The organism is Cupriavidus basilensis, assembly GCF_000876015.1.
Classification (GTDB): domain Bacteria; phylum Pseudomonadota; class Gammaproteobacteria; order Burkholderiales; family Burkholderiaceae; genus Cupriavidus; species Cupriavidus basilensis_B.
Window position 1 is genome coordinate 451,738 of sequence record NZ_BBQM01000015.1, and the last position, 89,228, is coordinate 540,965.

Here is an 89,228-nt window from a genome sequence, read left to right on the forward strand (position 1 = left end):
GCGATCTGCGCCGGCTGCCCGGCGAAGACCGCGCCGATGTCCTTCTCCGGCACGTTGGCCGCGAGGTACACGGTGGACAGGTCCGCCACCGTCATCACCGGCGCGGCGGTGTCGTTCCAGTAGCCGCCCGGCGCGGCGTCCAGCGCGATCACGCGCCCGGCCAGCGGCGCGCGCATGGTGTATTGCCGCTGCGACGGCGCGCCGCCGCCTGCGCCAAGCTGCGCCAGCCGCGCGGCGGCGGTGTCGGCGTCGCTGCTGGCCTGCGCGTAGGCCAGCCGGGCCTGCTCGAAGTCCTTGCGCGCGGCGATCTCCGCGTCGAGCAAGGCGCGCTGGCGCTCCAGTTCCAGCCGCGCCTGCTCGCGCGCGGCGCGCGCCTTGCCGGCCTCGCCGCGCGCGGCGCTCAGCTCGGCCGAGTCTAGCGTCAGCAGCGCGTCGCCCGCGCGCACGGCATCGCCGAGCGCCACGTGCAGGCGCGCGATGCGCCCGGGCAGCGGCGGCACGATGCGCACCAGCCGGGCCGGATCGGCCTCGATCTCGCCGGGGACCGGGATGGGCCGCCGCAATGGCGTCTCAGCGACGGCGCGGACCTCGAGGCGCGCGCGCAGCGGCGAGGCCGCGGGCACAAAGATGGCGCCGCCATCGCGCACGAGTCCGGCGGACGATGGGGGTGAAGAAGAGGACGCGGAAGTGGGTGAAGAAGAGGACGCGGGTGGGCCGGCATGCGCGCCGCCATCGCAGCCGCCCAGGGCAAGGCAGGCGGCCAGCGCGCAGGCGCCGGCGGGCAGGAAAGGGGTATTCGGGAACATGGTTGTCTGGCTCTCGGAGCGGAGTCGAACGGCATCGACAGGCGTGACGCATCCCCGGCGCCGCGCGGCGCGAACGCGCGCGGGTGGCCGGTGACGGGCGCATGCCCGGCGGACTACGGGATGAGGGACGGCGCGGAGAGCGGGGCGGGGAAAGCCAGGCGGATGCGCGCGGCGCGCCCGGTGGCGGCGCGCGCGATGCAGGTCAGGCGGTCAGCCGCCGCGCTCCCGGCGCGTCGGACTGCAGGAAGGGTCGGGGTCCATGTCTGGCCTCTGGTCGGTTCCGGGTGGACCGGCGTGGACAAGCCGCGTGCCGGCCGCGGGCACGCTGGCGGTGGACGAACGCAGCCACCGGCGGGCTGCGACGCGCAGCGCGCCCGGTGGAAGGAGACCGTGTTCAGGAAAGCAGGCGGGGCAGGACGCCCGGCCTCGAAGCACCGTGCCGCAGAGCGGGCACGGATTAGGGATACCGTGGCCCGATCAGGCGGTGATGCCGATCCTGGATCGGCTACTGTCGTCGGAACAATTGCCCACTGGGTATGCCCTGTTGTTGAGAATGCGCGTACTCTAGCGGCGGGCATGGCATGGGTCAAGCAAAAATGCCGCGCCCGCGCGCGATCGGCGCCGGTGCCGCCGCGCCGCGGAAAACGGGCCGCATGGCGGCGCCGCGATCAAGCGGATTTTTCCGCAGTGGCATGCCGGCAATTCGGAAACCACGACGCGCGGCCGCTCTCATCGAACAGGAAGTCACGAATGAACGTACTGATATTCGGCGCGACCGGCATGGTCGGCCTCGGCGTGCTGCGCGAATGCCTGCTGGCCGACGACGTGCAGCGCGTGCAGACCGTGGGGCGCACGCCTACCGGTCAGCGGCACCCCAAGCTGACCGAGGTGGCGCACGCCGACCTGCTGCACTACGAAGGCATCGAAGCGGTGCTGACCGGCTTCGATGCCTGCTTCTTCTGCCTCGGCGTGTCGTCGGCCGGCATGTCGGAAGCCGAGTACACCCGCGTCACCTACGACATCACGCTGGCCGCCGCGCAGGTGCTGGCGCGGCTCAACCCGCGCATGACCTTCGTCTACGTGAGCGGCGCCGGCACCGACAGCACCGCGCGCGGGCGCTCGATGTGGGCGCGCGTGAAAGGCCGCACCGAGAACGCGCTGCTCGAACTGCCGTTCAAGGCGGCCTACATGTTCCGTCCCGGCGCCATCCAGCCGCTGCACGGCATCCGCTCCAAGACCGCGGCCTACCGGATTCCCTACCTGCTGCTCGGGCCGCTGCTGCCGCTGCTGCGGCGGCTGTTCCCGGCCCACGTCACCACCACCGAGCAGATCGGGCGCGCGATGCTAATCGTGGCGCGGCGGCGATTTCCGCGTGCGCTCGTCGAGGCGCGCGACATTGCCGACATGCGCTAGCGGCGCGGGCGGGGCCAGCGGGCGCTTGCCGTGATGGCCCTGTAGCGTCACCCCGCGCGGGGCACGCCGGTCAGGGTGCGGTAGGGGCGGGCTTGCGCGATCTCGCCGGCGACGACATAACCGGCCGGCATCGCCCGCGGACTTGTCCCAGCGCAATGCCGCCAGCGCAAGTGAATTGCATACTTTCGAAAGAAGGCGGCTTGCCGCACGGTGCCGCAATGCCGCGCTTCGCTTTCGGAGGCATGCCCGATGGCGCCGATCAAGATCGCTTTCTGTGCGTTGCTGGCAGGGCTGACCGTGCTCTGGCTGCTCGCCGATACCTTTGTCCCGCAGCCGTTCGGCTACTTCCCGCTGCGCCACGTGCTGGTCCAGTACACCGGGGTGATCGCGATGGGCGCGATGAGCGTGGCCGTGGTGCTGGCCGCGCGGCCGAAGGCGATCGAGCCCGCGCTCGGCGGGCTGGACAAGATGTACCGGCTGCACAAATGGCTGGGCATCGCCGCGCTGGCGTTCGGCGTCGTCCACTGGCTGTGGGCCAAGGGCACCAAGTGGGCGGTCGGCTGGGGCTGGCTGACCAGGCCGGCGCGGCGTGGCGGCGGGCAAGCGCTGGGCGCTCTCGAGCAACTGTTCCGCGGCCAGCGCGACCTGGCCGAGTTCCTTGGCGAGTGGACCTTCTATGCCGCCGCCGTGCTGATCGTCCTGGCCCTGGTCAGGCGCTTTCCCTACCGCCTGTTTGCCAAGACCCACACCATTCTCGCCGCGCTCTATCTGGTGCTGGTGTTCCATACCATCATCCTGCTGGAATTCCGGTACTGGCTCCAGCCGGTCGGCATCGTCATGGCGCTCATGACGGCGGCGGGCACCGTCGCCGCCGTGCGCGTGCTGTCGAGGCAGGTCGGCGCGCACCGCAAGGTGACGGGCCATATCGAATCGCTGACCTACTACCCAGAGCTGCGCGTGCTGGAAACCACCCTCGTCATGGAGCCCGGCTGGCCCGGGCAGCAGCCCGGCCAGTTCGCGTTTCTCACCTCGGACCGCAATGAAGGCGCGCACCCCTACACCATCGCGTCGGCGTGGGATCCGCGGGAGCGCCGCATCACGGTGTTCACCAAGGCGCTGGGCGACCACACCAGCCGGCTGTCGGAACGCCTGAAGGCCGGCGACGCGGTGACGGTGGAAGGCCCCTACGGCTGCTTCACCTTCACCGACCAGTGCAAGCGGCAGATATGGGTCGGCGGCGGCATCGGCATCACCCCGTTCATCGCGCGCATGAAGCATCTGGCCCGCGCGCGGGACCAGCAGCACGCCATCGACCTGTTCCATCCGACCGCGGACTTCTCGCCATCGGCCATCGACAACCTGCAGGCCGACGCGCAAGCCGCGCATGTCCGGCTGCATCTGCTGGTGGACGCCAGGGACGGCCGGCTGAACGGCGAACGCCTGCGCAACACCGTGCCGGACTGGCGGGAAGCCAGCATCTGGTTCTGCGGCCCCGCGGCCCTCGGCAAGGCACTACGCCGCGACCTCGCGGCCCACGGCATGGATCCCGGCAACTTTCACCAGGAGTTGTTCCAGATGCGTTGATCGGGGTGGGGCGGCGTGGACAACCGCAGCCGTATGCCGGCGCGGGCGCTGTCAGGCTGAAGTCAGGGCATTGTCCCCTGGCTTGCCACGCCGCGCCCGCGCCGCCAGCACCTGGCTCAACCCCAGTCCCGCCACGGCCGACAAGGCCGAGAACAGAAACACCGAGCTATAACCCGCATGGTTGGCGATGACGCCCGCCACCGGCCCGGTCACGCCCAGCGACAGATCCAGGAACAGCGCGTAGGCGCCGAGCGCCGAGCCGCGGTTGCTGGCCGGCACCAGCTTGACCGCCTCCATGCCCAGCGACGGAAACACCAGCGCGAAGCCGAAGCCGGTGACGGCCGCGCCGGCCAGGGCCGTGGCCGGGGAGTCCGCCATCCAGATCAGCGCCAGCCCGAGCGCTTCCACCGCGAACGAGCACAGCGCCACGCGGTAGCCGCCGAAGCGGCTGATGCTGTCGGCCAGCAGCAGCCGCGCCACGATGAAGCTCACGCCCAGGCTGGTCAGCGCCAGCGCGGCGTGGTCCCAGCCGCGGCTGCCGTAGTACAGCGTGACGAAGGCCGTGATGGTGCCGAAGCCGACCGAGCCCAGCGCCAGGCACAGGCCGAACGGCGTCATGTGGCGGAACACCGTGCGGAACGGCATGCGCGCGCCCTTGACGGTGGGCACCGCCGACTTGCGCCGCGCCAGCAGGAACGCGGCGGCGGCCAGCGCGGTGGTGGCCAGCCCGAGCGCGGCAAAACCCAGGTGTTTGTCGAGCAGCACGCCCAGCGGCGCGCCCAGCCCCAGCGCGCCGTAGGTGGTCATGCCGTTCCACGAGATCACCTTGCCGGTGAAGCGCGGGCCCACGTCGCCGATGCCCCAGGCGATGGTGCCGGTGGTGACGAGGCTCTCGCCCGCGCCCAGCACCAGCCGCCCGGCGAACAGCCACGCCAGGCTCAGCCACGCGGTGCCGGCGCAGGCGCTGGACAGCACCACCAGCAGGCCGCTGCCGGCGCACAGCGCCAGCCCGAGCGTGACGGACTTCTTGGGGCCTTGCAGGTCGCACAGGTTGCCGGCCCACGCGCGGCTGAGCAGCGTGGCCAGGTACTGGATGCTGACCGCCAGCCCCGCGATGACCGTGCCATAGCCCAGGTCGCCATGCACGAAGCCCGGCACCACGGCCAGCGGCAGGCCCACGGTCAGGTAGGCGATGAAGTTGAAGAAGACGATGGCGGCGATGCGCCGGCCGATGCTGCCTTGCTGGTCCCCGGAATCGGGGGCGGCGAGGGTGGAACTGTTTGCGGACATGCTGGGGCGAGGGCGGTGAATCGGTGCGGTTTGTGTGCGGATGAATGCGGACAGGGACGCGGGCAGGCACGCAGGCAAGGCACGGCCGGCTGGCGTTGGCCGGGTGGCGGGCTGTGACGGACAAGGCGGGCAGGCTGGCGTGGCCCGCGCGCGCGGCTACTCGCGCCGTGGCACGGACGAAGGCACGGAACAGGTCAGGGCAACACGGGGGTGGCGGGACGGCAAGGCAGGCAAGGACATGACAGGGCGCGCGGTTGGCCGGTGCGTGTCCCCAGATGCAGTCCGGTAAAAAGAATCCGCCCGGTCGTGTGCGATCCCGCCGGGCTGGTCGCGCTATTTTAAGCGTGCGTTTAGTAACGTGCAAATGCCCTGCGGGCCGAGGTGGAATTTACTGTTGTTGCCGCGCTCGAAGCAGAGCCGGTGGCCGCATCGATGTGATTCATCAATATCTTTCGATCGGGCGCCGGCGCTTTTCCCGGCGGCCCGTGCAGGCGCGCGCCGGGAGGCGGACAATGGCCGCTGGTTTCAGACGTGTGCTGGTTTTTGAGATGTCGTCATCCCCCTGACTCAATGAAAGGACCGATCATGCAACTCGGAATCGTAGGGCTTGGGCGCATGGGCGCGAACATCGCCAGGCGGCTGCTGCGCGGGCAGCACGAAGTCGTGGTGTACAACCGCAGCCCGGACAAGGTGCGGGAACTGGCCGGCGAAGGCGCGCAGGGCGTGGCCAGCGTCGAGGAACTGGTCGGCAGGCTCCAGGTGCCGCGCGCGGTCTGGATCATGCTGCCGGCCGGGGAGGCCACCGAGCAGATGATCGCCACGCTGGCCGGCCTGCTGTCGCCGGGCGACGTCATCATCGACGGCGGCAACACCTTCTACAAGGACGACATCCGCCGCGCCGGCGAGCTGGCGGCCCGCCAGCTTCACTATGTGGATGTGGGCACCTCCGGCGGCGTATGGGGGCTGGAGCGCGGCTACTGCCTGATGATCGGCGGCCCGGCCGCGGTGGTGGACCGGCTCGACCCGCTGTTCGACACGCTGGCTCCCGGCTACGGCACCATCCCGCGCACGCCCGGGCGCGATCCGGCCAGGAGCCGCGCCGAGCGCGGCTACATCCATGCCGGCCCGGCCGGCGCCGGGCACTTCGTCAAGATGGTCCACAACGGCATCGAATACGGCCTGATGCAGGCCTACGCCGAAGGCTTCGACATCCTCAAGACCAAGTCGTCCGACAGCCTGCCCGCGGCCGAGCGTTTCGACATCGACCTCGCCGACGTGGCCGAGGTCTGGCGGCGCGGCAGCGTGGTGTCCTCGTGGCTGCTGGATCTCACCGCCCAGGCGCTCGCCGGCGACGTGGCGCTGTCGCGCTTTCCCGGCGAGGTGGCCGACAGCGGCGAAGGCCGCTGGACCATCGACGCCGCGGTCGAGCAGGCCGTGCCGGTGCCGGTGCTGTCCAGCGCGCTGTTCGCGCGCTTCCGCTCGCGGCAGGACCATACCTATGGCGAGAAACTGCTGTCGGCCATGCGCTTCGGCTTCGGCGGGCACGTGGAATACGTGACCGGCGGCGGGGAGAAGCCGTAATGGCCGCCGCCGGGAAGGAGGGCGGGAAGGAGGCCAGGACGGGAGCCACCAAGGAGGCCACGAAGGGTACCGCCAGAGCGCCCGCGAAAGCCGCCGCAGGCAAGGCCGCCACCAAGGCCACCGGCAACCACCGCCCCGTGATGGCCAAGGCCCCCAAGCCGCCGCCGGCCACGGTGTTCCTGTTCGGCGCGCATGGCGACCTGGTCTCGCGCCTGCTGGTGCCCGCGCTCTACAACCTGCGCCGCGACGGCCTGCTGTGCGAGGGCTTGCACCTCGTCGGCGTGGACCACAACGCCATGACCGACGCCGCCTTCCGCGAGCGGCTGGCCGAAGGCATCCGCGCCCGCGCGCGTCCCGGCGCCGAGGGCGGCGTGGAAGGCAAGGGCCGCGCCAAGGTTTTCGACGCCAAGATGTGGAACCCGCAGGCGCGCCGCATCAGCTACCTGCAAGGCGATTTCCTCGACGACCGCACCTACGCCGACATCGCCGCGCGCATCAAGGCCGCGCCCACCGGCAACGCCGTGTTCTACCTCGCCACCTCGCCGCGCTTCTTCGGCGAAGTGGTGGACCGGCTCGCCGCCGCCGGCCTGCTCACCGAGTCGCCCGGCGTGTTCCGCCGCGTGGTGATCGAGAAGCCGTTCGGCTCCGATCTCAAGTCCGCCCAGGCGCTCAACGCCCGCGTGCTGCGCGCCATGTGCGAGGAGCAGGTCTACCGCATCGACCACTACCTCGGCAAGGAGACCGTGCAGAACATCCTGGTCAGCCGCTTCGCCAACGGCCTGTTCGAGGCGTTCTGGAACAACCATTACGTCGACCACGTGCAGATCACCGCCGCCGAGACCGTGGGCGTGGAGCAGCGCGGCGACTTCTACGAGCACACCGGCGCGCTGCGCGACATGGTGCCCAACCACCTGTTCCAGCTCATGGGCCTGGTCGCGATGGAGCCGCCCGCCGCCTTCGGCGCCGACGCCGTGCGCGCCGAGAAAGCCAAGCTGATTGGCGCCATCCGCCCGCAGACGCGCGAGGAAGCGCTGGCCAATTCCGTGCGCGGCCAGTACCGCGCCGGCACGATGGCTGGGCAGAAGGTGCCCGGCTACCGCAGCGAACCCAAGGTCGCGCGCGACAGCCGCACCGAGACCTACGTCGCGCTCAAGCTCATGGTGGACAACTGGCGCTGGGACGGCGTGCCGTTCTACCTGCGCACCGGCAAGCGCATGGCCGTGCGCGACACCGAGATTGCCATCTGCTTCAAGCAGGCGCCGTCCTCGCTGTTCCGCGACACCCGCGTGGACCGTCTCAAGCCCAACTACCTCACCATCCAGATCCAGCCGGACGAAGGCATGTGGTTCGACTTCCAGGCCAAGCGCCCCGGCCCCGCCGTGGAGATCGACAACGTGCAGATGGGCTTTGCCTACTCCACCTTCTTCCACATGCGGCCCTCCACCGGCTACGAGACCCTGATCTACGACTGCCTGATGGGCGACCAGACCCTGTTCCAGCGCGCCGACAACATCGAGAACGGCTGGCGCGCCGTGCAGCCCTTCCTCGACGCCTGGCGCGACGACGACAGCGCCGACGTGCAAGGCTACAAGGCCGGCAGCGACGGCCCGCGCTGCGCCGACGAACTGCTCGCGCGCGACGGCCGCCGCTGGCACAAGCGCGACTGACGCCCCCGACGCCTCCCCACGCCATGACCATGCCGACGCCCCCGATGTCCCGGATTGCCCAGCTTCCCCCGATCGACCTGCTGGTCTCCGACGTGGACGGCACCCTGCTGCGCCCCGACAAGACCCTCGCCCCCGCAACAGAGGCCGCCATCGCCCGCCTGCGCGCCGCCGGCATCCGCTTCACGCTGGTCAGCAGCCGCCCGCCGCGCGGCATGCGCCGTCTGGTGGAGCGGCTCGGCATCGACCTGCCCACCGCCGCCTTCAACGGCGCCGCCATCGTCGCGCCCGACGGCAGCATCGCCCAGTCCCGGCACCTGTCCCGCCAGGCCGCCGCCCACACGCTGGCCCTGTTCGCCGGCACCGGCGTGGACACCTGGGTCTTCGCCGACGGCCAATGGCTGCTGCGCCGCACCGACGGCCCCTACGTGCCGCACGAACTCCACACCCTCGGCTACGGCCCGCTGGTGGTGGACAGCTTCGACGGCTACCTCGGCCGCGTCGACAAGATCGTCGCCGCCGACGCCGATCCCGGCCTGCTGGCGCGCCTGGAAGCCCAGCTCCAGGCCCAGCTCGGCGCCGACGTGGGCGCGCTGCGCTCCCAGACCTACTACCTCGACGTCACCCATCCCGACGCCAATAAAGGCAACGCCGTGGCCGCGCTCGCCGCCGGCATCGGCGTGCCGCTCGCGCGCACCGCCGTGATCGGCGACGGCGCCAACGACGTGCCCATGTTCGGCCGCGCCGGCCTGTCCATCGTCATGGGCCAGGCCGAGCCCGAGGTGCGCCGCCACGCCGCCCACGTCACCGCCAGCAACGCCGACGACGGCGTGGCCCAGGCCATCGACCGCCTGCTGCGGCCCGCCTGCGGCTAGCCGCCGCACCGCCAGGGAAGGCCGCGCGCTGCCATCGCCCTTAATTTTTCCGCCATTCGGCCGTTAGCCAGGACAGTGGCCCGTCATTGCAGCACCGGACCTCCGCGCCAGCGCAAAAAAGCGCTGCCGGAGCCACGTGGCGGCGCGGGCCCAGGGACACGATCAACTCCGCGCGGCACAATCCGCGCCCCGGCTGGACAAAGGAAGCGTATGAGCGGCAGCAGCGCGATGAGAGACATCGACGAACGGACCAACCTCACCAACAACAACCAGTTCGAATTGCTGTTGTTCCGCCTCGGCGAGTCCGACCAGTCCACGCACAGCGAACTGTTCGGCATCAACGTCTTCAAGGTCCGCGAAATCCTGGTCATGCCCAAGGTCACGACCGTGGTCGGCGGCGGCACCGCCATGCTCGGCATGGCCGACATCCGCGGCCAGGTCATCCCCGTCATCGACCTGCCCAAGCTGGTCGGCTGCACGCCCAAGAGCGGCCTCAACATCCTGCTGGTCACCGAATACGCGCGCTCCACCCAAGGCTTCGCCGTCGAAGCCGTGGAAGAAATCGTGCGCCTCGAATGGAACCAGGTCGTCTCCGCCGAGACCAGCGTCAAGGGCGACCTCGTCACCAGCATCGCCAAGCTCGATACCGACACCGACAACCCCCGCCTGGTCCAGGTGCTGGACGTGGAGCAGATCCTGCGCGACGTGCTGCCCACCCGCCAGCCCGAAGTCGACCCCAAGACCGTCGGCCCCCAGCTCAACCTGCGCCCCGGCGCCAAGATCCTCGCCGCCGACGACTCCGCCTTCGCCCGCAGCCTGATCGAGCAAGGCCTCAAGGCCATGGGCGTGCCCGTGCTCATGACCAAGACCGGCGAAGAAGCCTGGCAACAGCTCGGCGAAATCGCCGAACACGCCGCCGCCGCCGGCCGCACCGTGCAGGACGAAATCGCCCTGGTGCTGACCGACCTCGAAATGCCCGAGATGGACGGCTTCACGCTCACCCGCAAGATCAAGGGCGACGCGCGCTTCAAGTCGATCCCGGTGGTGATTCATTCCTCGCTGTCCGGGACGGCGAGCGAGGATCATGTGCGCAAGGTGGGGGCGGATGCTTATGTGTCCAAGTTCCTGGCCAAGGATCTGGCCGAGACGATTCGGGGGGTTTTGGCGAAGTGAGGGGTTGGGGGCTGCCTGGGTTTGATCCGGCGGCCCGTCGCACTGCACCCGGGACAATTCTCAAATTGAGCCCGGTGAGTTTGCGTCGAATGCAGCGCAAGCTATACTCGCTTCGTTGCTGCAATCACAGCAACCGGGATTAGCGGCCCGAATAGGAGGGCGAACGGCCGCCGCTTTGCGGCCTTGTCAACGCACCTATGAGGGAGGCCTTCCATGCGCCGATCTTCGCCAGCCAGTCCCGGCTATTCCTATTCCTCGTTTCCCATCGTGACCTTGCGCATGCGCACTCCGCAAAGGAGGGCGTCCCATGCGTAAGCACACTGCCTACGGCATCACCGCCGAACATACCGGTGCGGACATGTTTGTCACCGCGCATGCACCTTCCGAAAATCCCTTGAGTCTGGCTGCGGAGAAAGCGGCGCAGTTGAATGCGTTGCTGGTGGCGGCCAGCGAGCAGGTTGACGGCTCAACTTGCGCCAGTCATGTCGCGAGGGAAGGGCAGAGCCGTCTCCTGGCGCTGGCCGCAGGGCTTGCGCATGAGACGGCGGTATTGAGTGAGCTTGCTGCGCTGGGCGGTGAAGGGCGTCGCGTCGAGGGCGATAGTTGACGCGCCAGCGTTGATTTTTAGGAGGGGGGCTGCAAGGCTGGTTAGTGCCTTGCAGTCCCGGCACGAATTCGATCCCAATTGGTACAGTTAAGAAGGAATTTCATCCAGATTCGGACTTTACTGATTTATTTCCGTGGCCACTCGCGCGTTAATTCAAAAATCGTGCGCCGAGTCGGAGGATGGAAAGATGGAGAACGGAAACGAGCCGCTTCCTTACTACATGCAAGGTCTGCTATTGCCGTGGTCGTGGAAGAAGAAGGAGAGTTGTATTCCTCTGGATGTGGAGGAATTTGCACTGAGCAGCGAGAAATCCGCACCCCCGCTGCGCGACCAGCCGCCCCCGCCATTCAGGCCAAAGCCTGCCGCGACCAAGCGAGAAGGCAAGAACCTGATAGAGAGCTTCATCGACTTCCGTGAATGGCTGAACGCACCATCGCCGCCCAAGCCGGAACCGGCACCCCGGCCAGAGACTCCCAGGCGGAAGGTCAAGCCATTTGACCTACAAGACATACCACCGGCTATGGAGCGGATTGGCTGGCCCATGTCCGCCAAGGTCATGCGAAAGTGGTTCTCCGGCGAACTGAACTATGCGGCTACGGATGACGGCGCACGCCGTGGCATCAATCAGGACGGAAATCCGTTTCCTGACGCCATGATTGATACCACGATGTTCAAGCTGGATTGGATATTAAAATATCCGCGTGCAAAAGAAAAATATGATGAACTGGTGAGCGTTGGCCTGTATTCGCAAGCAGCAAAGGATGCGATCATCAGGATTTTCAAGAGAAGCAAGCCGTCACCGCACTATCGGGATGCATGGAGGCTCAGTGGCGGGGATATGCATCGCTATCACCGTGGTTTTCAGTTTCAACTGACTAGGGTGGATTCTGATTTTCCGGATAAATTCTCCATGTTTGTTCGAGGAACTGCCATAAAAAATGGTTTATTCATGGACGATCTATACGGATCGCTCGGCGCTTTTACCCTAAATATCGCGGTTGGAGAACACTATTTCTACCCAAGAAATGGCGGTCGAGGGCGTGTTGAGATACATAACGCTACCGTCTATATGCGCGACGTTTTCACGTTTCATGACAGAGACAGTACGTACCTGCATGGCCTGATCAGAAGCGGGTCGCAGTACCTGGGGCACTGGAACAAGACGGGGTTTATCATCGTTCCCGGTGCAGCCTTGGCCGGGGAGGCGACTGCGTGGGATTGGCCAATGTTCCCCGTGGCAAGGGACGGCATGATTACGGAGAGGAACGTGTATTACCCCGTCCGCAACAAAGACTATCGCGACTGGCAGTTGAAGCATAAGCAAGGCGGAGACCTGGTCCTGTACTCGGATAGGAAATGGCTTGGGTTTGGAGCGCCGCTAGTTGTGGAGTTCGACCTATGAGCAGCACAAGGCAGCGGCGGAAGCACTTGTTCATGCTTGGCACTCTGTTGGTCGCAATGCTGGCGAGTCTGCCATATTGCTATGACGCACTAAACAGGTCGGGCGCACGAGAATGCCGGCGCGAGACGGTCGGGAGTTACACCGGCGAGACATGCTACCTGCCGCGCGAATGGGGCGTGGTATTTCGGCTCTACGATGCCCGCAGTGGCGAAATGCTGGCTGAGCGCACCTATCTGGATCCCGACGTTCCTCGCCTGCTTTGGATCGATGACCGTGTCCGCTATGACTTCAATGCGAAGGATGGGGAGGGGTTTGTCAAGCTGCCTCCCACGTGGTGGGACAGGCAGCGGGCCAGGCTTCCGTGAGGGCGCTTTATGTGGGGAAGGAAAGGGTAGCGGATGTCGTATTTCGGCCACAATGAGTCTTCCGCGGTGTCAACGCGAATGTCCGCCTTCGTGCGCTCAAACCGCCCCCATATGGACGCCGGCCCCATACCTCGGGCCCGACGTCAGGCGGCCGTAAGCGTCGGCGTTCGTCCCGTGATGCCGCGACGGGGTAGCAGACATAGAGTAATAATTTCCAAGGAAGATTATCCTAAACGCTTCTCTTAGCCGCCATCTTCTTCAAACCCCAGCGCTCACTCCATCAATCTTTGACGGTACTTCAGGAGCCTGCAAAATGACTGGTGTCTCGATCGGATTCAACGCACGAGCGAGCGTGTCGCCAACCTCCACTGCCAGGAATTCCGGAAATTCACCAACGACCTGCAGGATTCCAAGCTTCAACGCTGAATCACCTTGGCCACGAGCTATTGCATTAAGCTCCGGAATGCCCCGAAGCAATATCCGCTCATAGTCGTGCCCCTGATGGAAAAGATACGCTTTTGGATAAGATAGCTGATATCCGTTTTCCAGTTTGACGGGCATTAGATCGGATAGTTGAATTGAAAGAAGTTGCAGGATCGAATCAATCATTCGCTGGCATTCCTCCTGGGTTAGTTTGAAGGCATCCGTATAAGACTGCTTGTCATGGCCGACCCCAAAATCAGCGAATCTCTTTTTGCCGTAGCGTATTAATGCGAGACTCAGATAGATCGGGTCAAGCAGATAATTTTCTATCGCGTATCTAGCACCCTCGCCAAGCACGAAAATCGACTCGGTAGACTTGTTAACAGAATCGAAATCAATGATGCCAAACGCCAAGTCGCTCCCAGAGTGCCGCAATCGACTAACTATCTGGATGACGTCCGTGCAGTTGGACGTTCCACTGTGAGGTTCAAGAAAAACAGGCTCGAACGTGAAATTACGACGGCGACGGAGGACGTTATAAAGCTCGGAGAAGTACAGTACATCATATTTGCTCTCTACAAAAATCTGCCTCCTTCGGTCGAAGGAAATACGAAGGAAGTCGATGCCACTGGTCAGATTCTGCACCGCGTGCGTACTGCTGACCAATTGAGGAAATTTCGTTTTCCTATTGATCTCGAAGATCGAGCTGTCCGGCGCCATTGCGACAGTCGAAGGCGAGTGTGTTGTCATAACAACTTTCACGTTGGCCTTTTCGACGAGCGTCTCGACTACTGTATCGATCAACAATCTAGAGAATTCCGGGTGTAATGGCGCGTCCGGTTCGTCGAGTAGAAGGAGATCGGGTCTGTCACCGTGTTCCTGCGTGTTGTAAATCGCGAGTGCCAAAGACATAAGAACTTTCTCGCCCGACGATAAATCATTCACGGAAATGTTTATGTTTGTGGCTTCGTCGACGAGCCTGAGGCGATATGGCAATTCGAAATCGCCAACCTCAGGGCTGTTTACGCGATATGGCAAATTCGCGCGAGCGAGCACATCATTAACCAATTCCCAAGGGGCTGGTCCATATTTTTTTACAAAAACATCGTCGTCTACAAAATTGGCACCGATAATTCCTCGCACTTCCGAGCGATACTTGTTGAAATCATTTTTTATCTTTCGCTGGTGATATGTTTTGAAAATAAGTGCACATTGGCTAAAAAATAAATTCCCTTGTGAAAAATCCGTTGCGTTTAGGTTTTCGGAAATATCGTCTTGAGTGAGTTCATCGAGATGTTTCCCTGATCTTTTAAGGATCTGCCGTAAAAGCGACTGGAGTGGCGGATTGTGAACGACTCTCGGTACGAATTGAGCGACAGGATCAGAAAATTGCTCTCCCATATTTAAGGCGGTAGTGTATTGTTGGACAATTCCGCTGATTTGATTCCACCAGTTATTTACATTTGAGATTATTTGGCTGGAATCGCATTGTTCGTCCACCTGTGGGTTTAATGCGTTGTAGCCGATCAGTGTTATTTTTTGTGCGACGGCGCCATCAATAACAATATTTGAAAGCGATGTGTTGGCCATAGCCTCCAAAAGATGGCTCTTTCCACTTCCATTTTTCCCAGTGAAAATAGAAAAATTAGGCAATTCGAATGACAGCCCCCGGGGAACGGATTTGTGGCTGGCGGTAATTGTGATTTTCATGATCGAATATCTTATTGAATCGGAGATGGTTTGGACTATAAATCACGCCCCATAATAAAGCCCGAGTCATGCACGCATCTGGTTCGCTTTGCACACAAGCCTGTGCCGCGTCATTCTAATCAACTCGGTGCTTTGCGTGAGTCGCCTTGACTCCGCCGCCACACGACGGAAGCGCTCCGGCTGCCTCGGCGAGAACGGATCCAAGAACCTGGACGGGCCGGTCATGCTCTAGAAGCGGACGCGGCGGGCTCACCCGCGAGCGACCGCTTTGGGTCGTCAACTGCCCTCCGTGGTCAGCGCTCGTCTCCGTCTAGAGGATGCTGTAGACCGCAGTGTGCGGCGGCCTGCCACGCGCGCGTCGGGCAGCGCCGGCTTGAGCGTGTAGGTAATCGGAAGCGTCGAAGATCCCTGCCAGCCTGGCCGGCCCCGCCGGCGCCAGCGCTAGCGAGCGACAGCGCACTCCCTGCATCGAGGTTGGCTTGGCGCATGCAGCCGGCAACTGGCGGTGGAGGTCTTGGGCGGTCAGCTGGCCGGTGCTGGTGTCAGAGTTGCCTCGAAGCTTGGCTGGTTGTGCGCTCGTATACGGTCGCTTGTGGATTCGCGCAGGTGCCAGCGTGTGCCTGCTGGCAGTCGGTCGCCCCGCTAGCCCTAGCCGGCAGAGCGCGCCCGGCGCTGCGCGGCTGTGCGGGCGCTGGCCGGCTCGCGGAAGAACGGTTCGCACCAACGCATCGGCAATTGGTGGGCCTGTCCGCGCATGGTCCTGCAGTGAGTGCGGTGTCCAGATCGGGCACGTGGCCGGCCCGCAACGGCGTGATGGCGACTCTGTAGATTCAGGCCGGGCCGGCCGGCGCCGGTGGCGCCTGCGCGCGCCGGCATAGTCCCAGCCTGTGGGTCGGTTTCGGCGCACCACCGGCAGCTGGTGGTGCCGGCCCAGGTTGCGGCGCCAGCGGCACGGCAAGGGCACTACAGCGGCTCTGGTTACTCGGTGCTCCAACCCAACCGGCCGAATAGGCGCTGTGCTCGTGTTCCCACAACCAGCTGTCGCTGGCGACTAGGCGCACGGTCCGGGCGACTGCGCGGCGCTGTCGCGTTGCGCTAGCGCGAAGTGCGGCGGCCCGAAGTTCCGCGCGCGGAAGACAGCCAAGGTTCGAGTCGGGGCGGGAGCCTAACGGTCGTGCAGCAACGGTTGGCGGCGCCGAAAGTGCGCCAAAAGCAAAAGGGCACCCAAGCGCCAAGTCGTTAACAAAAGTGTTGAAAGTGCGGGATCAGCCATAGCGGTTGTTCCCGCACTTTCCCCCGAACGATGCCAATGGCTGCCCAAGATTGTTGTCGGTCCGACGGTACCATGCCCCAACAGTGTCCTGTGCCCGAAGTATGCCCCCACAGCTAAGAAGTGATGTGTTTGAACCGCATCCGCATAAGGACAACAATTTTCTCGCGATTTTTGTTGATATTATGGCGAATAACCCCTATTTTTGAACCATGTCATCGATTCCACCGCGTCGCTCGCCTAAGCACACCCCTGTCTTGGTCAAGAGCTCCCTGGAGCGCTTGGGGAAGCGCCTGATCCTCGCGCGGAGACTGCGGGAAATGACGCAAGAGCAACTCGCCAGCCTGTCGGATGTGTCGCCCTCGACGCTGCGATCGCTGGAGGAGGGCGCCGACGGCGTGTCAATTGGCAACCTGCTCAAGGTCCTGCAAGGCCTGCACTTGCTGGGCCAGGTGGACGATGTGCTCGATCCACACCGCGACCCTGAGGCCATTCCGTTTGCCGAACGGCGGGTTGGCCGCTGATGCCGACGGTGCCTGTCTGGACTTGGCTGCCAGGGAGCGACACGCCATTGCATGCAGCCGATCTCACGGTCGAGCGCACCGCCCGGTTCAACTATCGGCCCGACTATCTTGCGCGCGGCGACGCGCTCCCCCTGGATCCGGTGGCGCTTCGCCTCGTGCGCAGTGCCCGCGGTATCGCCATTTCTGCCGCCGACGGTCTCCCTGGCGTGATCCGCGATGCTAAGCCGGCGGGCTACGGCGCGGACCGCCTGAATGCGCATGCGGGTACCGAGCTGAGCCCCCTCGAGCTGCTCGAGCGCGGGGTCCCGGATGGCGTCGGGGCCATTGAGGTCTGCGTCGACATGGACCGCAAGCTGGCCTGGCGGCCCAAGGGCCTGGAGGAACTGAAGTCCATCGCCGAAGAGCTGGACGCGGCCGCGCCAGCCAGCCGAGCGCTGCGCCGGCTCAACGAGGACTTGGACACCAGCGCGGGCGGGGAGCGCCCGAAGGCGACCCTGGTGCATGAAGGCCGCCTCTGGCTGGCGAAGATGCAGGACCGCGGCGACCGGCCGGCCATGCCGGCCCGCGAGTTCGTGACGATGCGCCTGGCGAACATGGCGGGGCTGGACGCGGCACCAGTGGTGCTGCACACCTTCGGCTCGCACCAGGTCTTGCTGGTCGAACGGTTTGACCGCGCGGGGGATCCGTATCGCCCGCAGCGCCGCCTGTTCGCCAGTGCCCACACGGTGCTGCGACTCCCCTTGGACGCGGTCAGGGGCGATCCGCGGCGCTCCTACCTGAACCTTGGCGATGCCGTGCGCGTGTGGGCGAGGGGGCGCGACGACTTGGGCGCGCTGCTGCGCGAGCTGTGGCAGCGCATGGCCTTCAATGCCCTGGTCGGCAACGTCGACGATCACCCGCTAAACCACGGCCTGCTGCATGACGGCCATGCCAAACGCGGTTGGCGGCTGGCGCCGGCGTTCGACATCACGCCCGCCATGACTGGAATGCCGCGGCCGCTCGCCGACGGCCCCGGATTGTTCATGGCCACCAACGCCGACGGCACGGCCCGCACCGGGGTGCCGCGGCTGACCGCCGCGGCGGGCCATTTCGGGGTGGACGCCGACGCGGCGGGCGCCTGGTTGCAGGCGACGGCCGCGCTCGTGGCCACGAACTGGGAGCCGATGCTGCGTGCGGCGGCGGGGCCGATCATGGAGGACGCCGCCAGGCTGGACGGGCTGATTGCCGAGGCCCGGGCCGCCTTCGCCTACAGCGAGTGGCTGGTCGGAAACCCCTGACCCGGCTCTCAGAGCCTGTTTGAAAATTCAAGGATGGGCGACTCTGCGTAGTAGAAGTCCGCCCATTGCGATATAGACCATTGCCTCGGACATGTCGGGACGTCGCTCGTAGTCCCTGACCAGGCGGCACCAGCGAATCATCCCGCCGAAGGTCCGTTCCACTACCCAACGCCGGGGCAGAACCGCGAAGCCAACCTGATCCTCGTGGCGACGCACCACCTCGACGACAAAGTCGAGCGTCGCGGCTTTATCCATCAGCGCGCGACGATCGTACGCGCCATCAGCAAACAGATGTTTCAGGCCCGGTCAACGCCTCTTCAAGGCCTCCAGTACCGTCACTGCCCCTGTACTGTCGGCAATGTCTGCAGGCGTCAGGTTCACCATCAGCAGCCGCCCATTTGTATCCACGGCAATATTGGCCGTTGTACCTCATGAAGCTGCCTTCGAAGTCAGGCCGGATCGAAGGATCGTTCCGGCTCGACAAGCACCCTCGGTTCTCCGGCAATCCGTCCCGCCATCGAAACCCACTCCCACGCACAATCCCCCACGCAATGTCATTCGCGCAGGGCAGGCGGGAGCCAGCACACGGCGCCCGCCTGCCGCGGGTTAGCGCTTCGCGCTGGTCTTCTCGATTGCCGCGCGCAGAATCGCCAGCGCTTCCTCGGCCGTCTCCGCCGGGGTATTCAGCGGCGCAAGCAGCCGCAGGTTGTTCCGATACACGCCGCACTTGATCACCAGCAGGCCGCCTTCCCGGCAACGGTCGATCACTGCCTGGGCGAACTCCGCATCCGGCTGCAGCGGATCGCCATTTCGCACGAACTCCAGCGCCAGCATCGCGCCCACGCCGCGCACCGTGCCGACCGCCGGGAATTCGGCTGCCAGGCGCTCCAGCCCGGCCCGCAGCGTTTCGCCCAGCGCGCGCGCTCCGGACAGGATCTGCTCTTCCTCGAATACGTCGAGCACGGCAAGCGCTGCCGCGCAGGCGAGCGGGTTGCCCGCATAGGTGCCGCCAAGCCCGCCCGGCGCCGGCGCGTCCATGATCTCGGCGCGCCCGACCACGCCGGACAGCGGCATGCCGCCGGCCAGGCTCTTCGCCACCGTGACCAGATCGGGCTGGATGCCCGCATGCTGGAAGCCGAACATCTTTCCGGTGCGGCCAAAGCCCGCCTGGATCTCGTCGAGGATCAGCACGATGCCATGCCTGGTGGTCAGCGCGCGCAGTGCCTGGAGGAACTCGTTGCCGGCCGGCAGGAAGCCGCCGTCGCCCTGCACGGGTTCGAGGATGATGGCCGCCACGCGCTCCGGCGCGATCTGCGTCGCAAACAGTTCTTCGAGCGCGCGGATCGCGTCGGCGCCCGTGAAGCCGCGGTATTCGTCCGGGTACGGCGTGTGATAGACCTCGCCGGCCAGCGGGCCGAAGTTCTGCTTGTACGGGGTGCTCATGCCGGTCAGTGTCGAACCCAGCAGCGTGCGGCCGTGGAAGCCGCCGCGGAACGCGATCACGCCGGGCACATTGCGGTAGGCGCGCGCGATCTTGATGGCATTCTCGACCGCCTCCGCACCTGTCGTCACGAGCAGCGACTTGTAAGGTTCGCCGCCGCCGACCAGCTTGTTCAGCCGGGCCGCCAGTTCGACATAGACGTCATAGCCCACCACCTGGAACGCCGCATGCGTGACGCGATCGAGCTGACGGCGTACCGCCTCGACGATCTTCGGGTGATTGTGGCCGATATTCTGCACGCCGATGCCGCCGACGAAATCGATATACCGCCGCCCCTCCACGTCCCAGAGATAGGCACCTTCGGCTTTCTCCGCGAACAGGGGATGGGCGGTGACGACACCATGCGGCACATGTTCGGTGCGCGCCGCGATATGGGCTTGGTTGGATTGACTCATTGGATGACACCTCTTTCATGGTCCGCGAGATCGACGTCGCGGGTTGGTTTCGACTGGGGTTGCGGTTGCGGTTCTGGATGAAACGCGGGCGCCGCGCTGGCGCCGGCGGGCGCTGACGCGGCAAGAATCTCGGCGAGATGGCGTGGCTCGCGCCCCGTCAGCTTGCGGATCTGGGTGCGGCAACTGAAGCCGTCGGCGGCGACCAGCGCCTGCGCGGGCAGGCCGGCGAGCTTGGGCACCAGCGTGCTTTCGCCGATCGCGCGGGCGATGTCGGCCGTCTTGCTGTGATAGCCGAACGCGCCCGCCATGCCGCAGCAGCCGGTATCGAGCACGTTCGCGCCCAACCCGCTTTCGGCCGAGGTGCCGCCGCACGCGCGCTGATGGCAGTGCGCGTGCAGGTGGACGGCAGTGTCCGCGCCGAGCGCGATGTCCGCCCGCGTGGCGAACTCGGCCATCGTGACAACGAGCCTGGACAGCGCCCCGGCGCGCGGGTCGTCGGGGAGCAGGGCGGGCATTTCGTCGCGGAACACCGACAGGCAGCTTGGCTCCAGCACCAGCACGGGCACCCCGGCCGCGACCGGACCGGCCAGCACGTCGAGAATCTCGAGCAGGTTGCGGCGCGCCGCGTCGAGCATGCCGACGTCGTAGAGCGGCCGCCCGCAGCAGACGTGCCGCGTGGCAAGGCGCGCATGCCAGCCATGCCGCTCGATGACGGTCACGGCGGCTTCGAGCACGCCGGGCGTAAACCCGTTGTTGAAGGTGTCGGTCCACACCAGGACATCGCGCGGGCCGTAGCCATGCACGGGCTGCTCGCGCAGCCGCTTCGCCGTCGCGCCGCGAAGGAAGGCGCGGCGGGCGATGTCGGGAAAATTCGCCGTGCGCGCCAGGCCGAACAGCTGGCCGATGCGGCGCGCGACCGGATTGCGCAGCGCGGCATTGAGCGCGCCGCCAACGTATGTCGCGGCGGGCAGCCACTGCCCGATGCGGCCGATCGCCGCATCCATCGGCGAACGCAGGCGCCGCTGGTAGTAGCGGTGCAGGAACTCGCTGCGGTACTTGGGAATGTCGACGTGGGTCGGGCAGTCGTTCTTGCAGCCCTTGCACGACAGGCACAGGTCCATCGAATCCTTGACGGCCTCGGCGTCGCGGGTCTCGCTGATGACCTCGCCGTTGAGCATCTCGAAGAACAGCCGCGCGCGTCCGCGCGTGGCATAGCGTTCTTCCCGCGTGGCCTTGAAGCTCGGGCACATGGTGCCGCCTTCGAGCGAGCGGCACTTGCCCATGCCGATGCAGCGCTCGGTCTCGCGGCCGTAGCCCGAGCCCTGGCCATCGCCCATCGGGTAGGAGAACACGCTCGCGCGCGTATCGCGCTTGTAGCCGGGCCCCAGACGCAGGTTCTCGTCGACCGGCATGGCGTCGATCAGCTTGCCCGGGTTCATCAGGCCGCGCGGGTCCCACAGGGCCTTGAACTCGCGGAATGCCTGCATCAGGCGCGGGGAGAACATCAGGTGGAGGAAGTCGCCCTTGGCCTGTCCGTCGCCATGTTCCCCCGACAACGATCCCTTGTACTTGACGACCAGCGCCGCCGCTTCCGCCAGGAAGCGCTTCCAGTCATCGACGCCGGCTTCCGAGCGCAGATCGAACGTGATCCGCGAATGAATGCAGCCATCGCCGAAATGCCCGTACATATTGGTCTTGTAGCCGTAGCGCGCCACCAGCGCCGAGAACTCGCGCAGATAGGGGCCAAGCAGTGCCGGCTCGACGGCGGCGTCTTCCCAGCCGACCGTCGGATCGGGCTGGCCCGGCACGGTGGACAGCGAGGTGGCCGACGCCCCGGTTTCGCGGATCGACCACAGGCGGCCCATCAGGGCGGCATCGGCGACCACGCGCCGGCTGGGGCGGCTCGGGAAACTCGCCGCGGCGGCGGCGGCGCGCTCGGCCAGCGCCGTTGCGTCCGCCCGCTGCACGGCGCCGAACTCGATCATCAGCCAGGCGTTGCCGGCCGGCAGCTCGGCAATGTCGTCGAGCTTGAGTCCGAGTTCTTTGAGGCCGCCGATGATGCCGGTGTCGAGACCTTCCATGGCGATCGGCCCGAGCGCCAGCAGCGCCGGCACGCAGTCGGCCGCGTCGAAGATGCTGTCGAAGCCCAGCACCAGCAGCACGCGCTGCGGCAAGCCTTCGACCAGCCGGGTCTCGGCGCGCAGCACCGTCGCGCAAGTGCCTTCGGAGCCGACCAGGGCACGGGCAATATGAAAGCCGTTCTCGGGCAGCAACTGGTCGAGGTTGTAGCCCGACACACGGCGCTTCAAGCGTGGAAACCCCGCGCGGATGTCGTCCGCGTAACGTTCGGCGAGCTCGCGCAGGCCCCGCACGATGCGCGCGCGCTCGCCACCGGCGGCCATGTGCTCGGCATAGGCGGCGTCGTCGGTGGCGCCGACCCAGAAGCGCGCGCCGGTCGCGCTCACGATCTCCAGCCGTTCTACGTTCTCCACGGTCTTGCCGGCCATGACCGAGTGGGCGCCGCAGGAGTTGTTGCCGATCATGCCGCCCAGCGTGCAGCGGCTGTGGGTCGCGGGGTCCGGCCCGAAGGTCAGGCCGTGCGCGGCAGCGGCCAGCTTCAGGTGGTCGCAGATGACACCTGGCTGCACCCTGCCGATGCGCTGCGTCGGATCGACAGCCTCGACGGCATGCAGGTACTTCGAGTGATCGATGCAGACCGCCAGGTTGACCGACTGCCCGCTCATCGACGTGCCCGCGCCGCGCGGCACCATGGCGACACCCATCTCGCCGCAGACGCGCACGGTGGTCTCGAGGTCCTCCAGCGTCCTGGGAATCACCACGCCCAGCGGTACCTGCCGGTAGTTCGATGCTTCGGATGCATACACCGCGCGAGTGACCGCGTCGAAGCGCACCTCCGCGGTGGTGGCGGACTCCAGGCGCTTGCGCAGCCGCAGCAGCACGTTGATGTCGGTGGGCTCGTGGGCCTGTGGAGATGGCATTGGCGTTCGTCGCTTGGTGGTCTATGCGTGGTCGCATGCGACCGGAGGGTCAGGGAGAAGGGCACCGGCGCCGCCCGATGGCGGCGAGATGGCGAACCCGATCGCTCATTGCTCCGGCCACGGGCGCCATCCGGCAGTTCCTGGCAGCGCTTCCCCGTCCGGTTCGGAACGAGTATAGGGATCAAGGTCTTGCAGCTTCTCCCGAATTCACGGGGCCGCGCAGCAGCGAATACCGTTATCGCCGTGCCAACGGCAGTTCCTTCGCTGGCGCGCGAGTCCGCGCTGGCGGCAAGGCAAAGCGGCCGGCATCTGTCGGCCGCCTTGCGTGGCGACGCCTGTCGGCGGTCAGTCCAGCAGCCCCTGGCACACGTACTTGATGTGCATGTACTCTTCCAGGCCGTGGCGGGAGCCCTCGCGCCCGTAGCCGGAATCCTTGATGCCGCCGAACGGCGCGGCCTCCGCCGCGACGGCGCCTTCATTGACGCCGACGATGCCGGATTCCAGCGCGTCGGCCAGGCGCCAGATGCGGCGCACGTCATTGGAGTAGAAGTACGCCGCGAGGCCGAACGGCGTCGCGTTGGCCGCGGCGATCACGTCCGCCTCGGTATGGAAGCGCGTCACCGGCGCGACCGGGCCGAAGGTTTCCTCGCACGAGCATGCCATCGTGTCGTCGACATCGACCAGCACCGTCGGCGCGTAGTAGTTCGGACCCGCGCAGCGCTCTGAGCGCACACGTTCGCCGCCCACGACCACGCGCGCGCCGCGGCTGACCGCGTCCTTGACATGCCGTTCGATCTTGTCCACCGCGCGCGCATTGATCATCGGGCCGATCTGCGAAGCGGGATCGCTTGCCGGGCCCACCACGAGGGCGCCCACGCGCGAGGCCAGCTTGTCGACGAACGCGTCGTGCACCTTGTCCTGCACGTAGATGCGGTTGGGGCACACGCAGGTCTGGCCGCCATTGCGGAACTTGGCCGCCATCAGGCCGTCGACGGCAGCGTCGATATCCGCATCGTCGAAGACGATGAACGGCGCGTTGCCACCGAGCTCGAGCGACAGCTTCTTCAGCGTATCCGCGGAGCGCCGCGCCAGGTGCTTGCCAACCGGCGTCGAGCCGGTAAAGGTAATCTTGCGCACGCGCGGGTCGTCGAGCCAGACGTCGACCACCGCCGGCGCGCGCTCGCGCGAGGTGGTGACGATGTTCAGCACGCCCGGCGGCACCCCGGCGATCTCGGCCAGCTTGACCAGCGCCAGCGAGGTCAGCGGCGTGTCCTCGGCGGGCTTGCAGACCACCGTGCAGCCGGCGGCCAGCGCCGGCGCTATCTTGCGCGCGATCATCGCGGCGGGGAAGTTCCACGGCGTCACCGCTGCGATGACGCCGACCGGCTCGCGCAGCGCAAACATGCGGCGGCCCGCCACCGGGGCGGCGATCACGTCGCCGTCGGCCCGCGTCGCTTCCTCGGCGAACCACTCCACGTAGCTGGCGGCATACAGCACCTCGCCCTTGCCCTCGGCCAGCGGCTTGCCCTGTTCCCGCGAGATCAGGCGCCCCAGGTCCTCGACGTGGCTGACGATCAGGTCGTTCCAGCGCTTGATGATCTGCGCGCGCTGCTTGGCCGGCACCTTGCGCCAGGTGGAGAACGCCCGATGCGCGACGTCGACGGCGCGGCGCGCGTCGGCCGCGCCGCTGTCCGGCACCTGGGCAAACACTTCATCGGTGGCCGGATCGGTCACGGCCAGGGTAAGGCCGTCGGCCGCACCGCTCCATTCGGCGCCGATCAGGTTGCGCCCGGGCAGCAGGGTTGTGTTCTGGAGAGACAACGACATCGGAATGGCTCCTTTCATGCGAATTCAGAGGGATGGGTGCGATGCATGCGGTTGCGCGGCAGGCACCGCGCCGGGAATGTTCAGGTCGACCTCGTCGATCCATCCGCGGCGCAGTTCCGGCACCGAGCGCGCGAGCAGCGTGTAGTAGGGGTGGTTGCCGCTGCTGTCGTAGTCGGCATGGGGTACCTGCGCCAGCTTGCGGCCGTGCTGCATGACGACGATCTCGTCGCAGATCGCGCGCACGGTGTGCAGGTCATGGCTGATGAAGAGGCAGGAGACGCCCAGTTCGCGGCGCAATTCCGCCATCAGGTCGAGGATGGCGGCGCCCACCACCGTATCCAGCGCGGAAGTGATTTCGTCGCAGAGGATCAGCTCCGGTTCGGCCGCCAGCGCGCGCGCCAGGTTGACGCGCTGCTTCTGGCCGCCCGACAGCCCCGCCGGGGTACGCTGCGCGACGCCGGCAGGCAGCCGCACAAGGTCGAGCAGCCGGCGGATGCGGGCGCGCAACGCCTCGCCGCGCAGGCCGTGAAAGAACTGCAGCGGCCTGGCCAGGATGTCCTCGATGGTTCGCACCGGATTGAGCGCGGTGTCGGCCATCTGGAACACGATCTGGATGCGCCGCAGTTCCTCTCGGCTGCGCCCCGCCAGCGTCGGCTTCAACGCCGCGCCGTCGAACACGATGCTGCCCCCGCACGGCGGCACCAGGCCCGCGATGGCGCGCGCGAGCGTGGTCTTGCCGGAACCGGACTCGCCGATCACGCCGATCGCCTGGCCCCGGTACAGCGTCAGGTCAACTCCTTCCAGGATCCGCACAGCAGGCTGTCCGGCCGAATCGACGGGGCCGTAGCCGGCCGACAGATTGCGCACTTCGAGCAGCGGCGGCTGCGCCTGCGCCGCGGCCGCCGTTCCCTGGCGCCGCGCCGGGCGCGCCGCGGCAAGCAGGCTGCGCGTGTATTCGTCGGCCGGCCGGAACAGGATCTGGTCGGTCTCGCCCGCCTCGCGCATCTTGCCGTCGCGCAGCACCACGATCTGGTCGGCCACCTGCGCCACCACCGCAAGGTCGTGGCTGACATACACCGCGGTTGTCTTGCGATCGCGCACCGCGCGCCGGAAGGCGCGCAGCACCTCGACCTGCGTCGTCACGTCAAGCGCCGTGGTCGGCTCGTCGAGGATGACCAGGTCGGGGTCGGTGATCAGCGCCATCGCCGCCATCAGCCGCTGCAACTGGCCGCCGGATACCTGGTGCGGATAGCGCTCGCCGATCGAATCCGGATTCGGCAGCGCCAGCTCGCGGAACAGTGCCACCGCTTTCTGCTCGGCCGCGCGCCGGTCCAGCAAACCGTGAATCAGCGCGGGCTCCACCACCTGGTCCATGATGGTGCGCGACGGATTGAACGACGCCGCCGCGCTCTGCGCGATATAGGTGATGGAGCGGCCGCGCAGGCGTCGCCGCTCGTTGGGCGAAAGCCCCAGCACGTCGTGCTGGCCTACCTGGATGCTGCCCGCGGAAATCTCGCAGCCATGCCGCGCGTAGCCCATCAGCGCGAGCGCCGTGGTGGTCTTGCCCGAGCCGGATTCGCCGATCAGCGCCAGCACCTTGCCCGCCTCGATCTCGAAGCTGACGCCGTCGACCAGCGTGGCCTGGCCCGCGGTGATGCGCAGGTCGGTAACCTTGACGGAAGTCCCCATTATTTCGCTCCGTTGCGTGCCGAGCGGCCCGGCAGGTTGTCGATGACGAGGTTGACGGCAAGCGTCAGGCTGGCGATCGCCAGCGCGGGCGCGACCACGGCCATGCTGCCGTCGGACAGCGCGCCGATGTTTTCGCGCACGAGCGAGCCCCAGTCGGCATCGGGGGGCTGGATGCCGAGCCCGAGAAAGCTCAGGCTGGCCAGCAGCAGCACGACGTAGACAAAGCGCAGCCCCAGGTCGGCCAGCATCGGGCCGGCGATATTGGGCAGGATCTCCTGGCGCATGATGTAGCCGATGCCTTCCCCGCGCGTGCGGGCGACCGTCACGTAGTCCATCGCATTGATGTTGACCGCGAGCGAGCGCGCGATGCGGAAGGCCCCGGGGACATAGATGACCGCGGCGGTGATGGCCAGCATCCAGACCGTGGAGCCGAACGCCGCGACCATGATCAGCGCGAACATCTTGCTTGGTATCGCGGTCAGCGTGTCCAGGCCCCGGCTCAGGCAGGCGTCGACCCAGTGTCCGCTGACCGAGGCCAGGAGCGCGAGCGTGATGCCGATGCCGCTGGCGAACAGTGTCGACACCAGTGCCACCAGCACGGTGTAGCGCGCGCCGAGAATGACACGGGCCAGCATGTCGCGGCCAAGGTAGTCGGTGCCGAGCCAGTGGGCGGCGCTGACCCGGCCGAAGATCTGGACCTCGCCCACGGGGGTGCCGTCCTGCGGGATCACGATCGGCCCGACGATGGCGGCAATCAGCCACGCGGCAAGAATCAGCAGGCCGATCCATCCGGCCGGGCCGAGGGCAGGCAGGCCCGGGCGGCGGCGCGCCCCGGGCGGCGTGACTGCCGCATGCGTGTTGGAAGTAGTAGACATGACAACGGCTCCGGCAGGGTGTCAGCGGTGACGCAGACGCGGGTTGGCGACGATGCCGCAGACATCGGCCAGCGTGACGAGGACCAGGTAGGCCGCGCAGAAGATCATGGCGCAGACCTGCACGACGGGCATGTCGCGTTGCGCGACGCTGTCGACCATCAGCTTGGCGATGCCCGGATAGTTGAAGATCGTCTCGACGATGATCACGCCGCCAAGCAGGTATGACAGGCTGAGCGCCACGGCGTTGGCAATCGGGCCGACCGCATTGGGCAAGGCGTGGAACAGCACCATCCTCGTGGCGGAGGCGCCCTTGAGCTGGACCATCTCGACGTACGGGGCCTTGAGCTGGTCGATGACCGCCGCGCGCGTCATGCGCAGCATCTGGGCAACGATCACGCAGCACAGGCTCAGCACCGGCATCGCCAGCGAGCGCAGCACCTTTTCCCAGGAATCGTCGCTGCCGATATAGGCAAGCGCGGGCAGCCAGCGCAACTGCACCGCGAACAGCAGCACGGCCAGGGTGGCCACCAGGAACTCGGGAATCGAGACCACCGCGACCGAACCCAGGCTCACGGCGCGATCGAACCAGGTGCCGCGATAGACGGCGGCGAGAATGCCGAGGGTCAGCGCGACCGGCACCGAGATCAGCGCGGTCAGGCCGGCAAGCAGCAGCGAAAGCGGCAGGCGGCTGCCGATCGTCTCGCTGACCGGCATGTGCGTGACCAGCGATTCGCCGGCGTCGCCCCTGACGAGATTGCCGAGCCAGTGCGCGTAGCGCTGCGGTGCCGGCACGTCGAGTCCCATCTGGGCGCGCAGGGCAGCCAGGGCTTCCGGTGTGGCGTCCTGTCCGAGTTGTTCCTGCGCGGCGTCGCCGGGCAGCACGGCGGTGATCGCGAAGACGATCGCCGAAACCGCCAGCAGGGAGACCAGGGCGAGCCCGATCCGGCGCGCCAGCAGGCGCAAGATGAAGAGGTTCACGATATTTCCTCCTTCGATGGCTCAGGCTGCGCGCCAGGCGTGCCCGGCGAGCGAATGACCCATCGGGCCGCCCAGCGGAACCGGCGCAAGACCCATGAGACGCTTGTTGTAGCCGGCTGGGCCGATCAGGGCATCCGGCGGTTTCGGGGCTGGCATGGCAAAGGGCTCCTGAATGACGAAGAAAGTGGGACTGGCAAAGCTGTCATGCGGCGCGCGGCAGCGGCGTGCGTTCAGGACACCTTGTCTTTCAGCCTGAAATAGAGACCGACGGCGGGCAGGAACCAGGGCGGCCCCACGTGCCCCGGAATGGCCGGCCACTGCCGCGCGCGCCACGGGTTGGCGGTGGTCTCGCCCGCCATCACGCGCGCCATGCATTGCCCCATGTGCACGGACATCTGCGTGCCGTGCCCGCTGAAACCCATCGCGTAGTACAGCCCGTCGCGCTCCCCCGCATGCGGCAGGCGATCTTGCGTCATGTCGACCAGACCGCCCCAGCAGTAATCGATGCCGACGTCGGCGAGTTGCGGAAACGCTTCCAGCATCGACGCGCGCAGAAGCCGCCCGCTCTTGGCGTCGGACTGCGGGTTCGAGCCGGCAAAGCGCGCGCGTCCGCCGAAAATCAGCCGGTCGTCCGTCGACAGGCGGAAATAGTGATGGACATTGGCGGTCGTCACGTAGGTGCGGCGCCCCGCGAGCAAGGCCTGTGCGCGTTCGCGCCCGAGCGGCTCGGTGGCCAGGATGAAGCTGCCGACCGGCACGATGCGGCGGCGGATCCAGCCGAACGTGCCATAGCCGCCATGACGCGTCGCGCCGGTGGCCAGCAGCACCTGGTCCGCTTCGAATACGCCGCGCGGCGTGTGCAGGCGATGCCGGTGGCCGGACCCGACGCGCTGCAGGCGCTGGACGGGGGTGTCGAGATAGATGCGCGCGCCATGCCGCGCGGCGGCCTGCGCCAGGCCCAGCGCGAAGCGGCCCATGTGCATCTGGCCGCTTTTCTTGTACAGCAGCGCGCCGTGATAGCGCTCGCTGGCGACTTCCGCACGCGTCTGCGCCGCGTCGAGCAGTTCCACATCGAGGTCGACACCGTCGCGGCGCAACAGATCGCAGCTGCGCGCGAGCGCGTCCAGGTGGCCAGGACGGGAAGCCAGCTTGAGTTTGCCATGACGCAGGAAGTCGCAGTCGATCTGCTCGGCGTCGATCACGTGCTTGACGGTATCGACCGCGGCGTCATAGGCGTGATACCAGTCGCGCGCCTGCTGCGCGCCCACGCGCGCCGCCAGCGTGGCGTAGTCGACCGCAAGCCCGTTGTTGACATGTCCGCCATTGCGGCCGGAAGCCTCTCCGGCCGGACGGCTGCCCGCCTCCAGTAGCACCACGCTCGCGCCGCGCCGCGCCAGCGCCAGCGCGGCGGACAGGCCGCAGAAGCCGCCGCCGACAATCGCGACGTCCACGTTCGACGTCAATGGTTCGGTGGCGCCGGCGAAGCGGGCAACGCCGTCATTCCAGTAGCTTTCGAGTTTCATATCGATTGTGAGAACAGGGGGTGCAATACGGCAATGCGGCAGTACGGCAATACGGGTTCGCTGTCCCGCCATCGCCCGCGCAGTCCGGCGCGATGCCGGCCCGGCTTGCGTCGGCGGCGACGCGGCACTGTTGCCGCCCGCTTGTCTGGCGGCGACATGGCGAAGCGCGTCAACACGGTGTCATTGAAGCATGGGCCAACGAGGACTTTGTAGGATATTGGCCTTCGCGACAGTGGATGCTGTGGTTTCGCGGGGTCTGTTTGGCATGGTGTGCCAGGTGCCCGGCGCGAGTGCATCTGCACCAAAAAAATCGAGGGATTACCCTAGGCCGTGGCACCGGTTCAGTGCGCTCGGGAAACAGCAAGTTTTTCCTATCCCGGGTCCCGCCGTTCATCGCATCATTGGCGCTCACTCATCTTTCGGCGAGGCCGGCGCACTCATGGATCCCGCACCGCTCACACTCATGTCGGACGACAAGCCCGTGCATCTGCGCAACATGGTCGCGGCTGACCTGGCCGCTGCCCTGTCGCTGTCGGAACACTTGCGCTGGCCTTACCGCGCGAGCGACTGGGAAACGCTGTTCGCCCTTGGCGAAGGCCGTATCGCGCAGCTTGGCGACACCATCGCCGGCATTGGCCTGCGCTGGCTGTGGGAGCCGCGCGGCGCGTCGGTCGGGCTGGTCAGCGTGGCGCCCGCATCGCGGGGCCGGGGCATCGGGCGGCGGCTGATGGAAACGCTGACCGCGGGAGCCGGCAATGGCCCCATGCTGCTGCACGCGCCCACGGACAGCGAAGCGTTCTGCCGGCGGCTCGGCTTCACGCTGGGCGGCTACGTGCACCCTTACGAAGGCAAGGCCATCCAGGCGCCGCTGATGGCGCTGCCGCGGGGCTGCCGGCTCCGCCCGGCCGGACACAAGGATCTTCCACGCATTGCCGCCATGGACCACGCGGCCAGCGGCGCCGGGCGCCGTCGCCTGATCGAGGCGTGGCTGGCCCACGCCGTGGGCGCGGTAGTGCTGGATCATGCCGACGGCCCGCTCGGCTTCGCCATACTGCGGCGCTTCGGCAGGGGCGCGATGATCGGCCCGGTGGTCGCGCCCGGCGCCGGTCCGGCCAAGGCGATGATCGCGCATCTGGCCGGCCTGGCCGGCGGGCGCTTCCTGCGCATCGACGCCGTGGCGGACCCGGAGATCGAAGCATGGCTGCGCGACCTCGGGCTGGTGCATGCGGGCGGCATGCGCGCGATGAAGAAAGGCGCGTTCGCGCCGGCTTCGCCGGATTTCACCACCTTTGCCCTGGCCGACCTGGCCACCGGTTGAGCAGGGCATCGGATCAGACACACAAACACACGACCCGGACCGACAGATGGATCAGAAGGCAACGTTTCTCTACAAGGCCGACCCCGAGCGCGGCAGGATCTGGGCGCAAGTGTTCGCGCAGGCAGCACCTGGGATCGACTTTCGCCTGTGGCCCGACATCGGCGATCCCGCGCAGGTGGCCTATCTGGCGGCCTGGGAGCCGCCGGACGGCATCGCGCAGCGCTTCCCCAACCTGCGCGTGCTGTTCTCCACCGGCGCAGGCATCGATCAGTTCGACCTGGACGCCTTGCCTGCCGAGGTGCCGCTGGTACGCATGGTCGAACCCGGCATCATCGACGGCATGATCGAATATGTCGTGTTCTCGGTGCTCGCGCTGCACCGCGACATGCCCGCCTATCGCCGCCAGCAGGTGTGCGAGCAATGGCGGCCGATCCAGGTACGCACTGCCGCCTCCCGGCGCGTGGGCGTGCTCGGGCTGGGATCGCTGGGGCAAGCGGCGCTGGCGCGCCTGAAACTGTTCGGCTTCGACTGCGCGGGCTGGGCCCGGTCGCCGCGCGCCGTCGACGGCGCGCGCACGTTCAGCGGCGCGGATGGCCTGGCTGCCTTTCTTGGCCGCACCGACATCCTGGTCTGCCTGCTGCCGCTGACCGACGAAACACGCGGCATGCTGTGCGCGCGCCTGTTCGATGCGCTGCCGCGCGGCGCCAGCCTCGTGCATGTCGGCCGCGGCCAGCACCTGCGCGACGCCGACCTGCTGGCCGCACTGGATGCGGGGCAGATCGGCGAGGCCATTCTCGACGTCACCGACCCCGAGCCGCTGGCGGCCGGCCATGCGCTGTGGCGTCATCCGCGGGTATGGCTGACGCCCCACATTGCCAGCATGACCCAGCCCGAGACCGCGGCGCGGGTCGTGCTGGACAATCTGCGCCGCCACCGGGACGGCGAACCGCTGGTCGGGCTGGTGGACCGCGGCAAGGGATACTGAGCCGCGCCAGATCAGCGCCAGATCAGCGCCAGATCAGCGCCAAATGCCAGACTGCCGCGCGGGTTGCCGGAGGCGGGTCCGCACCAATTGCACAGGTGCCCGGCAGCGTGGAAAATACCGCGTGACTCACAAGCGACAAAGGACCATGTCCGTGGCCGTCAAACTCGACCGATTGGATCTTCGCATCCTGGCGCACCTGCAGAAGAACGGGCGCATGACCAACGTGGACCTTGCCGACGCCGTCGGGCTGTCGGCCAGCCCTTGCCTGCTGCGCGTCAAGCGGCTCGAACAGGCGGGCTACATCACCGGATACGGCGCGCGGATCTGCATGGACAAGCTCGGCGACGTCCTGACGGTGTTCACCGAGATTACGCTGGAAGACCATCACCGCGAAGACTTCGTGCGCTTCGAGAAGGCCGTGGCGGACGTGGACGAGATCGTCGAATGCCATCTGGTCAGCGGTGGCTACGACTACCTGCTCAAGTTCATCACGCGTGGCGTCAACCACTACCAGGAACTGATGGAGAGCCTGCTCGACCGCAAGATCGGCATCGAGAAGTACTTCAGCTTCATCGTCATCAAGTCGCCGTTCATCAAGACGCACTATCCGATCGAGCGGCTGTTTACATCGGAGGGCTAGCGTCGGCCGACGACGCCAGCCATGCGCCCGGGCCCGCGGACGGTTGCGCCCCCCGGGGCCGGAGGCGCCGTTCGGCAATCAGGACGTTGAAGTCTTTCGGACGCATCGCCCGGCTCTCACGGGACGCTGGGGAAGGATTCGGCACCGAGGGACGACGGCTTGCGCCGGCCGGTGTCCTGGCCGGTGAGCTGGAATTCGCTGGGCGTCATGCCACACGCGCTTTTCATGCAGCGGCAGAGATGGCTTTGGTCATAGAACCCGCACTCGTGCGCGGCCAACGACGGGGAGAGCCCCTGCCGGAGCAGGGCCTGCGCATGGCGGATCCGCTTCAGGCTGATATACCGGTGCGGCGTCATGCCGACCGTCTGCCTGAAGACCGTCACGAAGCGGCCCACGCTCAGCCCCACGACCGCGGCCAGCTTGCGCAACGGCAGCGGCTCGCCCAGATGCTGGTGGATATAGGCCAGCACCATGCCCAGGCGCGGATGCTGCGTGCTGGCCGCAACGGCGCTTGCCGGCCGGGCTCGCGAAGAGTGGGTGGATGCGGCGATCGGGCTCATGCTGGCTAGCATAGTGGCGATGCCGACGCGCATGCCGCTGTTTTGACCGAGCTGCGCCATAGCGAATTGCAAACTGGCGGGGCTGGAACGCAGATTCTGCGGGACCGGGCCTGGCCGCGGTCCGCATCCTTGGCTGGCGCCTTACTTCAGGATTACAAACACCTTGCGCAGCGGCTCATGGATTTCCCACTTGCCGGTCGTGTTGGCGGGAAAGAACAGCGTGTCGCCCGCCTTGATGCGCAACGGCTCGCCGCCGCTTGGCGTGAACACGCAGGAGCCGGCCAGGATATGCATGACCTCGGCCTCCGGCACCTGCCGTTCATAGGAGCCGGGCGTGCATTCCCACAGGCCGGTCCGGTTGTCGCCCGCGCCTTCCAGGGCGACCCGCAGGCTGCTGGTGCGGCACGGAGGCTGGCTCAGCGGTCGTCCGACCGGGCCGTCGTCGACCAGGTCGTTGCAGTGCACGGAGTTCGGGATGATGGTGATGGGCATGATGAGGCAAGCGCTGAGGCCGCCCGTCTTGACGGCGCGGCCGGGGAGTTGAGAGGACCAGGAAGCTGTTTCGGCATGAAGCGAAGCGGTCCTGGCCAGCCGCGCGGTCGCGGACAGCGCAAGGGGTACTTGCCGTGCCGCGCTACGGCGCCAGGATCTTCCTGAAGCGATTTCCTAGGCGTTGGCCTCGACGGCATCGGCCAGTTGCGATAGCGAATGAAAGTGGTAGTCGGGCGTGGTGATCTGCGGCACTTCCATGGTGCCGCCGAATCCCGGCTGCGCATGGCGCCGTTCGATCCAGCAGGTCTTCAGGCCGAGTTGCCGCGCCACGCCGATGTCGTGGTACTGGCTCTGCGCGACATGCAGATTGTCGGCTTGCTTGAGGCCCCAGATCGCGTCATAGCGGCCGCGTGCATAGGCGAAGTACTGAGGGTCGGGCTTCTCGGACAGGGCGTCATCGCAGGTGTTGCTGTCGTCGAACGGGAAGTCGAGCGCCTTCTCGAAGTGCGTCAGCGCCCAGCGCTGCGCATTGGTCATGGCCACCAGCTTGAAATGCTTGCGCAGCCGCTTCAGGGCCTGCACCGAGTCGGGAAACGGCTTCCAGTTCACGACCGAGTCGCGCAGCCCGCGCGCCAGCTCGTCGGAGTCGGGAAAGCCGAGGTCGGCCGCCATCAGGTGCCAGCAGCGCTCCAGGTCGTCCGGATACCACATCGTCTTGTCGCCGGCGCGCGCGCGCCGGTAAGCCGCGAGGAATGCTTCGTCGGTGATCGGGCTGCCGGGCACGGCGCTATGGAAATAGTCGAGCATGCCGCCTTCGAAATCGATCAGCGTGCCAACCACGTCGAACGTCAGTACCTTGAAATCACGTAGTGCCATGAGGTGCCTCTCTATGGAAAAAGGAGCTTAAAAAGAAAAAGCGGATACAGGGGTCCCTGGCCGCACTTGCATGCGGCCGCGGTATGGAAAAACAGGGGGCAGGCGGGCTGCGGGCGCTAGCTCACCCTTCGAGCCAGACGTTCTCGGCGAAGGCGTAGCCCATCATGCCGCCCAGCGGGATCGGCGACAGGCCGTTGAGCTTCTTGCTGTGGCCATCGATCGTGGCAAGGAACAGCGGAATGCCGATGCCCGAATCCTTGTGGATCATCGTCTGCATGTCGGCGTACATCTGCTTGCGCCTGGCGAGGTCCGTCTCGGCGCGCGCGGCGGTCAGCAGCGAGTCGAACTTCGGGTCCTTCCAGCGCGACTCGTTCCAGGTTGCGTCCGACTTGAAGAACTGCGTAAGGAGAGTGTCGGCGTTCGGGCGCGGCACGATGGAGCCGAAGCCCACCGGGCTGCTGAGCCAGTGATTGGACCAGTAGCCGTCCGCCGGCATGCGCTTGACGTCGAGATTGACCCCCGCCTGGCGCGCGGACTGCTGCAGCACCTGCGCGATATCGACGGAGTACATGGCCGCCGGCGATGCCACTACCGGAATGCTCGCACTGCCAAGGTTCGCCTTCTTCAGGTAGAACTTCGCCTTTTCGGGATCGAACTGCCGTTGCGGCAGGCCGTCGAAATAGAAGCGGTTGGTCGGGTCGATCGGCTGGTCATTGCCGGTCAGCGCATAGCCGAGCGCGATCGACTTCTTCATCAGCTCGCGGTCTTGCAGCAGCTTCATGCCCATCACGAAGTCCGGGTTGGTGCCCGGACCGACGTCGCGGCGCACGATCAGGTCGGTGTACTGGCCCGACTGCGTGACGAACACGGTATGTGCCGGCGACCCCTTGACGCGCGCGACCGAGCGCGGGTTGATCGTCGTGACCAGGTCCAGGTCGCCCGACAGCAGCGCGTTGACGCGCGCGCCCTCGTCGCCGATGCCGACGAACTCGATCTCGTCCAGGTACGGTTTGCCGGACTTCCAGTAGCTTTCGTTGCGCACCACCACCGAGCGGATGCCGGGCCTGAACTCCTTGAGCTTGAACGGGCCCGTGCCGATCCCGGTATTGAAGTCGGTGGTGCCGCTCTTCACGATATGGAAATGGAACGTGCCGAGGATCACCGGCAGGTCGGCGTTCGGGGCGGACAATACCACCGTCACCTCGCTCGGGCCGGTGGCGGTCACGGTCTCGATCTGGTCGGCCAGCGCCTTGGCCTTGGACGCCGTGGCGGGGTCCTTGTGGCGCATCAGCGAGAACACCACGTCGGCGGGCGCGAGCGGCTTGCCGTCATGGAAGGTGACGCCCTTGCGCAAGGCAAACACCCAGGTCTTCGCATCCTTCGTCGAGAACGACTCCGCCAGCGCCGGCTGCGGCGTCAGCGTCGCATCCAGCCAGGTCAGGCCGTTGTAGAGCATATTGCAGCGGCAATAGTCGACCTTGTTCGACTGGCGCGCGGGATCGAGCGTATCGGAGGCGCCGGCATTGTCCCCGGCCACGCGAATCCGCCCGCCGCGGCGCGGCGTCTGCGCATGCGCCGAAACCGCCGCACCCGCCAGGCTGCCAGCCAGCGCCGCCTGCATGCCGCCGGCCGCGAACATGGCGAGGACGTCGCGGCGCGTGAAACCCCGGCGCATCGCATCCATGATGCGCGTGCTTTCCGCGGGTCCGATCAGGTCTTCAAGCGTTTTTCGGTCATTCATGGCAGGTGGGCTCCTGGGGGGTCGAAGGGCGAGTCGCGTTATGACAAGACGGTGTCAATGTAATAGGATCCGTGGCAGGGCAGATTCTGTCATGTCGTGTGCAGGGAGTCCGCTTGCTGCATAATTCCTTGTTCGATGGGAGAGTTTAGGGACAGCCGCTGGCTCCGGGCAACTTCCCAATTGTTGGGTCAAATATAATCTGAAGTTATGGCCAATTTCCGCCGCAAACTGCCGAGCGCCAATGCGCTGTTCGTTTTCGAGGCGGCTGGCCGCTGCGGCAGCCTGACCAAGGCGGCGGCCGAGCTTTACGTCAGCCAGCCCGCGGTCAGCCGCATGATGGCGCGCATGGAAGAGCGCATGGGCGTGCCCTTGTACAAGCGGGTCCGGGGCGGCATCGAACTGACCGACGATGGCCGCCTGCTGCACAGAGCCATTACCGAGGGCTTCAATGGCATCGAAGCCTCGATCAGCGAAATCGAGGCGCGGGCCACGGGCATGGAGACCATCACGCTGTCGGTGTCGACCGCCTTCACGACGCACTGGATGATGCCGCGCATGGAAAAGCTGCGGCGGGACTTTCCCGGCGTCGACCTGCGCTTTCAGCTGATTTCAGGCAAGGTGGGAGGGCCGATGCATGACGTGGATCTGGGCGTGCGCTTCTTTACCGCTGGCGAGACCCCGCAGAACGGCGCGCTGCTGATGCCGGAAATCATTCTTCCGATCAGCACCCCGGCCTACCGCGACGATTCCACGCACGGCAGCGACATCATCATCAACCTGACCGACAGCTTTCGCGACTGGCCGAACCTGTTCCCCGGCCTGCGGAAACGCGATCTCGACCTGTACAGCCTGAACTTCTCCGACTATTCGATCGTGATCCAGACCGCAATGCTGGGCCAGGGCATCGCGCCAGGATGGCTCAACGTGGTCTCGCACTGGATGCGGCTGGGAACCCTGGTACCGGCCATCCGCCAGGCCCATGTCACGGAGCGGCACTGCTACCTGGTGCAGCAGGCCACGGCCACGCCGCGTCCGACCGTAGCCAGGCTGCGGGACTGGATCGTCGAGGAGACCTTCCAGGACATCGCGGAGATCGATCGGATGTATCCGGAGATGGAATTGCTGACGTTGGCCAGGGGAGGGCACAGGCGCGGCCGCGGCGTGGTGAGCGAATTGCCAGTGGATCAGGGGAAATCGGTGGGGGGCGTCTGAAAGGGTCATGTTCCCCTTCACAACTCGCCCGGCTGATCCGGTTGCCGAACCAACATTGTCGCCATTGCGAGGGCCATTGTGTCGACTCGCGTGTACGCGGCATTCCAGGGTCCCCGCAATCCTCGCCGGGTAAGGCTTTGGGCAACGCGGAATGAAAGTGTCACCGGAGAGAGCCGGTTCGAGCGGCTTTCAATTCCTTTCCGTTGGCGCGCCCGATCGGGCGGCCGCCTGTGTCCTGTCACTGCTGCGCGCCGCGCAGTGGCAACGTCTCCGTGCGGCCAGTTGCAGCCGTTGCTCACGATGGCTCGGAGGGATGAATTCGCCCCAATAACTGGCGCTTGCGAAGTGTTCGATAAATGCCGTTTGCAGGGACCCAATACTTGTTGCTACCGTCAAGCCTGCTTTCGTCGCAAGCAAGACAGGCTCGCTCCTTGCGCGGAATCATGCACCTTACACAACGGCCCGGCGGCGCGCTTCGTCGCATTCGGCCGCCAGGAATTCGAGCAGCGTCCGGATGGAGGGCAGCAGCCCTCGCCGGGAAGGAAACACGGCATGGACGATGCCGGCCGGTGGCCGCCAGTCGGGCAGAATGTGGACGAGCTGTCCCGCTTCGACCTGTCGCCACACCATCATCGTCGGCAGCGCAACAACCCCTACGCCGGCGATGGCCGCATCGCGCAGGGCCGCCATGTCATCGCTGACCAGACGTGGCACATGAGTGACGTTTGCCGTCTGACCGTCGGCGTGTTCAAGTTGCCATTGATAGTCCCGCCGCGGCGGCCCGAGGGTCATGCTGGGCGAATGGTGCAAGTCGGCGGGCGAGGTGATGGCGCGTACCGCCTGCAGCGCGGGACTGGCTACCAGACATTGCGTACTGGTGTCGAGCCTGCGCATGACCAGCTCGGACGGCTCGAGCGGCGGGAAGCGCACGCGGATGGCGATGTCGAACCCTTCGGCGATCACATCGACGCGCCGGTTCGTGCTTTCAAGATAGATTTGCACGGCCGGGTAAGCGGTAAGGAAGCGCGCGAATAACTCGCCGAACTGGAAGTTGATCAGCGCCACAGGACAACTTACGCGGATGATGCCGCGCGGGTCGGCCTTTACCTGCGCGATTACCTGATCGGCCGCTTCGGCCTCCACCAGCATGGCGACACAACGATCGTAGTATTCGCGGCCAATCTCCGTCACCGAAAACCGGCGCGAGGAGCGGTTGAGCAGGCGCACGCCCAGCCTTTCTTCCAACTGCAGAATGCGCCGACTAAGCTTGGATTTCTGCATGCCCGTGGCGCGAGCCGCAGCGGCAAAGCCGCCGTGGTCGACCACCTGCACGAAGTGATAGAGGTCGTTGAGGTCTTGCATCGTCCCATTATTAGGACGGAGCGTAGGAAATTGCAATCTTCCTGATCGATCGTTGCGCTGCTATTTTCAATGGCAGGAAGCGGTAATTACTACTGCAGTCACGGGAAATGATCATGAGCAAGGCAATTCTTGGCCGTTACGGCAACAATCGCGGCCACTGGGTGGGCGACGGTTTTCCGGTCCGCTCAGTGTTTTCGTACAACGATCTCGGCCAGCACATCAGTCCGTTCCTGCTCCTCGACTACGCGGGGCCGCACTACTTCGAGCCGACGACGAAGCGTCGTGGTGTGGGTCAGCATCCGCATCGCGGGTTCGAGACGGTAACCATCGTCTATGACGGGCAGGTAGAACACAAGGATTCCGCCGGCAATGGCGGGGTCATCGGCCCTGGCGACGTTCAGTGGATGACTGCCGGCGCCGGCATCTTGCATGAAGAGTATCACTCACCGGCGTTCGCCAAGACTGGCGGCCCGTTCCGCATGATCCAGCTCTGGGTGAACCTGCCGGCCAAGGACAAGACGACGCCTGGCGGCTATCAGGGCATCGTCTCGGCCGACATTCCCGTCGTCGATCTGCCCAACGGTAGCGGCAAGGGGCGAGTGATCGCCGGCGAACTGCTCGGCGCGAAGGGTCCAGCCAAGACGTTTACGCCCATCAACATGTGGGATCTGCGCCTGTCCGGCAATAACGATCTGACGATCGCACTTCCCGAGCGCCACACGGCCATGCTGGTGGTGCTGGCCGGACACGTCACCCTCAACGGCAGCCAGGAGGCTCGTGAGGCGGAAATGGTGTTGCTGAGCCGCGAGGGTAGCAACGTGGCCATTCATGCCGATGGCGACGCGATGGTGCTGGTACTGACTGGCGAGCCGATCGACGAGCCGATAGCAGGTCATGGGCCGTTCGTGATGAACACCAGCGCGGAACTCATCCAGGCGTTCGACGACTTCAAAAGCGGCCGCTTCGTTCAGGCCACTTGACGTTCATCCCGGTCTTGCAGGGCAAGACCGGCTTTTTTTCCAGAATAGGGACGGCCATCCTGCCCGCACCGCCCCTGCCTGCCCGGAGTTGCCTCCCGCGCCGGAACAATGGCGGGCACCTGTCAAAGAAAGGATGTAATCATGGCCAGCGAATCTATTCGTGACCCGAAGGCGGATCAACTGCTGACACCGCAAAACTCGACCTTCATCATCATCGACTATCAACCGGTGCAGGTGAACTCGATTGCCTCGATGGATCGGCAACTGATGCTGAACAATATCGTTGGCTGCGCTAAGGCAGCCATCGCTTACGGCCTGCCGATCGTGCATTCCACGGTCAACGTGCAAACCGGTCTCAACAAGTCGCCGGTATCCCATATCCGCAAGGTGTTGGGCGACTATCCGACCTACGATCGCACCAGCATCAACAGCTGGGAGGACGTGGAATTCCGGAAAGCGGTTCAGGAAACCGGCCGCAAAAAGCTCATCATGACTGCGCTCTGGACCGAGGCATGCCTGACGTTCCCGGCGCTGGACGCGCTGGCCGAGGGCTACGAGGTCTATGTGCCGGTGGATGCCGTGGGTGGCACATCCGTGGCCGCGCATGAAGCCGCACTGCGACGCATCGAGCAGGCCGGCGGCAAGCTCATTTCTACCGTGCAGCTGTTCTGCGAGCTGCAACGGGACTGGAAGCGCAGCGAGACCGTCCCCGCGTTCATGAACCTGTTCATCGAAACGGGCGGCACGCCGGGCATCCAGTTCTCGTACGACCGTAGCGAGTAAGTCGACGAAACAGGCGGCAACCGGCGGTCAGCGGCTTGCCGCCTTGAGCAACCATTTTCAGGAACGGGTAGTCATGCGCGAAATTCGTGGCGTGGCGATTCTCCATGCTAAGGAAGGACGGCAGGATGCATTGCGCGCCGATCTTGTGACAGTCACGGAGAAGCCGGAGACCGAGGAAGGCAATCCGGGCTATGAGCTTCCTGGCGACGCGAACGACAACCGGCGCTTTATGCTCGCTGAGCGTTGGCGCGACGCCGAGGCACAAGAGAGGCACCACAACAAGTCGATGCATATCACCCATTTTCATGCCAATGGCGAAGCCAACGTAGAGCGGCGCGAAGCAGTCCACTTCCGCAAACGTATTGCCTGACTACGCAGCAGGCGATCTTGCCAGCCGTCGGGCAGGCAGGCCGTCTCCGGGCCCACACCTTGAGCGTAGTAACCGTGGGTTTCGTGGAACCTGGACCCTTCACCGATTGCGGCGTCGATGCTATCGGCCTTTTGGTGTGCATTGAGCGGGTAGATATCAGCCTCGGCGGACATCGTGAAGACCGCTGGCGGATTGGGGATCTGCCCCAGGATCGATTGGCTGCCAATGACCACGAACTCGTACTCATTCGTGATTTCTGCTGCGGCTCGAATGATGTGCTCCAGGTCCTCCCGGTTCACGTGGCCCCTTCTTCGTTTCGGTCGCCCAGAATAACCTCGTTCTTTAGCGCCTGTATTTGGGCAAGCACATTGTGTCGGACATCTTCTGGCAGTACGGTTGGCAGTGGTGATGCCTGGCGAAGTTCCTGGGCACGCCTCGTCCGGCCAAGAACCTTGCGCCATGAGCGCCGGGTGAGAATTGTCTCCCACTCGTCCCAGAGGGATCGGGAGCGAGCGTCTTCCTTGGCGCGCCATTGCCGCAATGTATCCCGGGCGCGTTCGAGCAGCGCAGGATCTTCCTGAATCAGCCGGATTGCTTCTTTGTGAAGCGCCATGCTTTGAAGATCTTGTGCCTGATGCCGCTGGGAATCCGTGGTGACCAGCACCTGCACCAGGGGGCGCGCGCGTCTTGACGTCGCCGCCGCGGAGGTTGCCGGGGGCGGCTGGAAGGTATCACCAGCCAGCAGGGCCAGGTCACCAGCAACGCCGAGAGCCGACATGACCCGGAGGTACGTGCCGATTGTCGGCGCGGGATCTCCGGCCTCGACCGAGCCAAGTGTGGTCCTGGAAATGCCCACCCGCCGGGCCATTTCGACCGTGTTGATGCCCTGCGCCTTCCTGAGGCGCTTAAGGCGGTCGCCCAGCTGAAGCAACAACTGGCGTTCCAGGACAGAAGAAGTATCGGCGAATGCAGGCATATGTTCATTGTATTAGTCAAATATAAATTATTTGTCCAATATGCTGAACATTTTATGGCTGGTCTCCAGTACGGTGGGTCTGGATGTGGGGGCACCCCAACCGTCTCGCGCATGGCGCACTTCTGCGGGCCGGCAATTAGCGGTACCGGCCCCGCTCAGCCAGCCGAATCCCGCCGGCATTGCCCCAACTTCGGCACCGCAGCCACCCTGCCGCCCACGCTCAACCAGCCGCCACACCCCGGCCAAACTGACTCGGCGACACCCCCACCTCACGCCAGAAGGCCAGTGCTGAACGCACTGGCCGACGGATAGCCGATTGCCGCCGCGACGACCTTTAGCGGGGGCGCTTCGCGCTGAAGCATGGCCTTGATCAAGACCATGCGCCAGTCGATCAGGAATTGCATCGGCGGCACGCCGACCGTCCGCGCAAAGCGCTCGCTGAAGGTCGAGCGGGACAGGCCGGCCACGCGGGCCAATGCCTCGACCGACCACGGGCGGGCCGCTTCGCCGTGCAGTTGCTTCAGCGCGCGGGCAGGAGGCGGGGTCGCCGGCCCCACCAGGAGGCCGGGGCGGCTGCGTGGCCCCGGCGTGTGGTTCCCCGATGGCGTGTTCAATACGGTGACGGTCGAGCTATCCGGCCACACGCTGCGTTGAGCGGCGGCGCAGCGGCGCATCACTTCGCCAGTGCCACCGTCCTGTCGTAGGCGCTGCCGAACCCGTTCAGCGAGAGCGGGAACATCATGTCCCGGCCGCCATCGGCCCTGGCGTGGATCTTCAGCGCGGTGGCGTTGCGCAGCGAGGCCAGCATCCTGGGATCGATGGTCGATGACACCACGCATCCGGCCGGCACGCAGGTGCGGAACGGCAGCACCTGGCCTTTTGCTCCGTCGTCGATCTGCAGCGTGGCGCCGGCGGCGAGGTCCAGGCCGAAGGGCAGGATGAAGGTGGCCACGTTGCTGCCCGGCGCCGTGCGCAGCTCCATCGCCACCACGCGCTGGCCGGACTTGGCGTCTTTCTGCTCCTGCTGCATCGCGCACGCCTTGCGCGCCTGGCTGCCTTGCCCGGTGACCGCGCAGTTCACCAGCCAGTCGCCATAGGACTCGCGCAGCGAGCTCGCCCCGCCGGGCAGGGATGCATCGGCAGCCGCGGCGACCGAGCCGCCCAGGCTGGCGGTGGCCAGGGCCGCGACGGACCAACGCCGGAATATCGTGAGGACCACGTGCATCGCTCCTTGTGCTGGCGGCCGTCGGTGCGGACGGCCCACGCTTGCCTAGAACTTGACCTTCACGCCGATCTGCCCGCCCACGGCATGCCCGTCGCCGCTGACCACGCCCTGCACGCTGCCGTAGAACGAGGTGTCGCGGGTGATCTGCGCGTCGACGCCGAGGTCGAGCTTGGCGCCGGCGCCACGGGTGTCCGAGCGGAACGCCACGTAACCGTCGGCGGACGAGAACTGTGTTTCCGGCCTGCCGAGGAATTCGTTGACGACGCTCACGCGCGCCCACGCCATCGTCCTGCGCGGCGGCGTCTCGCGCGTGGCGCTCTGGTCCATGTCCCACGTGCGCGACACGCGCACGCCGAGCCGGCCCACCATGCTGCGTTCGTTGTTGAAGCGGATCGAGGCTGCCTGGTCGCGCGTGTCGCCGAGGAACACGGCCTGATAGGTCAGCTGCGCCTGCGGCTCCACCACCAGGCCATTGGCGAGCGGGACCGGGTAGCCGCCTTCGAGCGAGGCCGCCACGCCGTTGCCGCGCGCCCGCGTGGTGGCGGGCAGCCGGCCGGATGCCGTGGTGTCGTAGCGCGTGCCCTGCAGGACGCCGTCGACGTACCAGCCGCCCGGCCCGAAGTGCGTCCAGTAGCCGCCCAGCGTGACGCCGTCGATGCGGTCGGAGCCGGCCCGCGAGCCGTCGAAATGCATCACGTCGCTGTTGACCTGGCCGGTGGCGAAGTACAGCCCCGCGTTGTCCGCGCTGTTGTCGGGCCGGCGCTTCCGGTAGACGTCCATGCCCGCCTGCACGGCGAACATGCGGTAGTCGTAGTCGGGCCCGTTGCCACCGTAGATGCCCAGCCGGCCGCCGTCCTTGGAGCCGCCCAGGCCGATGAAGCGGCCCCAGCCGAGCGGGACCGGCGCGCGCCGGAGGTTGCGGGGATCGTCGGGCTGCGGCGCGACCTGTCCGCCCATGCGCTCGTGCAGCGTGTCGAGCAGGGCGTTGCCATAGGTCAGCGCGAGCGACGGGATGGCGGTATAGAGCGACGTTTCGGACCGGTAGTTGGGGGGCGCTGGCGGCGGGCCGCCGGTGCTCTGGCATTCCGGCGAGCCTGGCGCGGCCGCGCAGTCCAGGGTCGAGCGCAGGAACCAGCTGTCGGGCGAGGCGCCGCTGGCGCCGCCGCGGAACAGCGAATACTCATAGGGGCCGGCCAGCAGCCGCCCGCCCATCACGAAGGCAGCGGGCGCGGTGGTGGCGCCGTTGATGGCATCGACCAGCAGGATGCCGTCGCCGGTCGTCCTGGCGCCGGGGCCGCCGACGTTGGACACGACCATCGCCGTGCTGCCGCCCGCGACCGCGGCCGGCACCCGCACCGCGGCATTGGCGCCCACGCTCGCGGGCGTGGCCGCCGTTGCCGTGCCGCCGTCGATCACGAGCCGGTCGCTCGGCGAGTTGTCGGCGCCGAGATAGGTGTTGAGCGCAAGCAGGCCGCCGTTGCCCACGTAGTTGCCGACCACGCGCAGCGTGGTTCCCGGCGCGCCGCCCAGCCGCACCATGCCGCCGTTCGTGAGGCCGGCGATGGTCTGGCTGAAGCCGTTGAGATCGAGCGTGGTGCCCGCCGCCACGTCGAAGCGCGAGCCCGCGCTGAAGCTGCCCGTGGCGCCGGCGCGCAGCGTGCCGCTGGCCACCGTGGTGTCGCCGGTATAGGTGTTGTCGCCGGACAGCACGGTGACGCCGCTGCCGATCTGGTTCACCGCGCCCGAGCCCCAGATGTTGCCGCGGATGGTGGCGATGTCGGAGCGGTTGAACGCGAGCACGCTGTCGTTGATCACGTTGCCGGCGAGGTTGCCCGTGGTGCCGCCGTTGCCGACCTGCAGCGTGCCGGCGGAGACGATGGTGTTGCCGGTGTAGGTGTTGTCGGCGGTCAGGACCAGCGTGCCCGCGCCGGTCTTGGTGAGCGTGCCGGCGCCGCTTGCCGCGCTGGCCAGCGTCAGCGTCGTGCCGGCCAGCGATTCGAACGTGCCGCCTTGTTCGCCCAGCGTGGCGGCGCGCGCCGACGTGAAGGTCGCCGTCGTGCGCAGGGTGCCGCCATCGAGGCTCAGCGGCGTGCTCGCCGCGCCCAGGTTGTTGTCGGCGGCCACCTGCAGCACGCCGCCGCGGATGGCGGTGCCGCCGGTGTAGGTGTTCGCGCCGTTGAGCACGAGCGTGCCGATGTCGCTCTTGACCAGGGTGGTGGTGCCCGTCAGGACCGAGTCGATGGTGGCGACGAAGCTGGCGCTCGGCCCGGAGCCGTCGCCGACGCGGATGATGGATTCCCCGGGCGTGGCGGCGGAATCGACCAGCGTGATCGGGGCGCCCCGCACGACGTAGCCGTTGCTGGCGAACTGCATGCCGCTGGCCGTGACGGGCCCGAGGCTGCCGTCCACCGTGACTGTGCCCGGCGCCGCCATGAAGATGGCGAAGGCGCGGTCGGCGAAGGCTGCGTTGGGCACGGCCAGTTCGTTGGTCCAGTTGTTGTTGCCGGTCGCGTTCTGCCAGATGCCGTCGCCGCCGTCGATCAGGCTGTTGTCCTTGGGGCCCGCGGTGCCGTCCCAGTAGTTGAACAGCATGCCGGCGGTGTTGACGAGGTTGACCTGATGGTTGACCGTGGTCTGCACGAAGAAATCCGGCGAGGGGATGGTGCCGATGGCCAGGCCATTGTTGGCCAGCGTGCCCGCGTAGCTGATGACGCGGTAGATGCCCGGGTCGAAGCTGCCGCCTTCGGTGGTCTCCACGTTCAAGGTGCCGGCGAGCGTCAGGTTGCCCTGCACCACGGTCAGGTCGTTGAGGGGCCCGCCGATCACGTTGGCTTGCCCGAAGCCGTAGGTCAGGGCCGAGCCGCCGTTGAGGTTGAGGTTGCCGTTGATGGTCAGCGTGCCCGGGGCGATGCCGACCTGGCCGGGCGCGAGGGCGCCGCCGCTGGCGATGTCGACATTGCCGCCGATGATGCCCGAGCCGCCCAGCGTGCTGCCGGCGGCGGCCGTGGTCAGCCCGGTCGCGGCGGCCTGGTTGCCGTCGACGTAGAGCCCGCCGCTGAGGACGTTGGTCGGGCCGCTATAGCTGTTGGTGCCGAGCAGCACGGTCGCGCCGGTGCCGCGCTGGATGATGTTGCCGGTGCCCGAGATGTCGCCGACGATGGGCAGCACGTCGCTGTGCTCGACGGCGAGCGTGGCGTTGTTGACGATGTTGCCCACGATGCTGCCGGCGTTGCCGCCGTTGCCGAGCTGTAGCGTGCCCGCGCTGATCGTGGTGCCGCCGCTGTAGGTGCTGCCGCCGGTGAGGACGGTCGTGCCCGCGCCCTGCTGGACCACGGAACCGCTGCCGAGGATCCGCCCGCCGAAGGTCAGGTCGTTCGAGCGGTTGAAGATCAGCACGCCGTTGTTGTTGACGTCGCCGACGATGCTGCCGGTGGCGCCGCCGGCACCGGCGCCGGCCCCCAGTTGCAGCGCGCCGGCGCTGATGGTGGTGCCGCCCGTGTAGATGTTGGTGTTGGTCAGCACCGTGGTGCCGGCGCCAATCTGGTTGACCACGCCGCCGCCGGAGACGATACCGTCGAACGTCATGGTATCCGAGCGGTTGAAAGCGAGGGCGCCGTCGTTGGCCACGTTGCCGATGATGCTGCCGGTGGTGCCGCCGTTGCCCAACTGCAATGTGCCGGCGCTGATGGTGGTGCCGCCCGTGTAGATGTTGGTGTTGGTCAGCACCGTGGTGCCGGCGCCAATCTGGTTGACCACGCCGCCGCCGGAGACGATACCGTCGAACGTCATGGTATCCGAGCGGTTGAAAGCGAGGGCGCCGTCGTTGGCCACGTTGCCGACGATGCTGCCGGTAGTGCCGCCGTTGCCCAGCTGCAATGTGCCGGCGGTGATGGTGGTGCCGCCCGCGTAGGTGTTGTCGCTGGTCAGCACCGTGGTGCCGGCGCCGATCTGGCTGAGCGCGCCGCTGCCGGAGACGATGCCGCCGAAGGTCACGGTATCCGAGCGGTTGAAGGCCAGCGTGCCGTTGTTGGTCACGTTGCCGAGGATGCTGCCGGTGGTGCCGCCGTTGCCGAGTTGCAGCGTGCCGGCAGCGATAGTGGTGCCGGCGCTGTAGTTATTGCTGTTGCTGGTCAGGACCAGCGTGCCGGCGCCGGCCTTCTGCAGCGCGGCTGGGATCGAGGGATCTTCCTGATCGCGCCGTTGAGGGTCAGCGTGGTGCCGGCGGCGGTCTCGATGGTGCCGCTGCTGGGGCCGTTGCCGCTGCTGCCGAGGATGACCAGGCGGTTGGTGGCGAAGGTGCCGGTGGTGCGCAGCGTCGAGCCATTGACGATGGCCACGGCGCCCGTTGCCTGCCCCAGGTTCTCGTCCCGGGAGATCTGCAGCGCGCCGCCGAACACGCCGGTGCCGCTGGTGTAGCTGTTGGTTCCGTTGAGCACCAGCGTGCCGAGGTCTTCCTTGATCAGCGCCGCGGTGCCGGTGAGGTTGGCATCGATCGTCGCGGTCATCGACGCGCTGGCCGAGGTGCCGTCGCCGACGCGGATATAAGTGATGTTGCCCTCGGCGGGATTCTGCAGCGTAATCGGGTCGCCGTTCACCGTGTACCCGTCACTGGCAAACTGCATGCCCCGGCTGACGACCGCCCCCTGGTCGCTGTTGACCGTCACGGTGCCGGGCGTGGCCATGAAGATGGCGAACTCTCCGTTGGCCCACGGCGCGTTGATCGTGCCATCCGGGTTCGTCCAGTTGAAGGTCGAGGCCGGCCCGGCCACGCGCCAGGTGCCGGAGCCGCCATTGATGACGCCGTTGTTCTTGGGGCCGAGGTCGCCATCCCAGTAGTTGAGCGTCAGCCCGCTGGTGTTGATCAGGTTGACCTGCCCGGCGATGGAGGTCTGGACGCTGAAGTTCGTCAGCGGCGCGACGACGGTCGGCGTGTCCTGCGGCGTGGCCGGCGCCGTCATGTAGGAGCCGATCGTCAGGCCGTTGTTGGTCAGCGTGCCGCTGTAGTCGATGATGCGGTAGACGCCGGGGCCGAGGGTCTGGCCCTGGTCCACCACGTTGATGACGCCATCGAGCACGAGATTGCCGCCGACCACGGTCAGGTCGTTGCGCTGGCCGCCGGCGACGTTGGCCTGAACCATGTTGTAGAACAGGTTGGAGGTGGGGTTCAGGCTGAGGTTGCCGTTGATGGTCAGCGTGCCGGGGGTCTGCGGCACGGCGCCGGGCGCGAGGGTGGCCCGTCGGCGATGGTCACGCTGCCGCCGACGATGCCGTTGCCGGCGAGCCGCGTGCCGCTGGCCACGGTGGTGGCGCCGGTGGCCGCGCTCTGGTGCCGTCGACGTAGAGCCAGCCGCTGGAGACCGTGGTGGTGCCGGTGTAGGTGTTGTTGCCGGTGAGGGTGGTGACGCCGGTGCCGGCCTGTGCCACGGAGCCGGTGCCGGAGATGGTGCCGTCGAAGGTGATCGGGCCGGAGCGGTTGAAGACCAGCGCGCCGTCGTTGGCCACGTTGCCGACGATGCTGCCGGTGGTGCCGCCGTTGCCCAGTTGCAGCGTGCCGCCGCTGATGGTGGTGCCTCCGGCGTAGCTGTTGTCATTCGCGAGTACCAGCAGTCCCGCCCCCGCCTTGGTCAGTGCGCCGGCGCCGGTGATCGCCTGGCTGACGGTGCTGGACACGCCGGCATCGGCCTGGATGGTGCCGTTGTTGGCCGTCACGGTGATCGCGCGCGATGCCGACAGGTCGAAGCTGGAGGTGAGTTCCAGCGCGCCGCCGTCGAGCGTCACCGCGCCGGCGGCGGCGCCCAGCCGGTTGTCCGCGCCGATGGCGACGGTGCCGCCCTGGATCAGGGTGCCGGCCTGGTAGCTGTTGGCGCCCGAGAGCGTCAGCACGCCCGCGCCTGTTTTCGCCACTGAGCCGCTGCCGCCGATCACGCCGGCATAGGTGCCGTTGTCCGGCTGGACGAAGCGCACCAGGCCGTTGTCGGTCACGCTGGGCGGCAGGCTTTGCGCACGCGCCTCCAGAATGCCGGCTGCATCCACCAGTACCGAGCCGTTGAAATTGGTGTTGTCCCCGGACAGCGCCAGCGTGCCTTGCTGCACCAGCACGGACAGCGCCGTATTACCGCTGTTGCTGCCCACCGAGCCCTGCAGCGTCCACGTGCCGAGCCCCGTCTTGGTCAGCGTCTGGAAATTGCTGATATTGCCGCTCAGCGTGTCGCTCGATCCCGCCTCGCCCGTGAGCGTGAGGGTATTCGTGCCGCCGCCGCCATTGAACCCGCCAGTGACGACGGAGGAGGGGAACAGCGTGAGCACGTCGTTGCCGTTGGCGAACGACAATCCGCCGTAGACCACCGCGCCGGTCCGGTTGGTGAAGTGCACGTCGCCGTTGCGCTGGCTGCCGATGACGTTGGAGATGATGCTCTGGTCCGACCCGTTGCCCGTGCGGACGATGCCGTAGTTGTCGATGGTGTTCGCCGCGCCGATGACGGTGTCCTCGAACCAGATGGCGGCCGAGTTGATCGCGGAGATGGTGCCGTGGTTGATGACCGTATTGCCGGAGCCGATCAGGTTGACGGCCTCGGCATTCGTGCTCGTGCCGGTCGCGGTCACCGAGGCGCCATTGCCGACCGTGAGCACCCCGTTGGAGCGGAATTCGATGGTGTTCTTGCCTGCGCCCCATAGCCCTGTGCCGGTGCGGCCGGCACTGGTGATAAGGGCGTTGTCCTCCAGCGTGACGATGGCGCCGTCGCGCAGGCTCACCGCGCTGGCATCGCCCGCGATGAGCGAACCGTTCGCCGTGACCGTGACCGTCCGGTTATCCGGGCCCGCCGAGCCGTTGCCGATCGGCGTGGTCCCGAGGTTCGTCGTGCCGCTGCATGTGGTCAGGTTGCCGGCGGTCGTGCATGCCGCGAATACCGGAGGCGGCACGGCGGCGCCCACGGGCACGAGTATCAGTATCCGCACCCATGCCGCGATATGTCGTGGCGAGCAATGCATCCGCTGTCGTCCTGGCAATAGAGCGCCGCGAACGGGCCGCGGCGCGGGGAGGAAAGAACGACATGCGGTGGAAGCAAACGGGGGGAGACTACCGCACTTCTTTCCGGCGAAGTGGGCTAATCCCAGTTCGCAAAAGAACCGGGGAAAGCCCTTTTTTGCACGATGAGTCGAAAATCATTCTAGCAGGTAATTAACAAATTACTTGAATACGGCGAATTAGCCATATGGCGGCATTTAAATATGCCTGATGGGATGCATGAGCACGTTTCCGGTCCGTGGCCCGGCGTCATTCCGTTCGCTTTCCCGGCGCGCCTTGGCGGCCCGCGCGCCGAGCACCGTCAGCGCGGGTCGGCGCCAGGATCGCGCACGCCCGGTCCCGCCGGTAATCCGCACGCTTGCCTTCGTGGCCGGCGCGGCGGCGCCGCTGGTGATCGCCGCCGCGGTGCCTGGTCAGGCGTGACGGGCTCGTGCCGTCGATCTATCTCGCGACCACATCGACGATCATGACGCCGACCAGCGCGACGACCGATATCACGCAGTCGAGCAGCGTCCATACCTTGAACGTCTCTTTCACCGAGAAGCCCATGTACTCCTTGACGAGCCAGAAACCGGCGTCGTTGACGTGGGAGAAAAAGCGCGAGCCGGCGCCGATCGACAGCGCGATCAGCGCGGACTGCAGCGGCGTCGCGGCATGCGTGACCGGCGCGAGCAGGCCGACGGCGGTGACGATCGACACGGTCCCGGAGCCGACCGCGATCCGCACGAGCGCCGTGATCAGCCAGCCGAGCAGGTAGACCGGCAGGCCGAGCTGATCGATCAGGATGCCGAGCTGCTTCGACACGCCCGAGGCGACCAGCACGCCGCCGAATCCGCCGCCCGCGCCGACGATGAACACGATGCTCGCGATCGCCGGCAGGCCGCGGCCGGTGCTTTCGCTGATCTGACGGAAGTTCAGGCCGCCGCCGGCGCCGAGCGTGAAATGCGCCATCACGAGGCCGGCGAGCAGGGCGATCATCGGCTGGCCGACCGCGTCGCCGATCGCGCGCATGCCGCTGTGCTTGTCGAACATCAGATCGACGAGCGTCTTCACGATCATCAGCAGCACCGGCAGCAGGATCGTCGCGAGCGCCCAGCCGAAGCGCGGGCGGCGGGTCGCGGCCGACAGGCCGCCCATCGGCATCGAGGCCGGCACGAGATCGGCGGGCGGCTCGGGCGAGCGCATGTGCCGGTCCAGGAAATTGCCGAGCAGCGGGCCGCCGATGATCACCGTCGGAATCGCGATGACGAAGCCGAGCAGCAGCGTCGTGCCGAAATCCGCATGCAGCCCGGCGACCGCGGTGAGCGGACCCGGATGCGGCAGCAGAAAACCGTTGAGCAGCGAAATCGACGCCAGCGCGGGCACACCGAGGCGAATGGTCGACTGTCCTGACTGCTTCGCGATCAGCAGCACGATCGGCATGATCAGCACCACCGCGACCTCGAAGAAAAGCGGCAGGCTCAGCAGGAACGCGACCAGGCACAGCGCCCACGGCAACGCCGCGAGCGCCACGCGGCCGATGATGGTCTCGACGATGACGTGGGCGCCGCCGCTGTCCGCAAGCAGCTTGCCGAGCATCGCGCCCAACGCGATGAGAATGCCGGTCGACGACACCGTGCCGCCGAACGACTTCAGAAACACGTTGGTCGTCTCCGACGCGCCCATGCCCGCCATCAGGCCGACCGTCGCCGATCCGGCGATCAGCGCGATGAACGGATGCACTTTCAACAGGCTGATCAGCGCGATGACGACCGCGATGCCGACCACCACAGCGGCGATCAGCGAGGTCGCGGCCCATTGGCCCGATGCGTCCAGCGCGGCGCCGGGCATCATGATGCGCTGCCTGCGTGGCCAGAGCGGCTCAGGCGCCGCACGGCATCCGCAACCGCATCGCCGATCTCCTCGGTGCGCGCCTTGCCGCCGAGATCCGGCGTCACGAGGCCGCTCGCGGTCACTTCGCACACCGCGCGCTCGATCAGTTCGGCGCCCTGCGTGGCGAGTTCGTCGCCGTGGCGCGAACCGAGCCACTCGAGCATCATCTTCGCCGACAGGATGGTCGCGAGCGGATTGGCGACGCCCTTGCCGGCGATGGTCGGCGCGGAGCCGTGCGAAGGCTGGAACAGGCCGTGGCGGTCGCCGATGTCGCCCGACGGCGCCATGCCGAGGCCGCCGTTCAACGCGGCCGCGAGGTCGGAGAGGATGTCGCCGAACATGTTCTCCATCACCAGCACGTCATACGCCGACGGGTTCTGGATGATCGCGAGCGACAGCGCATCGATGAGCGCGTAGTTGCGCTCGATCGTCGGATACTCGCGCTCGGCGACTTCGGTGAAGACCTTGCGGAAGAACGCGAGCGAACGGAAGATGTTCGCCTTGTCGACGCAGGTAACGAGCGCCTTGCCGTCGCTGCGCTTCGCCGCGCGTTCCTGCGCGGTGCGGAACGCGAAGCGGCTCACGCGCTCGGTGCCGGCGCGGCTGATCAGCATCGTGTCGCCGACGACTTCATCGTGGATCTCCATGCCGCCGTCGAACGACGCGAACAGGCCTTCGGTGCTCTCGCGCACGATGACGAAATCGACGGGACCGCTGCTGCCCACCGTGGGCGTGACGCCCGGGTACAGCTTGATCGGACGCACGCCCGCGTAGAGGCCGAGGCCTTTGCGCAGGCGGATGATGATGCGGCCCTGCACCTCGGTGCCGTCGGGCATGCGCACTTCGGGCAAGCCCATCGCGCCGAGCAGAATCGCGTCGGCGGCCTTGACGGCTTCGAAGGTCGCGGCGGGCAGCGCTTCGCCGGTTCGCGTGTAGTGCTCCGCGCCCGCGTCGTACGGCGTCAGCGCCATCTTGAGGCCGGGCTGAACCGATTGCACGGCGTCGAGCACCTTGGTTGCCTCGTCGGTGATTTCGGGGCCGATTCCATCTCCACGAAGTACGGCAATCTGATAAGTCATGCTGTTTCTTTTCCTTTAACTGATGGCAGGTTGAATTTGCCTGTTGGGGCAAAAAGCGCGCGCGCACGAACCCAGCCGATCGCGTCTTGACGCGTCGATGCAGAGCGATTGCGATTCGAATTGGCGCTACGTGCGATAGAAGATCGCGCGAGGTATGGGACAGGGATGGCAATGCTTCACGAGGTCTCCAATATGCTTTTTATATTTCGTCGATTCCGCCTGTTCGGGCCGGGTTCGTCGATGGCTTCATGACAGCAAGAAATCTGCCAGGGGGCGATTTCACGGTGTGACGGGGGCTGCCGGCCCGCCGGCGTTGCAGCCGCCATCGCGTGGTGTTGCATTCGCGTTGCATAGCGTTGCATCGTGTTGCATACTGCGTCGCTGGCGCAGACCCCAAAAATAAACAAGGAGACCGGATGTGACCGCGAATATCGGCTTCATCGTGCCGAACGACGCAATGCATGAGGTCGCGAAGGATGCGCTCGCGGCGCATCGCGACATCCGCATTCGCGTCGGACTGATGACGGAAGCGGGGCCGATCGCGAATGATCTGATCGAAGAGGGCGCCGAGATCATCATTGCCCGGGCGGAAACCGCGCGCACGCTCAAGGATTCGAGAATCGCGGCGCCGATCGTCGACGTGCCCATCACTATTTCCGATCTGATTCGCGCGGTGGAAAGCATGAAGCCGCATGGGACGAAAATCGGTGTCGTCTGTTTCGCCTCGATGATTTACGACCTCGACTGGCTTGGCCAGTTGCTCGGCGTCGAATTGCGCAAATATCTGATCACGCACAGCGACGAGGCCGCGAATGCCGTGCGGGCCGCGCGCGACGACGGCAACGACGGCATCATCGGCGGCGGCGTCAGCGTCATGCGCGCGCTGGAAGCGAATATCGCCGCGAGCCTGATTCCGATGGGCAGGGAAGCGATTCTGCTGGCGGCACAGCAGGCCCGGCAGATTCAGTCCGCGATGGTTCAGGTGCGCGAGCGCAATATCCTGATCAATACGATCTTCGACAATGCGTACGAAGGCATCGTCACCACCGACGCCGAAGGCAATATCACCAGTTTCAATCTCGCCGCCGAAAAGCTCACCGGCATTCGCCGCGCGTCGGCGATCGGCGCGAAAATCGATCAGGTATGGCCCGCGCTGCAACTCGATGCCTCGATAAGAATCGATCAGCGCGAAGCCGATCAGATCATCGACATGAACGGCACGCGGCTCGTGTGCGGCAAGGCGCCCATCGTTTTCGACGACCGTCCCATCGGCGCGATCGCGACGTTTCAGGAAACCGCGCGGATCGAGAAAATGGAGGTGGCGATCCGCAAGAAGACTTACGCGCAAGGCCACGTTGCCCATTTCACGTTCGACCAGATCATCGGCGCGAGCGAAGCGATCACGGACGCCATCGAAGTTGCGAAGGATTATGCGAAGTCACCGTTCAGCGTGCTGATTCTCGGAGAAACCGGCACCGGGAAGGAGGCATTCGCGCAGAGTATCCACAATGCATCGCGTCATGCCGACGGCCCGTTCGTCGCGATCAATTGCGCGGCGTTGCCGGCGCAGATTCTCGAAAGCGAGCTGTTTGGCTATGTCGGCGGCGCATTCACCGGCGCAAGCCGCGAAGGCAAGCCGGGATTGTTCGAAGTCGCGCATAACGGCACGGTGTTTCTCGATGAAATCGGCGAGATGGACTATGCGAATCAGGGCCGGCTGCTGCGTTTCCTGCAGGAAAAGACCATCCGCCGCCTGGGAAGCGAGCGCAACATTCCCGTCAACGTGCGGATCGTCGCCGCGACGAATCAGAATCTCGACGAACTGGTCGCGCAAAAGACCTTTCGCGAAGATCTTTTCTATCGCCTGAACGTGCTGTCGTTGACGCTGCCGCCCTTGCGCGAGCGGCGCGGCGATGTCGCGCGCTTCGTCGACGTTTTCCTCGCGCGCTACGCGAAGGAGCAGCAGCGCCAGTTGTCGATCGAAGCGGCCGCTATCCGCAGTCTCGAAGCGTTCGCATGGCCTGGCAACGTGCGGCAGCTCCAGAATGTCATCGCGCGTCTGGTAATCACGGCGAAACAGCAGCGCATCGGCCGCGCGGCGATCGAATCGATGATGAAGGCAGGTCGGCGCAATCCCGACGAGAGCCGCAAGGTCCGGCGCATCAAGGACGCGCTCGAGCGCAGCGGGGGCAAGTACGCGGATGCGGCCGCGCTGCTCGGCGTTGATCGGTCGACGCTGTGGCGGTGGCTGAAGAATTACCGCATTGAGGAAAAATAGGCGTCAGGCGGAGCTGGCACGCGCCGGCCTGCCAGCCCGCGCCGGCGTGCTGGCAGGCTGCGGCCGCTGGGGCGGCCGGGGCGTTTCCGGCGACCTCTGTTCGGGGCGGATGCGTTGTGGCTCAAATCTGGACTTTTCCACTGGCCGGCCGAGGCAATCAGCCCCCACCGGCCAGTCTCGTGACAGCCCTAGGCTCGGACCAGTTCGGTGTACCCCTCGGCGCCGCCGCCAAAGAAGGTAGCCGCCGCTGCCTCATGCAGAGGCACGTCCGACCGCAGCCGCTCAACGAGGTCGGGATTTCCGATGAAGGGCTTGCCGAAGGCGATCATGTCCGCGTGACCGGAAGCGGTGGCGTTCAGGGCGCGGTGCCGGTCGTATCCATTGTTGGCAATGTAGGCGCCGCCGAAGGCTGCGCGCAGGGCTTGCACGTCGAACGTTGCGGCGCCGTTGCCGCCGTGCAACTGCCCCTCGACGGCATGGAGGTATGCCAGTCCCATCTCGCCGAGCCGGCGAGCCAGGTAGCCGTGCGTTTCCATCGGCGTGCTGTCCAGCGGCGTGTCCCCTACCGCGGTCGAGAAGGGGGATAGGCGAAGCCCGACGCGATCGGCGCCCCAGACCCCGGCGACAGCTTCCACCACTTCCAGCGACAGGCGTGCGCGGTTTTCAATGGAGCCGCCGTAGCGGTCTTCGCGGTGGTTTGTGCTGTCGCGCAGGAATTGCTCCAGCAGGTAGCCGTTGGCTGCGTGTACTTCCACGCCATCGAACCCGGCGGCCTTCGCGCGGCGCGCGGCGCTTCGGTAGTCTTCCACGATGCCGGCGATCTCCTCGGTGGCAAGTGCCCGCGGCATCGACGGCGGCAGGTGTCCGGCTTCGGTAAAGACGTTGCCGCCAGCCTGGATGGCGGACGGCGCTACCGGCGCGGCGCCGTCTTCCTGCAGGCTGACATGCGACATGCGGCCCACATGCCACAACTGCATCACGATGCGGCCGCCCGCCGCATGGACCGCGTTGGTCACGGGTGCCCAGGCATCCACATGCGCGTCGGTGTAGATGCCGGGCGTGTAAGCATAGCTACGACCCTGGCGCGAGATGTTGGTTGCCTCGGTGATGATCAGGCCCGCCGACGCTCGCTGTCCGTAGTAGTCGACGGCCAGCGGCGTCTGGACACCGTCCATGCCTGCGCGCGACCGGGTCAGCGGCGCCATGGCGATGCGGTTGCGGACGTCGATGGCGCCCAGGCGGAAGGGGGTAAAAAGCGATTCGGAAGACATGGCGACTCCAGTGGCTGTGTGCGGATGCAGTGTGGAAAGAGTGCTGCCGCCTGTCCGTCAGGCAGGGGAGGCAACCTCTCTGTGCAATGGAGTATGTGCACTGCCTGTTCATTCATCCAATTTATTTATTGGATTCCAGATATTTTTCTGACAATATATCTGGATGCGCTACGACCTGAATCTCTTGCCCGTATTCCTGACGCTCATGGAGGAGCGAAGCGTCACGCGTGCGGCCGAGCGGCTGGGGATGACGCAACCGGCGCTGTCCAATGCCCTGGCGAGACTGCGGGATTTGTTGCAGGACCCCCTGTTCATTCGCGAACGGTACGGCATGCAGCCAACGGAGAAAGCCGAAGCGCTGGCGCCCGGCATCGCCGCCGCGATCGGCCAGCTCGACGAGCTGGTACTGGGCCAGCAGGGCTTCGACCCGAAGCAGGCGGAGCGTCTGTTCATACTGGCGCCGAGCAGCTACGTCGAGTTCGTGCTGTTGCCTGGAATCGTCACGCGGTTGAGCGAGCGGGCACCGGGAATTCGGCTGCGGCTGGTGCCGTTTGGCACGGACCTGGCCGAGACCGGCGTGGGTTCCGGCGCTACCGCGATGGTGCTGGGCCGCATTGTCGACCCGCCTGACAACCTCGTGGTGCAGCCCCTGATGGAAGACGGCATTGCCTGCGTGGTGCGCGCCGACCATCCGCATGTACACAAGCGAATGTCCAGGCAACAGTACGAGCAGCTCAAGCACGTCAATGTGCTGCCACCCGGCCGCCTGCGCGCGGGTCTGTTCCAGACGCTTCAGCGCCAGGGCCTTCGCCGTGAGGTAGCGATATCCGTCACGCACTTCATGGCGGTTCCGGAACTTGTTGCCGCGACAGACTATTGCGCGACGCTACCTGCGCTGATCTGTCGCCATCTCGCAAGCGATGCCCGGCTGAAGATACTGGCCGCGCCAGTGGACCTGGGGACATTCCCGGTGGATATGGCGTGGCATGTCCGCTACCGCCATGATGCTGCGCACCAGTGGTTGCGTGAACTGGTCACCGAAGTCGCTCGTGAAATCATGCTTCGCAAAGCGGCAAAGTGAGGCGCGGGGTCATCGCCGGTTGTCCGTAGCTTTCCGCGAAGCGGCGGGTGACGTGAAGCTTCTCGAGCAGCCGGGCAATCTTGGTCATGATGGTCTCCAGAGCGTATCGGGAAGGCGGCGGACCGGCGACCGGGCCTTGATCGCATCGGCGCGCGCTGCCTCCACAACGGCAGTGTGGTTCATGACAATGAGCGGAAAATGAGCGGGGATGCCCGGCGGCCGGCGGGTCGCTCGCGGCCCCGGGGATCTTGCCGGCGCGGCGCGACGCGGCTCCCGATGTGCTTTTTTCCACATCGGCGCGTCAAGCCGCATCCTGCCGGGAATGTGCGGACGCGCTCTCGCCCGGCGGATGCGCATCCGCGACCTCAGCGCCGCGTCGTGCCGTCGAGTTTTTCCATGTAGGCAATCAGTGCGGGCGGCACCGGCAGACGTTCCCGGGTGGTGTTGCGATACCAGACCACGATGGTATGCGCGGTCGCGGCCAGGCCACCGTGCCACACCGCGTAGTCCATCCGCAGGCTCGTTCGGCCGACCCACGCGGTGCGGCAGGTCACGAGCACTTCGTCGCCAAGCGAGATGGGCTGCTCGTAGGTGCAGGTCGTCTCGCGGATGACTGGCCCGGGCGTGTCCGGCCCGGTCAGGGGATAGCCGGCGGCTTCCAGGTAGCGGTTGCGGGTTTCCTCGAACCAGACGAAGTGCGTGCGGTTGCTGACGTGCTGGTAGGCATCGGTTTCGCTCCATCGCGCGCGGAAGGTGATCCCGAACGACCATGCGCCCTCGACGCCGAAGCGCGCGCGCAGCGCATCGCTCACGGCGTTGGACACCAGCGCGGGCGCCTGCGTTGCCGGTGCCGCGTCGGCCCCATTTTCATTTGCCATCGATCCTGCCTCCTGGTTGTGCTGCCGATGTCGGTTCCAGCGCCCCGGCCGTCCGCCGGCGCCGGAATTTTGCGGCGGTGCAGCTACGGGAATATCCCTAAGGCGCTTTTCTGAATTCAGATAGATTCTATAAATATACGGAGGTGACGTGTAAAAAGACTTGGCGATGACCAACCACACACGTCGCAGCGCCGGCCGATTGAGGGCGGAACTCTCAACACAACAACTAGGAGACAGCGAATGATCTATGGTCGGAGCCCTTGTCGAAGCCCTTCGGGCCGTCGCCTCATGTTCTGCGCGGTGGCGTCCGCGCTCATTGCCTGGTCGGCCGCGGCGCGCGCGGCCGACGCGGGCATCTCCGACTCCGAGATCGTGTTCGGGGTCTCCGTGGCGCAGTCCGGCCCCAATGCCGCCTACGGCGCCATCGGCGTGGGGGTCAAGGGCTGCTTCGATTACCTCAACGCCGAGCAGGGCGGCGTCAAGGTCGGCGACGGCAAGACGCGCAAGATCAAGATCGAGACGCTCGACGACGCCATGGAGCCGGCCCGCGCGCTGCAGAACGCGCGCCGCTTCGTGGAGCAGTCGAAGGTCTTCGCCGTGATCGGCAACAACGGCACCGGCGCCAACCTCGGAACGCGCTCGTACTACAACGCCGAGAAGATACCGCAGGCCTTCATCGGCTCGGGCGGCCCGATGTTCGGCGCGAGGGCGGAGGTCGAGAAGTTCCCCTGGACCATGCTCGGCTATCTCTCGTACAACACCGAGGCGGCCATGTACGCGGAGTTCATCAAGCAGAAGTGGCCGAACGCCAAGATCGCGCTGATCAACGACGACAGCGGCGGCCCCTTCTTCGCCGACACCTTCGTCAAGACCGCCAAGGCGCTCGGCCTGAACATCGTAGCCCACGAGGAGCACAGCTACAGCGAGCCGACCATCAATGCGAAGATCAGCCGCCTGAAGGAGTCGGGGGCCGACGTCTTCGTCGAGGCGACCACGCCGAAGTTCGTCGTGCAGGCCATCAAGCAGACCGCCGCCATCAACTGGAAGCCGGTGCACATCGTCTGGAACGTGGGCGCCAGCATCGGCGGCACGCTGGTGCCCGCCGGCGCCGACATCTCCAAGGGCATCTACAGCGGCCTCTACATCAAGGACGCGACCAACCCGGCGTTCGCGAACGACGAGGACATGAAGACCTACCTCACCAAGCTCAAGCAGTACGCGCCGGGCGCGAACGTGGCGGACCAGAACGCGACGATGGGCTGGTACGACTGCATGGCCACGAAGGCCGTGCTGGAGCGGATGAAGACGCCGACGCGCGACGCCTTCATGGCGTCCATCCGCAGCCTGGACAACGTCAAGGTGCCGATCCTGCTCGAAGGCATCAGGCTGAACACCAAGGGGACGGCCGACGGCTACCCGATCGAGTCCGTGCAGATCGCCCAGTTCGACGGCGTGAAGTTCGTGCCGGTCGGCGGCGTTCTCAACTACGAGGGCCGCACGCCCGCGTGGGAACCGCGCGCCAAGTCGAACTGATCCCAACCCCAAGACAGCACAGCACAGCACAGCACAGCGCAGCACAGAGGAGCGATTTGAAATGACACAAGTGAAAGAACACGCGTTCGCCACGGTCGGCTTCATCGGTCTCGGCACGATGGGCCACCGCATGGTCCGGCATCTCAAGGGCTCGGCCACGCTGCTGGTCAGCGACGCCAACGCGGCCGCGGCCGCGGCGGCGGCCGAAGCGGTCGGCGGCAGGGTGGCGACGGTGGCGGACATGGCCGCGGCGGACGCGGTGATCCTGATGCTGCCTACCAGCCAGGTGGTCGACGCCGTCCTGCGCGGCGAGGGCGGCAAGGGCCTGTTCGACGCGCTCAAGCCGGGCGCCCTGATCATCGACATGAGCTCGTCGGCGCCGACCAACTCGGTCGCGAACGCCGAAGAGGCGAAGCGCCGCGGCCTGCGCTTCATCGACGCGCCGGTCTCGGGCGGCGCCATCGGCGCGGAGAAGGGCACGCTCGCGATCATGGTGGGCGGCGACGCCGCCGACTACGAAGCGGCCCGCCCGCTGCTGCTGAAGATGGGGCCGAACGTGTTCCACGTCGGCAGGGTCGGCGCCGGCCACGCGGTCAAGGCGCTGAACAACCTGATGTCGGCCACCGCGCTCGCGGTCAACAGCGAGGCCTTCGCGGTCGGCGAGAAGTTCGGGCTGGACCCGGCGACCATGCTCAAGGTCGTCAACGCCTCGAGCGGCCAGAACTGGGTCTCCATGACGCACTGGCAGCCCCAGATCGTCGACCGCAAGTTCGCCTGCGGCTTCACCATGCAGCTGCTCGAGAAGGACGTGCGCGTGGCGATGTCGCTCTACGACGCGATGGGCGCGAAGGGCACGGTCTCGCGCAGCGTGGCGGCCTCGTGCGCGCAGTCGCTGCGCGCGGCCGCGCCGGGTGCCGACATGTCGGTCATGGCGCAGCAGGCGCAGCAGGAGCTCGGGCTGGGCAGCGCGCCCCGGCAGCCGAAGCCGGGCGAGGCCGTCCGGGCATGAGCGCCGTGTTGATGGCGCTGCCGCCGGAGACCGTCGAGGCGTTGCCGGCGACGGCTTCGCCGAAGCTCGCGATCGACAAGCTGTCGCTGCGGTTCGGCGGCATCGTCGCGATCAACGAGCTGACGTTCGAGGTTCGCCGGAACGTGATCTGCGGCCTGATCGGTCCGAACGGCGCGGGCAAGACCAGCCTGTTCAACTGCGTCAGCCGCCTCTACAACCCGTCGTCGGGGCGCATCCTGTTCGACGGCGAGGACATCACGGGGCTGAAGTCCAAGGACATGGCCAGGCGGGGCATCGCCCGCACGTTCCAGAACCTCGCGCTGATCAACAGCCTGACGGTGCTTGAAAACGTCATGCTGGGCGGCTACCACCACGGCCGCACCCGCCTGTTCATGGCGCCGTGCGTGCCGGTGTCGCGGCGCGCCGAGGAGATCGCGCTGCGGCGCGACGCCATGCTGCTGCTGGAACGGCTGGGGCTGGATCATCTTCACGACGAGCGCGTCGACAGCCTGCCTTATCCGACGCTCAAGCGCATCGAACTGGCGCGCGCGCTGGCCGCCAACCCGTCGTTCCTGATGCTCGACGAGCCCGCGGGCGGGCTCTCGCATTCCGAGGTGGACGAGCTCGCGCAGACCCTGCTGCGCGTGCGGCAGGACTTCGACGTGACCATCCTGCTGGTCGAGCACCACATGGGCATGGTGATGAACATCTCCGACGACATCGTGGTGCTCGATTTCGGCAACAAGATCGCCGAGGGCAAGCCGCAGGCCGTGAAGTCCGACCCGCGCGTGATCGAAGCCTACCTGGGGAAGAAGCGTGGACGTTCTTGAGATCAAGGGCCTGGCCGCGGGCTACGGCAGGACGGCGGTGCTGCACGGGGTCGACCTGGCGGTGCCCGAGGGCAGCATCGTGGTGCTGCTCGGCGCCAACGGCGCCGGCAAGACCACCACGCTCAAGTCGATCAGCGGCATGATCAAGCGCGAAGGCCAGGTGCTGCTCGACGGCAAGCCGCTCAAGGGCATGGGGCCGGACCGCATCGCGCGCATGGGCGTCGCGCACGCGATGGAAGGGCGCGGGACGTTCGCCGACCTGACCGTGGAGGACAACCTGCAGGTCGGCGCCTACCGCCGCAAGGACAAGGGCGGCATCGACGCCGACATCGAGCAGATGTATACGCTCTTCCCGCGCCTGCGCGAGCGCCACAAGCAGAAGGCGGGCAGCCTGTCCGGCGGCGAACAGCAGATGCTGGCGGTGAGCCGGGCGCTGATGCTCAAGCCGCGCGTGATGCTGCTCGACGAGCCGTCGCTGGGCCTCGCGCCGGTCATCATCGACCACCTGTTCGCCGCGCTGCAGACGGTCAACCGGACGCTCGGCACCTCGATGCTGATCGTCGAGCAGAACGCCAATCTCGCGCTCGAGATCGCGCATCGCGCCTACGTCCTCGAGATCGGCCGGGTGGTGCTGTCGGGCAGCGCGGCGGAGGTCGCCGCCAACGACAGCATCCGCGCCGCCTACCTGGGCCACTGAGACACTAACGAGACGCCAACGAGAGGGACACACATGCAGTATTTCCTCCAGCAGATCATCAACGGCATCGGCGACGGGGCGATCTACGCGTCGCTGGGCCTCGCGCTGGTGCTGATCTATCGCACCACCAACATCGCCAATTTCGCGCAGGGCGAGATGGCCACGGTGTCGGCCTACGTCGCCTGGCAGTGCGTGGCCTGGGGCCTGCCCCTGGGCTGGGCGATCGTGGTGGCGATCGTCGTCTCGCTGTTCGTGGGCATGGCTACCTACCTGATCTTCGTGCGGCCGGTGCAGAACAAGGACGAGCTCACCATCATCATCGTCACGCTGGGCCTCTTCCTCGCGTTCAACAGCCTCAGCGGCGCGACCTGGGGCTTCATGCAGATGCCGCTCGACTCGCCTTTCCCCGAGAAGTATTTCTCGATCGGCTCGTTCCGGGTCAGTGTCGAGCTGCTCGGCACGGTCGCCGTGCTGGTGGCGATCTCCGTGGGCATGTTCCTGCTGTTCCAGAAGACGCGGCTGGGCATGGCGCTGCGCGCCGCCGCCTCCAACGGCTCCTCGGCCAAGCTCGTCGGGATTCCCTTCACCGCGATGATGGCCATCGGCTGGGGCCTCGCGGCCGTGCTGGGCGCGGTCTCGGGATTGCTGGTCGCGCCGCGCGTCACGATCGACCCGAACATGATGGGCTCGATCATCATCTATGCGTTTGCGGCGGCCGTGGTCGGCGGCCTCACGAGCTATCGCGGCGCCGTGGTCGGCGGCGCCGTGGTCGGCATCTCCCAGTCGCTGTCCATGGCCTACCTGCCGTGGCTGGGCGCCGACCTGCAGATCCTCCTGCCGCTGCTGCTGATCGTGGCGGTTCTGATCGTCAAGCCCGAAGGTCTCTTCGGCAGTACCGTGATGGTGCGCGTATGAACAAGGTGAGCATTCTCCCCGCGCCGGCCGTGGCCGGCCCCCGGCCCGTGCGCAGGACGTCGACCCTCGGCTGGCTCGCGTTCGCGGCGCTGCTGTTCCTGGTGCCGCTGGTCTTCCCCGGCTACCGCACGTTCCAGTTCACCGGCGTGCTCACCTATGCGATCGCGGCGCTGGGCCTGAACCTGATCACCGGCTACGTGGGCCAGGTCTCGCTGGGCCACAATATGTTCTTCGCGCTGGGCGCGTACACGGCCATCCTCACGCATACGCTGCTGGGCGTGAACCCGCCGCTTTCCGTGTGCATCGCCGCGCTCGTCTGCTTCGGCGCCGGCTATCTCGCGGGATTCCCGGCCAAGCGCCTGCGCGGCCTGTACCTGGCGCTCATCACGCTGATCCTCGCGGTGTCGGTCGTGCCGCTGGTCAAGCATTTCAAGTCGTACACCGGCGGGGCCGCCGGCCTGACCTTCGACAAGCCGGACCCGCCCGCATGGTTCACGCTGGGCCAGGACGCGTGGCTCTACTACTTCGTGCTGCTGTTCGCCATCGTGGTCTTCTGGGCGGTGCGCAACTTCGTCGCCGGCAGCACCGGGCGGGCGCTCGCCGGCATCCGCGGGGGCGAGCTGGCGGCCTCGTCGATGGGCGTGGACGTGAACCACCTCAAGGTCGTCGTGTTCGGCACGGGATCGATGCTCGGCGGCGTCGGCGGCGCGCTCGCGGCCTACACGATCGGCTTCATCGGCCCCGATTCGTTCACCCTCATGCTGTCGATCGGTTTCCTGGCGTCGATCGTCGTGGGCGGCCTGGGCACCATCAGCGGCGCGGTGGTGGCGGGCCTGTTCCTGCAGTTCGTGCCGTCCTATGCGTCGGACATCAGCCAGGCGCTCGCCGGCGCGGTGTACGGCGGCATCCTGATCGTCTGCATGTTCCTGATGCCGCGCGGCATCACCGGCTCGCTGATCAAGCTGCTCGATGCGCGGCGCGAGGCCAGCAAGCATCCATCAACCCAGGGCGTCCCGTCCTCCAGCCGCCCCAATCCACAGGAGTGATCGTGTCCAACGAATTTCATGGTCTGCAAAGCCAGGCCGAACCCTCGGTCCGGCTCGGCCCCGTCATGCAACTGCTCAACGGCGAGTGGGTGGGCAGCGCCGACGGCCGCGCGCTGCCGGTCGAGTGCCCCGCCAACAAGCGCGTCATCGCCGAGATCCCGCGCGCCGGAGCGGAAGACGTCGAGCGCGCGGTGCAGGCCGCCGAGCGCGCGTTCACCGCATGGAAGAAGGTGACGCCGTCGCAGCGCGGCCGCGCGATGCAGAAGATCGCCGACGCGCTCGAAGCGCAGCTGGAGGACTTCGCGCGGATCATCGCGCACGAGACCGGCAACGCGCTGCGCACGCAGGCACGGCCCGAGGCGCAGCTGTGCGTCGACGCCTTCCGCTATTTCGGCGGCCTGGCCAGCGAGCTCAAGGGCGAGATGCTGCCGCTCGGCGACGACATCCTCAGCTACACGCGCCGCGAGCCGCTCGGGATCGTCGGCGCGATCGTGCCGTGGAACGCGCCCGCGGTGCTGTGCTCGATCAAGATCGCGCCGGCGCTGGTGGCCGGCAATACGATGGTGCTCAAGCTCGCGGAGGATGCGCCCTTCGCGGGCCTGTTCCTCGCGGAGATCTGCCAGCGCTTCCTCCCGCCGGGCGTGCTCAACGTCGTCACCGGGCTCGGCGCGGAGTGCGGCGCGGCGCTGGCGTCGCATCCGCGCATCCACAAGATGTCCTTCACCGGCTCCACCGGGGTCGGCAAGAGCATCATGGCCGCGGCGGCGGAGCGCATCGGCCCGGTCTCGCTGGAGCTGGGCGGCAAGAGCCCGACCATCGTGTGCGACGACGCGGACGAAGAGTGGGTCGTGCAGAACGTGGGCACGGCCATGCGCTTCACGCGCCAGAGCCAGTCGTGCACCGCCGGTTCGCGCCTGTTCCTCCACGAGTCCATCTACGATTCGTTCCTGGAGAAGCTGGTCAAGCTCATGAACAGCTACAAGATCGGCAACCCGCTGGACGAGGCGACCGACATGGGCAGCCTCATCAGCAGCAAGCAGTACGGGCGCGTGTGCAGCTACATCGAGGAAGGGCTGAAGAACCCGGACGTCAAGCTGCTGACCGGCGGCCTGCCGCCGACCTCCGGCCCGCTGGCCGAAGGGTACTTCACCGTGCCGACGCTGTTCGGCGGCAGCTCGAATGCGTGGCGCCTGGCCAAGGAGGAGATCTTCGGGCCGGTGCTCGTCGTGATTCCCTGGAAGGACGACGCGCAGGTGCTGAAGATGGCCAACGACAGCCATTACGGGCTGGCCGGCTACGTGTTCTCGAACAACACGGCGCGCGCGATCCGCATGGCCCATGAGATAGACTCGGGCTGGGTGCAGGTCAACCAGGGCAAGGGCCAGCTGTTCGGCCAGCCCTACGGCGGCTTCAAGCAGAGCGGCCAGGGCAAGGAGCAGTCGCTGTCTTCCCTGACCGAAGGCTTCTCGCGGCTCAAGACCGTGACGGTCAACCTGACGATCTGACCCGGCTGCTTCCCGACGACTTCGAGCGATTTTTTCCGACCCATCCACAGTGAGAGACACTTCCGAGCTTTTCCACCCCGCGCACCCATGCCCCGCGTTCCGAGCGCACGCGAGGGCCTGGCGTGCCGGCGACCGGCAGGCATGCCGCTTCGGTTCCCGCGCCCTTGAGCGCCCGCGCTTCGCGGGAACCCTCCGATACAGGCAAGTGCCATGACGACGAGCGACCAAATCTACAGAGCGGTCGAGTCGCAGATCAGCCAGCGCATGCTGTTGCCCGGCGATTCGATCGACGAGGAGAGCCTGATGACGCAGTTCGGCGTCTCCCGCACCCCCGTGCGCGAGGCGCTGGTGCGGCTCAAGTCCGAAGGTCTCGTCAGCAGCATTTCCCGCGGCGGCTCGATCGTCTCGAAGATGGACGTGCAGCAGCTGGTCTCCGTCTGGGAGCTGCTGTCCGACCTGGAAGGGCTCTGCGCGGGTTATGCGTGCGAGCGCATGACGCGGCCGGAGCGGCAAGCCCTGATGGACGCCCATCTCGCCGGCGAAGCCGCCGCCGAGGCCGACGACCAGGTCGGATGGCAGCAGGCCAACATGGCGTTCCACGAGGTGCTCTATGCCGGCTCGCGCAATACGTTCCTGCGCCAGGAGATCCTGCGCATGCGCACCCGCACGGTCGCCTACCGCTCCCATTCGTTCGGTGCGGTGGGTGACGCCATGCACGCGCACCTCGAGCATGGCCAGATCGCGAAAGCGATCCAGGAGCGCGATGGCGAGACGGCGGTGCGCCTCATGAGGGCGCATCTGCGTCCCGAGGGCGCGACGCTGATCAACCTGCTGCAATCGCTACCGAAGGACATGCTGCGCTGAGACCCTTCTTCACCACCTCTTGAGTTTCGCGAGCCTTGAACGGCCTGCCAGGCTCGCTTGTGCCCATTTGCATGAATGGGCTTTGCGCGAACATAAATACATCTGGAGTACGAATGTCCCGCATCTGCGCATCCTCGGCCCTTCAGGGCATCAAGGTACTTGACCTCTCCCGGGTTCGCGCCGGTCCCACGTGCGTGCGGATGCTGGCCGATTTCGGTGCCGACGTGGTTCGCATCGAGCCGCCGGCCGGCGTCGATCCGAACGAAGACATATTCGCCGTCAACCGCCTCGGCGGGGACTTCCAGAACCTCAACCGCAACAAGCGGTCGATGACGCTGAACCTCAAGAAGCCCGAGGGCCTCGCCATCCTCAAGCGCATGGTCAGGACCGCCGACGTTGTCGTGGAGAACTGGCGGCCGGACGTGAAGACGCGCCTCGGCGTCGACTACGCATCCCTGCGCGCCATCAACCCGCGCATCATCCTGGCGAGCATCTCGGGATTCGGGCAGGACGGGCCGTACGCGGCGCGGCCGGGCTTCGACCAGATCGTGCAGGGCATGGGCGGGCTCATGTCGGTGACGGGCTATCCCGAGACCGGGCCGCTGCGCGCCGGCATCGCCGTCGCCGATTCGAGCACGGGCCTCTACACCGCCATCGGCATCCTCATCGCGCTGCGCGAGCGCGATCAGTCCGGCGAGGGGCAATGGGTGCAGGCGTCGCTGCTGCACTCGCAGATCGCGATGATGGACTTCCAGGTTGCGCGCTTCCTGAACGAGGGCGACATCCCGCGGCCCGCGGGCAACGACCATCCGACGAGCGCGCCGATGGGCGTGTTCAACGCGGCCGACGGGCTGCTCAACCTGGGCGCCGCCGGGCAGGGGACGTGGATGCGGCTGTGCAAGGTCATCGGGCATCCCGAATGGATCGCCGACGCCGAATTCGCCACCGAGCCCCTGCGCGTGAAGCACCGCGCGCGCCTGAACAGCCGGCTCAACGAAGTCTTCGGCGCGCACGGCGTGCAGCACTGGGTCGCGCTGCTGAACGACGCGGGCGTGCCGGCCGGCCCGGTCTACGACGTGCCGGAGATGCTCGAGGACGAGCAGGTGCAGCATCTCGCCGTGGTGGTCGATACGCGCACCGGCAAGGGCGAGCCGATCAAGGTGATCAGCCAGCCGGTGACGCTGTCGCGCACGCCGGCTACCATCGTGGCCGCGGCACCCGCCTGGGGCGAGCATACCGCCGAGATTCTCGCGGAATGCGATTTCGACGCTGCGGAGATCGCCGGTCTCCGCGAACAACTGGTTATCTGAGGAAGAACGAGCCATGCCTGAACTGATCGTGAAGCGCGAGGCGGCCATCGGCCGCATCGTGTTCTCCAATCCGAGCAAGTACAACGCGATGTCGCGGGACATGTGGCTTGCCCTGCCGGAAGCGCTAGACGCGCTCGACGCCGACCCCGAGATCCGGCTGATCGTGCTGGAGGGCGACGGCGACAGCGCGTTCGTCTCCGGCGCCGACATCTCGCAGTTCGGCGCGTCGCAGGCGGACCCCGCGGTGCAGGCGGCCTACAACGCGGCCGTGGAGCAGGCCTACCTCGCGCCGGTGAAATGCAGCAAGCCGGTCGTCGCCAGGATCCGCGGCATCTGCATGGGCGGCGGCCTCGGCCTTGCCGCCGCGTGCGACCTGCGCTTCTGCCGCGACGACGCGCGCTTTCGCATGCCGGCCGGACGCATGGGCCTGGGCTACAGCGTGGTGGGCGTGCGCCGGTTCATGACCGTGGTCGGCGTGGCCAATACCTTCGACATGTTCTTCTCCGCGCGCGTCTTCGGCGCGCAGGAGGCGCTGCGCATGGGCTTCGTGAGCCAGGTGGCGCCGCGCGAGACGTTCGATGCGATGTTCGACGAATGGTGCGCCGCCGTGGTCGAGAACGCGCCGCTCACGCTGCGGGCGCTCAAGCGGACGGTCAACGAGCTCATCCACGATCCCGGCGATCGCGACGTCGCCGCGGCCGAGACCGCCATCGCGGCCTGCTTCGCGAGCGCCGACTACCGGGAGGGCGCGGCCGCCTTCATGGAGAAGCGCAAGCCGCGGTTCCTGGGCGCCTGAGGGCGCTGGCCGCGCGGGCGCGCTCCGACATGCCGGGCGCGTGAGACGGGACCTGTCTTGCGCGAGGCGCGGCGGACGGCCGATGCCCCGGGCGTCGCCGCGCGCATTCCCAATCTCCCAATCTGCCATTCCACCCCGAGACAAGATGAACGAGATCACCGGCACCACGCGTCTGATGGCCACCATCGGCGATCCCATCCAGCAGGTCCTCGCGCCGCAGGAGATCAACCGCCTGATGGCCGCGCGCGGCATCGACGCGGCCCTGGTGCCCATGCAGGTGCCCGTCGCGGGCCTGGCAAAGGTGGCCGACGGCCTGCGGCAGATGTCGAACCTCGAAGGGTTCATCGTCACGGTGCCGCACAAGAACGCGTTCGTCGCCTTGTGCGACGAACTCACGCCGGAGGCCGCCCGCGTGGGCGCGGTCAACATCGTCAGGCGCCTGCCCGACGGGCGGCTGCGGGGCGGAATCCTGGACGGCCTGGGCTTCGTCGGCGGACTGCGCGGCAACGACCTCGATCCCGCCGGGATGCGCGTCTACGTGGCGGGCGCCGGCGGCGCGTCGACGGCCATCACGTACGCGCTCGGCGACGCCGGCGCCGCCGCGATCACGATCGCCAACCGCGACGCGGCCAAGGCGCAGGCGCTGGCCGCGCGCCTGCGCGTGGCGTTTCCGGCCATCGCCATCGCGGTCAGCACGCGCGACCCGTCGGGACATGACCTGGTGATCAACTGCACGTCGCTCGGCATGCGGCCCGACGACGCGCTGCCGCTCGACGCCGAACGGCTGACCGCGGACCAGGTGGTGGCCGAAGTCATCATGAAGCCGGCCGAGACGGCGCTGCTCGCGGCCGCCCGCAAGCGGGGCTGCCGCATCCACTATGGCAAGCCCATGCTCGTGAGCCAGATCGAGATGATGGCGGACTTCATGCTGCAGGCGGCCCCATGAGCGAAGGCGCGCTTGCCCGCGAGGAGGGCTGGGACTACGTCATCGTCGGCGGCGGCACGGCAGGCTGCATCCTGGCGAACCGCCTGAGCGCCTCCGGCCGCCATCGCGTGCTCATGCTCGAGGCCGGCGGCGAGCCCGCGAGCCGCTGGATCGGCATTCCAGCGGGCTTCAGCAAGCTCCTCGTCGACCAGCAGTACAACTGGCGCTTCCAGACCGAGGCGGAGCCGGGCACCCGCAACCGGGTGATCTCGGTGCCGCGCGGCAAGGGCCTGGGCGGTTCCTCGCTGATCAACGGCATGATCTACGTGCGCGGCCAGAGCGCCGACTACGATGCGTGGGCGGCCGGCGGCGCGCACGGCTGGGGCTGGCGCGACGTGGAGCCCTATTTCCGCAAGATCGAGAACTATCCGCGGGGCGGACCGGCGCGCGGGCACGACGGTCCGATGAAGCTCGCGCAGGTGCGCGAGCGCTACCCGATCGCGCAGGCGTTCATCGATGCCGCCCGCGAGGACGGCTGGGCCTACAACGAAGACTACAACGGCGAGACCCAGGAAGGCGTCGGCTACTACCAGGTCGTGCAATCGGCGGGCCGGCGCTGGAGCGCCTACGAAGGGTATCTGCGGCCGGCGCTCGACCGGCCCAACCTGCGGGTGGTGACGGACGCCCTCGTCACCAGGATCGAAATCGAGGGCGCGCGCTGCACCGGCGTGACGTGGCGGCGCGGCGGCGTGGAGACCACCACGCGCGCCACGCGCGAGGTCATCCTCTGCGCCGGCGCGATCCAGTCGCCGCAGCTCCTGGAGCTGTCCGGCGTCGGCCAGCCCGCGCTGCTGCAACGGCTGGGAATTCCGGTCAGGCACGCGTTGCCGGGCGTCGGCGAGAACTACGTCGATCACTTCGCCACGCGCATGAACTGGCGCGTGCGCAACACGGTCACGCTGAACGAGATGTCGCGCGGATGGCGCCTCGGGCTGGCCGTGGCGGAATACTTCACGCGCAGGACCGGCATCCTGACGCTCGGAACGGGCCTGGTGAACGGCTTCGTGAAATCGCGTCCGGACGTGGCCACGCCCGACGCCCAGTATTTCTTCGTGCACGCGAGCTACGCCGATGCGTCCAAGCGCATCCTCGACCGCGCGCCCGGCATGACCATCGGCGTGACGCAGCTTCGGCCCGAATCGGTCGGCAGCATTCACGTGAAGTCGCTCGATCCGCTCGCGTCGCCGTCGATCCGCCCCAACTTCCTCGACGCGCAGGTCGACCGCGACTGCATGGTCGGCGCCATGAAGGTCGCGCGCCGGATCGTGTCGCGAAGCGCCATGCGGCCGTATGTCGTGCAGGAACTCAGCCCGGGAGACGCGTGCGCCAGCGACGAGGCCTGGCTCGACTTCGCGCGCGACAACGGCCAGACCATCTACCACCCGCTCGGCACTTGCCGCATGGGGAGCGACGCCGCCGCCGTGGTCGATTTGCGCCTGTCGGTGCGAGGGCTGGCGGGCCTGCGCGTCGTCGACGCGTCCGTCATGCCGAAGATGGTCTCCGGGAATATCCAGGGCGCCGTGATGATGGTGGCGGAGAAGGGCGCGGATCTCATCCTGGCCGACGCCGGCCAGCGGCGGGAAATCAGATGACCGCGCACATGACCCCGCAACCGCCGCCGGTGACGGCGCAAGAGCAGGACGACGATCTCGGGCGCGTCCCCTTCGTCTATCAGAATGCCCTGCCCGGGCGCGTGGTCTTCGCGATGCCGGCGGGGCGCGCGGTGCTGGCCGAGGCGGAGCGCTGCGGCGCCGGGCGGGTCCTGGTCGCATCGGGCCGGTCCCTCGCGCGCATGGCCGGCGGGCCGCTGCAGCAGGTCGAGCGCGAGCTCGGGAAACGGCACGTCGGCACCATCGCGACCATGCGCGGGCACACCCCGCGCGAGGATGTGCTGGAGATCGCGGAAGCGATGCGGCGCGCACGCGCCGACCTGCTCGTCGCGGTGGGCGGCGGCTCCGTCATCGACGGCTGCAAGGCCGCCCTGATGTGCCAATGGATGGACGTGCGCGATGTCGCCGCCGTGGATGCCCTGCTCGATGCAACCGCCATCTCGCCGCCCGCCAGTCCCGTGCGCATGGTCTCGGTGTCGACCACGCTGTCGGGCGCCGAATTCACCGCCGTGGCCGGCGTGACCGAACTGGCCACCAAGGCCAAGCAGATCTTCAGGCATGAACTCCTGGTGGCGCGAACGGCGATCCTGGACCCCGCCGCCACGCGCATGACGCCCATCGATCTTCTTCTGTCGACAGGCATGCGCTCGGTCGATCACGCCGTGGAGGCATTCTGTTCCCCGAGCGCGAATCCCGTGACGGACCTCCATGCCTTGCAGGGATGGCGCCTGCTCCACGACGGGCTGCGCGCGATCAGGAGCCATCCCGACCGCGGCGGCCCGCGGGCGCGGTCGCAGCTCGGCATGTGGCAGGCGATCTCGGCCTTGTCCACCGGCGCCGGATCGGGCGCCAGCCACGGCATCGGCTACGCGATCGGCGCCACGTTCGACGTGGCGCATGGCCACACCTCATGCGCGATGCTGCCCGCGGTGCTGCGCTGGAACGCCAGCGTCAACGCGGCACGCCAGCAACAACTGTCCGCCGCCGTGGGACGCCCGGACGTCCCGGCGGCCATGCTGATCGCGGAGCTGGTCGCATCCCTCGGGTTGCCCGGCAGGCTGCGGGACCTGGGCATCGGCCGCGGCGACTTTCGGGAGATCGCGCGCCGGTCGCTCGGTTACGCGCCGGTGCTGGCCAATCCGCGTCCGATCGCGCGGGAGGCGGACGTGCTGGAGATTCTTGAGCTGGCGCTGTAGCCGGGCGCGGAGAAGACGACAAAAAACGACGTCTTTTCCCGGTTTGATATTCCGATGCGCTTGATACCCAGCGAGGGAGAAGTCCGGCGCATATTGTGACGACGGGAAGCACATGTCCGCCGACGGGCAGAAGGCGGTGGAGGCGAAGATCCGCCAACTGATGGAGGTCAGGATGGCCCTCCAGCGGGAGAAGGAGGGCCATCCGGCTAGTGCCCGCGCGGCGCTTCGCCGGGCATCGCCGGCGGGTCGTCGCCCGCGTACTCCACCCGGTTCCGCCCGCGCCGCTTGCTGCGGTACAGCGCTTCGTCGGCGCGCGAGATCAGGCCGTGGATGGTGTCCCCGTCCTGCACGCAGGCCACGCCCAGGCTGGCGGTCATGCGTCCCGTCACGGAGAAGTCGCGCTCCGACAGCGCGTGGCGCAGCGCCTGGGCGAACAGCACGGCGTCGCGCAGGCCGGTGCCGGCGCAGATCAGCAGGAATTCCTCGCCGCCCCAGCGGCCGAGGGTATCGGTGGCCCGCTTGGTTTCGAGGATGCGGCCGGCCATCTCGACCAGCACCTGGTCGCCGGCCTGGTGGCCGTGGGTGTCGTTGACGGACTTGAAGCGGTCCACGTCGATCAGGATGATCGAGAACGGGCTGCCGTCGCCGCGCGCGCATGCCAGCGCGCTGCCGAGCGTTTCGTTGAGGTGGCGGCGGTTGAACACGCCGGTCAGCTGGTCGGTCTTGGAGAGCACTTCGAGCTGGCGGTTTTTCTCGACCAGCTCGGCCTGGGTGGCCTGGATCTGCGCGAAGGCGTGGTGGCTGGACTGGATGGCGGCGCGCGCGCGCCGCTCGGCTTCCGTGCGCTGGGCGATGATGAGCTTGAGCCGGCGCAGCACGAGGTTGAAGCCGTCGATGACGCTGTCGAACTCGGTGCGGCCGAGCTGGTCGAGTTCGTCGAGATGGTCGCCGTGGCTGGAGGCGAGCTCGAACAGGGCGCCGCGCAGGTGTTCGAGCGGGCTGAAGACCATCCGCAGGCCGAAGGTCAGCAGCAGCACCAGCGCCACGTCGATGGCGGCGACCTCGGTCACGCCCTGGGCCATCGCCGCGTGCAGGGTCTGGTGCATGTTGTCGCGGGTGAAGCGGATCACGGCGTGGCCGATGGCCTGCTTGCGGCGCTCCGGATCGATGTCGTCGGGCGGGTAGATCGTGACGTTGGCGAGCACGTCGTGCCCGTTGTCCGTGGCGCAGGGTAGCGTGCCTGATGCTGCGGCGCGGCCGGGGACGGCGGCGCGGTGGACTTCCGCGTAGACCTCCTGGCGGTCGGGCGAGAACACGCAGGCTTCGGTGACTTCGGGGTGTATCAGCGTGGATTCGAGGCCGGTGCGCAGGATGCCCACGTTGAGCGCCCAGGTCGGCGCCGCCAGGCTTTGCCGGAGCCCTTCCAGCACTTCCGCGCGCGTGCGCTCGAAACGCTGCTCGAGGTCCTGCCGCAGCAGCCACTGGCGGTGCACGGCGAACGCGCCCAGCGTTGTCGTGGTGGCAACGATGAACAGCACGATCATCCTGTTCCGGATCGACCGAACCGGTGGCAGCAGTGGCATGTAATGCGCGATCTCGGGTAAATCGGGGAGCCGGCTATTCTATTCGTCCGCGGCCTTGTCGAACAACTGGCGGAACCTGGCCAGCTCCGGGTGCGACTCTTCGTATTTCTTGCTGAAGCCGATATGGACGGTCTCGCCCTTGATGGTCATGACACGCCGGGACTTGTAGCGCATGCGCTCCGGAATGCCCTGGGCCTCGAGCGTGACCAGCGCCTCGTTGATGACGACGCTGGGGTTGACCACGCAGTCTATCTCCTGCACCAGCATCTTCTTGACGAGATCGTGGAATTCATGCCCCTCGACGAGCTCGATCCTGCCCTCGCCGACGAACTGGAAAAAGCGCTTGCCGGGCGCGAGATAACCGCGCTGGTTGCCGAATTTCAGGCCGGCGAAGTCGTCGGGATAGGTGTTGAACGTGCGGCCCTCGACCGAATCGCGGTTGCAGTGCACCGCGACGTCTTCGGTGTAGAACGGCCTGGAGTGGTTCAGGAACGGCCGCTCCCTGGGGCGATAGTACACGCCGATCACGCCGGCGCTGTTGCCGTTCCTGGCTTCTTCGACGCAGCGCGCCCACGACGCGAACCGGATCTGCACCTTGTATTCGGGAAGCCGCTTGAGCACGCGGTTCAGGTTCTCGATATAGGCCCCCTTGGGCATGCCGTTTTCTTCGTAGGACTGGGGCCGCTGGCCGGCCTCGGAGTACAGCACGATGGCGGTCTGCGCCACGGCGGAAGTGGCTCCCCACAACGCGCAGGCGGCGAGGATGAGCCGGCAAGGGCGGAAGACATGCATGGCGGCGGGTGCTGGTGAGGAGACAAAGGCCCGGTTCCCGCGCGGCCCGCGCGGTGACCCGCGAGCCGTGGCAGTGTGAGCCCCTGCGACCATAACGGCAATCCGGCGCAATAATTTAGAAGTCGTTTCAAAAAGATCCTGGCGTCGTTGCGCGGCCTTGCCGTACTGGTTGTACTGTCTGCGGCCGCGCGCCTAGCCAGGACCGCTTCGCTTCATTTTGAAACAACTTCTAGGGCCATTGGAGGGAACCGTCAGGCGCGTGGCCGGCCGGCGTCGGGCGGCGCCCCGGCCGGGGCGCCTGATGCGCCGCTTGCCGCGCGCGGGCGGCATGGCCGGCGCCTCCCGCGCCTCCCGCGAGATAAGTCGGGCCCCGGCACGTGGCCTTGCATATACTCTCTTCGATCAGGAAACATGCCTGCCGCCCCGGGCGGCGCCTCGCGCAAGGTGTGACGATGCGCGCGCGCCCGGGTGCCGCTTCGTTGGCATGGCCGCCGCGCTCCCCCACGGCCGCGGCGGGAGATCCTGCCATGCAGCGTGCCGCCTGCCCGTCCCCCGGCAGCAGAGCCACGCGCAACCTGGAGTCTCGCGATGGACCGGCCGAGATGGAGTCTGCTGACCAAACTGCTGGCGATCGGCGCCGTGGCGCTGGTGCTTGCGCTGACGTCGATCGGCCTGACGCTCTGGGTCACGTGGCAGATCGAGGGCGGCGCGGCGGCGGTCAACGAAGCGGGGCGCATGCGCATGCAGGGCTACCGGATCGCGCTGGCGGTGGAGCGCGGCACGCCGGCCGCCGCCCTGGCCTCCCAGCTGCGCCAGCCCGAGCAGAGCCTGGAGCTGCTGGCCAGCGGCGATCCGTCGCGCCCGCTGGTGGTGCCGTGGAATGCCCAGACGCGCGCGCAGTTCGCCAGCGTGCGCAAGATCTGGGCGCCGCTGCGCGCGCGCTGGCTCGGCGGCGCGCCGGTCCCGATGGCGGACATCGACCGCTTCGCGGATGCCGTCGATGCGCTGGTGTCCGACATCGAGTCGCAGTTGTCGCGCTGGACCGCGCGGCTGCACATGTTCCAGCTGGCGATGGTGGCCTTGTCCATCGCCAGCGCGGTGATGCTGTTCTATGCCAGCTACCTGATCGTGGTCGAGCCGCTGATGCGGCTGCGGCGCGGCCTGCAGCGCGTCGAGGCGGCCGATCTCGGCGTGCGCGTGGCGGTGACGTCCCGGGACGAGTTCGGCGAGCTGGCGGAGGGCTTCAACCACATGGCGGCCAACCTGGAGGCGCTGTACGGCGACCTGGAGCGGCGCGTCGGCGAGAAGACCGCGCGGCTCGAGCGCGAGCGCATGCGGCTGGCGGCCATGTACGAGATGAGCCGGCAGATGGCGCAGGCGGCGACGCTCGACGAGCTCGGCCAGGGTTTCGCGCGCCGGCTGCGCACCATCGCCCATGCCGACGCGGTGGCGATCCGCTGGTCCGACGCGGCCAATCAGCGCTACCTGCTGCTGGCCGGCGACTGCCTGCCGCGCGACCTGCTCGAGCAGGAGCGCTGCCTGCACGCGGGCGCCTGCCATTGCGGCCAGGACGGCGCCACCGCGCAACTGCGGGTCATCGCCGTGGGGGCGCGGCCCGACGATGCGTCGATCCGCTGCGCGCGCGCGGGCTACCGGACCCTGGTGTCGCTGCCGGTGAAGCTGCAGCAGCGGGTGCTGGGCGAGATCGACCTGTTCTTCATCGAGGAGACCGTGCTGACGGCGGAGGACCATTCCCTGCTCGAGGCGCTCGCCGCCCATCTCGCCAGCGCGATGGAGGGGCTGCGCGCTGGCGCGCTCGAGAAGGAGGCCGCGGTGGCCGAGGAGCGGGGGCTGCTGGCGCAGGAGCTGCACGATTCGATCGCCCAGTCGCTGGTCTTCCTGCGCATCCAGGTGGAGCTGATGCGCGGCGCGCTGGGCCGCGGCGACGCGGCGGCGTCCGACCGGGTGCTCGGCGAGATCGAGACCGGCGTGCGCGAGACCTACGGCGACGTGCGCGAGCTGCTGGTGCATTTCCGCACGCGCACGAACCACGAGGACATCGAGCCCGCGCTGCGCACCACGCTGCAGAAGTTCGAGCACCAGACCGGCCTGCGCACGCACCTGCGCGTCGAGGGGCGCGACGTGGCCCTGATGCCGGACGTGCAGGTCCAGGTGCTGCACGTGATCCAGGAGGCGTTGTCCAACATCCGCAAGCACGCGCGCGCCACCCAGGTCTGGGTGGCGGTGCGGCAGGCCGAGGCGTGGCGCTTCGAGGTGCGCGACGACGGCTGCGGCTTCGACGCCGCGCGCCCGCCGGATGCCTCGCGGCTGCACGTGGGCCTGCGCATCATGCACGAGCGCGCGCAGCGCATCGGCGCCACCGTGACGCTGGACTCCGACAGCGGCCGGGGCACGCGCGTGATGCTGACGCTGCCGCGCCGGCTGGCGCCGCGCGAGGCGCCGTCCCGGCCCGCGCGCGTGGCCGAGGCCGCGCCGGGCCACTGAGGGGAGACACCGATGCCCGCCACCGGTCCGGTCCGCCTGCTGGTCGTCGACGACCATACCCTGTTCCGCCGCGGGCTGATCGCGCTGCTGGCGCAGGAGCCGGCGCTGCGCGTGGTCGGCGAGGCCGGCGACGCCGGCGAGGCCCAGCACCGCGCCCAGGCGCTGCAGCCGGACGTGATCCTGCTCGACAACCACCTGCCCGGCGTGACGGGGATCGACGCGCTGCCCGGGCTGCGCGAGGCCGCGCCGCGGGCGCGCGTGCTGATGCTGACGGTCAGCGAGGACGAGCGCGACCTCGGCGCGGCGCTCAAGGCGGGCGCCGATGGCTACGTGCTCAAGAACATCGAGGGCGCCGCGCTGGTGGCGGCCATCCACCAGACCTGGCGGGGGCAGTCGGCCATCAGCCCGGAGATGACGGCCAAGCTGGCCGCCGCGTTCCAGGCCGTGCACGCCGGTCCGGCCGGCGCCGCGCCCGCGGGCCGGCCCGAGGATGCCGCCGGCGATCCGCGCGCCGGCCTGCTGGCCGCGCTGTCGCCGCGCGAGCTGGACATCCTGCGCCGCATCGCCTGCGGCGCCAGCAACAAGGCCATCGCGCGCCAGCTGGACATCGCCGAGACGACGGTGAAGATCCACGTCCAGCACATCCTGCGCAAGCTCAACCTGAGTTCGCGGGTGCAGGCGGCGGTCTTCCTGGCCGGGCACGACAGCGCCTGATCGTGTCCTGGCCATAGTTCTTTCGAACTATGGCCGGGGCCCCGCGCGCGCCGCATCCCTACTCCTTCCGGACATGCCGGGCTGCCCGGCAGACCTATGTCGCGCCGCGCCGCCGGCGCCTAGATTGAAATCCGGCGAAAGACAGGGGGGGGCGGCATGGCGCTATCGCAACGGGATCGGGTCGCGGCACCGGCCATCCGCGTGCTGGCGGCAAGCACGCTGGCCTTCACCGTGTGCTTCATGGTCTGGATGATGTTCGGCGTCATCGGCATCCCGATCCGCAAGACCCTCGGGCTGAACGCCACCGAGTTCGGCCTGCTGACCGCGGTGCCGGTGCTGACCGGCTCGCTGGTGCGCGTGCCGCTCGGCTTCATGACCGACCGCTTTGGCGGGCGCGTGGTCTTCTTCGTGCTGATGCTGGCCTGCGTGCCGCCGGTGTGGCTGATGTCCTACGCCACGCAGTACTGGCATTTCCTGCTGGCCGGATTGTTCGTCGGCCTGGCCGGCGGCTCGTTCTCGGTCGGCACGCCGTACGTCGCGCGCTGGTTCCCGAAAAGCCGGCAGGGTTTCGCGATGGGCGTGTTCGGCGCCGGCAACTCGGGCGCGGCGGTCAACAAGTTCATCGCGCCGGCGCTGGTGATGAGCTTCGGCTGGGCGATGGTGCCGCGCGCCTACGCGGCCATCCTGCTCGGCACGGCGCTGCTGTTCTGGCTGCTGAGCGCGCACGACCCGGCCCACGTCGCCGGCGGCGGCGCCTCCCTGCGGGAGCAGTTGCGCGCGCTGCGGGACCCGCGCGTGCTCAAGTATTGCCAGTATTACTCGATCGTCTTCGGCGGCTACGTCGCGCTGAGCCTGTGGATGGTGCAGTACTACGTGGGCGAGTACGGCCTGGGGCTGTCCGCCGCGGCGCTGCTGGCGGCCTGCTTCTCGCTGCCCGGCGGCGTCCTGCGCGCGGCGGGCGGCTGGCTCGCCGACCGCTACGGTGCGCACGGCGTGACGTGGTGGGTGCTGTGGGTGTGCTGGGTCTGCCTGTTCCTGCTGAGCTACCCGCGCACGGAATTCACGGTGGCCGCCGTGGACGGCGCCCGCAGCTTCCGGCTGGGCCTGAACGTCTATGCCTTCACCGCGCTGCTGGCGGTGCTGGGCATCGCCTTCGCGTTCGGCAAGGCGAGCGTGTTCAAGTACATCAGCGACGATTACCCGGACAACATCGGCGCCATCAGCGGCATCGTCGGCCTGGCCGGCGGGCTGGGCGGCTTCGTGCTGCCCATCCTGTTCGGCGTGCTGGTCGACGTCACCGGGGTGCGCTCGAGCGCCTTCATGCTGATGTACGGCGTGGTGTGGGTATCGCTGATCTGGATGTATTTCACCGAGGTGCGCCGCACCGAGATGATGGGCCCGCACGGCGCGCGCGCGGGCATGGCGGCGCGGCCCTGAGCGCGCCAGGAGACGGCAATGATCCGAACCGCAGCAGACACCCCGAAGCCCGCCGGCGGCGGCCGCGTGCTGACCATCTGGACGCCCGAGGACCGGGCCTTCTGGGAGCGCGAGGGCGAGGCGATCGCCAAGCTGAACCTGTGGATCTCGGTGCCGGCGCTGTTCCTGGCGTTCGCGATCTGGCAGTTGTGGAGCGTGGTGGCGGTCAACCTGCCGCAGCTCGGCTTCCGCTACTCGACCAACCAGCTGTTCTGGCTGGCGGCCGCGCCCGCGCTGTCGGGCGCCACGCTGCGCATCTTCTATTCCTTCATGGTGCCGCTGTTCGGCGGGCGCCGCTGGACCGCGATCTCCACCGCGTCGCTGCTGGTGCCCGCCATCGGCATCGGCATCGCGGTGCAGGACCCGTCCACCAGCTACCCGACCATGCTGCTGCTGGCGCTGCTGTGCGGGCTGGGCGGCGGCAACTTCAGCTCCAGCATGGCCAACATCAGCTTCTTCTTTCCCAAGGAGCACAAGGGCTCGGCGCTCGGCGTGAACGCGGGGCTGGGAAACCTCGGCGTCTCGGTGGTGCAGTTCCTGAGCCCGCTGGTGGTGACGGTGGGCATCCTCGGCATCTTCGGCGGCGACCCGCAGACCATCGTCGGCAAGAGCGGCCAGGCCAGCCAGGTGTGGGCGCAGAACGCCGCCTACATCTGGATTCCGTGGATCGCGCTGGCCTCGCTGGCGGCGTGGTTCTTCATGAACGACATCGCCGACGCGCGCGCGTCGTTCGCCGCGCAGGCGGCCATCTTCCGGCGCAAGCACAACTGGCTGATGTGCGTGCTCTACCTCGGCACCTTCGGCTCGTTCATCGGCTTCGCGGCGGGCTTTCCGCTGCTGATCAAGAGCCAGTTCCCCGACATCAACCCGCTGGCCTACGCGTGGCTGGGGCCGCTGCTCGGCGCGCTGATCCGCCCGGTGGGCGGCTGGCTGGCCGACCGGCTCGGCGGCGCCTCGGTGACGCTGTGGAACTTCGCCGTGATGGCGCTGGCGGTGGTGGGGGTGCTGTATTTCCTGCCCAAGGGCGCGGGCGGCTACGCGCTCGCCGCCGGTCCGGCGCAGGGCAGCTTCACCGGCTTCTTCCTGATGTTCCTGGTGCTGTTCCTGACCACCGGCATCGGCAACGGCTCGACCTTCCGCATGATCCCGGTGATCTTCCTCAACCAGAAGCTGCGCGAGGTGGACGGCGCCGGCGAGGAGGCGCAGGCCCGCGCCATCAAGGAAGGCAATACCGAAGGGGCGGCGGCGCTGGGCTTCGCCGGGGCGCTGGGCGCCTACGGCGGCTTCTTCATCCCCAAGAGCTACGGCACCGCCATCGCCGCGACCGGCGGGCCGGAGGCCGCGCTGTGGGTGTTCGTCGTGTTCTACCTGCTGTGCGTGGCGATCACCTGGTGGTACTACGGGCGCCGCGGCGCCGAGATGCCGTGCTGAGCACGCGCGCGATCCGCACAACCGAGACCGGAGCCCCGCCATGAGCCATTTCCTCGACCGCCTGACCTATTTCAGCCAGACGCGCGAGCGTTTCTCCGACGGCCACGGCCAGACCACCGGCGAGGACCGCACCTGGGAGGACGCCTACCGCAACCGCTGGCAGCACGACAAGATCGTGCGCTCCACCCACGGCACCAACTGCACCGGCTCGTGCTCGTGGAAGATCTACGTCAAGGGCGGCATCGTGACCTGGGAGACCCAGCAGACCGACTACCCGCGCACGCGCGCCGACCTGCCCAACCACGAGCCGCGCGGCTGCGCGCGCGGCGCGAGCTATTCCTGGTACCTGTACAGCGCCAACCGCGTCAAGTACCCGATGGTGCGCGGGCGGCTGCTCAAGCACTGGCGCGCCGCGCGCGCGGTGGCCAGCAGCGCGGTGGACGCCTGGGCCGCCGTGGTCGAGGACGACGCGGCCCGCCGCGAATACCAGCAGCAGCGCGGCCTGGGCGGCTTCGTGCGCAGCACCTGGGACGAGGTCAACGAGCTGATCGCCGCGGCCAACGTGTACACCATCCGGCGGCACGGCCCGGACCGCGTGATCGGCTTCTCGCCGATCCCGGCCATGAGCATGGTCAGCTACGCCGCGGGCAGCCGCTACCTGAGCCTGATCGGCGGAGTCAGCATGAGCTTCTACGACTGGTACTGCGACCTGCCGCCGGCCAGCCCGCAGACCTGGGGCGAGCAGACCGATGTGCCGGAGAGCGCCGACTGGTACAACGCCACCTTCCTGATCGCCTGGGGCTCCAACGTGCCGCAGACGCGCACGCCGGACGCGCATTTCTTCACCGAGGTGCGCTACAAGGGCGCCAAGGTGGTGGCGGTGACGCCGGACTACGCCGAGGTCTCCAAGCTGGCCGACCTGTGGCTGCACCCGAAGCAGGGCACCGACGCGGCGCTGGCGATGGCGATGGGCCACGTCATCCTCAAGGAGTTCTATTTCGCGCGGCGCAGCGCCTACTTCGACGACTACGCGCGCCGCTACACGGACCTGCCCATGCTGGTCGCGCTCAAGGCGCGCACGCTGCCCGGCGGCGGCACGATCCTGGTGCCGGACCGCTACGTGCGCGCGAGCGACTTCGCCGACGGCCTGGCGCAGCAGAACCATCCCGAATGGAAGACGGTCGGCTTCGACGACCAGGGCCGGGTCGCGCTGCCGCACGGCTCGATCGGCTTTCGCTGGGGCCCGGACGGCAGGCCCGACGCCGGCCGCTGGAACCTGGAAGACAAGGAAGCGCGCCACGGCGAGGCGGTCAGGCTCAAGCTGTCGGTGCTGGAGGACGGCGCGCAGCCGCACGAGGTCGTCGACGTGGGCTTTCCGTATTTCGGCGGCATCGACACGCCCAACTTCACCGCCAGCAAGACCGCCGGCGACGTGATCGCGCGGCGCGTGCCGGCGGTGCGGCTGGCATTGCGCGAGGAAGGCGGGCAGGGCGGGACGCTGGTGGCCACGGTGTTCGACCTGCTCGCGGCCAACTACGGCGTGGCGCGCGGGCTGCCGGGCGAGCAGCCGGGCACGGCCGCCACCGGAGGCTACGACGACGATGCGCCCTACACCCCGGCCTGGCAGGAGCGCATCACCGGCGTGCCGCGCCAGCAGGCCATCGCGGTGGCGCGGCAGTTCGCCGAGAACGCCGACAAGACCCGCGGCAAGTCGATGGTCATCATCGGCGCGGCCATGAACCACTGGTATCACTGCGACATGAACTACCGCGGCATCATCAACATGCTGATGCTGTGCGGCTGCATCGGCCAGAGCGGCGGCGGCTGGGCGCACTACGTGGGCCAGGAAAAGCTGCGCCCGCAGACCGGCTGGACCGCGCTGGCGTTCGCGCTGGACTGGATCCGGCCGCCGCGCCAGATGAACTCCACCAGCTTCTTCTACGCCCACACGGACCAGTGGCGCTACGAGAAGCTCGGCGTGGGCGAGATCCTCTCGCCGCTGGCCGACCCGGCCCGCCACGGCGGCTCGATGATCGACTACAACGTGCGCGCCGAGCGCATGGGCTGGCTGCCGTCGGCGCCGCAGCTGCAGACCAATCCGCTGCAGGTGCACCGCGACGCGCAGCAGCGCGGGCTGGACACGCGCGACTACGTGGTCCAGTCGCTCAACGACGGCACGCTGAAGATGAGCTGCGAGGACCCCGACCACCCGGCCAACTGGCCGCGCAACATGTTCGTGTGGCGCTCCAACCTGCTGGGCTCGTCCGGCAAGGGGCACGAATATTTCCTCAAGCACCTGCTCGGCACCAGCCACGGCGTGCAGGGCCGCGACCTGGGGCCCGACCATGCCCATCCCGAGGAAGTGCGCTGGCACGAGCAGGCGCCCGAGGGCAAGCTCGACCTGCTGGTCACGCTCGACTTCCGCATGAGCACCACCTGCATGTACTCCGACGTGGTGCTGCCGACCGCCACCTGGTACGAGAAGAACGACCTCAACACCAGCGACATGCACCCGTTCATCCATCCGCTTTCCACCGCGGTCGACCCGGCCTGGCAGGCGCGCAGCGACTGGGAGATCTACAAGGGCCTGGCCCGGGTCTTCAGCGAGGTCTGCGCGGGCCACCTCGGCGTGGAGAAGGACGTGATGCTCACCCCGCTCATGCACGACACGCCCGCCGAGCTGGCGCAGCCGTTCGGCGTGCATGACTGGAAGAAGGGCGAATGCGAGCTGCTGCCCGGCCAGACCGCGCCGCAGATCAGCGTGGTGGAGCGCGACTATCCCAACACCTACCGGCGCTTCACCGCGCTGGGGCCGCTGATGACCCGCATCGGCAACGGCGGCAAGGGCATCGGCTGGAACACGGAAAGCGAGGTGCGGGCGCTGGGCGAGCTCAACGGCACGGTCGACGAGCCCGGCGCCACGCAGGGCCTGCCGCGCATCGACACCGACATCGACGCCGCCGAGGTGGTGATGATGCTGGCGCCCGAGACCAACGGCCACGTCGCGGTCAAGGCGTGGGAGGCGCTGGGCCGCATCACCGGGCGCGAGCATGCGCACCTGGCGCTGCACCGCGAGGACGAGAAGATCCGCTTCCGCGACATCCAGGCGCAGCCGCGCAAGATCATCTCGTCGCCGACCTGGAGCGGGCTGGAGAGCGAGAAGGTGAGCTACAACGCGGGCTACACCAACGTGCACGAGCTGATCCCGTGGCGCACGCTGAGCGGGCGCCAGCAGTTCTACCAGGACCATCCGTGGATGCGCGATTTCGGCGAGGGGTTCGTCAGCTACCGGCCGCCGATCAACCTCAAGAACGTCGACGAGATGCGCGGCAGGAAGCCCAACGGCCACCCGGAGATCGCGCTGAATTTCATCACCCCGCACCAGAAGTGGGGCATCCACTCGACCTACACCGACAACCTGATCATGCTCACGCTCAACCGCGGCGGGCCGGTGGTCTGGCTGTCCGAGGACGACGCGGTGCGCGCCGGCATCGTCGACAACGACTGGGTCGAGCTGTTCAACGCCAACGGCGCCATCGCCGCGCGCGCGGTGGTGAGCCAGCGCGTCAAGCCCGGCATGGTGATGATGTACCACGCGCAGGAGAAGATCATCAACACGCCCGGCTCGGAGATCACCGGGCTGCGCGGCGGCATCCACAACTCGGTCACGCGCGTGGTGCTCAAGCCGACCCACATGATCGGCGGCTACGCGCAGTACAGCTACGGCTTCAACTACTACGGGACCATCGGCACCAACCGCGACGAGTTCGTGCTGGTGCGCAAGATGGACCGCGTCGACTGGCTCGACGAGCCCGCCCGCGCCGGCGCCCCCGGCATCGCCTGAGAACGAGGAGAGCGACGATGAAAGTCCGCGCCCAGATCGGCATGGTCCTCAACCTGGACAAATGCATCGGCTGCCATACCTGCTCCGTGACCTGCAAGAACGTCTGGACCAACCGCTCCGGCATGGAGTATGCGTGGTTCAACAACGTGGAGACCAAGCCCGGCATCGGCTATCCCAAGGAATGGGAGGACCAGGCGCGCTGGAACGGCGGCTGGGTGCGCAAGGCGGACGGCAGCATCGAGCCGCGCCAGGGCGGCAGGTGGAAGCTGCTGATGCGCATCTTCTCCAATCCCAACCTGCCGCAGATCGACGACTACTACGAGCCCTTCACCTTCGACTACGACCACCTGCAGTCGGCACCCGAATCCGTCACGGCGCCGACCGCGCGGCCGCGCAGCCTGATCACCGGCAAGCGCATGGAGAAGATCGAGTGGGGGCCGAACTGGGAGGAGATCCTCGGCGGCGAGTTCGCCAAGCGCTCGAAGGACCGCAACTTCGACGACATCCAGAAGGAGATCTACGGGCAGTTCGAGAACACCTTCATGATGTACCTGCCGCGCCTGTGCGAGCACTGCCTGAACCCGGCCTGCGTGGCGTCCTGCCCGTCGGGGTCGATCTACAAGCGGGAAGAGGACGGCATCGTGCTGATCGACCAGGACAAGTGCCGCGGCTGGCGCATGTGCGTGTCCGGCTGCCCGTACAAGAAGATCTACTACAACTGGCAGAGCGGCAAGGCCGAGAAATGCATCTTCTGCTATCCGCGCATCGAGGCCGGCCAGCCCACGGTGTGCTCGGAGACCTGCGTGGGCCGCATCCGCTATCTCGGCGTGCTGCTCTACGACGCGGACCGCATCGAGGCGGCGGCCAGCGTGGAGCACGACCGCGATCTCTACGAGGCGCAGCTCGACATCTTCCTCGACCCGGACGACCCCAAGGTCATCGAGCAGGCGCGCGCGGACGGCGTGCCCGAGTCGTGGATGGAGGGTGCGCGCCGCAGCCCGGTCTACCGCATGGCGGTGGACTGGAAGGTCGCGCTGCCGCTGCACCCGGAGTACCGCACGCTGCCGATGGTCTGGTACGTGCCGCCGCTGTCGCCGATCACGGCCGCGGCCAACGCGGGCGAGGTCGGTATCAACGGCGAGATTCCCGACGTGAAGCAGCTGCGCATCCCGGTCAAGTACCTCGCCAACCTGCTCACCGCGGGCGACACCACGCCGGTGGTGCGCGCGCTCGAGCGGCTGCTGGCCATGCGCGCGTACCAGCGCGACAAGCACGTGGAAGGGCGCCAGAACCTGGCGGCGCTGCAGCAGGCCGGGCTGAGCGTGGCGCAGGTCGAGCAGATGTACCAGGTGATGGCCATCGCCAACTACGAGGACCGCTTCGTCATTCCAACGGCGCACCGCGAGTACGCCGAGGACGCCTTCGACCTGCGCGGCGGCTGCGGCTTCTCGTTCGGCAACGGCTGCTCGGACGGCACCAGCGAGACCAGCCTGTTCGGCGGCAAGAAGCGGCGCACCATTCCGATCAAGGCAACCCTGTAGGAGACGCGGCCATGAAACCATTCGATGCGCGGATCTGCCTGGCGCTGGCGCGCCTGCTGGCCTACCCCGGAGACGAGCTGCGCGCGTCGCTGGCGCCGCTGCGCGACTGCATCGCGCACAGCCGCGCGCTCGGCGACGACGGGCGCGACGGCCTGCTGGCGCTGGTGGACGGCATGCGCCAGCGCGACCCCTACGAGCTGGAAGCGGGCTACGTCGACACCTTCGACCGCGGCCGCGCCACCGCGCTGCACCTGTTCGAGCACGTGCACGGCGATTCGCGCGAGCGCGGCCAGGCGCTGGTGGACCTGCTGCGGATGTACGAGGCCGCCGGCCTGGCGCTGGGCCCGGGCGAGCTGCCCGACTACCTGCCGGTGGTGCTGGAGTTCGCCGCCACCCAGCCCGCGCCCACCGCGCGCGCGTTCCTGGCCGAGATGGCGCACATCCTCAACGCCGTGCACGCGGCGCTGGCGCAGCGCCACAGCCCGTACCGGGCGGCCATCGCCGCCGTGCTGGAGTTGGCCGGCGAGCGCGTCGAGCCGGTGCGGCTGCCGCCCGAGGAGCCGCTCGACGAAGCCTGGGCCGAGCCGCCCGCCTTCGACGGCTGCGCCACGCGCGGCCAGGACAAGCCCGGCGCGCCGCAGCCCATCCATTTCGTCCGCCGCGACGGACCCGCCACCGGAGCGCGATCATGACTGCCGCCCTCGACACCTTCTTCTTCAGCCTGTATCCGTACATCTGCCTGGCCGTGTTCCTGGTCGGCAGCCTGATCCGCTTCGACCGCGACCAGTACACGTGGAAGAGCGATTCCTCGCAGATGCTGCGCGCCGGGCAACTGCGCTGGGCCAGCAACCTGTTCCACGTCGGCGTGCTGTTCCTGTTCTTCGGGCACCTGTTCGGCATGCTCACGCCGCACGCGGTCTACGGCCATTTCATCAGCGCCGGCGCCAAGCAGCTGCTGGCGATGGTGTCCGGCGGCGTGGCCGGCGTGCTCGGCTTCGTCGGCGTGAGCCTGCTGCTGCATCGCCGCCTGGGCGACGCGCGCATCCGCGCCACCTCGCGGCCCGGCGACATCGCCATCCTCTGGCTGCTGTGGGTGCAGCTGGCGCTGGGGCTGGGCACCATACCGCTGTCCGGCCAGCACCTGGACGGCAGCATGATGCTGGTGCTGGCCGAATGGGCGCAGCGCGTCGTGACGCTGCGCGGCGGCACGGCGGAGCTGATGCAGGGCGTGGGCTGGGTGTTCAAGCTCCACATGGTGCTGGGCATGACGGTGTTCCTGGTCTTTCCCTTCACCCGGCTGGTCCATGTCTGGAGCGGCTTCGCCTCGGTGGCCTATCTGTTCCGCCCGTATCAGGTGGTGCGCAGCCGGCGCCTGAACCTGCCGGCCGGACAGGAACGCGGCACCCGGCGCGCGCAGCCCGGGCAATCGCATTGAGGAGCGCGCCATGACCGGGCACACATCCACGGCATTCGCCCCCGTCGCCCCCGTCGCGTCGGTGAACGGCCAGGCCCTGCACGCGCGCGGCGAGGCGCTCGCGCCCGAGACGCTGCGCCAGCGCGCCTGCACCGAACTGCTGTGCCAGGCGGCCCGGCGCGCCGGGCTGCTCGATGCGGCCGACGCCGGCACCGTCGACGGCGTGGTCAGCGAGGCGGCCAGCGCCGCGATCGAGGCCCTGCTGGAAACCGCCCTGCAGGTGCCCGAGCCCGGCGAGGAAGCGTGCCGGCGCCACCACGCCGCCAACCCCGCCGCCTACAGCCGCGGCGAGCGCGTGCTGGCGCGCCACATCCTGTTCGCGGTGACGCCCGGCATGGACGTCAACGCGCTGCGCCAGCGCGCCGAGCGCATGCTGGTGGAGGTGCGCTGCCACGCGGACCCGGAACTGGCCGGCGAGTACTTCGCCAAGGCCGCCGGCGAGTTCTCGAACTGCCCGAGCGGCGCCGAGGGCGGCGAGCTGGGCTGGCTGGAAGCGGGCGACTGCGCGCCGGAGTTCGCGCGCGAGCTGTTCGGGCACCAGGAAGTGGGCGTGCTGCCGCGGCTGGTGCACAGCCGCTTCGGCCTGCACGTGGTGGAAGTGCGCGCGCGCGAGCGCGGCGAGGCGCAGCCGTTCGAGGCGGTGCGCGCCGCGGTGGCGCTGCGGATGCGCCAGCAGGCCTACGTCACGGCGCTGCGCCAGTACCTGCGGCTGCTGGCGGGCCAGGCCGTGATCGAAGGGGTGGACCTCGACGCGGCCGACACGCCGCTCGTGCAATAGGGCATCCGGGTCGCCTTCAGCCACCGCTCCTCATCCA

General features: G+C 67.4%; 69 protein-coding genes and 2 pseudogenes (1 of these 71 running past the window's edge). 43 read left to right on the top strand and 28 right to left on the bottom strand.

The genetic code is table 11. The features are described 5' to 3' along the window. Window positions 1-806 carry the 5' portion of an efflux RND transporter periplasmic adaptor subunit gene (locus KF708C_RS15975; protein WP_156173842.1) on the bottom strand. Its footprint begins 364 nt before the window's first position, so the window shows 806 of its 1,170 coding nt (coding positions 1-806); its start codon is at window positions 804-806; its stop codon lies beyond the left edge, outside the window. 750 nt (window positions 807-1,556) lie between these two features. On the opposite strand from KF708C_RS15975, the gene KF708C_RS15980 reads away from it, so the two are divergent. Then, window positions 1,557-2,219: an NAD-dependent epimerase/dehydratase family protein gene (locus tag KF708C_RS15980; protein WP_059412558.1), complete on the top strand. Its 663-nt coding sequence runs from the start codon at window positions 1,557-1,559 to the stop codon at window positions 2,217-2,219. 249 nt (window positions 2,220-2,468) lie between these two features. After that, window positions 2,469-3,803, top strand: a complete 1,335-nt coding sequence (locus KF708C_RS15985) for a ferredoxin reductase family protein (RefSeq protein WP_059412559.1) — start codon at window positions 2,469-2,471, stop codon at window positions 3,801-3,803. Between the two features lie 51 nt (window positions 3,804-3,854). On the opposite strand, the gene KF708C_RS15990 is transcribed toward KF708C_RS15985, so the two are convergent. Further along, window positions 3,855-5,093 carry an MFS transporter gene (locus KF708C_RS15990; protein ID WP_020205816.1) on the bottom strand — a complete coding sequence of 413 codons (1,239 nt, stop codon included), beginning with the start codon at window positions 5,091-5,093 and terminating at the stop codon, window positions 3,855-3,857. 585 nt (window positions 5,094-5,678) lie between these two features. Here KF708C_RS15990 and gnd point away from each other — a divergent pair. The 7 genes from gnd (at window position 5,679) to KF708C_RS16025 (ending at window position 12,760) form a co-directional block, all read left to right on the top strand. Next, window positions 5,679-6,674, top strand: a complete 996-nt coding sequence (gene gnd, locus KF708C_RS15995; RefSeq protein ID WP_059412560.1) for a phosphogluconate dehydrogenase (NAD(+)-dependent, decarboxylating) — start codon at window positions 5,679-5,681, stop codon at window positions 6,672-6,674. Beyond that, window positions 6,674-8,341: a glucose-6-phosphate dehydrogenase gene (gene zwf / locus KF708C_RS16000; protein ID WP_197090364.1), complete on the top strand. Its 1,668-nt coding sequence runs from the start codon at window positions 6,674-6,676 to the stop codon at window positions 8,339-8,341. The genes gnd and zwf overlap by 1 nt, the downstream gene beginning before the upstream one ends. Before the next feature lie 44 nt (window positions 8,342-8,385). Continuing rightward, window positions 8,386-9,213: a Cof-type HAD-IIB family hydrolase gene (locus KF708C_RS16005; protein WP_059412561.1), complete on the top strand. Its 828-nt coding sequence runs from the start codon at window positions 8,386-8,388 to the stop codon at window positions 9,211-9,213. A 210-nt stretch (window positions 9,214-9,423) separates the two neighbouring features. After that, window positions 9,424-10,386 (top strand): chemotaxis protein, encoded by a 963-nt coding sequence (locus KF708C_RS16010; RefSeq protein WP_020205812.1) that lies wholly within the window; start codon window positions 9,424-9,426, stop codon window positions 10,384-10,386. A gap of 307 nt (window positions 10,387-10,693) precedes the next feature. Beyond that, window positions 10,694-10,993 carry a hypothetical protein gene (locus KF708C_RS16015; protein WP_059412562.1) on the top strand — a complete coding sequence of 100 codons (300 nt, stop codon included), beginning with the start codon at window positions 10,694-10,696 and terminating at the stop codon, window positions 10,991-10,993. A 187-nt stretch (window positions 10,994-11,180) separates the two neighbouring features. Then, window positions 11,181-12,395, top strand: coding sequence for a DUF6402 family protein (locus KF708C_RS34585; RefSeq protein ID WP_231586497.1), 1,215 nt, complete (start codon window positions 11,181-11,183; stop codon window positions 12,393-12,395). Next, entirely contained in the window at window positions 12,392-12,760 is a 369-nt protein-coding gene (locus tag KF708C_RS16025) for a hypothetical protein (protein WP_059412564.1), read from the top strand. Before KF708C_RS34585 ends, KF708C_RS16025 begins: the two co-directional genes overlap by 4 nt. A gap of 258 nt (window positions 12,761-13,018) precedes the next feature. Here KF708C_RS16025 and KF708C_RS34590 read toward each other — a convergent pair whose 3' ends face one another. Further along, a complete protein-coding gene (locus tag KF708C_RS34590; protein WP_082079587.1) occupies window positions 13,019-14,893 on the bottom strand; it encodes an AAA family ATPase in 1,875 nt (624 codons plus the stop codon). 1,482 nt (window positions 14,894-16,375) lie between these two features. On the opposite strand from KF708C_RS34590, the gene KF708C_RS16030 reads away from it, so the two are divergent. Both KF708C_RS16030 and KF708C_RS16035 read left to right on the top strand, forming a co-directional pair. After that, window positions 16,376-16,687 (top strand): helix-turn-helix domain-containing protein, encoded by a 312-nt coding sequence (locus KF708C_RS16030; protein WP_059412565.1) that lies wholly within the window; start codon window positions 16,376-16,378, stop codon window positions 16,685-16,687. Between the two features lie 47 nt (window positions 16,688-16,734). After that, complete coding sequence (locus tag KF708C_RS16035; RefSeq protein WP_231586500.1) at window positions 16,735-17,964, top strand: type II toxin-antitoxin system HipA family toxin; 1,230 nt, start codon at window positions 16,735-16,737, stop codon at window positions 17,962-17,964. Between the two features lie 27 nt (window positions 17,965-17,991). Here the strand turns inward: KF708C_RS16035 and KF708C_RS16040 are convergent. The 8 genes and pseudogenes from KF708C_RS16040 to KF708C_RS16075 form a co-directional block, all read right to left on the bottom strand. Next, window positions 17,992-18,393, bottom strand: a pseudogene (locus tag KF708C_RS16040) (transposase); the annotation flags it as partial. Between the two features lie 177 nt (window positions 18,394-18,570). Further along, entirely contained in the window at window positions 18,571-19,860 is a 1,290-nt protein-coding gene (gene gabT / locus KF708C_RS16045) for a 4-aminobutyrate--2-oxoglutarate transaminase (protein ID WP_059412567.1), read from the bottom strand. Further along, window positions 19,857-22,859: an FAD-binding and (Fe-S)-binding domain-containing protein gene (locus KF708C_RS16050; protein ID WP_059412568.1), complete on the bottom strand. Its 3,003-nt coding sequence runs from the start codon at window positions 22,857-22,859 to the stop codon at window positions 19,857-19,859. Before KF708C_RS16050 ends, gabT begins: the two co-directional genes overlap by 4 nt. 345 nt (window positions 22,860-23,204) lie before the next feature. Continuing rightward, a complete protein-coding gene (locus KF708C_RS16055) occupies window positions 23,205-24,686 on the bottom strand; it encodes an NAD-dependent succinate-semialdehyde dehydrogenase (RefSeq protein WP_059412569.1) in 1,482 nt (493 codons plus the stop codon). Window positions 24,687-24,710: 24 nt separating this feature from the next. After that, the gene (locus tag KF708C_RS16060; protein WP_059412570.1) at window positions 24,711-26,375 is read right to left on the bottom strand and encodes an ABC transporter ATP-binding protein; all 1,665 of its coding nucleotides are present in this window, start codon (window positions 26,373-26,375) and stop codon (window positions 24,711-24,713) included. Next, window positions 26,375-27,250 (bottom strand): ABC transporter permease, encoded by an 876-nt coding sequence (locus KF708C_RS16065; protein ID WP_020203717.1) that lies wholly within the window; start codon window positions 27,248-27,250, stop codon window positions 26,375-26,377. Before KF708C_RS16065 ends, KF708C_RS16060 begins: the two co-directional genes overlap by 1 nt. A 21-nt stretch (window positions 27,251-27,271) precedes the next feature. Next, the gene (locus tag KF708C_RS16070; RefSeq protein ID WP_059412571.1) at window positions 27,272-28,228 is read right to left on the bottom strand and encodes an ABC transporter permease; all 957 of its coding nucleotides are present in this window, start codon (window positions 28,226-28,228) and stop codon (window positions 27,272-27,274) included. A gap of 230 nt (window positions 28,229-28,458) precedes the next feature. Next, window positions 28,459-29,751, bottom strand: coding sequence for an NAD(P)/FAD-dependent oxidoreductase (locus KF708C_RS16075; RefSeq protein ID WP_059412572.1), 1,293 nt, complete (start codon window positions 29,749-29,751; stop codon window positions 28,459-28,461). A gap of 439 nt (window positions 29,752-30,190) precedes the next feature. Here KF708C_RS16075 and KF708C_RS16080 point away from each other — a divergent pair, with 439 nt between their 5' ends. From KF708C_RS16080 to KF708C_RS16090, 3 genes are all read left to right on the top strand, one after another. Next, window positions 30,191-31,069 carry a GNAT family N-acetyltransferase gene (locus KF708C_RS16080; RefSeq protein WP_231586502.1) on the top strand — a complete coding sequence of 293 codons (879 nt, stop codon included), beginning with the start codon at window positions 30,191-30,193 and terminating at the stop codon, window positions 31,067-31,069. Between the two features lie 46 nt (window positions 31,070-31,115). Then, window positions 31,116-32,054: a 2-hydroxyacid dehydrogenase gene (locus KF708C_RS16085; protein ID WP_059412574.1), complete on the top strand. Its 939-nt coding sequence runs from the start codon at window positions 31,116-31,118 to the stop codon at window positions 32,052-32,054. A 145-nt stretch (window positions 32,055-32,199) separates the two neighbouring features. Next, window positions 32,200-32,694, top strand: coding sequence for an Lrp/AsnC family transcriptional regulator (locus tag KF708C_RS16090; RefSeq protein WP_020203722.1), 495 nt, complete (start codon window positions 32,200-32,202; stop codon window positions 32,692-32,694). A gap of 116 nt (window positions 32,695-32,810) precedes the next feature. Here KF708C_RS16090 and KF708C_RS34180 read toward each other — a convergent pair whose 3' ends face one another. From KF708C_RS34180 to KF708C_RS16110, 4 genes are all read right to left on the bottom strand, one after another. Continuing rightward, window positions 32,811-33,314 (bottom strand): AraC family transcriptional regulator, encoded by a 504-nt coding sequence (locus KF708C_RS34180; RefSeq protein ID WP_063923016.1) that lies wholly within the window; start codon window positions 33,312-33,314, stop codon window positions 32,811-32,813. Window positions 33,315-33,395: 81 nt separating this feature from the next. After that, the gene (locus tag KF708C_RS16100) at window positions 33,396-33,746 is read right to left on the bottom strand and encodes a cupin domain-containing protein (protein ID WP_020203723.1); all 351 of its coding nucleotides are present in this window, start codon (window positions 33,744-33,746) and stop codon (window positions 33,396-33,398) included. Between the two features lie 174 nt (window positions 33,747-33,920). After that, window positions 33,921-34,622 carry an HAD-IA family hydrolase gene (locus KF708C_RS16105; protein ID WP_020203724.1) on the bottom strand — a complete coding sequence of 234 codons (702 nt, stop codon included), beginning with the start codon at window positions 34,620-34,622 and terminating at the stop codon, window positions 33,921-33,923. A gap of 121 nt (window positions 34,623-34,743) precedes the next feature. Beyond that, complete coding sequence (locus tag KF708C_RS16110) at window positions 34,744-36,363, bottom strand: ABC transporter substrate-binding protein (protein WP_059412575.1); 1,620 nt, start codon at window positions 36,361-36,363, stop codon at window positions 34,744-34,746. A gap of 207 nt (window positions 36,364-36,570) precedes the next feature. Between KF708C_RS16110 and KF708C_RS16115 the strand changes: the two genes are divergently transcribed. Continuing rightward, on the top strand, window positions 36,571-37,575 hold the full coding sequence (locus KF708C_RS16115) for a LysR family transcriptional regulator (protein WP_059412576.1): 1,005 nt from the start codon (window positions 36,571-36,573) through the stop codon (window positions 37,573-37,575). 450 nt (window positions 37,576-38,025) lie between these two features. On the opposite strand, the gene KF708C_RS16120 is transcribed toward KF708C_RS16115, so the two are convergent. Continuing rightward, complete coding sequence (locus KF708C_RS16120) at window positions 38,026-38,937, bottom strand: LysR substrate-binding domain-containing protein (RefSeq protein ID WP_020203727.1); 912 nt, start codon at window positions 38,935-38,937, stop codon at window positions 38,026-38,028. Between the two features lie 107 nt (window positions 38,938-39,044). Here KF708C_RS16120 and KF708C_RS16125 point away from each other — a divergent pair, with 107 nt between their 5' ends. From KF708C_RS16125 to KF708C_RS34595, 3 genes are all read left to right on the top strand, one after another. Beyond that, window positions 39,045-39,917 (top strand): pirin family protein, encoded by an 873-nt coding sequence (locus KF708C_RS16125; RefSeq protein ID WP_020203728.1) that lies wholly within the window; start codon window positions 39,045-39,047, stop codon window positions 39,915-39,917. A 141-nt stretch (window positions 39,918-40,058) separates the two neighbouring features. Then, a complete protein-coding gene (locus KF708C_RS16130; protein WP_059412577.1) occupies window positions 40,059-40,700 on the top strand; it encodes a hydrolase in 642 nt (213 codons plus the stop codon). A gap of 73 nt (window positions 40,701-40,773) precedes the next feature. Then, window positions 40,774-41,070 (top strand): putative quinol monooxygenase, encoded by a 297-nt coding sequence (locus KF708C_RS34595; RefSeq protein WP_082079589.1) that lies wholly within the window; start codon window positions 40,774-40,776, stop codon window positions 41,068-41,070. Window positions 41,071-41,365: 295 nt separating this feature from the next. Here KF708C_RS34595 and KF708C_RS16135 read toward each other — a convergent pair whose 3' ends face one another. The 6 genes from KF708C_RS16135 to KF708C_RS16160 form a co-directional block, all read right to left on the bottom strand. After that, complete coding sequence (locus tag KF708C_RS16135; RefSeq protein ID WP_059412578.1) at window positions 41,366-42,046, bottom strand: helix-turn-helix transcriptional regulator; 681 nt, start codon at window positions 42,044-42,046, stop codon at window positions 41,366-41,368. A gap of 269 nt (window positions 42,047-42,315) precedes the next feature. After that, a complete protein-coding gene (locus KF708C_RS34605) occupies window positions 42,316-42,720 on the bottom strand; it encodes a helix-turn-helix transcriptional regulator (protein WP_082079590.1) in 405 nt (134 codons plus the stop codon). Beyond that, a complete protein-coding gene (locus tag KF708C_RS16145; protein ID WP_197090365.1) occupies window positions 42,720-43,265 on the bottom strand; it encodes an invasion associated locus B family protein in 546 nt (181 codons plus the stop codon). Before KF708C_RS16145 ends, KF708C_RS34605 begins: the two co-directional genes overlap by 1 nt. Before the next feature lie 51 nt (window positions 43,266-43,316). Next, on the bottom strand, window positions 43,317-47,306 hold the full coding sequence (locus KF708C_RS16150; RefSeq protein WP_059412581.1) for an autotransporter-associated beta strand repeat-containing protein: 3,990 nt from the start codon (window positions 47,304-47,306) through the stop codon (window positions 43,317-43,319). Between the two features lie 95 nt (window positions 47,307-47,401). After that, window positions 47,402-48,484: a hypothetical protein gene (locus KF708C_RS16155; protein WP_059412582.1), complete on the bottom strand. Its 1,083-nt coding sequence runs from the start codon at window positions 48,482-48,484 to the stop codon at window positions 47,402-47,404. A gap of 34 nt (window positions 48,485-48,518) precedes the next feature. Then, entirely contained in the window at window positions 48,519-50,192 is a 1,674-nt protein-coding gene (locus tag KF708C_RS16160) for a beta strand repeat-containing protein (protein ID WP_197090366.1), read from the bottom strand. Window positions 50,193-50,517: 325 nt separating this feature from the next. On the opposite strand from KF708C_RS16160, the gene KF708C_RS35695 reads away from it, so the two are divergent. After that, window positions 50,518-50,721 (top strand): hypothetical protein, encoded by a 204-nt coding sequence (locus KF708C_RS35695; protein WP_156173843.1) that lies wholly within the window; start codon window positions 50,518-50,520, stop codon window positions 50,719-50,721. Between the two features lie 18 nt (window positions 50,722-50,739). Here KF708C_RS35695 and KF708C_RS16165 read toward each other — a convergent pair whose 3' ends face one another. Continuing rightward, window positions 50,740-52,131 (bottom strand): GntT/GntP/DsdX family permease, encoded by a 1,392-nt coding sequence (locus KF708C_RS16165; RefSeq protein WP_059412584.1) that lies wholly within the window; start codon window positions 52,129-52,131, stop codon window positions 50,740-50,742. After that, window positions 52,128-53,249, bottom strand: a complete 1,122-nt coding sequence (locus tag KF708C_RS16170; RefSeq protein WP_059412585.1) for an isocitrate/isopropylmalate dehydrogenase family protein — start codon at window positions 53,247-53,249, stop codon at window positions 52,128-52,130. The genes KF708C_RS16165 and KF708C_RS16170 overlap by 4 nt, the downstream gene beginning before the upstream one ends. A gap of 418 nt (window positions 53,250-53,667) precedes the next feature. On the opposite strand from KF708C_RS16170, the gene KF708C_RS16175 reads away from it, so the two are divergent. Continuing rightward, on the top strand, window positions 53,668-55,527 hold the full coding sequence (locus tag KF708C_RS16175) for a sigma 54-interacting transcriptional regulator (protein ID WP_059412586.1): 1,860 nt from the start codon (window positions 53,668-53,670) through the stop codon (window positions 55,525-55,527). A gap of 188 nt (window positions 55,528-55,715) precedes the next feature. Here KF708C_RS16175 and KF708C_RS16180 read toward each other — a convergent pair whose 3' ends face one another. Beyond that, on the bottom strand, window positions 55,716-56,798 hold the full coding sequence (locus tag KF708C_RS16180; protein WP_059412587.1) for an alkene reductase: 1,083 nt from the start codon (window positions 56,796-56,798) through the stop codon (window positions 55,716-55,718). Window positions 56,799-56,961: 163 nt separating this feature from the next. On the opposite strand from KF708C_RS16180, the gene KF708C_RS16185 reads away from it, so the two are divergent. Continuing rightward, window positions 56,962-57,879: a LysR family transcriptional regulator gene (locus KF708C_RS16185; RefSeq protein ID WP_020203731.1), complete on the top strand. Its 918-nt coding sequence runs from the start codon at window positions 56,962-56,964 to the stop codon at window positions 57,877-57,879. A 365-nt stretch (window positions 57,880-58,244) separates the two neighbouring features. On the opposite strand, the gene KF708C_RS16190 is transcribed toward KF708C_RS16185, so the two are convergent. Continuing rightward, entirely contained in the window at window positions 58,245-58,757 is a 513-nt protein-coding gene (locus tag KF708C_RS16190; RefSeq protein WP_059412588.1) for an acyl-CoA thioesterase, read from the bottom strand. Between the two features lie 300 nt (window positions 58,758-59,057). On the opposite strand from KF708C_RS16190, the gene KF708C_RS16195 reads away from it, so the two are divergent. From KF708C_RS16195 to KF708C_RS16255, 13 genes and pseudogenes are all read left to right on the top strand, one after another. Then, the gene (locus KF708C_RS16195) at window positions 59,058-60,290 is read left to right on the top strand and encodes an ABC transporter substrate-binding protein (protein WP_197090367.1); all 1,233 of its coding nucleotides are present in this window, start codon (window positions 59,058-59,060) and stop codon (window positions 60,288-60,290) included. Between the two features lie 46 nt (window positions 60,291-60,336). Beyond that, window positions 60,337-61,299: pseudogene (locus KF708C_RS16200) on the top strand (NAD(P)-dependent oxidoreductase); the annotation flags it as partial. Beyond that, complete coding sequence (locus KF708C_RS16205) at window positions 61,296-62,129, top strand: ABC transporter ATP-binding protein (RefSeq protein ID WP_082079592.1); 834 nt, start codon at window positions 61,296-61,298, stop codon at window positions 62,127-62,129. The pseudogene KF708C_RS16200 and the gene KF708C_RS16205, both read left to right, overlap by 4 nt. Next, on the top strand, window positions 62,116-62,826 hold the full coding sequence (locus tag KF708C_RS16210; RefSeq protein WP_020203736.1) for an ABC transporter ATP-binding protein: 711 nt from the start codon (window positions 62,116-62,118) through the stop codon (window positions 62,824-62,826). The genes KF708C_RS16205 and KF708C_RS16210 overlap by 14 nt, the downstream gene beginning before the upstream one ends. Before the next feature lie 33 nt (window positions 62,827-62,859). After that, window positions 62,860-63,741, top strand: coding sequence for a branched-chain amino acid ABC transporter permease (locus KF708C_RS16215; protein ID WP_020203737.1), 882 nt, complete (start codon window positions 62,860-62,862; stop codon window positions 63,739-63,741). Beyond that, on the top strand, window positions 63,738-64,787 hold the full coding sequence (locus KF708C_RS16220) for a branched-chain amino acid ABC transporter permease (RefSeq protein ID WP_020203738.1): 1,050 nt from the start codon (window positions 63,738-63,740) through the stop codon (window positions 64,785-64,787). Before KF708C_RS16215 ends, KF708C_RS16220 begins: the two co-directional genes overlap by 4 nt. A gap of 2 nt (window positions 64,788-64,789) precedes the next feature. Beyond that, window positions 64,790-66,292: an aldehyde dehydrogenase family protein gene (locus KF708C_RS16225; protein WP_231586506.1), complete on the top strand. Its 1,503-nt coding sequence runs from the start codon at window positions 64,790-64,792 to the stop codon at window positions 66,290-66,292. 210 nt (window positions 66,293-66,502) lie between these two features. Beyond that, entirely contained in the window at window positions 66,503-67,156 is a 654-nt protein-coding gene (locus tag KF708C_RS16230) for a GntR family transcriptional regulator (RefSeq protein ID WP_020203740.1), read from the top strand. Between the two features lie 113 nt (window positions 67,157-67,269). Further along, window positions 67,270-68,466 carry a CaiB/BaiF CoA transferase family protein gene (locus tag KF708C_RS16235; RefSeq protein WP_029043762.1) on the top strand — a complete coding sequence of 399 codons (1,197 nt, stop codon included), beginning with the start codon at window positions 67,270-67,272 and terminating at the stop codon, window positions 68,464-68,466. Between the two features lie 13 nt (window positions 68,467-68,479). Beyond that, window positions 68,480-69,262, top strand: a complete 783-nt coding sequence (locus KF708C_RS16240) for an enoyl-CoA hydratase (protein WP_059412589.1) — start codon at window positions 68,480-68,482, stop codon at window positions 69,260-69,262. Window positions 69,263-69,407: 145 nt separating this feature from the next. After that, window positions 69,408-70,208 carry a shikimate dehydrogenase family protein gene (locus KF708C_RS16245; RefSeq protein ID WP_059412590.1) on the top strand — a complete coding sequence of 267 codons (801 nt, stop codon included), beginning with the start codon at window positions 69,408-69,410 and terminating at the stop codon, window positions 70,206-70,208. Beyond that, window positions 70,205-71,839: a GMC family oxidoreductase gene (locus tag KF708C_RS16250; RefSeq protein ID WP_059412591.1), complete on the top strand. Its 1,635-nt coding sequence runs from the start codon at window positions 70,205-70,207 to the stop codon at window positions 71,837-71,839. The genes KF708C_RS16245 and KF708C_RS16250 overlap by 4 nt, the downstream gene beginning before the upstream one ends. Continuing rightward, complete coding sequence (locus KF708C_RS16255) at window positions 71,836-73,053, top strand: iron-containing alcohol dehydrogenase (RefSeq protein ID WP_059412592.1); 1,218 nt, start codon at window positions 71,836-71,838, stop codon at window positions 73,051-73,053. Before KF708C_RS16250 ends, KF708C_RS16255 begins: the two co-directional genes overlap by 4 nt. A gap of 206 nt (window positions 73,054-73,259) precedes the next feature. Here KF708C_RS16255 and KF708C_RS16260 read toward each other — a convergent pair whose 3' ends face one another. Together KF708C_RS16260 and KF708C_RS16265 are read right to left on the bottom strand one after the other, a co-directional pair. After that, a complete protein-coding gene (locus KF708C_RS16260; RefSeq protein WP_197090368.1) occupies window positions 73,260-74,591 on the bottom strand; it encodes a GGDEF domain-containing protein in 1,332 nt (443 codons plus the stop codon). A gap of 84 nt (window positions 74,592-74,675) precedes the next feature. Then, a complete protein-coding gene (locus KF708C_RS16265) occupies window positions 74,676-75,428 on the bottom strand; it encodes a substrate-binding periplasmic protein (RefSeq protein WP_196812954.1) in 753 nt (250 codons plus the stop codon). 588 nt (window positions 75,429-76,016) lie between these two features. On the opposite strand from KF708C_RS16265, the gene KF708C_RS16270 reads away from it, so the two are divergent. From KF708C_RS16270 to KF708C_RS16310, 9 genes are all read left to right on the top strand, one after another. Next, on the top strand, window positions 76,017-77,933 hold the full coding sequence (locus KF708C_RS16270; RefSeq protein WP_059412594.1) for a type IV pili methyl-accepting chemotaxis transducer N-terminal domain-containing protein: 1,917 nt from the start codon (window positions 76,017-76,019) through the stop codon (window positions 77,931-77,933). 12 nt (window positions 77,934-77,945) lie between these two features. Further along, a complete protein-coding gene (locus tag KF708C_RS16275; protein ID WP_059412595.1) occupies window positions 77,946-78,647 on the top strand; it encodes a response regulator in 702 nt (233 codons plus the stop codon). Between the two features lie 156 nt (window positions 78,648-78,803). Further along, the gene (locus tag KF708C_RS16280) at window positions 78,804-80,084 is read left to right on the top strand and encodes an MFS transporter (RefSeq protein WP_020206494.1); all 1,281 of its coding nucleotides are present in this window, start codon (window positions 78,804-78,806) and stop codon (window positions 80,082-80,084) included. Between the two features lie 18 nt (window positions 80,085-80,102). Beyond that, window positions 80,103-81,554 carry a NarK family nitrate/nitrite MFS transporter gene (locus KF708C_RS16285; protein WP_020206495.1) on the top strand — a complete coding sequence of 484 codons (1,452 nt, stop codon included), beginning with the start codon at window positions 80,103-80,105 and terminating at the stop codon, window positions 81,552-81,554. A 40-nt stretch (window positions 81,555-81,594) separates the two neighbouring features. Next, window positions 81,595-85,398, top strand: coding sequence for a nitrate reductase subunit alpha (locus KF708C_RS16290; RefSeq protein WP_059412596.1), 3,804 nt, complete (start codon window positions 81,595-81,597; stop codon window positions 85,396-85,398). Between the two features lie 17 nt (window positions 85,399-85,415). Continuing rightward, entirely contained in the window at window positions 85,416-86,939 is a 1,524-nt protein-coding gene (gene narH, locus KF708C_RS16295) for a nitrate reductase subunit beta (RefSeq protein WP_059412597.1), read from the top strand. An 11-nt stretch (window positions 86,940-86,950) separates the two neighbouring features. Continuing rightward, window positions 86,951-87,631 (top strand): nitrate reductase molybdenum cofactor assembly chaperone, encoded by a 681-nt coding sequence (narJ, locus tag KF708C_RS16300; protein ID WP_059412598.1) that lies wholly within the window; start codon window positions 86,951-86,953, stop codon window positions 87,629-87,631. Further along, window positions 87,628-88,374, top strand: coding sequence for a respiratory nitrate reductase subunit gamma (gene narI / locus KF708C_RS16305; protein ID WP_020206500.1), 747 nt, complete (start codon window positions 87,628-87,630; stop codon window positions 88,372-88,374). Before narJ ends, narI begins: the two co-directional genes overlap by 4 nt. A 10-nt stretch (window positions 88,375-88,384) precedes the next feature. Next, a complete protein-coding gene (locus tag KF708C_RS16310; RefSeq protein ID WP_059412599.1) occupies window positions 88,385-89,191 on the top strand; it encodes a peptidylprolyl isomerase in 807 nt (268 codons plus the stop codon). The last annotated feature ends 37 nt before the right edge of the window (window positions 89,192-89,228 follow it).

Excerpts from the sequence above, each read along its gene's own strand:
- KF708C_RS16120 (WP_020203727.1), bottom strand. The coding sequence starts at position 38,937 with ATGCAAGACCTCAACGACCTCTATCACTTCGTGCAGGTGGTCGACCAC.
- KF708C_RS16165 (WP_059412584.1), bottom strand. The coding sequence starts at position 52,131 with ATGATGCCCGGCGCCGCGCTGGACGCATCGGGCCAATGGGCCGCGACC.
- KF708C_RS16125 (WP_020203728.1), top strand. The coding sequence starts at position 39,045 with ATGATCATGAGCAAGGCAATTCTTGGCCGTTACGGCAACAATCGCGGC.
- KF708C_RS16250 (WP_059412591.1), top strand. The coding sequence starts at position 70,205 with ATGAGCGAAGGCGCGCTTGCCCGCGAGGAGGGCTGGGACTACGTCATC.
- gabT (WP_059412567.1), bottom strand. The coding sequence starts at position 19,860 with ATGAGTCAATCCAACCAAGCCCATATCGCGGCGCGCACCGAACATGTG.
- KF708C_RS16170 (WP_059412585.1), bottom strand. The coding sequence starts at position 53,249 with ATGACTTATCAGATTGCCGTACTTCGTGGAGATGGAATCGGCCCCGAA.
- KF708C_RS16275 (WP_059412595.1), top strand. The coding sequence starts at position 77,946 with ATGCCCGCCACCGGTCCGGTCCGCCTGCTGGTCGTCGACGACCATACC.
- KF708C_RS34595 (WP_082079589.1), top strand. The coding sequence starts at position 40,774 with ATGCGCGAAATTCGTGGCGTGGCGATTCTCCATGCTAAGGAAGGACGG.
- KF708C_RS16015 (WP_059412562.1), top strand. The coding sequence starts at position 10,694 with ATGCGTAAGCACACTGCCTACGGCATCACCGCCGAACATACCGGTGCG.
- gnd (WP_059412560.1), top strand. The coding sequence starts at position 5,679 with ATGCAACTCGGAATCGTAGGGCTTGGGCGCATGGGCGCGAACATCGCC.
- KF708C_RS16255 (WP_059412592.1), top strand. The coding sequence starts at position 71,836 with ATGACCGCGCACATGACCCCGCAACCGCCGCCGGTGACGGCGCAAGAG.
- KF708C_RS16280 (WP_020206494.1), top strand. The coding sequence starts at position 78,804 with ATGGCGCTATCGCAACGGGATCGGGTCGCGGCACCGGCCATCCGCGTG.
- KF708C_RS16110 (WP_059412575.1), bottom strand. The coding sequence starts at position 36,363 with ATGAATGACCGAAAAACGCTTGAAGACCTGATCGGACCCGCGGAAAGC.
- KF708C_RS16180 (WP_059412587.1), bottom strand. The coding sequence starts at position 56,798 with ATGTCTTCCGAATCGCTTTTTACCCCCTTCCGCCTGGGCGCCATCGAC.
- KF708C_RS16005 (WP_059412561.1), top strand. The coding sequence starts at position 8,386 with ATGTCCCGGATTGCCCAGCTTCCCCCGATCGACCTGCTGGTCTCCGAC.
- KF708C_RS16190 (WP_059412588.1), bottom strand. The coding sequence starts at position 58,757 with ATGGCAAATGAAAATGGGGCCGACGCGGCACCGGCAACGCAGGCGCCC.
- KF708C_RS34605 (WP_082079590.1), bottom strand. The coding sequence starts at position 42,720 with ATGCGCCGCTGCGCCGCCGCTCAACGCAGCGTGTGGCCGGATAGCTCG.
- KF708C_RS16205 (WP_082079592.1), top strand. The coding sequence starts at position 61,296 with ATGAGCGCCGTGTTGATGGCGCTGCCGCCGGAGACCGTCGAGGCGTTG.
- KF708C_RS16265 (WP_196812954.1), bottom strand. The coding sequence starts at position 75,428 with ATGCATGTCTTCCGCCCTTGCCGGCTCATCCTCGCCGCCTGCGCGTTG.
- KF708C_RS16010 (WP_020205812.1), top strand. The coding sequence starts at position 9,424 with ATGAGCGGCAGCAGCGCGATGAGAGACATCGACGAACGGACCAACCTC.
- KF708C_RS16030 (WP_059412565.1), top strand. The coding sequence starts at position 16,376 with ATGTCATCGATTCCACCGCGTCGCTCGCCTAAGCACACCCCTGTCTTG.
- KF708C_RS35695 (WP_156173843.1), top strand. The coding sequence starts at position 50,518 with ATGAGCACGTTTCCGGTCCGTGGCCCGGCGTCATTCCGTTCGCTTTCC.
- KF708C_RS16220 (WP_020203738.1), top strand. The coding sequence starts at position 63,738 with ATGAACAAGGTGAGCATTCTCCCCGCGCCGGCCGTGGCCGGCCCCCGG.
- KF708C_RS16090 (WP_020203722.1), top strand. The coding sequence starts at position 32,200 with ATGTCCGTGGCCGTCAAACTCGACCGATTGGATCTTCGCATCCTGGCG.
- KF708C_RS15990 (WP_020205816.1), bottom strand. The coding sequence starts at position 5,093 with ATGTCCGCAAACAGTTCCACCCTCGCCGCCCCCGATTCCGGGGACCAG.
- KF708C_RS15980 (WP_059412558.1), top strand. The coding sequence starts at position 1,557 with ATGAACGTACTGATATTCGGCGCGACCGGCATGGTCGGCCTCGGCGTG.
- narI (WP_020206500.1), top strand. The coding sequence starts at position 87,628 with ATGACTGCCGCCCTCGACACCTTCTTCTTCAGCCTGTATCCGTACATC.
- narJ (WP_059412598.1), top strand. The coding sequence starts at position 86,951 with ATGAAACCATTCGATGCGCGGATCTGCCTGGCGCTGGCGCGCCTGCTG.
- KF708C_RS16245 (WP_059412590.1), top strand. The coding sequence starts at position 69,408 with ATGAACGAGATCACCGGCACCACGCGTCTGATGGCCACCATCGGCGAT.
- KF708C_RS15985 (WP_059412559.1), top strand. The coding sequence starts at position 2,469 with ATGGCGCCGATCAAGATCGCTTTCTGTGCGTTGCTGGCAGGGCTGACC.
- KF708C_RS16310 (WP_059412599.1), top strand. The coding sequence starts at position 88,385 with ATGACCGGGCACACATCCACGGCATTCGCCCCCGTCGCCCCCGTCGCG.
- KF708C_RS16135 (WP_059412578.1), bottom strand. The coding sequence starts at position 42,046 with ATGCCTGCATTCGCCGATACTTCTTCTGTCCTGGAACGCCAGTTGTTG.
- KF708C_RS16130 (WP_059412577.1), top strand. The coding sequence starts at position 40,059 with ATGGCCAGCGAATCTATTCGTGACCCGAAGGCGGATCAACTGCTGACA.
- KF708C_RS16100 (WP_020203723.1), bottom strand. The coding sequence starts at position 33,746 with ATGCCCATCACCATCATCCCGAACTCCGTGCACTGCAACGACCTGGTC.
- KF708C_RS16185 (WP_020203731.1), top strand. The coding sequence starts at position 56,962 with ATGCGCTACGACCTGAATCTCTTGCCCGTATTCCTGACGCTCATGGAG.
- zwf (WP_197090364.1), top strand. The coding sequence starts at position 6,674 with ATGGCCGCCGCCGGGAAGGAGGGCGGGAAGGAGGCCAGGACGGGAGCC.
- KF708C_RS16085 (WP_059412574.1), top strand. The coding sequence starts at position 31,116 with ATGGATCAGAAGGCAACGTTTCTCTACAAGGCCGACCCCGAGCGCGGC.
- KF708C_RS16270 (WP_059412594.1), top strand. The coding sequence starts at position 76,017 with ATGGACCGGCCGAGATGGAGTCTGCTGACCAAACTGCTGGCGATCGGC.
- KF708C_RS16230 (WP_020203740.1), top strand. The coding sequence starts at position 66,503 with ATGACGACGAGCGACCAAATCTACAGAGCGGTCGAGTCGCAGATCAGC.
- KF708C_RS16055 (WP_059412569.1), bottom strand. The coding sequence starts at position 24,686 with ATGTCGTTGTCTCTCCAGAACACAACCCTGCTGCCCGGGCGCAACCTG.
- KF708C_RS34590 (WP_082079587.1), bottom strand. The coding sequence starts at position 14,893 with ATGAAAATCACAATTACCGCCAGCCACAAATCCGTTCCCCGGGGGCTG.
- KF708C_RS16050 (WP_059412568.1), bottom strand. The coding sequence starts at position 22,859 with ATGCCATCTCCACAGGCCCACGAGCCCACCGACATCAACGTGCTGCTG.
- KF708C_RS16290 (WP_059412596.1), top strand. The coding sequence starts at position 81,595 with ATGAGCCATTTCCTCGACCGCCTGACCTATTTCAGCCAGACGCGCGAG.
- KF708C_RS16025 (WP_059412564.1), top strand. The coding sequence starts at position 12,392 with ATGAGCAGCACAAGGCAGCGGCGGAAGCACTTGTTCATGCTTGGCACT.
- KF708C_RS16215 (WP_020203737.1), top strand. The coding sequence starts at position 62,860 with ATGCAGTATTTCCTCCAGCAGATCATCAACGGCATCGGCGACGGGGCG.
- KF708C_RS16065 (WP_020203717.1), bottom strand. The coding sequence starts at position 27,250 with ATGTCTACTACTTCCAACACGCATGCGGCAGTCACGCCGCCCGGGGCG.
- KF708C_RS16080 (WP_231586502.1), top strand. The coding sequence starts at position 30,191 with ATGGATCCCGCACCGCTCACACTCATGTCGGACGACAAGCCCGTGCAT.
- narH (WP_059412597.1), top strand. The coding sequence starts at position 85,416 with ATGAAAGTCCGCGCCCAGATCGGCATGGTCCTCAACCTGGACAAATGC.
- KF708C_RS16115 (WP_059412576.1), top strand. The coding sequence starts at position 36,571 with ATGGCCAATTTCCGCCGCAAACTGCCGAGCGCCAATGCGCTGTTCGTT.
- KF708C_RS16240 (WP_059412589.1), top strand. The coding sequence starts at position 68,480 with ATGCCTGAACTGATCGTGAAGCGCGAGGCGGCCATCGGCCGCATCGTG.
- KF708C_RS16105 (WP_020203724.1), bottom strand. The coding sequence starts at position 34,622 with ATGGCACTACGTGATTTCAAGGTACTGACGTTCGACGTGGTTGGCACG.
- KF708C_RS16060 (WP_059412570.1), bottom strand. The coding sequence starts at position 26,375 with ATGGGGACTTCCGTCAAGGTTACCGACCTGCGCATCACCGCGGGCCAG.
- KF708C_RS16075 (WP_059412572.1), bottom strand. The coding sequence starts at position 29,751 with ATGAAACTCGAAAGCTACTGGAATGACGGCGTTGCCCGCTTCGCCGGC.
- KF708C_RS34180 (WP_063923016.1), bottom strand. The coding sequence starts at position 33,314 with ATGGCGCAGCTCGGTCAAAACAGCGGCATGCGCGTCGGCATCGCCACT.
- KF708C_RS16235 (WP_029043762.1), top strand. The coding sequence starts at position 67,270 with ATGTCCCGCATCTGCGCATCCTCGGCCCTTCAGGGCATCAAGGTACTT.
- KF708C_RS16285 (WP_020206495.1), top strand. The coding sequence starts at position 80,103 with ATGATCCGAACCGCAGCAGACACCCCGAAGCCCGCCGGCGGCGGCCGC.
- KF708C_RS34585 (WP_231586497.1), top strand. The coding sequence starts at position 11,181 with ATGGAGAACGGAAACGAGCCGCTTCCTTACTACATGCAAGGTCTGCTA.